Origin of the sequence: Bordetella genomosp. 13 (assembly GCF_007679965.1) — a bacterium.
Lineage (GTDB): Bacteria > Pseudomonadota > Gammaproteobacteria > Burkholderiales > Burkholderiaceae_B > Bordetella.
In genome coordinates, this window is record NZ_VEHL01000007.1 from 115,068 (window position 1) to 227,437 (window position 112,370).

Below are 112,370 nucleotides of genomic sequence, written 5' to 3' on the forward strand. Positions count from 1 at the left end.
CCGGTTGACCACCAGCGTGCCCGCTTCCACGGTGCGGCGGTCCTGCGGCCATCCCTGGGTGGGGTCGGCGGTCGGGTCGCCCGGGTTCGCCAGCGTCAGCACCAGCGTCCAGCGCTGCGGCGCGGCGGAAACCCGCTGGACGATCTCCTTGAACAGGAAATCGCGGTCGCGCGTCTTCAGTTCCTCCGGCGGCACGGCGACCGCCGCGGCCTGCGGCACGAACGACCAGCGCACCGCCTGCTCGCGCCCTTGCGCATTCACGAACACGAAGCTGTTGAGGCTGTTGAAGCGGTCCTCGGCGTACGACTCGGTGAAGGGCGCGCTCTTCGCCCAGCCGCCGAATGCGACCAGCGACGGATGCGCGGCCGCGAACTGCTTCATGGCGTCGGGATTCTTCCTGTCGGCGGTGGCCTGCTGCAGGGCGTAGAAATCCTGCGGCGTGGCCACGGGGAAGACCGGCGGATTGATCATCGCCGTGCGCCACTCCTGGCCGTCCGGCGCCTGTATCCGCAGGCTGAGGCCGCGCACGCGGCCGGTGGCGTCGGCCATCGTGGGCAAGGGTCCGGCCAGGTTGAAGCGGCCGACGACGGGATAGCTGCCCGGCGCGAACATGGGCGCGCGCGACAGCTCGACGGCCGCGCCGTTGGCCTCGAAGCTGCCGGCGAAGCAGATGCCCTTTGCGTGGTTGCGGCGATGGCCCTCGGCCGGGCCTCCCGGGGGCGCCAGCGTATCCACGATCTTCGCCGGCGTCAGGCGCGCGGGCGTCAGCCAGCCGGCCACGTACGCGAACGCACAGGCCACGCCGACGACGATGAGCGCGATCGCCGCGTACGGAGCGGCGCCGGGCTTGCCGGGCGCGGGTACGCCCTGCCCGCCCGCCAGCACCGCGGGCTTGCGGCGGCGCGCCGCGGCCACCGTCAGCGAAATCGCCGACACCAGGAAATAGAATGCGCCGAACGCGACGTACGGCGCGATGTCCGCGATGCCCGGCGTCCTGTCGCCGGTGGCCGTGTGGATGAAGAACAAGCCCGCCAACGCCGACTGCGCGCCGCTCAGCATCATGGCCCACTGCGCGCCGTGCGCCTTCCAGCGGCGCTTGCCCACCACCAGCTGGAAGATGCCGGTCAGCACCGCCCACACGCCGAACACGCCCAGCACCGCATGCATGCCCAGACCCAGCGCGATGGCCACCGCGACGGTCGTCGCGCCGCTGACGCCGACGTTCAGCGCATGCGTGGGATTGCGCTTCAGCCCGCCGTTGTGCCGCGCGTCCAGGAAATTGGCCAGCGCATCCCACGCGGGATAGAGGACCAGCAGCAGCGCGGCCAGCGCTGGCAGGTTCCTTGCCAGGGCGAGCGCCGCCACGACCCACAGGATCGAGAACGCCGCGCGCAGGAAGTAGTACCGCCGCAGGCCATCGTCGCCCTGTCCGGGCGTCGGGCCGCGTCCGGCCGGGCCGCCTCCGGCCGAGCCGCCTCCGGCCGAGCCCAATCTCTTGTCAGTCATGTGCATTCCTCGTTCTCGATGAAGGGACGCGGACGTGTGCCGGCGCGCAGGATCTGCGCGTACGCGCCGACCCACGCGAATGGCGCGATTGCCCCTGGCACTCCCGGTTCCAGCAACCAACTAATTGATCGAATTCCTGGACAAATAGGCCACAGCGGCGCATCCTCGTGCGTTCGCGTCTACTGGTTCGGAATTCTACCAACTAGTTGGTAGATGTCAATCCCGCCCGCCGTCGCGCATTGGAAACTGTCTGCCGCATACATACATGCGGCACGGCGGCAGCACCGGGCCGATGCGGCCCTCCTCAGATGCCGAATTCCGCCGACAGCATCTCCATCCGCGCGCTGGCCAGGGGCGTACGGCCATGCAGGAACCCCAGGGCGCCGTCCGGCGCGAATTCCCACTGTGCCGCGCCGAAGCGCAGCCGCCCCCGCAGCCTGCAGCGGGTGCGCAGCAGCCCAGTGGCCCCCTGCTGCACGGTCCATATCGTCGAATGCAAGGGAACGGCGAAGCGCTGCCGGGGCTCGAATTCCAGGCTGGCCACCAGGCGGCCGTCCTGGTGCAACCGCGTCGCCGTGGGCACCATGCCGCTTAGCGCGGGGCTCGCGGCAGGCGGCGCGCCGAAACTGCCCAATCGCTTTGGGATGCCCCACAGGGCTCGCCCGCCTTGCGCCGCGGCCTCGTCATCCACCCAGATCGGCCCCACGGTCCCGGCCGGCCCGGCCAGGCCCGTCTTGCGCACCGAGGTGACGAACAGCAGTTCGTTGTAGCTGAGCGCGCCGCCCGGCTCGTAGGCCGCCCATGCCGTCACGGCCAAGGCCTGGCCGGCGACCGACACAATGCCGACGCCCGGCGGCGTCACGTCCGGCAGGCTGGCCAGCGGCACGCGCCACAGGCTCAGGTGCAGCGTGCCGCGCAGGCGCCAAGGCGCCGGCGGGAAGGCGGTCGGATCGAGGACAAGGGGATAGTCGTCATGGGTGGGCGTGGACATGCGTGCTCTCACGGGTCGGACGGCTGGCCGGAACACGGCGGGCCTGGCGGGCTGACACGCTTGCAGCAACGGGCGTACCTGCGGCGTGCTTGCGGCGCCGCGCCCGGCGCACACGGCGTCGCGCGCGAGCCCTCAGGGGCGGTCCGACGCGGCGCCGCCCTCGTGCCATGCGCGCAGCCACGCTTCCAGCCCGGTCACCGGCAGCCCCTGCGCCGCGTTGAACGTCCGCGCCATGGGCCAGGCCACGCCGTCCGCGCGGGCGAACGATACGCGGTAGGCGCGAAACGTGTCGCCGGGATGCGTCGCCGCGTCCGCCTCCAGTCGATCCAGGCTCCACAGCTCGCGCCGCACGGGCCGCCGCAGCACGCGCTCGACCGTGTCCGCCAGCTCCCGGTACGTGAAGGTGTCCCCGGCCACGTAGACCACGTCATCGTCGTACGCCGGCCGCGCGGTCGCGATCAGGGCGGTCAGGCGGCCGATGTCCCGGGGCGTCGTGACCGTCAGCCGGAAATCCCAATCTCCCAGGGCGCGCACCACGCCCCCTTCCAGATCCACCAACCCGAATTCCGGCAGCAACACGAAGCTGGTGAACATGCCGGTGGACACGATGGTCCAGCGCACGCGATCCTGGCCGCGCAGCATGTCGCGCACGTCCAGTTGCTCGTCCCACACGGCTTGCCCGCTGCCTCGGCCGACCACGTCGTAGTCCACGCCGAATTGCCAGGGGATGTAGTGCGCGACGCCCGCCCGCAGCACCGCGTCCGTGATCTTGCGCTGCGTGCCCGCGCCGCCCACGAAACCCGAACAGCAGATGACCTGGCGATAGGCCGAGAAGATCGCGGCCAGTTCGTCCACCGTCGCGGCGGCGAGATCGGCATGGACCACGTCGATACCCAGGTCCGCGACCAGGTCCGCCGTGGCGCTGTCCGCGGCGGGTTCGCGCCGGGGCCGCAGCAGCACCGAGACCGGCCCGGCGCGGCCCTGGTCCCGCAGCCGCGCCAGTTCGCGCAGCACGCAGGCCCCCAGTTCGCCCGCGCCCAGCACGAGTATGGGATGCTTGGATGGCGTAGAGATAGACATTTCCAACTCCTGAAAGCCGAAAATGATAGATATCCGATTCCTTGCCGGGAAGAAGGCACACCGATGATACTGCCCGCCGCCGCACCCGATGCGACGCTCTCCTTCGACGACCTGATGCGCCAGTCGCAGCACGCCTGCGATGCACTGAGCCACGACGAGGACGGCCTCAAGCGCGACATACTGGCGCACGCCGGCAACCGCTGGTCGCTGGGTGTCGTGCATGCCCTGGGCGTTGCAGGCACGCTGCGCCATGCCGAGATCAGCCGCAGGCTGGAAGGCGTGACCCAGCGCATGCTGACCCGCACGCTGCGCCAACTGGAACGCGACGGCCTGATCGCGCGCCACGACTACCGCGAAGTGCCGCCGCGCGTGGAATACCGTCTGACCGACCTGGGACGCGGCCTGCTGGTCGGCATGCTGCCGTTGTGGGGCTGGGTGATCGACCACGCCGAGGAGTTCCGGGCGGCGCGGCGGCGCTACGGCGAGTCCGGCTGATCCTCTCCAGCGGTGCTCGGCCGCCGGGCCGCGCTCAATCGAGCTTCGTCAGGTAAGCGTGGAAGACGCCGACGTGCACCCATGCGGGTTCGCTGCCTTGCGGCCACAGGTCGGTCGACAGGAAGCGCACGTCGTAGGTGCATTGGGCATGATCGCCCAGCCCATGCGCGTGGGAATCGGGAAAGGGATACTCCGGGGAGCGCCCCACCACGACGCCTTCTTTGCCGCGCACGTATGCCGGCATGCGCACGTGGCCCGCCACGTACTCGTCCTTCACGCGCACCCGGTCTCCCACCGCCAGTTCCGTCAGGCCGCCTGCCGGCACCCGGCCCGGACCGCCGGGCAGGGACACGGGCACCTCGCCGCCCGCCGCCGCGTCGAGCTCGTCCCGCGTGATCAGGCCCTTCTCGACGCACAGGGTCGCCGCGGCCGCGAACACCCGTTCGAAATACGAGGCGCCGATGTAATGCCGCGGCTCCATTCTCTCGATCGCATGCCGGTACTCATCCATGTTGTAGACGCCGGCCGCCACCAACGCCGAGCTGATGGCGTTGATCTTCTTTTCCCAGGCCGCCTTGAACGCGGCCTGGTTGCCGCGCTTGACCACGGGCCCGAACCCCTGCCTGCCCCCGATGTCGTGCATCCCGTCCATGTCGCCTCCGGCGGTCAGTCCTGCGTGGTGGAAAAGGGCGGCTCCAGCCGGGCGACGCCAATCAGGGCATCCTGCGTCACGATGCCGGCCAGCGCCTGTTCGTCCCAGCCGCGCGTGGCCGGCGGCTGCAGCGGCAGCACCATGTAGCGTGTATCGGCCGTGGTGTCCCATACCTTGACCTGGATGCTTTCAGGCAGGTCCAGCCCCATCTCGCGCAGCACCGTGCGCGCCTGGCGCACGATGCGCGCACGGTATTCCAGGTCCTTGTACCAGCCCGGCGCCATGCCGACGATGGTGAAGGCCGTGCACGAGCACAAGGTGCAGCAGATGACGTTGTGCTCGGCCGGCGTGTTCTCCAGCGCCACCAGGTGGCGATGATGCTCCGGCAGCGAAAACCCCAGCTCGCGCGCCGCCGCGACCCCGTCACGCAGCAGCAGGGCCTTGTAGGCGGGGTCCACCCAGGCCCGGGCCACCATCCGTGCGCCGTTGTGCGGCAACCATTCCTCGTCGACGCGCCGCACGAAAGCGGGTTCCGTCGCCGCGTCGATCAACCCCTTCCGCTCCAGCAGCCTGCCCAACGCATCGACGTGTCGCGCCACCTTCTCGCTCATCTGCATCTCCTTTCGAAAATACGACCTGGTTCAAGACGATCGCCCCGGCAGGCGCGCCGCTAGCGCGGCGACCGCAGGTGCCAGGACGTCGCCTCCTGGTAAGCCTGGCCGACGCGCAGCACCATGGCTTCCTGGTGCCGCCGGCCGATGATCTGCAGCGACAGCGGCAGGCCTTCGGCATTGAATCCCGCCGGGACGGCGAGCGCGCACAGGTTCAACTGGTTGACCACGCGCGTCAGGATGGCCGGCGTCGTGCGCTCGTCCACGCTGTCGACGGGAATGGCGGCAGTGCGCACCGTGGGCGTGAGCAGGACGTCGGCATCGCCCAGCGCGCGCACGAAGGCGGCGGCATTGTCCTCGCGCGCCCACCGCGCCTGCAGATAGCGGGACGCCGGCATGTCGCCGGCCAGGATGCGCGCGCGCACCGCGGGATCCATCGCCACCGCGGCATCGGCCGCCAGCGCGCCGTACATGGCATGCGCTTCGGCCAGCATCACCGCGCTGTGCGTCGTGTAGTCGGCCAGCGGCATGGGCAGTTCCACATCGACGATCTCGGCGCCCAGGTCGGCCAGCTGCGCCACGGCCCGGTCATAGGCGTCCAGCACGGCGGCCTCGCACCCCAGCCGGTCGTGCTGCGGCATGCGGGCCAGCCGCAAGCCGCGCACGCCGCGCGACAGGCCGTCGCGCACCTCCACCGGCGCCACGCCGGCCGTGCTGGGATCGCGCGGATCGGGCCCTTGCAGCATCTCCAGCAGCGAGGCCGCGTCGCCGACCGAACGGGTGATGAACCCCGGCGTGTCCAGCGAGGGACACAGCGGCACGATGCCGTGCAGGCTGACGCGCCCGTGGCTGACCTTCAAGCCGGTGAGGCCGTTGAACGCGGCCGGCGTGCGCACCGACCCGCCCGTGTCGGTGCCGATGGCCCAGGGCGCCAGGCGCGCCGCCACGGCCACGGCCGAGCCGCTGCTGGACCCTCCGGGCGTGCGGTGGACGGAGGCGTCCCAGGGATTGCGCGGCGTGCCCATCAGCGCATTGGTGCCCCAGCCGCCGTAGGCGAACTCCACCGTGTGCGTCTTGCCCAGCACGATGGCCCCATGCCCGCGCAGCCGCCGCACCAGCGTGGCGGTCGTTTGCGACACCATGCCGCGGCGCGAGGCCGCGCCGGCCAGGCAGGGCTTGCCGCCGATCTCGACCAGGTCCTTCACCGCGATGGGCACGCCGTGCCACGGGCCGACCTGCGCGCCTGCGCGATAGGCCTCGGTGGCGGACCGGGCCGCCATGATGGCCTCGTCGCGATAGACGTCGACATAGGCGCCCAGGCGCCCGTCCTCGGCCTCGATGCGCGCCAGCAGCGCCTCGACGGCCTGCAGCGGCGTCACCGCCCCGAGGGCATAGGCCTGCGACAGCTCCCCGGCGTCCAGATCGGCGGGATCCGCGGAGGTCCCCGGCGTCGTACTCATGATGTCCTCCATGCGGGCGCTCAGTCCGCGGGGATGTAGTCGTATTCGCCCAGGCCCTGCAGCACCAGGAAGGTGGCGGAGCCGTCGCCGGCATTGGTCACCAGGTGCGGCCGCCCCGCCACCGCGCAGAACGTCTGGCCGGGCAGTAGCTCCACGGCTTGCTCCGGGTCGCGCAGGAAGAGGCGCAACTTGCCTTGCAGCACGTAGAACGTATCGTCGACCAGGGTGTGATAGTGCCACGGGATGCTCTGCGTCGGCGAGATCTGCAGCTCGCTGATCCTGAAGCCGGGCCGTTCGGCGTGCCGTGTCCGTTTCTCGACACTGTAGAGGCGGGTGCCATCTTTCATCGCGGGTTCCTGTAAACAGTTGGTGGCGGGCGCCCGGGGCGCCCGGGATTCATTGGTAGGAGATGCCGGCCTCGCGGATCAGACGGCTCCATCGCTCGGTCTCGCGGACCAGATGCGCCGCCAGCTCCTCGGGCGTGCCGCCCACGATCCGCGCGCCCTGCGTGGCATAGCGCGAGCGCACGTCCGGATTGGCCAGCGCGCCGTTGACGGCCTTGTTCAGCACCGCCACGACGTCGGGCGGCGTGCCCGCCGGCGCCACCAGCGCGTACCAGGCCCCGACCTCGTAGCCCGGCAGCGTCCGCGCCACCGGCGGCACGTCGGGCAGGCCCTCGGCCGGCTCCGCGCTGGTCACGGCGATCGCGTGCAGCTGGCCCGACGTGATGAAGGGCATGGCCGACGAGACGGCGTCGAACATCAGCGGCACGTGGCCCGCCATCACGTCGGTACGCGCCGGCGCGCTGCCGCGGTAATGCACCAGGTTCAGCTCGATGCCCGCGTCGCGCGCCAGCAGGCGCGCGGACATGTCCTGCGTCGACCCTTGCCCGGACGTGGCGATGTCGAGCTTGCCCTGCTTGGCCAACGCCACCAGGTCGGCCATCGTCCTGGCCGGAAACTGCTTGTTGGCCACCAGGATGTTGGGCGTGGTGCTGACGAACGCGATCGGCGCGAAGTCCTTGACCGCGTCATAGCCGATGTCCTTGTACAGGAACGGATTGATGCCGTGCGTGGCGCCGGTGGCCATGGTCAGCGTGTAGCCGTCGGGCTCGGCGCGGGCCACGCGCAACGTTCCGATGTTGCCGCTGGCGCCCGCGCGGTTCTCGACCACCACGGGCTGGCCCAGCTGCGCAGCCAGCGCGTCGACCAGCGAACGCGTGGCCACGTCCGCCGGCCCGCCGGGCGGAAACGCGACAACGATGGTGACCGGCTTGGACGGATAGCCGCTGGCGGCCTGGGCCGGCGCGCCGGCCGCCAGGAAGGCGCCCAAACAGACCGTGGCTCCCAGGGCCAGGCAGCGGCCCAGCCCCGCGATGTGCTTCGGATTCATGGTGATTCCCCTTGTTGTATGTCGTATGCCGCCGATATGTGGAAGCGGTCACGGCTATTGTTTACGCGCGCCGCCCTGGGCACAATCCGGGCCATGTCATATTCAAAAGATGAAAATGCCATCTTCCGGAGCCGATCAGCCGCCCTCCTCGCGCCTGGCCGCCGGATGAAACCCGGAGCCGGGACATGGATTCGCGCTATCTGCAGACTTTCCTCGACACGGTCCGGCTGGGTTCGATCGCCGCCGCCTCGCGCCACCTGGGCCTGACGCCCGCCTCGGTGGCCCAGCGCCTGAAGGCCCTGGAGCAGGACGTGGGCAGTGCGCTGCTGGTGCGCGCGGGCCGCACGGTCAGGCCCTCGGTGGCGGGCCAGCGCATCGTCGAACACGCGACGGCGGTGCTGCGCGAGGTGCGCGACCTGCGTTCGGCCGCCTCCGCCACGGAACTGCCCGCCGGCCCGCTGCGCCTGGGCGCCACGCCCACCACGCTGGACGGGCTGCTGCCCGACGCGCTGCAGGCGTGGGCCGCGCGCCATCCCGACATCGAGGTCTACATCGACCCCGCCTCCAGTCCGACGCTGTACGAGCGCGTGCTGGGCGGCCAGCTGGACGCCGCCATCATGGTGCATCCGCTGTTCGACATTCCCAAGACCTGCACCTGGACGCGGCTGCGCGTCGAACCGATGATCCTGCTGGCGCCGGCCGGCATCGAGGTGTCCGATCCCCTGCAGGCGCTGCGCACCCAGCCCTACATCCGCTACGACCGCAAGGTCACCATCGGCCGGCTGGCCGAGCAGTATCTCCAGGCCATGGGCATCGCGCCCACGGTGCGCTTCGAGCTGGACGGCATCGACTCCATCGCATTGCTGGTGGCGCGCGGCCTGGGCGTGTCCCTGGTGCCGGACTGGATATCGCCCTTCCCCATCGACGGCCTGGTCCGGCGCCACGCGTTGCCGGGCCCGAGCATATCCCGCGAGGTCGGTGCGATATGGCTGCGCGCCGACCACCGCTCGCCGCTGGCGGCGGCATTCATGGACGTGGTGGTGCGCAGCCTGGCAGGCGGCCCGCCGCGGGAATAGCTTGCCTGGCCGCCTGCGCCGCCATGCGAGCGCACAGCCGGACGCACGCCTGGATGACGCAGCAGATCCTCAACGTGGCTACCGTCTTGCCGCGCGAGGGTTCAGCGGGGCGCTAGGCGATGTTCTTCATCCCGTCGAGAGCGGATCGTCGGCCTCTCACCCCATTCGCTGGACGCAACACGGTCCATAGAATGAAACGCTGTTGTGCACAGGGAAACAGCTGTCTAGAGTGCGATGCAGGACCACCGCGCGGGACGCGGCAGGCCAATAACATTCCACAGGAGACAGCATGTCCACTTCCCAAGCGAGCAAGCGGCAGTTCCTCATCCGCGCCACCTCGGCGCTGGCATTCGCCGCGGCGCTGGCCGGCCCCACGGCGGCAAGGGCGGAATTTCCCGAGCGCTCCATCACCATGGTCGTCCCGTATGCCCCCGGCGGCGCCGCCGATGCGCTGGCCCGCGTGCTGGCACAGCACATGGGCGCCAAGCTGAACGCCAGCATCGTCGTCGAGAACCGCGCGGGCGCCAGCGGCACCATCGGCGCCGGCTACGTGGCCAAGGCTTCCGCGGACGGCTACACCATGCTGTACGACGCGACGCCCTATTCCATCAATCCGCACCTGTACAAGCAGATGCCTTATGCGGCCAACGCGCTGCAGCCCCTGGCGCTGGTGTCCCTGGCGCCCAACATCCTGATCGTGAAGGCCGACTCGCCCTACAAGACCGTGCAGGACCTGATCGCGCAGGCCCGCGCCAAGCCCGGCAAGCTGAACTTCGCGTCGGGCGGAAGCGGCACGGTGCAGCGCCTGGCCAGCGAGCTGTTCCGCCAGGAGCTGAAGCTCGACATGGTCCACGTGCCCTACAAGAGCGGCGGCCCGGCGATCACGGACGTGATGGGCGGCCAGGTCGACTTCATGTTCAGCACGGTGGCGGCGTCCTCGCCGCTGGTGGATGCCGGCAAGCTGCGGGCGCTGGCCATCTCGGCGCCGCAGCGCGTGACGCGCATGCCCGACGTGCCGACCGTCGCCGAGACGGTCATCCCGGGCTACGAGGTGTACGAATGGAACGGCGTGTTCGTCCCGGCCGGCGTGCCCGAGCCCGTCGCGACCAGGCTGCACAAGGCGCTGGTCGCCGCGCTGCGGGATGCCGAGGTGCAGAAGCGCTTCAACGACGTCGGCGCGAAGCCCATCGGCTCGACGCCCGCCGAGTTCGCGGACTACCTGAAGAAGGAAGACGCCAAGTGGGCCGAGGTCATCGGCAAGGGCAACATCAAGCCCGACTGAGCCGCCACGCGCGCGGCGGGACGCAGGCCGTCGCCGCATCCCGCCGTGATCCTCCGCGGCTAGGCCTCGGAAGCGCCGAATCCATACAGCGCCGCGGCGTTCTCCACCAGCACGCGCTGCTGCAGGGCCGCGTCCGGCAGCCAGCCGCGCACCGCATGCAGAATCGCCGGGTCGTCGGGCGCCCGCTGGCCGGCGTGCACGGTGGGATGCGGCCAGTTCGTGCCCCACACCAACCTTAGAGGAAACGCCTGCGCCAGCCGCTGGAGGGCCGGCCGCATGTCCTCGTGGGGTTCGGGCGCGGCGCTGTCGAGATACAGGCCGGACGCCTTCACCCAGACATTGCCGTCGCCCATCAGGTCCAGCAGGCCGGGCAGCCCGGTATGCGTGCCGTCCGCCTCGGGCAGCACATGGCCGAGATGATCGAACACCAGGGCAGAGGCGAATCCCCTGAACGCGGCGGCCCGCGTCTGCAGGAATTTCCCGTTGGTATTGACCTGCAGGTGCATGCCCCGCTCGGCCAGGCGCGGATCCAGCGCACGCATTTCGCTCAGCGCGTGTTCGTCGCCCGCTGCCCGTGCCTGCGCCAGCGCGCTGCCCACGAAGAAGCGCACGCCGCGCACGCCCGCCTCGTGCAAGGCATCGAGGTCGCGGTCGGCGATGCCTGCCGGCGCGATCGCCACGCCGCGGGCACGGCCACGCCCCAGGTCGCGCAGCCTGCGCAGCATCAGCGAATTGTCCTGGCCGTACAGCAGCGGCTGCACGATGACGGCGCGCTCGCTGTCCAGCGCGCGCTGCACCTGCCGGTACGCCGGCAGGTCCGCCTGCGCGACCGCCGGACCGGTGGCGCGCCACCGCTCGTCGTCCGCGTACAGGTGCAGATGGCAATCGCAGATATCACGCATGCGGGCCGTCATTCGAGCGTGATGCCCGCATCGTCGATCAGCTTCTTCCACTTCGCCCGGTCGGCGTCGATGGCCTTGCCGAACGCGGCGGGATCCAGCAGCGCCGGCTGCACACCGAGCTGCTGGAAGCGCGCGGCGACCTTGCCATCGCCCACGGCGTCCCTGACGCTGTCGTACAGCTTGGCGACGCGGTCCCGCGGCATGCCGGCCGGACCGCACACGCCGATCCATTGCGCGGCCGATAGCGGCATGCCGCTTTCGGAGAAGGTGGGCACGTCGGGCAACGTGGGCGAGCGCTTGTCGTTGGCGATGGCCACGGCGTGCAGGCGCTGCGCGCGGATGTTCTCCCCGGCGCTGGCCTCCTGATCGAACGCGATGTCCACGCGGCCCTCGATCACGTCGGCGATTGCCTGCGCCAGGCCCTTGTACGGCACGTGGACCATCTTGACGCCGGCCGACGCGGAAAACAGTTCGCCCGCCATCTGCGAGGCCGAGCCCACGCCGCCCGACGCATAGGTCAGGCCGCCCTTCTTCGTCCTGGCCAGGTCGACGACGTCCTGCACCGACTTGACCTTGAGCTGCGGGCTGGCCACCAGGATGTAGGGCGCCAATCCGACCTGCGCCACCGGCTGGAAATCCTTGATCGGATCGTAGCGGACCGACTTCATCAGGTAGGGAAGAATGGTGAAGGCCGACGTCGAGCAGGCGCCCAGCGTATAGCCGTCCGGCGTGGACTTCGCCAGCACGTCCGTGGCGACGGTGCCGCTGGCGCCCAGCCGGTTCTCCACCACGATGGACTGGCCCAGGGCCTCGCTCATGTGCTGGGTCAGGACCCGCGTGACCAGGTCGGTGGAGCCGCCTGCGGCGAAGCCGACGAGCATCTTGACCGGCTTGTCGGGATAGGTTTCGGCGTGGGACGCGGCGTGCGCGCCCAGGGACAGGGCAACCGCGATCGCCAGGGTGTCGAGTTTCATGGTGTCTCCTTCGGAATTTCGAATAATGGTCGGTGTAAAGCGATGCGGGGCAACGGGATGCGCAGGGTCAGGCGGCCTCCTCTTGCAGGATGCGCGGGCCCGCGCCGGACAAGGGCGCACAGGGATGGAGTGCCCGCAGCTGCGAGGGGTCCAGTTCCGACACCCCCATCAATCCCAGCAGCCCCAGGTCGCGCTGCACCTCGTCGGCAAGCAGCCGGATGGCGCGCTCCACCCCCGGCTGGCCGGCAACGGTGGCGGCATAGGCGAAGGGCCGTCCCACGAACACGAAGCTCGCGCCCAGCGCCAGGGCCTTCAACACGTCCGTGCCGCGCCGCAGGCCGCTGTCCATCATCACGGGAAAGCCGGGCCCCACGGCGCGCACGATGTCCGGCAGGACGCGCAGGGGCGACACGGTGCCGTCCAGCTGCCGGCCGCCGTGGTTGGAGACGATGATGCCGTCCACGCCGCGCGCGCGCGCCGTGCGCGCATCCTCGTGGTTCATGATGCCCTTGACCACCAGCGTGCGCTTCCACTGGCGGCGGATCAGGTCGACGTGCTCCCAGTTCAGGTGGTCTTTGGCGCCGAAGTCTCGCGCGGCCTTGGCGGACAGGATCGGCGCCCCGCGCGTGGCATACGAGTTCTCGAAATGCGGCATGCCGTGCCTGGCCAACGTGCGCAGCGCGGTGCCCAGCAGCCAGCGGGGATGCGTCACGCCTTCCCACGCCAGGCGCGCGGACGGCCGCAGCGGCGTGGAGAAGCCGGCCCGGATGTTGTTCTCCCGGTTGGCCAGCACGGCGGTGTCCACGGTCAGCACGAGCGTCCGCACGCCGGCGCGGTCCACGCGCTCGACCAGCTCCGAGATCTTGCCCGCGTCGCCCGGCAGATAGGCCTGGAACCACGTGTCCGGCGCGGCCTGCACGACGTCCTCGAGCCGGATGAGCGACGAGCCGCTCATGATCATGGGCACGCCGCTGCGGGCCGCGGCCTGGGCCAGCACCACGTCGCCGCGATAGGCCATGAGCGCGCTGATGCCCATCGGCGCGATGCCGAACGGCGATTCGTACCGCTGGCCGAACAGGGTCGTGGCCTGCGAGCGCGACGACACATTGCGCAGCACGCGCGTCACGAATCCGATCTCGCCGAATGCCCGCCGGTTGTCCCCGCGCGACGCATTGTCCTCGGCGCCGCCGGACAGGTATTCGAACAGCGGCCTGGGCAGGTGCCGGCGGGCGGCGATCTCGAAGTCGGCCAGCGACAGGAATCGCTGGAGCCTGGCGGCAGCCGCTGCGCTGCGCTTGTCTTGCACGGTGTCTCTCCTGGTGATGGCTTTGTCCGGCCGCGGCACTCGGGAACCGGGAGTCCGGATGTGCCCCGGGAGCCCGCAAGACCGCACTGTAGGTGCCCGTCCAGGCGCCTACAATGGCGTTCCATTGTTTGAAACGATCACCATGCCGAAAGTCTCGAAAGCCGTGATCTCCGCGCCCGACGGCACCCAGCGGACCGAGGGCCAGGAGGGCGTGCTGGCGGTGGAACGGGCCCTGCGGCTGCTGGACGCGTTCCGCGGCCCTGGCGTGTTCCTCGCCCTGGCGGAGCTGAGCACGCGGGCGCAGCTGTCGAAAAGCACGGCCCTGCGGATGGCGCGCACGCTGGCGCGATCCGGCTACCTGGTGCAGGGCGAGGACGGCGCGTGGCGCCTGGGGCCTACCGCCGGATGGCTGGGCGCGCGGTATCAGGAGGCCTTCGACGTCAACGACTCGATTACCCCGCTGCTGCGCAGCCTGGCGCGCCAGTGCGGCGAGAGCGCGTCGCTGTTCGTGCGCGAAGGCCAGTCGCGCACCTGCCTGCTGCGTGTGGAAAGCGCGACGGAAGATCGTCCGGCGGTGCACCCGGGCACGCTGTTCCCCCTGGACAAGGGCGCGCCGGGCCGCGTGATCCTCGCGTTCTCGGGACATCCGGGAGAGCCGTACGAGGACATCCGGCGGCGCGGCTATCACGTGGCCAGCGACGAGCGCGGCACCCACGCCGCAAGCGTGGCCGCGCCCGTGTTCGGCAGCAACTGGCAGCTGCTGGGCGCCGTCAGCGTGTCCGGCCCCGCCTCGCGGCTGTCGGCGGACATGCTGCATGCCCATGCCGACGCCGTCATCGCCACCGCCCGGCGCGCCTCGTCGCTGCTGGGCGGCACCTTCGTGCGTACGCTGGTGCGCTGACCCCGCCGAGTCCTAGCGGCTCAGCGGCTCTGCTTGACGCCCATCATGGCGCGGGACAGCCGGCTGGCCGCGTCCAGGATCGTGTCCCGGTGGCCGAGCAGTACCGGCCCGGTCAGCCGCGAGATCGGGCCGGAGATGCACATCGCGCCCATCAGCGTCCAGTTGTTGCCATACACCGGCGCCGAGATGCTCGAGACCTCGGAATCGCGCTCGCCCAGCGACATCATGTAGCCCGCGCGCCGCACCGATTCGTAGGGCTCGCCGGCCTCTCCGGAAAACGCCAGCAGCACCCGCCCCGGACTGCCCAGGTGCAGCGGCAGCGCCGCGCCGACGCGCACGTGATGGCGGATGGACCGGGGGCCCTCCACCCGCGCCAGGCAGATGCGCTGGTTGCCTTCGCGCACGTAGAACGTGGCGCTTTCTCCCGTGCTGATCGACAGCTCGCGCAGCACCGGCTCGACGATGTCGTGCACGTTGAAGGTGGCCTGATAACAGGCGCCCAGCCACCCTGCCGCTTTCGCCAGCCGCCAGGTGCCATCCATGCGCTGCGCCAGGTAGTCGTCCATGGCCAGCGTGCGCGCCAGGCGCAGCACCGTGGAGCGGTGGAATCCCGTGCGCCGGCTGAGTTCCGCCAGCGACAGCGCCGCGTCCTGGATGCCGAACGCCTCGAGGATCCGCATCGCGCGGCGGACCGCCACGACGCCGTCTTCGGCAGCGCCGTCCTTCTCGTCGATTTCGTCCATTGGATGAGACACGTTGCGTTATACGAAACGTCATTGTATCGGACGGAACACCGGATCACAATGCGCCGATACGTCACAACAACACCCGGAGACAATCATGCAAATCCTGCGCCTCGCCGCCGCGGCGGCCGCCGCCGTCGCCCTGATGCTGTCCGGCACGTCCGCCTGGGCCTATCCCGACAAGCCCATCCGCCTGATCGTGCCCTTCCCGCCCGGAGGCGGCACGGACGCGCTGGCCCGCCAGATCGCCATCAAGATGGGCGCCGACACCGGCTGGAACATCGTCACGGAAAACCGTCCGGGCGCCGGCGGCAATCTGGGCGTGGACCTGGCCGCCAAGGCCGCCCCCGACGGCCACACCATCGCGCTGGGCCAGACCAGCAACCTGGCGATCAACCCGACGCTGTACCCCAAGCTGCCGTACGACCCCGAGCGCGACCTGACGCCGATCGGCCTGGTGGCCGACGCGCCGCTGGTGCTGGTGGTCAACGCGGGCTCGCCCTTCAAGACGCTGGCCGACGTGGTGGCCGCCGCGAAGGCCAAGCCCACGGAACTGGACTACGCCAGCTCGGGCAGCGGCACCGTGGCCCACCTGGCCACCGAGCAGTTCCAGAAGGCGGCCGGCATCAAGCTGACGCACATCCCCTACAAGGGCGCGGCGCAGGGCGCCAACGACCTGATCGGCGGGCAGATCGACATGTACATGTCGTCGGTGCCCACGCTGATCGGCCACATCCGCTCGGGCACCATGCGCGCGCTGGCCGTGACCTCGACGCAGCGCACCGCCGACCTGCCCGACGTCCCGACCTTCGCCGAATCCGGCTTCAAGGGCTTCGAGGCCGTGACCTGGTTCGGCCTGGTCGGTCCCGCGAAGATGCCGGCCGACGTCGTCGCGCAGTTGAACAAGGCGCTGAACGACGCCCTGAAGTCGCCCGAGACGCAACGCCACTTCCAGGAACAGGGCGCCGCCGTGCGCAGCAGCACGCCCCAGGCCTACGGCCAACTGATCCACGACGAACGCGCCCGCTGGGGCGCCATCGTGCGCGAGGCCGGCGTGCGCGTCGACTGATCCCGGCCGCATGCCGCGGCGGGCCGGGCGACCGGCCCGGCCGCCGCCCCGCCCCCCATCCAGACACCGAACCGCGCAACCCCCGACAGGAAACGAACATGAGCAACCCCGACATCATCAAGAACTTCTCCCGCGTGCCGGCCGAGATCGTCGCCCGCGCCGCGGCGCTGCAGCCCGCCATCCTGGCCGACGTGGCCGGCCGCCGCGGCGCGCTGAACGGCCGCATCCGCCCGCTGCATCCCTCGATGAAGTTCGCCGGCACGGCCTTCACCGTCGAAGTGCGCCCCGGCGACAACCTGATGATCCACGCCGCCATCGCGCTGGCGCAGCCCGGCGACGTGCTGGTCATCGACGGCAAGGGCGACCTGAACTCCGCGCTGATGGGCACCATCATGATGACCGCCTGCCAGAAGCTCGGCCTGGCCGGCGTCGTGATGGACGGCGCGGCGCGCGACAGCATCGAGATCATCGAGATGGACTACCCCGTGTTCGCCGCCGGCACCAATCCCAACGGCCCGACCAAGAACGTGCCCGGCCGCATCGGCCACCCCGTCAGCGTGGGCGGCGTCACGGTGCATCCCGGCGACTTCGTCATCGGCGACAACGACGGCGTCGTCGTGGTCGAGCGCGAGAAGATCGAAGGCCTGCTGCCCGCCGCCGAAAAGAAGGTGCGCGACGAGGCCGCCCGCATCGAAGCCATCAAGGGCGGCGACACCGCCGCCAAGTGGCTGGACGCCGCCCTGCGCACGGCCGGCGTGCTGAAGGAAGGAGAGACGCTGTGAGCACGGCCGCCTCCGCCGGCGCCAGGCCGGTCATCCTGGTCACCGGCGCGGACCTGGCGCAGCCGGCGCTGGCGCTGCTGGGGGACTTCGACATCGTCTACGCGGGCAAGACGCCCAGGGAAGACGACATCGTGGCCCTGTGCCGGCAGCACGACCCCGTGGCGATCATCGTGCGCTACAGCAAGGTCGGCGAAGCCGCCATGCAGGCCGCGCCGTCCTTGCGCGTGATCTCGAAGCACGGCAGCGGCACCGACACCATCGACAAGGCGGCCGCCGCGGCGCGCGGCATCGAAGTGCGCGCCGCCGTGGGCGTGAACGCGGGCGCCGTGGCCGAGCAGGCCCTGGCGCTGCTGCTGGCCTGCGCCAAGTCGGTGGTGGCGCTGGACGCGCGCATGCGCGCCGGCCACTGGGACAAGTCCACGCACAAGAGTGTGGAGCTGGCCGGCAAGACGCTGGGCCTCATCGGCCTGGGCGCCATCGGCCGCCGCATGGCGCGCATGGCGCGGGGCCTGGACATGCGCGTGATCGGCTTCGACCCCTATGCGGTGGACGTCGGCGACGGCATCGAGTTGGTGGACCTGGACACCCTCTGGCGCGACTCGGACGCGATCTCGCTGCACTGCCCGCTGACGGCGGACAACCGCGGCATGGTCAACGCGCGCACGCTGGCGCAGTGCAAGCCCGGCGTGATCGTCGTCAACACGGCGCGCGGCGGCCTGATCGAAGAGGCCGACCTGCTGCAGGCCGTGCGCTCGGGACAGGTCGGTTCCGCCGGGCTGGACAGTTTCGCCGTCGAGCCCATGGCTCCCGGCCATCCATTCCAGCAGGAGCCGCGCATCCTGCTCAGCCCGCACATCGGTGGCGTGACGCCCGAGGCCTACGTCGGCATGGGGGTGGGCGCCGCGCAAAATGTGCTGGACGTGCTGTCCCGCGCGCGGCACCCCTGAGGAGCCTCCGCATGGCACGACGATGGAAGCACGCGCCCGCTGGCGGCAACTGGGGAGAGTTCGGTCCCGACGACCAGCTGGGCCGCATGAATCTCGTGGACCGCGGCAAGACGCTGCAAGGCATCGCCGAAGTCAGCGAGGGCCTGACGTTCTGCCTGTCGCTGCCGCTGGACGTGCCGGGCGGCATGGCGCTGAATCCGCGCCGCCTGCCGCCGCGCCGCTACGCCACCCTGCGTGACGGCAAGAGCGCGGGCGCGCAGGGGTTCTGCTGGTCGTACGCCGACGAGGACCCCATGCTGACGGACGTGGTCTGCGACGACGTGCTGCTGATGAACACGCAGTACTCCACGCAATGGGACAGCCTGGCGCACATGGGCAGCCGCTTCGACGCCGATGGCGACGGACAGGCCGAGGCCGTGTTCTACAACGGCTACCGTGCCGGCGAGCACGTGCACGCCGCGCAGGAAGACCCTGCCGCTCCGACGGACTGGGCACGCTTTCCCGAACCGCGCGCCGACGCGCTCGGCATCGAGCATTTGGCCGAGCACGGCGCGCAGGGACGCGCCGTGATGATCGACCTGGAACACCACGTCGGCCGCAGGCGCCACGCCGTCGGCTACGACGCATTGATGCGGATCCTGGATGCCGACGGCGTCGTCGTCGAACCCGGCGACATGGTGTGCCTGCACACCGGCTTCGGCGACACGCTGATGGCCATGAAGCGGCAGCCCGACGTCGCCCACCTGCACGCGACGGGCAGCGGCCTGGACGGCAATGACGCGCGCCTGCTGTCGTGGATCGTCGAGTCCCGCTTGGCCTGCCTGATCGCGGACAATCCCGCCGTGGAACTGGTGCAGTCCGTGCGCTTCGGCGGCCCGGGCCAGCCCCTGCGCGGGCCGCGCCTGCCGCTGCACGAGCACTGCCTGTTCAAGAACGGCATCCACCTGGGCGAGCTCTGGTGGCTGACCCCGCTGGCGCGCTGGCTGCGCGCGCACCACCGCAGCCGCTTCCTGCTGACCGCGCCGCCGCTGCGCCTGCCGGGCGCCGCGGGCTCGCCCGCCACGCCCATCGCCACCGTCTGACGCAGGGCCGCGGGACACGTATTTTCATTTTCCTCAGCCCGGCCCGGCACGACGCCGCGGCCGGCATACCTAGAAAAAAGGAGACAACACCATGCACGCGATAAACAAGATCCTGATCGCCCTGGCCCTGGCCGGCGCCGCGGGCGCCACCGCGGCGCAGTACCCCGAACGCCCCGTACGCGTGATCGTCGGGTTCTCCGCGGGCGGCCCCACCGACGTCGTCGCCCGCGCCTTCGCCGCCTACGCGTCCAAGGAGCTGGGCCAGGCGGTGGTGGTCGAGAACAAGCCGGGCGCCAACACCATCCTGGCCGCCGAGGCGGTGGCCAAGGCGCCCGCCGACGGCTACACCCTGCTGGTGGGCGCGACCAACCACACCATGATTCCCGCCCTGTACGGCGACCGCGTGAAGTTCGACGCGCGCGATTCGTTCGCGCCGGTATGCACCGTGGCCGTCAGTCCCACCGTGCTGGTCGTGGGCCCCACGGTGCAGACGGATACGCTGGTGGCATTCCTGGCCACGCTGAAGGCCGAACCCGGCAAGCGCACCTATGCCACGCCCGGCACCGGCAGTTCGGGGCACTTCGCCAGCGAACAGTTCCTGCGCCTGACAGGCACGTCGATGAACCACATCCCCTACAAGGGCGCGGCGCAGGCCATCACCGACGTCATGGGCGGGCAGGTCGACAGCTCGCTGGCTACCCTGGGCTCGGTGCTGCCGCAGGTGCAGTCCGGCAAGCTGAAGGCGCTGGGCGTGGCCGCGCCGAAGCGCGTGGCCGAACTGCCGCAGGTGCCCACCTTCGAAGAGGCCGGCGTGCGCAACTACCACGCCGACGCCTGGTATGGGGTCATGGCGCCCGCGGGCACCCCCGCCCCCGTGCTGGCCCGGCTGTCGAAGATCGCCGCGGGCTTCGCGCAGGACCCGGGCACGGCCAAGAGCCTGGACGCGCTGGGCATGCAGCCGCGCTCGGTATGCGGCGACGACTTCGGCCGCCAGATGACGCAGGAGATCGCCGACTACCGTGCGCTGGCGAAAGACCTGAATCTGCAGGCGCAATGAGCCTGGCCACGCCGAATCGGACGTAGCGCGATACTGATCGACCGTCCCGCCACGACAAGGACCCGCATGTTCCTGCTCAATCCCCCCGTAGTCACGGAATTCTCCGTGTTCTCCTCCATGCCCGCGGGACTGCGCCGCGCCCGGCCCAGCGCATGGGCCGACGCCAACCGCGGCGGCGCCATCGCCGATTCCTTCCTGGAAGGACCGGTGTTCGACCGGGCCGGCAACCTGTACGTCACCGACATCCCGTGGGGCCGCATCTTCCGCGTCGCCCCCGGCGGCGAATGGACGCTGGTCGCCGAGTACGACGGCGAGCCCAACGGCATGAAGTTCCTGGACGACCAGCGCCTGCTGATCACCGACTACAAGAACGGCCTGATGGCGCTGGACGTCGCCACGGGCGAGGTCTCGCCCTATCTGCAGCGCCGCAACAGCGAACGCTTCAAGGGCGTGAACGACCTGATCTTCGACGCCGAAGGCAACCTCTACTTCACCGACCAGGGCCAGACGGGCCTGCACGACCCCACCGGCCGCGTGTACCGACTGCGGCCGAACGGCCAGCTCGATCAACTGCTGTCGAACGTGCCCAGCCCAAACGGGGTGGCGCTGTCGCCCGACGGCAAGGTGCTGTACGTGGCCGTGACGCGCGGCAATTGCGTGTGGCGCGTGCCGCTGCTGCCCGACGGCAGCGTCAGCAAGGTCAGCCAGTTCTTCACGTCGCATGGGCCGAGCGGCCCGGACGGACTGGCGGTGGACGTGGAAGGCAACGTGATCGTCGCCAATCCCGGGCTGGGCTACGTGTGGCTGCTGAATCCGCGCGCCGAGCCTATCCAGGTCTGGCGCAGCCCGGCGGGCGCGTCTACCACCAACATCGCGTTCGGCGGCGAGGACGGGCGCTCGCTGTACTGCACCGAATCGACCACGGGCAAGGTGCTGACGGCGCGGGCGCCGCATGCGGGGCTCGCCCTGCACCGGGGCGCCTGAGCAGGGCGGGCGGCGTCCTTCACATGGCGACGGGCTGCCGCGCCCGCGACGCGGCCTCCGCCGCCGCATCGTCCTTCAACGAGAACGTCACCCGGTAGCGGGTCGACAGCAACTGCCCCGACGTCACCGGCGGATATTTGGCACCCGCGCCGGCGCAACTTGGAATGCACTCGATCACCGCGTCGTAGTTGGGAATGCAGAAATAGGGAATGGACAGCCTGTCGGCCTTGCCCGCCAGCTCGGCGGGCGGGTTGACGACACGGTGCATGGTCGAGACGAAGCGGTCGTTGGTCCAGCGCATCATGATGTCGCCGATGTTGACGATGAACGCCCCCGGCACCTTGGGCACGCCGACCCATTGCCCGCCCGGCAGCTGCACCTGCAGCCCGCCGGGCGCATCGTCGACCTTCAGGATGGTGATGGCGGTGGCGTCGGTGTGCGCGCCCGCCCGCTGCTCGCCCTCCTTCGGCGCCGCGATCTGCGCGGGATAGAAGTTCGCCCGCAGGATGCTGGCATGCTTGTCCACGCGGTCATGGAAGTACGACTTCGGCACGTCCAGCGCATAGGCGAAGATGTCCAGGATGGTCAGCGCCAGGCGCTCCATGTCGCGGTAGTACGCAATGAAGGCCGGCTGCAGGCCGTCGGGCCGGGCGGGCCATAGATTCGGCGAATAGTTCGGGCCGGCCTCGGGATGGGCGTAGTACGCGTCATCCGACACGTCCAGCGGCCCGATCGCGAAGCTCTCCAGCAGCGACGGTTTCAGCATGGCGTCGCGATCCTTGCCCACCGTCTTCTTGCCCTGCGGGGTGAACCCCTTGGGGTTGGTGCCGGCCGGCTTCTCGACCCGCAGCTTTTCCTCCTCGGGCAAGGCGAAGAAGGCTTTCGATTCGTCGTACAGCGTGTCGATCGTGGCCTGCGCGACGCCGTGCCCGGTGATCACCAGGAATCCGACCTGCTCGCAGGCGGCGCTGACCTGCGCCGCAACCTGCCGCTGCCCTTCGGGCGATCCCTCGATGAACGCCGCGATGTCTATCACGGGCACGTGGTCCAGCACGATATGCGGTGTTTCCATGACTGCGATCTCCTGATCCGGGTTATTTAATGTACTAGTCACTCCATTAATTCTCGACCAGGAATCCGCTTTCTCGCAAGCGCTTTTTCTGCGTGCGGATCGGACCCGAGGGAAATCCCGGAGCATCCCGGACGGTCGGGAATACACGGATCAGAAAGCGATTGCATGAGGAGACGAACACCGGGACAATAAATAAATGTAGTCAACGCTACATTTAATTGAAGGCTCAGCGTGCCACCCACGCAGGCCTGCCCCGCAGCCAGACCAGGAGTTCCAACATGCTCTACCGGCAGCTTCTCGCCACAATGCTCGGCCTCGCCGCCGCCACCTGCGCGCAGGCGGCGGACTGGGTCCCGGACCGTCCGATCAAGCTCACCGTGCCGTACGCGGCCGGTGGCTCCGCGGACGCGATCGCGCGCGTGGTCGCGAACAAGATCCGCGGCCGGTTGAACCAGCCGGTCATCGTCGAGAACAAGCCCGGCGCCGGCACGATCATCGGCGCCGTCTCCGTCGCAAAGGCGCCCGCCGACGGCCATACGCTGCTGTTCGCCACGTCGACCACGATGAGCATCGCGCCGTTGACGCAGAAACAGCTTCCCTACTCGCCCTCGCAGTTCGTTCCCATCGCCGGGGTGATGACCATCCCCTTCATGCTGCTGGTCAACAAGGACGTGCCGGCGGATTCCATCCCGCAGCTGATCGCGTTGTCCCGCGGCAAGCCGGGCGTGCTCAACTACGGCACCCTGGGCACGGGCACCTCGAACCACGTACTGGGCGCGCTGCTGTCCAAGGCCGCCGGGGACTCGATGGTGGCGGTCCACTACACCAGCGCGGGACCCGCGCTGATCGGCCTGGAACGCGGCGACATCCACGTCTACTTCGACGGCATCCCGACCTCGATACACCGGGTGGCCAGCGGCCAGTACAAGAGCCTGGCGGTCACGAGCGCGCAACGGATACCCGGCGTGCCCGACGTGCCCACCGTGGCCGAGCAGGGACTTCCCCAGGCCGGACTGTCCGTCTGGTACGGGCTGGTTGCGCCGGCCGGCACGCCGGAGCCCGTCATCAGGACACTGAACGCCGCGGTCCAGGCCGCGATTGCCGATCCCGACGTCTCCGCACAGATCACGCGCGATGGCGCCCAGCCCCTGCGACTGCCTCCCGAGGGCTTCCAGGAACTCATCGGCCAGGACGCCGCGGCCTGGCGCAAGGCGTTCTCGTCGCTCGACCTCAAGCTGGACTGACCCACACCCGAAGAGAGACAGCAGATGAACGGAGCGGAAACCCTCTTGCATACCCTGGTGCGCGCCGGCGTGTCCACGTGTTTCGGCAACCCCGGCACCAGCGAGGTGCATTTCGTGAAGGGCCTGGACAGCGTGACCGATATGCGCTGCGTGCTGGCGCTGGCCGAGAACGTCGCCACCGGCGCGGCCGACGGCTATGCGCGCATCTCGGAAGGTACGGCAGCCACCCTGCTGCATTGCGGTCCCGGCCTGGCGAACGGCATGGCCAACCTGCACAACGCGCGGAAGGCAGGCAGCTCCATCGTCAACCTCGTGGGCGACCAGGCCCAATTCCACGGTTACCGGAACCCGCCGCTGGCCTCCGACACCGAGAACGTCGCGCGCAGCGTGTCGGCCTGGACCCGTCGGGTCAACAGCTCGCTGACCATCGGAATGGACGCGGCAAGCGCGGTCCTGCAATCGCGCCTGGGCGGTGGCGCGATCGCCAGCCTCGTGCTGCCTTCGGACGTGTGCTGGGGTCCCGGCGGGCCCATGGGCGCTTCCCTCGCGCCACCCCCGCGGCCGCGGGTCGACGATGCGGCGATCGAAGCAGCCGCCGGCGCGCTCATGTCAGGGACGTCCACCGCGCTGGTCCTGGGAGACGCCGCGCTGACTGACGCATGCACACGCCTGGCCGCGGCCATCGCCCGCCGAACCGGCGCGCGCGTGTTCGCCCACAGCTTCATCCGCAGGATGGCTCGCGGCGGCGGCAGGCCCGCCATCGAACGCATTCCCTATGCCGTACCTGCCGCGCGCCAGGCTTTCTCGGGCGTCACCCAGGTGGTGCTGGCGGGCGCCGAGCCCCCCGTGTTCGCCTTCGCGGGGCCGGACGGGATCAGCGGGCCCGCGCACCCGGAAGCAGTCTTCACGACACTGGGCGACAAGGGCCATGACCTGGAAGCCGCCCTGCGCGCCCTGAGCGAACGCGTGAACGCCTTCTCGCATGCCGGCGCCGGCCAGCCCGGGCCCGTATCGACGCTCGCGCCGGCGCGGGGTTCCGTGTCGCCGGCCGCGTTCGGCCAGTCCCTGTCCGCGCTGCTGCCGAACGATGCCATCGTGGTCGACGAGGGCATCACGTTCGGCCGCTCGGTGTACGACGCCACGCACCACGCGGCGCGGCACGACTGGCTGCAGCTGACGGGCGGCGCCATCGGATCGGGCCTGCCGCTGGCCACGGGCGCGGCCATCGCCGCCCCGCACCGGCGCGTCGTGACGCTGCAGGCGGACGGTTCGGGCCTCTATACCGTGCAGGCGCTCTGGACCCAGGCGCGCGAACGCCTGGACGTCACCACCGTGGTGTTCTCCAACAGGCGGTACGACATCCTGTTCAACGAAATGAAGCGCATGGGCGTCTCGCCCGGCGCCAGCGCAGAGCGGTTGTTCTCGCTGGACGACCCCGCCCTGGATTGGGTGCGCATCGCCAACGGCTTCGGCGTAGAAGCGGCCACGGCGCGCAGCATGGAGGAATTCAACGATCTGTTCGCGCACTCGCTGCGTCGCAGCGGACCGTTCCTCATCGAACTGAGGTGTGATCCGGCCGGGTAACCGCCGCCAGGGCCGTCGGCGCGCAATGGCCGAGCGCGCCGTCGGCCCTAGGCCCGCGCTTTCTCCAGGATGCGCAGCACCGAATCGGACACGAACCCGGTCCATTCCTCGTGCGCCTTCGCGTCCAGGGGCTCGCCCAGGAAGCGCGACAGCGTGTAGCGGTTCGAGATGAAGAAATAGCCGGAGGCCAGGATCATCAAGTAGACGTGCCGGGCCTTCACCCCCCGCCGGAACAGGCCCGTGCGCTGGCCTTCGGCCACGATGGTCTGGATACGGGACAGGATGGGGGACACGGCGCCGCCGGGCTGCGCCGGCCGGTTCCTGGCCAGGTGCCGGCCCTTGTGCATGTTCTCGTCGTTCAGCAGCACGATCAATTCGGGATGCGACGCGTAGTAGTCGAACACGAAGCGGATGGTCTTGACCACGGCCTTCCGGGGATCGTCCAGGTCGACGTCCACCGCGGCCTCGGCCTGCCCCATGCGGCTGTACATCTCTTCCAGCGCGGCGTTGTACAGGCCCTGCTTGTTGCCGAAGTAGTAGTAGATCATCCGGTCGACGGTCTTGGCCTCCTTCGACACTTTTTCGATGCTGCCGGCATCGTAGCCATGCCGCGAGAACACCTTGACCGCCGCCTTGAGGATCGCGGCCTTGGTCTTCTGGTTCGACGGATCCAGCCTGGGCCGCCCCCGGGCAGGCCGCTCGGCTGCGGGATCCTCTGGGAACGTCTTCTCGCTCACGGTGCGCTGGCTCCTTTCGGCTAGGCTGCGTATTGTGTCATACCGCCCCAGGCGCCAAAGCGCGAGCCGCTACGCCGCGTAGCGCGCCAGGAACATGTCCACCGCGCCCTCGAGCACCTGCTTCTGCCGGGCCTTGCCCAGCGGCGGCTGGCCCATGGCGATCTGCGGCCAAAAGGCAAAGCCCTTGACCAGGCACTCGAGCTGCATGGCCGCGAAGGCGGGATCCTTGACCTGCAGCCGGCCATCCTTCGCCGCGTCCCGCACCCACACGGCAATGCCCGCTTCACGTTCACCCAGTTGGTCCACGATCTTGCGCGCCAGGTCCGGCGCATGCACCCCGGTGGCCACCGCCACGCGCGCCAGGTCGGCGAAATACGGGTCGTGCATCAGGCGCATCTTGCGCTCGACCAGCTCGATCAGTTGCTGGCGCAGCGGCAGGTCGGCGCAATAGCGCACGTCCAGGGCGCCGCTGCCCTGTTCGAGCAGCGCCTGCAGGATGCTGGTGAACAGCACCTCTTTGCTGGCGAAATGGTTGTAGACCGTGCGCTTGGAGACCTCGGCCCGCGCGGCGATGCGGTCCATGCTGGTCGCTTCGTAGCCGGACGCGCGGAATTCGGCCACCGCGGCGTGCAGGATGGCGGCGCGCTTGCGATCGGTCAGGCGGGTCGGAGCAGCAGTTGTTTCCATCCGCGAATTTTACACCGCAGAGTTTACTTTTCGCATTCGTAAAAGTAGACTGCACGGTGTAGTTTCCACATCAGCCCTATTCGCCGGAGCCCACGCCATGGGTGCATGCCTGCCGTCCTTTCTCCGCACCGAACGCCCGCCCGCCGGCTACCCGGATTCCCCGCAGTCGGCCGAGGGGCGCTTTCGCAATCCGAAGCCGCGTCCCGCCATGGGTCTTGCCGGCTTCATGGGCCTGCTGTGGGACGTGCTGTTCAACAAGCCCTCCACCACCGTGCCGTCGGCCGCCCTGCCCGTGCAGGCGCTGACCCGCGCGGACCTGCTTGCCGCGCCGGACCGCAGCCTGTTCCGCCTGGGTCACTCCACCGTCCTGCTGAAGCTGCGCGGCGGATTCTGGATCACCGATCCGGTATTCGCCCAGCGCGCATCGCCCTTCCAATGGATGGGTCCCAAGCGTTTCCATGCCCCGCCCATCGCGCTGGACGATCTGCCGCCGCTGGCGGGCGTGATCCTGTCGCACGACCATTACGACCACCTCGACCACGATGCCGTGCGCCGGCTTGCCGACAAGGCCGACGTCTTCCTCACCCCGCTGGGCGTGGGCGACCGGCTGGTCGCCTGGGGCGTGCCCGCCGGCAAGGTGCGCCAGCTGGACTGGTGGCAGGAAACCGAGGCGGGCGGCCTGCGCCTGGCCTTGACGCCCTCGCAGCACTTCTCGGGACGCGGGCTGTTCGACGGCGACCGGACCTTGTGGGCCTCATGGGTCCTGATCGATCCCGCGTCGCAGAGCCGGCCGGAGTTCCGCCTGTACTTCAGCGGCGATACCGGCTACTTCGGCGGATTCAAGGAGATCGGCCAGCGCTACGGCCCGTTCGACGTCACCCTGGTCGAGAACGGCGCCTACAACGACCGCTGGCGATTCGTGCACATGGTGCCGGAAGAAACCGTGCAGGCGCACCTGGACCTGCGCGGCCGCTGGCTGCTGCCCATCCACAACGGCACGTTCGACCTGGCCATGCATGCCTGGCACGAACCGCTGGACCGTGTGGCGCGGATCGCGGCGCAACGCGCGGTCCCGCTGCTGACCCCGGCCATCGGCGCCCGCGTCGACCTGACCGCGCCTGCGGCCACCACGGCATGGTGGCAGGCGGCGGCGGATCATCCACACCCTATTTTGTAAATTGTAGACAATTTATAGTCTGGTCTATACAATAATTCGCACAACGGAGACCCTTGCCGGGGCGACCGCGCCACGCGCCCGCACCCCGGCTACCAGACGAAAAGGTGTGCATTGACTCAGCCGGATTCCCTATCGACGCCCGCCGCGGCGCCTGTCCGCGGCCCGCTGGACGGCGTTCGAGTACTGGATCTCAGTGCCTACATCGCCGGCCCGTATGGATGCGCCTTGCTGGCGGATCAGGGAGCGGAGGTCATCAAGGTCGAGCCGCCTCAGGGAGACAACTTCCGCAACTACCCCTCGACACTGGCCGCTGAAGGGCGGGCCTTTCTCGGCGTGAACCGCGGCAAGCGCGGCATCGTGCTCGACCTGAAAACGCCGCAGGGCAAGGACGCCTTGCTGCGCCTGGTCGACCAGGCCGACGTACTGGTGCACAACTTCCGGCCGTCCGTTCCGGCACGCCTGGGCATCGACTACGAGGCCCTGCGGCAGCGCAATCCCCGGTTGGTGTACTGCGCGCTGACGGGCTATGGCGACAGCGGCCCGATGAAGGACAGCGCGGGCTACGACCAGGTGCTGCAGACCATGACGGGCATCTGCACCTTCCAGGGCGCGCCGGGCGACGCGGAGATCGTCTACGGCTCGGTCGTCGATTATTACGCCGCCGCCTTGCTGTCGGGCAGCGTGGCCTCGGCGCTCTACCAGCGCGAGCGCACGGGCCACGGCCAGTACGTGGGCGTATCCCTGCTGGGCAGCGCGTTGGCCATGCAATCGGCGCGCTTCGTATGGGCCGAGAGCGAGTCCCGCGACGTCTGGCGCGACATGCGCTCGGGGGGCATCACCGGCCTGCATCCCACGCGCGAGGGCAGCATCTACCTGTCGGCCAATACCCCGCATTTCTGGGAAGCGCTGTGCGAACTGGTCGGCCTGCCGGACATGGGCCGGGATCCGCGCTACGACTCCGTGCGCAAGCGCGCCGAACACGCCGGCGTGATCGTGCCCCGGCTGCGCCAGGCGCTGCAGGCGCACGGCGCCACCGAATGGGCGGATATCTTCGGCGTGCGCGTGCCGTGCGCGCCGGCGCGCCCGATCGAGGACATGTTCGATCACCCGCAGGTGCTGTCGCAGGATCTGGTTCACGCCTACGAGCATCCCAAGGTGGGCACGTACCGCGGCCTGGCCAGGCCGGTGCGGTTCGGCGATGCGGCCGTCGCCGCGCCATGCGCCGCGCCCACGCTGGGCCAGCACACCGAGCAGGTGCTGCGCGAAAGCGGCCTGTCCGATGACGAGCTGGATGCGCTGCGCGCCGCGGTCGCATCGCCCTGACCGCGCGCCGCCGATCGATCCGAACACGAACACGAACACGAACATCAAGGGGAATGGCATGGCGGCACTCTGGGAGTCTTACCTGTCGGAGCAGGATCTGGCGGTGCTCAAGCGTGGCGGCTTCGGCAGGCGCATGGGCTTCGGGGCCCGCGCGGCCGTGGTCGTCATCGACGCGCAGAAGTACATGGTGGGCGAGCCGGGGCGCGATGCCGACTGGCCCTCGAGCTGCGGCGACGTAGGCCGTGAATCCGCGGCGGCCATCGCCCGCGTGGTGCGGGCGGCGCAGCAGGCCGGCGTGCCCTGCTTCTTCACCCGCTTCGAACTGGAGCGAGACGGCAGCGACATCGGTGGCTATCGCCGCAAGCGCGGCCTGCTGGAAAGCGAGCACTGGTGCCTGGCCGGCACCGTGGGCGCCGAACTGCTGGACTCGCTGGCGCCCGCCGCCGGCGACGTGGTGTTCGTCAAGAAAAAACCCAGCGGCTTCCATGGCACGCCGCTGCTGGGCTATCTGGTGGATCGGAGCGTGGACACCGTCATCGTGATGGGCGGCGCCACGAGCAACTGCATCCGCGCCACGGTGTTCGACAGCGCCTCCTACAACTTCCGCACCATCGTTCCGCAGGAATGCGTGTTCGACCGGATCCCCATCTCGCACGCGATCAGCCTGTTCGACATGAACCGCCAGTTCGCCGACGTGGTCCCGATGCAGCAAGTGCTGGACTACCTGGAGCTGCCCGAATCGCAGCGCCAGGACTGGGGCGCCGAGGCCGCATCGCCGTAATCCAGGAGCGCGTGCGCGGCACGATTCCTCCCCGAGGCCAAGGGGAAGCAACTTGCCTGATACCAATGAGATGTCCGCCGCCCGGCCGTTTACGCGCCATGCCGACCTGCCCCGGCCCGACCACATCGGGCTGGCGCTGACCTGGGGCGCACGGGGCGCGGGGGGCCAGCCGGGCACGTTGAACAACATCACGCGCGGCGGGGTGGGCGCGCCGGACAACGCCATGGCGATGCGCTGAGGCCGCGGCCGCGGCTGGAGCTTCAATTCACGGCTTCATGCCGCGGCATCACGCTGTGCCCGCCCTTCCTGATAACGAGCCGCGGCGTACGCGTCGATGATGCTGGGCATGTTCTCCAGCACGTGGGCGCGCTTGAGGTCCGCGGCTTCCTGGAAACGTCCCGCGGCCAAGGCGTCGACGATGCGCTTCATGTACTGTGGAGACCGGCTTTCATCCAGCCGGCGCGACAGCAGGTTGTAGCGCAGCGGCTCGGCGACCTCATTCAAGCGCGCAAGCACCTCGCACAGCGGCCGGTTGCCGGTGCCCAGGGCAATGGCATCGTAGAAATGCCGGATCTCCGACAGGTAGGCCCGCGGGTCTTTCGCCGTGCGTGCCGCGGCCAGCCGCTTTCGACAGGCCGTCAGCTCGGCGATCAGGGGCGCCAGATCGCCGGCATCGGCCAACTGGTTGATGGCATAAGCCTCCAGTTCGGCCCGCAGCAGGTACTGGTCGCGAATCTCCTTGTCGTCGTAGAGCGTGACGCGAAAACCACGACGCTGGGTGTGCGTGACCAGGCCTGCCAGTTCCAGCAAGCGCAAGGCCTCGCGTATGGGGCCGCGGCTGGTGCCGAAACGCCTTTCGAGGTCCTGCTCCCGCAACGGCTGGCCGGGCCGATAGGTACCGTCGACGATCAGCGCGCCGATCCGTTCCCGAAGGAAATACGGGATGGTCTTCGGGGTGCTTTCGTCCATGTGGCGGGTGCTCCTTTTTTGCTCGCGATCGCAGACCAGGGGGAAGATACCCGATAGTCCGCCTCGAGGAAAACAGGCCCTCCCGAGTGCGCCTCCGTATGCTCACTTCTGCCGGATGCCCGCGCGTTCGGCCGTCTCGGTCCAACGGGCCAGGTCGCGCGAGAGCGCCTGTTGCAGCTCATCCGCGGAAGACGGCGCAGCCTGGGCGCCGGAACTCTTCAGGAAGGCGGCGAAATCGGGCTGCGCGGCGACCTGCGCGACCGCGCCGTTGACGCGCGAGACGATGTCGGCGGGCAGTTTCGCGGGCCCGAACACGCCCCACCATACGTCCACCACGTAATCCAGTCCCGACTCCTTGGCGGTAGGCACGTCGGGATACTCGGCGTCCCGCCGGTTCGTGGTGAAGGCCACCTTGGGAAGCTTGTCGACCGCGGTGCCGCGGATGGCCGCCACGGTGGTGATGACCAGGTCCAGCCGGCCCGCCAGCACGTCCAGTTGGGCAAGCGAGATGCCGTTGTAGCCGACGGCCTGCATCTTGATGCCCGCCGTGCTGCTGAACAGTTCCGTGGCCAGCTGCGTACTGTCGCCCAGGCCCGCGCTGCCGTAGTTGATCTTGCCGGGGTTGGCCCGGGCATAGTCGATCAGTTGCGGCAGGGTCTTCGCGGGAAAGCCTTCGCGCGTCACGATCACGAATGGCGCCGAGGCGACGCGCGAGATGGCGGTGAACGCCTTCAGGGGATCGTACGGCGTCTTCTGCACCGAGGCGCTGGTGGCCAGCGACCCCGACACGAACAGCAAGGTATAGCCGTCGGCCACCGAGTTGGCCACGGCGTTCGATCCGATCACGCCCCCTGCCCCGCCGCGATTCTCGACCACCACCGTCTGGCCCAGGATGGGCGTCATCCGTTCCGCCAGCTTGCGCGCGATGACGTCGTTGCTGCCGCCCGGCGCGAAGGGCACGACCATGCGTATCGGGCGCGAGGGCCAGGAATCGGCGGCCTGCGCGGGCGCGCCGGCCATGGCGGCCAGCAGCGCCGGCAGGATCAGCATGGACTTCAGCGTACGGGAAAGCATGAGGACTTTGCTCCAGGGCATCGAGGGTTCCGCCGGAGTCCCCGGCGCCGCGGATCAGTCTATGCTTCGTCCTTGTTAATTGTCTACAATTTACAAAACGGGGATTTCCCTTACACCCACCCAAGGAGAGCGTTCATGCGCAGCAAACTGTTCGTCCCGGCTTCCCGGCCAGAGCTCTATGCGAAGGCATTGGCCAGCGCCGCCGACGCCATCTCGCTGGATCTGGAGGATGCCGTCGAGGAAAGCCGCAAGGGCGAAGCGCGCGCGCTCTTGTCCTCGTGGCTGCAATCCGACGCGGCCCTGCAGGCCGGCAAGGCCCTGATCGTGCGCTGCAACGCGGCAGACACGCCCCACTTCCGCGACGACGTGCAGGCCGCGGCCTGGCCTGCCCTGCGGCAGCTGAACCTGCCCATGGTGGAAGATCCGCAGTCGGTGGTGGAGGCGGCCGCGTTGCTCGAGCGCATCGAACGTGAGCGCGGCATCGCACAGCCCATCGGCATCCTCGCCAACATCGAATCGCCGGCCGGCCTGCGCCGGGCGGCGGACATCGCACGCGCGCATCCGCGCATCGCCGGGCTGCAGATCGGCTTCGGCGACCTGCTGTCGCCGCTGGGCATACGCCAGGGCCATCCGGCCATGGTCCAACACGTGCGCATGCAGGTCCGGCTGGCCGCCGGCGAGGCAGGGATCGACGCCTACGACGGCGCCTACGTGGACATCAAGAATCCCGACGGCTACCGCGCCGATGCGCAGGCCGCCCGCGACCTGGGCTTCTCCGGGAAAAGCTGCATCCACCCCACGCAGGTGGCGTTGGCCAACGAGGTGTTCCTGCCCGACGAGGCCGAGGTGGCGCACGCGTTGCGGGTGGTCGAAGCCGCCCGGGAGCAGTTGAGCAAGGGCACGGGCGCCTTCGTCGTGGACGGCCGGCTGGTGGACGGGCCGTTCATCATCAGCGCGCAGCGACTGGTGGAGACGGCCCGCCGGGCGGGGATGATCGCGTAGACCGGCCGGCCGGAAGCCGCCCATATCGGTCACGTCCCGGCCGGTGCGAGCTGTCCGGTTGCATCGCTCAGCACCCGGGTATTCTCCCCGGTGACGACCGGGCATGCGCTCCGCATGCCGGCTAGCCTTGCCTGGTCCCGTAGGCCGCCAGTGCCTCCACGCCCTCGCGCGACCGTCCCGGACTCGTGCCCGTCGCCTGGCGAAAAGCGGCGATGAAAGCCGAAGTCGTGCTGAAGCCCAGCTTGCTGGCGGTCACCTGGACGGGATCTCCCGATTTCAGATGCGAAAGCGCGGTCAGCAGCCGCAGCCGCTGCCGCCACTCACCGAACGACAGGCCGACCGCCAGTTTGAACCGGCGCGACAGCGTACGCTCGGTCATATGCATGGCGTCGGCCCACTGCGCGATCGAACGGCGGTCGCCGGGCTCGGCCTGCAAGGCCGCGAGCAGCTGGCCGACCACCGGATCCTCCGTAAAGGGCAGATAGCTGTCGGTACGAGGCGCCAGCCTGATCTGGTCGACCAGCACCGTGCTCAAGCGCATGTCTTCCGGCGCCGAAGGAACGGTGACGCCGCGGTTCGCGAAGTCCGCCACGATGGCCTTCACGAGGTTGCTGAGCGCGATCGTGCAGGTCTGGTCGGGAAGGCCTGCGCAAAGGTCGACCCGTATGAACACCTTGGCATATCGCGCCGCGTGCAGCATCGTCGACGAATGCGTGAGCCCCGCGGGAATCCATATGCCGTAAGCCGGCGGCGAAAGCAGCCGATTCCCTTCGATGACGAATTCCGCGACGCCGCTGACGGCGTACAGGAGCTTTCCCCAATCCGCCTTCTGCTCAGGAAATACAGCGCCCAGAGGGTAGGTCTCTATCCGGCAGGAGATGGGGTCTGGCGGCGGACCCGAAGGGACGATGTGCGAGCGCTTCGTGGTCATGAGGAAAGTCCGCCTGGGTGCATGGGTGGGTCGGCAGTGGAGTCGGCCGTATCGGCGGCAACGTCGAATCCATTGCCTGACCGGTCTTCGACACCAATTGTCCTTAAATGGCTATCTAACCTTCAACGGCCAATCTATCACAACAGCCCGGTTTTTCCTGATTCTTGTGCGCTGGACGGCCTGCCTCTCTCCGTGGAACCTGCCTCGAGAAGCCCCGGCCCATCCGCGCTGCCGCCTTGATTCACGTATCGGCTGACCGACTTCCACGACTGAATGTCTGAAAATCGTTATTTACTTGTATCAGGCCAAATCCCTATAGTGGCTGCCATGAGCTTCGATGCTCTTCCTGGCATGCCGGCAGCGCTCACCGCAGGCCGCCTTGCCAGCCGACCGCAGTTCATGCCGACCTTTAAAGAACACAGGATACTTATGGCTTACGCAACGAAAATGCTGATCGACGGATCGCTGGTGGACGGGGACCGGTCCCTGGACGTGAAGAACCCCGCGACCGGCGACGTATTCGCCACCGTCGCTTGCGGCTCCGAGGCCCAGGCCCAGAACGCCCTGCGCGCAGCGAAAGCCGCCCAGCCGGATTGGGAAGCGCTGGGCTGGGAGAAGAGGAAGGAAATGGTGCTCGCCATCGCCGACGCCATCGAGGCGCGGCAGGACGAGTTCGCCGAGGTGATGGTTCGCGAGCAGGGCAAGCCGCTGGGCGAAGCCCAGGGCGAGGTCGAATTCTCCGTCGCCTACATGCGATTCTTCGCGAACTACGAGCTCACCCCCGATGTGCTGCGCGACACGCCCGAGTTGAAGATCGCCGTCAGCCGGAAGGCGATCGGCGTGGTGCTGGGAATTACGCCCTGGAATTTCCCGCTGCTGATCCCCTGCTACAAGATTGCCCCCGCGCTGGTCACCGGCAACACGCTCGTGCTCAAGCCCGCCGCCACCACGCCCTTGTGCGCCCTCATGATCGCCGAGATCGCCGCCCCCATCCTTCCCGCGGGCGTTCTCAACATCGTCACCGACCAGAACGATCTCGGTTCGATGTTGACCAGCAGCCCGCTGGTGGACAAGGTGTCGTTCACGGGGTCGACCGCGACCGGCCTCAAGGTCGTCCAGAGCAGCCCGGCTCGGCTGAAGCGGATGACGCTGGAGCTCGGCGACAACGGCGCCGCGATCGTGCTGGGCGACGTGGACGTGAAAAAGGCGGCGGCCGGCGTCTACAACGGCGCCTTCTACAACGCCGGCCAGGCATGCCTGGCCATCAAGCGTGCCTACGTGGAGGAATCGATCTATGACGCGTTCTGCGAAGCCGTGGCCGAACTCGCCAGGGCCGCGGCCCTCGGCGACGGCATGAAGGCCGGGACGCAGATAGGCCCGGTCCAGAACGACATGCAATTCGCCAAGGCACGGCATTATCTCAATGTGGCGCATGCCGATGGCAAGGTCATCGCGGGTGGCTCCGTGGGCGACGGCCCCGGCCTGTTCGTCCAGCCGACCGTCGTCCGGGACATCGAGGACGGCAGCGAGCTGGTCGACCAGGAACAGTTCTCGCCGATCCTGCCGATCATCCGGGTCCGCGATGCCGAAGAAGCGCTGCAACGCACTAACCAGTCGGACTATGGACTCTCCGGGTCGGTGTGGTCGGCGAACGCCGAGCGCGCCCGGGCACTGGCCGCGCGGGTCCAGGCAGGCACCGTCTGGATCAACCAGCACCTGAACTTTGCGCCCGACGTCCCGACGTCCGGCGCGAAACAGTCCGGCATCGGCGTCGAATGGGGCCACTACGGCCTGCATGAGTACACGCAGATCAGCGTCGTGAACGAAGCCGTGGCCGCCTGACGCCAGGCATTCCCTCTTGTCCGATGGGCCCGCGGATCTTCGTGTCTGCCGGGCCCTGGACGCTTGCCGGAAGTCCGGTATGGAACGTCGATGAATTACGCATTCCCCCTGATCGCCACACTGCTGTGGAGCGTCAACACAGTGATCGTGAAACTGTCGGCGGGCGTGATCTCGCCTGCCGAGATCGCCTTTCTCCGCTGGGTGCTCGCGGCGTTGCTGTTGCTGCCGCTGTCGGCGCGCGCGCTGGGCGCTCACCGCCATTTCCTGGCGCGATACGGGTGGCGCTACGTGCTGCTGGGCATCGTGGGCGGCGCCGTCTATCAATCGTTGGCATATTCCGCCGCGCAGTACACGTCCGCGATCAACCTGGGCATGATCCAGGCCCTGGTGCCATTGATCACGATCGCGATCACCAGCGTCCTGCTGCGGGCAGCGCCGGGCCTAGGCACCATGGTGGGGGCCACCCTGTCGCTGGTCGGCGTACTGGTCGTGATTTCCCATGGTCAACTCGAACGGATGATCGGCGATGGGGTGAATCGCGGCGACGCGATGATGCTGGCCGGCGTCGTCTCGATGGCGGTCTACAACGTGCTGTTGAAGCGTTGGCAGAGCGAGCTTCCGGCGATCGCCTCGATGTTCGTGCAGGCAGTCGCGGCCGGCGCCGTGCTGCTGCCGTTCTACGCCGTCGCCGACAGGCAGCCGCTCACGGTCGCCGGTGCGGGGATGGTCCTGTACGCGGGCACGGCGGCGTCGATCTGCGCACCGCTGGCGTGGATGGCTGGCCTGGCCCGGCTGGGGCCCGCGCGCGTCTCGATCTTCTTCAACCTGATTCCCATCGGTACCGCCGCGCTCGCGACGATATTCCTGGGTGAACAGCCGACTGCCTCCCTCATGGTAGGCGGCGCAATGGCCGTGGCGGGCGTGATTGCCGTAGAACTGGCCCAGAAGGCGAAAGCGCGGTCCGCATCGCCCGCAGGCGCTGACGGCCGCGCTACGCCCGACTGACCCCTCCGCGCGGGAAATGCCAACGCCGGCCCGCCGACGGTAGGGCGCGGCGATGGCCTGGTTCCGGTCATGCCGGCGCGGATGCCCCCCCGGTTTCATCGCTCAGCGCCCGGAAATCCTCATCCGACAGCACGATGTCCGCGGCGGCGACGTTCTGCTCGAGGTGCTCGGCTTTCGAGGTTCCCGGAATGGGCAGCATGTTCGGGCTGCGCTTCAGCAGCCACGCGAGCGCGATCTGGCCAGGCGTGGCGCGGTAGCGCTGAACGAGCTTGTCTAGCAACGACCCCGGCCTGGCCAGATCGCCCGCGGCAAGAGGGAACCACGGGATGAACCCGATGCCGTGCGCCGTGCAATGGTCCAGGACCTCCTCGCTCGCCCGGTCGATGAGGTTGTAGCGATTCTGGACGGTCGCCACCTTGAAGAACCCGGAGGCGTGCTCGATCTCGGCGACGGAAACCTCGCTCAGCCCGACGTGACGGATGAGGCCTTGCTGAACCAGCGCCTGGATGGTGCCGAACTGATCCGCCGCGGGCACCTGCGGGTCGATGCGATGCAACTGCCACAGGTCGATCCGTTCCACGCCCAGGTTGCGCAGGCTCTTGTGCACCTGTTGGATTAGGTACTCCGGCCGGCCCACGGGGTGCCAGCTGTCAGGTCCATGGCGCGTCAGCCCGCCCTTGGTCGCGATGACCAGCCCCTTGGGGTAAGGATGCAGCGCTTCCTTGATCAGCCATTCCGATACGTCGGGGCCATACGAGTCCGCCGTGTCGATCAGGTTGATGTTCAACGCCGGTATGGCCTTCAGCGTACGGATGGCCTCGGCATGGTTGGCAGGCGGTCCCCAGATGCCCGGACCGACGATGCGCATGGCCCCGAAACCGAGACGGTTGACCTCGAGGCCGTCGCCGATATTGAACGTGCCCGCATTCGCGGCATTCGACGTGGATGTGTTCATGCTTTTCCTTTATGGGTGTATCGAGATGGGGCCTCTCGGCCAGTCGTCAAAGTGACTCGATCCACGACACCAGCGCTGCATTGACGTCGTCTCTTCTATCCTGCGCGATCCAGTGGCCGGTCCTGTCCCACACTTCGACCTTGGACTTGGGGTGTGAAAACCACGGCGCCATGCGGCGCGCCTGGGCCCGGTCCCGGCACAGGTGGTAGATAGGGACAGCGAGGCGTCGGCAGAAGTCGGCGCTCTGCTCGCCGAAGCCCACCTGGTCCACGCCGAAGAACAGCGGGGGGAAGGCTTCGCGCACGACGTGGGCCGGCGTTCCCTGCGCCCGTCGGGCATGCCAGCGCTTCAGCGCGGGGTCCGTCGAAGGATCATAGAGGGCCTGCAATACCGGCGGAACGACGACGGCCGGATCGCCCGCATTCATGTCGTCGACCAGCTTCCTGAAGAACGCGCCGGAGTCGCCTGCCCAGCCCAGCGCGCCGTCGATGGATACCACCGCGGACACCAGGTCGGGACGTTTGGCCGACAGGCGGGCGGCGATCTGTCCACCCATGGAATGGCCGATCGCCACGAACGTCTCGCCCTTGAAACGGCCGTCGAGCAGGTTCTCGATGTCCGCCAGGAAGTGGGCCGGGCTGTACTGCCCGGATGGCGCGACCTCGGATCGCCCATGTCCGCGCAGGTCCAGCGCGACGACCCGGTACTTCTCTTCCAACACCGGAAGCTGTCCGCTCCAATCGTGGGAGTCGCACGCCCAACCGTGGATCAACAGCAGATTCTTGCCTCGCCCCACGTCGGTATAGAAGAGCTGGGCGACGTCCGTCGGCTTCGGCGACCATTCCGCCGACGCCTGCTTGCCCGCGGTTGCCGCAACCGCCGCCGCTGCGGCCGCCTTCAGGACGTTGCGGCGTGATAATCGAAATCTCGTGGTAGCCATGTCTTGCGATTCTCGTTGGAGTCTGCCATGCACGAAGCCCCCACGCGCAGTGACGCGCGCGGAGGCTTCCGGGTAAGCGGCAGGCTTATGCGGCGAATCCGCCGTCGATGTTGAGGCTGGCGCCGGTTACGAAACCCGCTTCCGGGCTCGCGAGATAGGCGACCATGCCCGCGATCTCCGCGGGCTGTGCATGGCGTTGCAAGGCCATCACGCCGTGCAGGGCCTTGGCGAAGTCGCTGCCCTGCGGATTCATGTCGGTATGGGTCGGGCCCGGCTGCACGTTGTTCACCGTGATTCCCTTCGGGCCGAGATCCCGGGCCATGCCCTGGACCAGCCCCTTGAGGGCGGACTTGCTCATTGCGTAGGCGGCGGCGCCCGGGAACGGGACGCGGTCGGCGTTCGTGCTGCCGATGTTGATGATGCGGCCGCCCTCGCCCATGTGGCGCAACGCGGCCTTGGCGGCGACGAAGACCGATCGGACGTTCACGGCCACCGTCAGGTCGAAGTCCTCCAGCGACATCTCCTGGACGGAGCCTGGCCGGAATATGCCCGCATTATTGACCAGGATGTCGATCCTTCCGAACTCGCCCGCCGCGCCGTCGATGGCGGCGGTCAGCGCAGCCGTGTCCGCGGCGTCGGCCTTGTAGGCCTGGGCCCGGCCGCCCTCGGCGCGGATCGATTGAGCCAGCGCTTCGGCGGCCTCGGCCGACTGCTGGTACGTGAAGGCGACCGCCGCGCCTTCGCTGGCGAGGCGGCGCACGATTCCGGCGCCGATGCCGCGGGCGCCGCCTGTGACGAAAGCCACCTTGCCGTTCAGGTTCTTGCTCATGATGGTGCTCTGCTTCTGATACTGAGTGGTCGGAGTATCGATTCGTACCACTTCTACCGGTAGTAGCGGAAAAGGAGAAACTTCTTCAACCAGGGGTATAAGGTGTAAGCTGCTCGACGCCATGGAAGCGCTCAATCTCCTCGAATCCTTCGTGCAGGCGGCCGATACCGGCAGCTTCTCGGCTGCCGCGCGCCGGCTGGGCCTCACGCCGGCGGCCGTCAGCAAGAACGTCGCGCGGCTCGAATCCCACCTCGGGTTGCGGCTGTTCCAGCGCAGCACCCGGCGGCTCATGCTTACACAGGGCGGCGAGCAATTCTTACGGCAGGTGTCCGATCCGTATGCCACGCTGCGGGATGCGTTCGCGGGGGCCGCGCAGGAGGCGGACAACCCGACAGGCATGCTCAAGGTCAGCATGGGCGTCGCGTTCGGCCGCGAACATCTGCTGCCGCTGCTCAACGACTTCCTCGCCCGGTATCCCGCGATCGTGCCGGACTGGCACTTCGACAACCGGGCCGTCGACCTGATCCGCGACGGCTTCGACGCCGCGGTCGGTGGCGGTATCGAGCTGACCGAAGGCGTGGTCGCGCGCGAGCTCGCGCGCGTGCACGTGGTGGTGACCGCGTCGCCTGCCTACATGCGCGGCCGGCCCACGCCGCGCCACCCGTCCGACCTCGCGGAACTCGATGGCATCACGCGGCGATCGGCATCGACGGGGCGCGTGCGCGCCTGGACGCTGCGCAGTGCGGACGGAGATGAAGCGCAGGCCGTACATCGCACGCGCGCGATCTTCGACGATCCCGAGGCGATGGCCCATGCGGCCATCCAGGGGCTCGGCATCGCGCTGCTGCCCATGTCGCATGCGGCGCCGGGGCTGGCATCCGGGGCACTGCTGCGCCTGCTGCCGGGATGGTACGCGGATATCGGGCCGCTCTCGCTCTACTACCCCAACAAGACGTTGCTGCCCGCGCGCACACGGGTGTTCATCGAATTCGTGATCGATGCGTTCCGCACGCGCGGCCTGGCGCAGCGCTTCGATGGCCGCTGAAGGTACGGCAGAGCAGCCGGCGCCGTCCCCTCGTCAACGCGGAACCGCCCAGGGCGGCGTAGCCAGTTTTTCAGCCATCCAATTGGAAAAGGCGCGGGTCTTCGAAGGCGTGCCGGCTGCCGCCGGCGTGACCACGTAGACCGCGCCCCGATCGGCCAGCGCCCAACCGGGCAGCACTTCCACGAGCCGGCCGGCCGATAGCTCCCGGCTGGTGTACCAGTCGGACGTGTACAGGACTCCCAACCCGTTGACGGCCGCGTCCACCAGCAGTTCTCCATCGTCGGCGGCAAGCGGCCCGGCCACCGTCACCCCCAGCGATCCACCGCCGCGCTTGACGAAGTTCCACTTGTAAGGATCCTGCAGACCGGTGAAGCACAGGCACGGCATGTCCTTCAGATCCAGGGGCGTCTTCAGGTCCGGATGACGGGCCAGGAGATCCGGCGATGCGCAGACCAGCCGGCGGCGCTCGGCGACCTTGCGGGCCACCAGCCGCGAATCCGGAAGCTCTCCCAGACGAATGGCGAGATCGAAGCGTTCACCGATCAGGTCGACGAAGCGATTGCTCGTGTCCACCTCGATCGTGACGCGAGGATGCGCGCGCAGGAATTCCACGATCAGCGGGGTCAGCCACATGCGGCCGAAGGTGCCGGGCAAGGTGATCCGCAGGTGCCCGCGCGCCTCGCCATCGGCGAACGCAGTCGTTTCGCGCCCGGCCGCCTGCAGCTCCTGCAGCAGCGGCCGTATCCGTTCCAGGTACGTCCGCCCCGCCTCGGTAAGCGCCACCTTGCGGGTGCTTCGTTCGGCCAGCCTGACTCCCATCCGCTTCTCCATCGCACTGAGGCGGCGGGAGATGGCGGTGGGATCGCGTCCGAGCTGCCGCCCCGCCGCGGAGAACGAACCCGTGTCGGCCAACGCGACGAAAGCGACCAGTTCGTTCAGGTCGGAGAACAGGGATTGCTGCATTTTTTGCAGGATTCATATGCGATGAATCCATATTCTAGATAAAAACGCCGCGCTGTACATTGGCCTCCCCTTTCAGGAGAACCACTATGCAAGCCATTGAAATCACCGCGCCTTCGTTCGATGCCCTTCAACGTGTCGAGCGCCCCGAACCTGCGGCACCCGGCAAGGGGCGCATCCTGGTGCGCATGAAAGCCGGCAGCGTCAACTTCGCCGATCTGGCGGTAGCGTCCGGCCATTACCCTGGCGCCCCTTATCCGAACGTCCCCTTGTCGGATGGCGTGGGTGAGGTGGTCGCCATCGGCGACGAGGTGTGGCAGGTCGCCGTGGGTGATCGCGTCGCAGTGCACGTGAAGGCACACTGGATCGCAGGCCGCCCCAGCGCCGAACTCGCGAACCCGATGCGGGGCGCCACGCTGCCTGGTTCGCTGGTCGAGATCGCGGAGCTCGATGCAGCCAGCGTCGTCAAGCTCCCCGACTACCTGAGCTGGGAAGCCGCCGGCACGCTGCCCATCGCCGCGATGACGGCCTGGAGGGCGCTGGAAAGCGCGCAGGTGGGCCCGGCGTCCACGGTGGTGGTGCTGGGCACCGGCGGGGTGTCGATCTTCGCCCTGCAACTGGCCAAGGCACGCGGCGCGCGCGTCATCATCACCTCCTCGTCCGACGAGAAGCTCGAGCGCGCGCGCGCGTTGGGCGCCGATGACGTGTTCAACTACCGCAAGGACACCGCGTGGGATGCGTTCGTCGTAGACGCCACCGGCGGGGTCGGCGCCGACCTGGTGATCGACCCGGTGGGCGGCGAAGGCCTCGCACGTTCGGTTGCCGCCGTGCGGCACGGCGGCACCGTGGCAGCCATCGGCTTCCTCGGCGGTGGCGCCACGCCGCTGGACCTGCTGCCGATCATCTTCAAGGAAGTGCGCGTCCAGGGCAGCAACGGGGGCTCGGTCGCCGACCTGGCCGGCGCGGTGGCCGCCATCGCCGCGCACCGCATCGAGCCGGTCATCGACCGCATTTTCGGCCTCTCCGACCTGCGGAAGGCGTATGAGCTCATGGCCCAGGGCGGCCATTTCGGCAAGATCGCGATCCGCTTCGACTGGTAAGCCGGAACTCGCCTCGGTAAGCGCACGCATCCGTGCGCATCAGGTCACGCCAGGTCCAGGGCGCACCTCCCATGGAAAGGCGTGCAGCGTGGTAGCCGCTGTCCGACGTCCCGAAGCGTTTCTACAGGGACGTGACGGGCGCCGTCGCCACCGCCGCACGAAAATCCGTGTACTCGCCGGCCGCCCATGCCGCCAGGTAGCCGCCGTACGAATCTTCGCCCGGCGCGCTCCAGCCATACGGCACACTCAAGGAATCAGCCGATCGTCCACCGCAATCGCGATCTTTCCTCGTATTCCGTTGTCGGGACTCTCCAGCCGGGCATGGGCGAGCGGAATATCGGCAAGCGAGTAGACGGCGCCGACGTGGGGCCGCAGATGGCCGCGCTCGATCAGGGTACTCAGCTCATCGAGCTTGCCGCGATGCTGCCTGGTGAAAACGAAGTGATAGCTCGCGTTCTTGCCCCACGCCTGGATGAGGTTCTGCGGCTGTGCGATGTCCACGATCGAGACCACGCGGCCCAGTTGCGCGAGCGCGTCGGGGCTGCGCGTCAGGGTGTTGCCGCCGATGGTGTCGAACACGACGTCGACGCCTCGGCCGCCCGTTTCCCGCATGACGGCGGCGACGTAGTCCTCCTTCTCGTAATCGATGACCACGTCGGCCCCCAGGCTTCGCGCGAACGGGAAGTTCGTCTCGCGCACGGTCGTGAACACCCTCGCGCCCATGGCCTTTGCGAGCTGGATCGCCACGTGGCCGACGCCGCCCGCGCCGCCGTGCACCAGGATGCACTCCCCCACCCGGAGCGCCGCGCGCACGAACAGGGCCTCCCACGCCGTGCCGCCGGCCAGCGTCAGGCTTGCCGCCTCGAGATGGCTCAGCGAGGCAGGCTTCCTGCCGACGATGCCTTCGGCGGCGACGTGGTACTCGGCATAGCTCCCTGGCCCGTCGAATATCTGCGGCGTATACCAGACTTCGTCTCCTGGAGAGAACGCCGTGACGCCCGGCCCGACGGCTTCGACGACGCCGGATACGTCGTGCCCCGTTATGGCCGGCAGCGGCACCAGATCGGGATAGTCGCCACGCCGGATCTGGTAGTCCAGGGGATTGATGGACGTTGCATGGACCCGCACCAGGACTTGCCCCGCTTGCGGCACGGGCTTGGGCACATCGCGAAGCGCGAACGCTTCCGGGCCACCGAAGGATTCAAGGACGATCGCTTTCATTGCATTCCTTATTTCTGGAAAAAGGGATATCGGGAAATTTCGATTTATTGAGGTAAAAAAAAACTGCTGCAGGAAACTTACAGTTCTTTGCCGATGCGCTTGGCCAGGGCGCTGATGGTGGCTTCGTTCCGCTTGTAGTAGGTCCACTGGCCGATGCGCCTGACTTCGACCAGGCCCGCCCGCTGCAGCGTGGCAAGGTAATCGGAGACCGTCGACTGCGACAGTCCGACGCCTTCCTGGATGCTGCTGACGCAAACGCCCACCGTAAGCACATCCCCTTCATCCTGCGGGGGGAAGTGCTTCGCCGGATCCTTCAAGCCCTTCAGGATTTCCAGGCGGGTACGGTTCGACAGGGCTTTGAATATTTCGAGCAGGTCCATGACGGCATGGTATCGAAATTTCCCGATATGTCAATATCAGCGACGGCCGCCACGCAACCCAGGAAAGTTCGTGAACGGGAGGTGCCAGGAGAGATGCGCGACGTAGAGGGCTCGAACCTCTGACCTATTGCTTAGAAGGCAATTGCTCTATCCAGCTGAGCTAACGTCGCCCTGACCTTGACGCGGACCGATGGCGGCGTGCAACCATCGACCCCGAATGAGAACATGTGGCCGCACGCCTGGCGGGCGGGCGCGCCAGCCCTGGGCCGAGAGGCCGCGGGCGAAATGCGGTGCACATTATAGAGGTCCAAATGGCCGATACGCACCGACACGCGCCTTGCAGGCGCGTTTACACGGCGTAGCACCGCGCTTACAGCCGGGTGATACAGTTCAGCGACCTTTTTCCGGCCTCGATACTGAACCGCCATGCACGCTTCGGCCCCTCCCCTCTCCCCTTCCCGCCAGGCCTGGCGCACCACCGCCCTGGCAGCCACGCTGGCCGCATTGGCGGCCGCCTGCGCCCCCGCCATGGCGGGTGTCACCTACAAGCTGGACCGCCCTGCCGCCGCCCCCGGCGACAGCGTCCGCCTGGAAGCGGTCTACTTCAACGACGGCGACAGCGCCGTGCGCTGGAACGCCCCGCGCCAGGTGGTGCTGCAATGGCGCAGCGCCGCCGGCGTGGTGCGCACCGTGGCCACCCTGCCCGGCGAACCGGCCATCCTGACCATCCCCGTCAACAACTTCGCGCGCGTGGCCTGGAACGTGGTGGTGCCCACGCAGGCGCGCGGCATGCAGGCCGTGTCGGTCGAGGGCGAGCCGGCCCTGCTGGCGCTGGAAGCCACGGGCCGCGACGACGGCCGCAGTATCGCCGCGGCCCCGGCCAACGTGCCCGTGGTGGACGCGCGCACCGGCCAGCCGCTGCCCGACGCGCAGGTGACGCAGGCCGGCGCCTCGCCGGCCTCGGGCCCCGCGCCGGAAGCAGCCGTGGCGGGCCGCGCGCCGGTCGACCACAACTCGGGTTTCGACACGTTCCGCAGCGCGCTGTCGGCTTACCAGCCTTCGTATTTCGTGGTGGGCACGCGCGAGCGCACCAGCGCACGCTTCCAGCTCAGCGCCAAGTACCGCCTGTTCACGCCGCCCAGCGACCGGCCGGCCACGTTCGTCGAGAACCTGTACCTGGGCTATACGCAGACCTCGCTGTGGGACCTGCAGGGCGACTCGAAACCCTTCATCGACACGACCTTCAACCCCAGCTTCTTCTGGCTGAAGGACAACGTGTGGGAATCGGCCAACCAGACCTGGCGCGTGGGCATGAACGTGGGCGTGGAACACGCATCCAACGGCAAGGACGGCCCGGACTCGCGCTCGATCAACGACGGCTACATCCAGCCCTCGCTGCACTACCGCTTCGACGGCGGCAGCACGCTGAGCTTCGGCCCGAAGATCAAGGGCTATTTCAGCAAGGCGGACGAGAACGCGGACTATACCGACTATGCCGGCCACGTGGACTGGAACGTGCGCTGGGCCCAGGACAACGGGCCCGTGCTGTCGGCCATGTACCGCCAGGGCGACCAGCGCCGCCGCACCACGCAGGTCGACTTCGCGTGGCCGCTGCGTTCGTGGTTCGACATGAACGGCTATGTGCACCTGCAGTACTTCAACGGCTACGGCGAGACGCTGCTGGGCTACAACGAGCGCAACAAGTCGCAGTTCCGCATCGGCCTGTCCATCGTGCCCTGACGGCACTGGGCCAAATGGAAGCGGGCGCCCTCAGGCGCCCGCGCATCGCGCGGCGCCTTGGGCGCCGCATTTTCCTGACGTCACGTCCGGATCAGGACAGCCCGCGCTGGCGCGAGATGAGCTCGCGCTGCAGCGAATTCACGTACGACTGGATGCGGATGCCGGTGGAGCCGTCCAGGCGCTCGAACTGGCAGCCCACGCGGCGGGCCAGGCCGCCCTTGGCCAGCTCGTCGTCGTGGTGGTGCACCACGCGCAGCGACAGCTCGAAGTTGCCCACGCCGGGCAGGTCGAGGTTGCAGCGGTAGATCGAGCCGGGCGCCACGTTGATCGCCATGGCGGTGTCCGCCAGCGCCAGGCCGGTGGAGCTGATGTCGCGCACGGCCAGGCGCAGCGGCGCCGAGTCGTAGTCGTGCTCGGGCCACAGTTCGCAGGTGGCGGGCTGTTGCGTGGGCACGTCCATGCGGAAGTTGTCGCGGCGCTGGGCGTACGACGCCGCGTCGGGCAGCTTCGAATGCAGCGCCGGATGGCCTTCGTACTGCACCATCGTCACGCCCGAGGTCTCGAAGGCCAGCGTGATGCTGTCGATGGTGGTTTCGAACAGCACGCGACCGCCGCTGATCATGCGGTGGTTCAGGTCCACGTCCTGCGCGGCGTCGAGGTAGAGCGAATCGGCATGGCCGTCGGCGGCCAGCACGGTGGTCAGGCTGGTGACGGGACGGCCGGGAATGCGCATCAACACCAGCGAACTGCGGCTTTGGGCCAGATGCAACAGCCGGGCGATCTCGAGCTTCGAGGTCACCGAGTAAAACTGATTGGTATCGTTCATGGCATTGCCTGCGGGAAGCGATGGAACACGCGAAGGTAGAGGCCTGCGCAGGAGGCAGGCCGGGCACGGCGGCGAGCGCGCGTTCGCCGCCGTATTAAACCGTAACAACTGTTGATAAATCTTACCAGACAGATCACGCCAGTTTTACGACATTCGCGCTTCTTTTCTGTAACGGGCCCGTTCGCCGGCCCGTGCCCTCATTGCGGCGGCAGCGTCGCCTGCATCGACGGCCGGGCGTTGAAGGCGGCGAACCACTTGGCCGTGGCGGGATACTTGGCGCGCCAGTCCATGCTGGCGAAACGGAAGTCCAGGTAGCCCAGGGCGCAGCCCAGGGTGATGGTGCCGATGTCGAGCGTATCGCCGAATCCGGGCGCCAGCTTTTCCAGGCGTTCGAGGCAGCTGGTGATCTTTTCGTGCTGGCCGCGGATCCAGTCCTCCCAGCGCAGCGCTTCGGGGCGGGGACCGACTTCGTAGCGCACCAGCAACGCCGCGTCCAGCAGGCCGTCGCCCAGCGCCTGGTTGGCCAGCGCCGCCCAGCGCGACTGCCCGGCCGGGAACATCCTGCCGCCGCCCTGTGCGTCCAGGTATTCGCAGATCACGCGGCTGTCGAACAGCGCCAGGCCATCGTCGGTCACCAAAGTCGGCACCTTGCCCAGCGGGTTCACGGGCACGATGGTCTGGTCGCGGGTGATCGGGTTGGCGGCGGCGGGCAGGCGTTCGATGCGGCCGTCCAGGCCCAGTTCGAGCGCCACGACCAGGCATTTGCGCACGTACGGCGAGGAAGGCGAGTGGAAGAGCTTCATGTCGGTTTGTCTCCGGGGGTTGAATCGTCGTTCAGATACGCTGCAGCCACAGCCCCTTCAGGTACTCGCCTTCGGGAAAACTGGCCAGCGTGGGGTGGTCGGCGCCCGCGCCCAGCCGGTCCAGGATCCGCAGGTCCACGCCCGCGTCGGCGGCCGCGTCGGCCACGATCTTCTGGAACAGCGGCGCGCCGATGGCGCCCGAGCACGAAAACGTGGCCAGCAGGCCGCCGGGACGCAACAGCTTCAGGCCCGTCAGGTTGATGTCCTTGTAGGCCCGCGCCGCGCGGTCGACGTGCTGCTGGGACGGCGCCAGCTTGGGCGGGTCCAGCACGACCAGGTCGAAGCGCCTGCCGTCCTGGTGCAGCGCGCGCAGCGTGCGGAACGCGTCGGCGTCCAGCCATTGCGCGCGTTCGGCGTCGAAGCCGTTGGCCTGCACGTTGGCGCGGGCGTGCGCCAGGGCCTCGCCCGAGGAATCGACGGACAGCACGCTGGCCGCCCCGCCCTTCAAGGCCGCCAGCGAGAAACCGCCCGTGTAGCAGAAGCAGTTCAGCACGTCGCGGCCGGCCGCGTGCCGCGCGATCCGCGCGCGGCTGTCGCGCTGGTCGATGTAGAAACCCGTCTTGTGGCCGTTGCGCACGTCGATCTGATAGCGCACCCCGCCCTCGTCGACCAGCAGCAGCTCGGGCGGCTCGTCGCCGGCCAGCACGCCGGTGGTCTGCGCCAGCCCTTCCTTCTCGCGCACGGATGCGTCGGAACGCTCGTACACGTGCTCGCAGCCGGTTTCGCGCACCAGGGCGTCGACGATGGCGGTCTTCCAGACCTCGACGCCCACCGCCATGAACTGGCAGACCAGCTGCTGGCGGTGGCCGTCCAGCGAACGGTAATGGTCGACCACCAGGCCGGGCATGCCGTCGGCCTCGCCGAACACCAGGCGCACCGCGCCGGTGCCGCCGACCTGTTCGGCACGCAGCGCCAGGGCGCGCTGGATGCGGCGCTTGATGAAGGCATGGTCGACCGGCTCGGATTCGTCGAAGGTCCAGACGCGCGCGCGGATGGCGGATTCGGGGCTGTAGGCGGCCCGCGCCAGGAAACGGCCGTCGTGGGCGTGCAGCGCGACCGTGGCGCCGGGAGACACCCGGCCCTCGACACGATCGACCGCGCCCGCGAACAACCAGGGATGCCGGTGCAACAGCGAACGTTCCTTGCCCGGCTTGAGTATCAACCTGCCCATGCGGCCTTGCAGTGTGCGGGGGCCTGCCGGCGCCGGCGGGCCCGTGGAATGGAAGGAAACGGGGCGCGGCTGGTCATGCCGGCCGCGCCCCGCGACGATCGTATCACGCGCACCTAATCGGTCAGCACGATGAACAGCGCCACCAGCACGGCGAACAGCATCAGCACCACCAGCGCCGAATAGGCCGGCGGAATCGCGTCGCGGTCGGCGTCGACGGCCTCGCCATCGATCTTCCGGACGTCCCGCGGCGCCTTCTTCACCCAGTGCCAATAGACCAGCCTGCCCACCAGCACGGCGATGAGCGCCAGCAGCAGGCAAAGCACGCCGATCGCGATCTGTTGGTGCATGTGTGCTGGCGTCCGTGTGAAGGGATCTGTCGTTGTACGGGGAGGATACCGCTACGCGAGCATGATGTCGCGTACGTCGCGCAGCGCCGCGGCGAAGTCCACGCCCGCGCCGGCCAGCACGTCGCGCCCGGCCAGGTCGGGGAAGGTCAGCCCCGCCAGTTCCTCGATGGCCGCCAGCGGGCGCTGCTGGTGCTCGACGTCGCCGAACACGAACGCCGGCCGCAGGTCGGCGATCGCCCTGGCCTGCGAGGCCAGGTAGCCCGACGCCGCCAGCAGGCCGGTCTCGTCGTGCACGAAGGCCACGACCTTCCAGAAGCGCACCGGGATCTGCACGCCGTGCACCAAGGGATCGTCCTTGGCGAAGACCGGGCCGGTGAAGACGTTGACGCGCATGTTGTCGGTATCGGCGTTCTGCAGGATGTAGTCCTCGATGCGGCCCCACAGCCCGCCGTTGAAGAACTGCACCTGCGGCGCGGCATTGGTGGCATGGAACGTGTCGGCATCGGCCCGCACGGCCACCTTCTTGCCGCCCCAGTTCGGATCCTGGCGGCGCGTCATGTGGCCGCGGCTGAAATAGCCCTTCTGCTCGGAGCCGTAGGCTTCGCGCAGGATCTGGTACTGCTGCGGGATGCGCGGGTCGTACTTCCAGACGTTGCTGCGCGGCACCGAGCGCAGGTTGGCGCCGTCGATGTTGCAGGCGCTGAAGATGGGCATGCGGCGCGACTTGGACACGGCCGTGGAGAAATGCGTATAGGGCAGCACGTGGGTCCTGGCGCCGCGCCAGGTGTGGGTGGCCGCGTCGCGCTGCAGGGCCTTGCCCAGCACGGGCAGGCCCACCGGCCGCTGCGGATCGATGAAGGCCGGATCGTAGCCTTCGCGGTCCGCGTAGTTTTCGATCGGTTCGGGAACCGTCTTGACGCTTTCGATTTCGAACTCGGCGTCCGGCGCGAACCGGAACCGGGGAGCGGTCTTGCCTGACTTCGCCATTGCTGTGCTGCCTCAGGATAAAACGCGGTTGAAGAATCGGGAGCGCTGGGCGGCATTCCGCTGGGCGGCATTCCGCTGGGCGGCAATCCGCTGGGCGGCACGCCGCTCGGGCGCAGGACGCCGCCCGGGCATGGATGCGTGACGCCGGGCAAAACAAAAGCCCGGGCGGCCGGGCTTGTATGTCGGCACCTGCCGCTCAGGCAGGCTGCTTGATCCGCTTGTGCGGCGGCCGGATGCGGACGCTGCGTTCGGGCGTGAAAGTCCAGTGTTCGAGCCGGTCCAGCGCGGCGGCGATGTCGGCCTCGATGCCGTCCACCAGCAGGGACCCCGGGATCTGTTCGATGACGGTGGCGTCGTGCTTGTTCAGGGACGACACGACCTGGCGTTCCTCCTTGCGGGGAGGATCGCAATCGCCCTGATAGCAGATGACGTAGCGGCTCATGATGAATTCATCCTACACCAAAATTCCGGCCCCCTCAAAGCTGGCGCCGAGCCCCAATGGACGGGCCGCGTCGAGCGCCATTTTTACGACAGCGTCGGAGCGGTTTTGGTTCCGACCCATCCCCAATATCCTGGGCGAGCGCGCCAGCAGGCGGGCGGCCGCGCCAACGATGGCCGGACATGCCATCGACGTGCCGTCCATCACCGCGTACCCGCCGGGATACGTGGACACGATGCCCACGCCGGGGCCTATCAGCCCGATCTCGCTGCCGACGTTGCTGAAGTCCGCCACGTAGTCCTTGGGATCGGTGCCGAAGGGCTTCTCCGCGCTGAGCACCTGCGCGGCATGCGCGGGATAGGCGCCCTTGCGGCCGCCGGCGCTGACGGCGATCACCTGGCTGTAGCGGCCCGGATAGTCCACCGCCGAGCGGTAGTCGTTGCCGGCCGCGGCGATGCAGGCCACGCCCATGGCGCGGGCGCGCTGGATCTCGCGCAGCACGTCCGGCACTTCGCTGTCGCCGCCCAGCGACAGGTTGATCAGGTCGCAGCCGTCGTCCACCGCCATGCGGATGGCCTTGGCGATGTGGAAGGAGGATGCCGTCTCCTCTTCCTTGCCGAACACCTTGTACGCGTGCAGGTCGACGCCGGGCGCCACGCCGCGCACGCCCCGGCCGGGCTTGCCGCGTCCAGCGATGATGCCCGCCACGTGCGTGCCGTGGCCGACGTGGTCGGTGACGTCGGCGGGCGGTTCGCCCTTGACCACGTTGCGGCCGCGCCGCACGTGCAGGTCGGCGTGCCTGGACACGCCCGTGTCGATCACGCCCACCTTCACGCCGCGGCCGTCGGCATCCTCGCCCACCAGCCCGAAATGGCCGCGGATGTCGGGCGCGGCGAGGTCGATGGGCGGGCATTGCAGGCGCGCACGCCCATCGGACAAGGGCACGCGGCGCACGTATGCCGGCCAGTAGCCCGACTCGGGGATGGCCTCGACCGATTCCAGCGACTTCACGCCGGCCGGGAAGGCCAGCCGGGCGATGCCCTTCGCGTTGGTGCGGCCGGTGTTGCCGACGCGTTCGGCGCGGTCCGTGAAGCCCACCACGTCCACGCCGGCCAGCGGCTTGCCGGAGGCCGCGTCCACGACCTCGACCTCGAGCGTCTGCTTGCGGCCGGAGGCCGCGCCCATCACCGGCGAGACGTCGATGCGGCGCAGCCACAGGGGAGCCAGGCGCGTGACGGGAACGATCCGCAGGCCGGGATACTCGCGCTGCAGGGCCAGGCGCTGCGCCTGGTCCAGCGACAGCAGCACCGTGTCGTTGGGCGCCACGCGGTCGAGCGCCGCGCTGGCATGGATCGCCGCGGGACGCGCCGGCCCCTTGCCCGCCGACTGTGCCGCGACGGCGCCGCGCACCGCCATGCGGCTGGCGGAACGCATGAAGGACTGGCTGCTGCCGGGATCGTCGGTATTCCACACATTGACGTTGGGAAGCACGACGAACAGCAGGGATCGCGGGGAATCGGCCTGGGCCACGGGTTGCTGCTCCTGTCGGTGGCGGCATCGCGAAAGGCGATGCGCATGGCGCAGGCCATTATGCAAAGGACCGTGGGCGGCGTCCGTATCCGTCGGTAAGGTGACACGCAGGTGACAGCCGCGGAACTGTGCGGCCGGCGCCAGGCCGGCCGCGCACGACGGGCGACTCAGCCGTGGCCGCCCAGATACGCTTCGGCCAGGCCCTCGTCGGCCGCGATCTCGGCCGCGCTGCCTTCCGCCACCACCCTGCCGTTCTCCAGCACGTAGGCGCGGTCGGCCAGGGCCAGCGCCAGGCCGGCCATCTGGTCGACCAGCAGGATGGTCATCTGCTCGTCGCGCAACGTATCCAGCGATGCGAACAGTTCGGCGATGATCTTGGGCGCCAGGCCCAGCGAAGGCTCGTCCAGCAACAGCACGCGGGGCAGCGCCATCAGGCCGCGCGCCACGGCCAGCATCTGCTGCTCGCCGCCGGACAACAGGCCCGCGCGCTGGTGCTGCCGCTCGCGCAGGCGCGGGAAGCGGCGCAACATGTCCTGCAGGCGTACCTCGCGGCCCTCGGGGTGCAGGAAACCACCCAGGCGGATGTTGTCCAGCACCGACAGCTCGGGGAAGACCTGCCGGCCCTCCGGCACCAGCACGAGGCCCAGACCCACCACCTCTTCGGCCGGCCGGCGCTCCAGCGCGTGGCCGTCCATGTGCATGGCGCCCGACTGGCTGGCGTGCAGGCCGGCCAGGCAGCGCATCAGCGTCGACTTGCCCGCCCCGTTGGCGCCCAGCAACGCCACCATCTCGCCGCTGCGCACGCGCAGGCTGACGCCGTGCAGCACCGGCTCGGCGCCGTAGCCCGCGACCAGGTCCGCCACCGCAAGCAGCTCGGGCGCGGGCAGGGCCTGCGGCGCGCGCGGGGCCCGCGGCGCCACGGCCATCGAATCGCCCAGGTAGGCCTGGCGCACGGCGGGATCCTGCTGCACGTCCTGCGGACTGCCCCAGGCCAGCCTGCGGCCCGCATCCAGCACCAGGATGTGGTGCGAGATGCCCATGACCAGCGCCATGTCGTGCTCGACCAGGGCCACGCCGACGCCGGCCGCGCCGATGCGCGACAGCAGCGCCGCCAGCGCGGCCTTGTCCTCACGCGACAGGCCGGCCGCAGGCTCGTCCAGCAGCAGCACGTCGGGATCGGTGGCCAGCGCACGCGCGATCTCGACCAGACGGCGGTCCACGTGGGCCAGGCCGGCGGCCGGCTCGTGTGGATTGCCGCGATAGCCGCAGAAGGCCAGCAGCGCCCGCGCGCGGGTCCGCGCCTGCGGATCGGCGAAGCGGGCCGCGCCGAACAGGCCTCCCAGCTTGCCGCGCCCCATGGCCAGCACCACGTTGTCTTCCACCGTCAGGCTGCCGAACAGCTGCGAGGTCTGGTACGTGCGGGCCACGCCGGCGCGCGCGATGCGGTAGGCGGGCAAGCCGGCCAGCGGCACGCTCGCGCCGCCGTCCGTGGACAACTCGAAGCCGCCCGCGGACGGCCGGTAGAAGCCGCTGAGCATGTTCAGCGCCGTAGTCTTGCCGGCGCCGTTGGGACCGATCAGGCTGGTGACGGCGCCGCTGGCGATCTGCACGTCCAGCTCGGCCACGGCGCGCACGCCGCCGAACGTCATGCCCAGGCCGCGCGCCTGCAGGCGGCCGCGCGGGCGCTGCGACAGGACCGAAGAGGCCTCGGCCGGCGCCGCGCCTACCGCGCCGGCCGCGGCAGCGCGCGTCCTGCGCCGGCCTGGCATCAGGCGCGCCAGGCCGGCGATGCCTTCCGGCGCCACCCACAGCACCAGCAGCAGCAAGGCGCCGAACAGCAGCAGGCGGTAGGCCTCCAGCGAGGCCAGCAGTTCGGGCAATGCCCCGACCACCACGGCACCGATGACCGGGCCGCCGATCGAGCCGGCGCCGCCCAGCACCACCACCAGCACGAACAGGATGGACTGCATGAAGCCGAAGGTCTCGGGCGTGACGAAGCCCGACAGCGGTGCGAACAGGCCGCCGGCCAGGCCGGCCGCGGCGGCCGACAGCGTGAAGGCCACCGTCTTCATCACCAGCGGGTTCAGGCCCACGGACGCCGCCGCGGTCTCGCTATCCTTGACGGCCCGCATCGCCGCGCCCCAGGCGCCGTTCGACAGGCGTGCGTAGGCCAACGCCAGCACCGCCGCCAGCACGATGGCCAGCACGGCGATGGTCTGCTCCGGCCCCCAGCCCGGCCACAGCTCGGGCGGCATCAGGCCCATGATGCCGCTTTGCCCGCCCGTCAAGCCGTGCATCTCCACGATGGCATGCTGCACGATGAAGCTGAAGGCGATGGTGATCATCGCCAGGTACGGCCCTTTCACGCGCAATGCGGGCAAGGCCAGCAAGGCGCCCAGCGCCGCGGCCAGCACGGCGCCCGCCGCCCAGGCGGGCCAGAAGCTCCAGCCCGCCTTGGTGGTGAGGATGGCCACCGTGTATGCGCCGATGGCGTAGAACCCCACGTGGCCGAACGAGACCTGGCCGGTCAGGCCCAGCAGCACGTTCAGTCCGATGCCGACGATGGCCAGCAACGCGATGCTGGCCAGCACGAAGACGTAGTAGCTGTTCAGCGTCAGCGCCAATGCAATGCCCAGCGCGGCGGCCGCCACGGTAATGCCCAGCAGTCCGCGGTTCATACCTTCTTCACCTCCGCCCGTCCGAACAGGCCATTGGGCCTGCACGCCAGCGCCACGATCACCAGCGAGAACGTGATGATCTGCGTGTAGCTCGACCCCAGCGTGACCGTGATCATTCCTTCGACCACGCCAAACAGCAGGCCGGCCAGCATCACGCCCCACGCGCTGCCGATGCCGCCCAGGATGGCGACGGCAAAGGCCTTCAGGCCGAACAGCGTGCCCATGTCGGCGTTCACGTTGAACAGCGGCGCGATCAGCATGCCTGCCACGCCGGCCAGCAGCGTGGACAGCGCGAACGCCGCGGCGACGGCCCGCTTGATGGGGATACCCATCAGACGCGCGGCGTCTCGGTTCTGCACCACGGCCAGCAGCGCGATGCCCCAGCGGGTGCGGCGCGCCACCACGTGCAGCACGGCGGCCAGCGCCAGGCCCGTCACGGGGATCAGCAATTGCAGCGGGTAAATGCCGAGCCCCAGGCCAGCCACCTCGACCGGCGAACTGGCCAGAGGGGACGGCAGGCTGCGCGGCTCCTTGCCGAAGGTGTGCATGACCACGTTGTCCAGCACGATGCCCAGCGCCACGGTGGACATCAGCCAGGCGTTGGAATCGCGGCTGGCGAACGGGCGCACGGCGGCGAACTCCACCACCAGGCCGTACGCCGCGCAGAGCAGCAGCGCCAGCAGGATCGCCAGCGGCATGGGCCAGCCCAGCGTCTGCGCGAAGGTGAAGCACAGCACCGCCCCCAGCATCATGGAGCTGCCCTGCGCGAAGTTGACCGTGCCCGATACCGAGTACGTGATGTGAAAGCCCAGCGCCATGAGGCCGTACATACTGCCCAGCCCCAGGCCGCTGATCAATGCGGCCAGCAATTGCATCGGCGGATCCCTTTGCCTTATTGCGCCATGCCCACGGGCAGGATGCGGTTGTCGATGAACTGCGCCCACACGTAGTCGCTGGACGACAGCGCGTCATGCATCTCGGGGGTGAACGGCTGCTTGTAGGTCTTGATCAGGCCCTCGTAGCCGTCGATCTTGTAGAAGCCCTCGCGGATGGCGTCGCCATCGGTCGACCCGGCCTTGGCGATGGCCAGCGCGGTCAGCTGCATGGCGTCGTACGCATTGGCCACGCCCACGGCCGGCGTGATGTTCTCCGGGCCCTTGACGTCGGGATACCTGGCCTTCAGCGCGGCCACGACCTTCTCGCCCACGGGCGACTGCTTGCCGAAGAAGCTGTAGGTCTGGACGAAGTGGACGTCCTTGGCGCCGGGGCCGGCCAGTTCGGTGAAGCGGCCGCCCGCCGGCCCCCAGTGCGACACCACCGGCACTTTCCAACCCATGCGCTCGAGCGACTTCACCACCTGCGCCGACGGGCCGACGTTGCCGACCATGAACAGCGTATCGGCGCCCGCGGCCTTCAGGCGGCTGAGCTGCGGCACCACGTCCACGTCGCTGCCTTCGAACTTCTCGCTGCCCACGGCCTTCATGCCCTTGGCGGCCAGCGCGGCCACCAGCCCCTTTTCGTTGGATTCGCCCCACGGATTGTTGACCATGATCAGGCCGAATTTGCCGGTCTTGAAGGTCTTCTGCGCATAGTCGACCATGCCCTGGTCGACGATTTCGTCCACCGCCGACACGCGGAAGACATAGTTGGTCCTGGCGCCGTTCTTGGTGATCGGCGTGCCCGCGGCCCACGGGCCCATGAAGGGCATCTTCGCCTGATTGACCAGCGGCACGATGGCCATGGACACCGGCGTGTCCAGCCCGCCGAAGATCACGGCCACCTTCTCCTTGTAGATGAGCTCGCGCGCCGCCACCACGCCCTTGGCGGGATTGGCCTCGTCGTCGCGGCGCACCAGTTCCAGCTTGCGCCCGCCCAGCAGGCCGCCCTTCGCATTGATCTCGTCGATGGCGACCTGCATGCCGCGCGTCAACGATTCGCCGGCCAGTGCCGATTGGCCGGACAGCGCGGTGATCAGGCCGATCTTGATGGGCTCGGCGGCCAGCGCGCCGGATGCCCAGCCGGTGGCCGTCACGGCGAACGCGGCGGCCAGCGCGGTCGAGACGAAAGTGCGGCGGGTGTAGCAGGACATGGAACTCTCCCCAGGGATGTGGATGGACGAAAGGCGGACGCGTGCCGCCGGGCAACCCTGGATCTCAAGCAAACGGCATGCCATCTTTTGCCGTGGCGGCCGCGAAACACCGCTTCTTGTTTTTTTGCCGTCAATCAATCAGTATTTATTGCCGACAAAAAAAGCCATTTTTGTCGGCGAAAATTTTCTGGCCCGAATCTGCGGCGCGGGCCGCACTGCCGCCGCGACGCAGCCGGACCATGCACCAAAGCAGAGCAATTCATGGGGAAAAACATGCACGACGCACCAACTTCGGGCACCGGCACGGCGCACGACGCCACGGCTTCGGCGCGCGAGATCGTGGACACCTATCTCACCGTCCTGATGAAACCGGATCCCGAGGGCGCCCGCCGCTACGTGGCCGCCGACCTGCGCATCCGCTTCACCGGCGGCCGCGCGATGTCGGATCCCGCGCAATGCACCGCCTTCAACCAATCGCGCTATCGCTGGGTGAAGAAGCGCTTCGAGTCCACCGACGTGGTGGCCGGCGCCACGCCGGCGCTGGCCGTGGTCTACAACCGCGGCACGCTGTACGGCGAATGGCTGGACGGCACGCCGTTCGAAGGCAATCGCTACATCGACCGCTACGTGGTGCGCGGCGGGTTGATCTCCGAGATGGACGTCTGGAACGACAGCGCCGAATGGCTGCTGGCGCGCGCCGGGCTGGCGCAGGAATGAGCGCGCCGGTCTTTCCCCAGGGCGCGAGCCGGGATGCGCGGCACGCAGAGGCGACGGCAGGCGCGCCGGACACCGCGGCGCCGCAGGCCCCGCGCCACGGCCGGCTGGCCACGCACGACCGCTTCGACTACAGCCCCATCACGCAACGCCCGCACTACAGCTGGCCGCAGGACTGCAAGCTGGCGGTGTACCTGGGGTTCAACATCGAGCACTTCGCGTGGGGCGACGGCATGGGCGCCAAGCTGGGCGCCAGCTTCGGCGAGCCGGACGTGCTGAACTACAGCTGGCGCGAATACGGCAACCGCGTCGGCGCTTGGCGCTGCCTGGAACTGTTCGACGCGCTGGACCTGCCGGCGGGCATCATCGCCAACACGGCCATCCTGGATCACTGCCCCGAACTGATCGAAGCCTGCGTGGCGCGCGGCGACGAGCTGATCGGCCACGGCCACACCAACGCCGAGCATCAGGGCCGCTTCGACGAAGACGAGGAGCGCGCGCTGTTGCGCCATTGCCAGGACCGCCTGGCCGCCGCCGGCGGCGCGCCGGTGCAGGGTTGGCTGTCGCCCTGGATCGCCGAGTCGCCGCGCACGCCCGACCTGCTGGCCGAGACCGGCTATGGGTACACGCTGAACTGGTGCCACGACGACCAGCCGGTACGCATGCGCACGCGGCAGGGCACGCTGTGGTCCCTGCCCTACCCGCAGGAGGTCAACGACATCCCCATGATCGTGGCGCGCCAGATGGACGGCAAGGACTTCGCCCAACTCATCATCGACAACTTCGACGAAATGCTCATGCAGGCCCAGCGCCAGCCGCTGGTGATGGGCATCGCGCTGCATCCCTACCTGGTCGGACAGCCCTATCGCCTGCGCCACCTGCGCCGCGCGCTGGCGCACATCGCGGCGCATCGCGCGCCGGGCCAGGTGTGGGTGACCACGCCCGGCGACATCCATCGCCACGTCGACACCCTGTTTCCGCTGTAAAGGACCCGCCCATGCAAGCTCTACCTTCCCTGCCGTTCGAGGACAGCATCGGCGCCTGGACGCCGCACGGCCGCTTCCTGCTGGCGCCTACCGCATCCGGCCCGCTGGACGGCCTGCGCTTCGCCGCCAAGGACCTGTTCGACGTGGCCGGGCATCCGACCGGCGCGGGCAACCCCGACTGGCTGGCCACGCACGACCCCGCCCGCGCGCACAGCGCCGTGGTGGACACGCTGCTGCGCGCCGGCGCGGCGCTGGCTGGCAAGACGATCACCGACGAACTGGCCTACAGCATCCACGGCGACAACCTGCATTACGGCGCGCCGCGCAACACGCGCGCGCCGGACCGCGTCACGGGCGGTTCGTCCAGCGGATCCGCGGCGGCGGCGGCGGCCGGCCTGTGCGACTTCGCGCTGGGCACGGACACCGGTGGATCGACGCGCGTGCCTGCCAGCTATTGCGGGCTGTGGGGCTTGCGCACCACGCACGGGCGCCTCAGCGCGGCGGGCCTGGTGCCGCTGTCGCCCGCCTTCGACACGGCGACCTGGCTGGCGGCCGACGCCGGCGTATTCGCCCGCGTGGGCGAGGTCCTGATGGGCGGCGAGTCCGAGCGCGCGTGGCGGGGCGCCGTCGTGCTCCAGGATGCGTGCGAGCAGGCCGATGCCGCATTCCAGCCGCTGATCGGCCGCGTGGCCGCGTGCGCGGCACGGATGCTGTCCGCCCCCGTGGCGGGCGCGCGGGCCTCGTCGTCGGATCTGGAGTCCTGGCGCGCCGCGTACATCACGCTGTCCGCCCAGGATGCATGGCGCACGCACGGCGCCTGGATCGAGGCCACCCGGCCCCGCTTCGCGCCCGCGGTGGACGCGCGCTGGCGTGCAGCCGCCTCGGTCGATGCCGAGGCTGTCGGCCGGGCGGTCGCCATGCAGCACACGTTGCGCGCCGAACTGCACGCGCTGCTGGGCGACGGCCGCTACGCCATCCTGCCCTCGGCCTCGAGCGCGGCGCTGCGGCGCGACGCGGACGCCGCCACGGTGGACCGCGTGCGCGCGCAGACCTTCCGCATCACCTCGCTGGCCGGCCTGGCCGGGTTGCCGCAGGTCAGCATCCCGTTCCTGGGCGACGATGGCCTGCCGTACGGCGTGTCAGTCATGGGTCCCGCGGGCAGCGACCTGGCACTGATCCGGCTGGCCTGCGAACTGGGCAGGCAGGCCGGTGCGCTGGGCACGGCAGCGACCCGCGCGGTGGCACAATAGCGCACGCCAGGCCTTGCCGAATGCCCATGACGAAAGCCGCTTCCTCCAAGCCGATACCGAAAACCGCACGGTCCGCCGCGGCGGCGAAGGCGCCGGCCGGCAAGACGCGCCCGCGCCGCGCCGCGCCCGCGGCGCCGGCTGCCCACGCCGCGCGCGGCCGCCCGCGCGTGCGGCCCGGCGCGCTGGCCGTCGACGCCATCGACACCGGCGAGGACATCGAGACCCGCATTTACGATGCGGTCGTCGGCAGCGTCATGAGCCAGCGCCTGAAGCCCGGCACCAAGCTGCCCGAGGCGGCGTTGTGCGAACTGTTCGGCGTGGGCCGGTCCGTCGTGCAGAAGGTATTGCAGCGGCTGGCGCACGACCATGTCGTCGACCTGCGCCCCAACCGCGGCGCGATGGTCGCCATGCCCAGCCGCGAGGAAGTGGGACAGCTGTTCGAGGCGCGCCGCGCGCTGGAGGCGGCCATCCTGCCGCTGGTCGCGCAGTACGCCACGCGCGCCGACTACGCCTCGCTGCGCCGCCAGCTGCGTGCCGAGCACCGTGCCATGCACGACTACGCGCAGACCGAGTGGGCAAGGCTGGCCAGCGCGTTCCACCAGCGGCTGGGCGAGCTGTCGCGCAATCCCATGCTGAACCGCTACCTGAACGAGATCATCTCGCGCTGTTCGCTGGTGGTGGCGATCTTCCAGCCGCCCGGCAACGCCACCTGCGAGCACGACGAGCATGCGCGGGTGGTGAACTATCTGGAACAGGGGAAGGTGGCCGCGGCGGTGGCCGAGATGGATGCGCACCTGCGGGCGCTGGAACAGCATATCCAGCTGGTGCGCCCCCCGGCCGAGCAAAGCCTGGCGGGCATGCTCGGCCTGGAGTGAGGCGGGTGATCAGCCGGCGATCTTGAAGCGCTCGGCGTCGTCCATGAAGGCCTTGTCGCCGAACGGGGCTTCGTTCGAGCCGAACGGCATCTGCGCGCGCAGCTTCCACGAGGCCGGCACGCCCCACTGGGCGGCCACGGCGTTGTCGATCAGCGGGTTGTAGTGCTGCAGGCTGGCGCCGACGCCTTCATTGGCCAGCGCGGCCCACACGGACAGCTGGGCCATGCCGCCGGCCTGTTCCGACCACACGGGGAAGTTGTCGGCGTACAGCGCGAACTTCTCCTGCAGGCCGCGCACGACGTCCTGGTCTTCGAAGAACAGCACGGTGCCCACGCCGGCGGCAAAGCTGTTCAGCTTGGCCTCGGTCTTCTCGAAGCCTTCGGCCGGAGCGACCTTGCGCACTTCGTCGACGGCGATCTGCCACAGCTTCTGGCTTTCGGCGCCGAACAGGATCACGGCGCGCGAGCTTTGCGAGTTGAACGACGACGGGGAGTGCTTGATGGCTTCCTGGATCAGCGCGGCCAGGGCTTCCTGGGACAGCGTGACGTTGCGGCCCAGGGCGTATTGGGTGCGGCGCTGCTTCAGCGCGTCGATGAAAGCATTGCTCATGGCGGGGAACCTTCCGACAGGTAGATAGGGCGGGAATGACGTGGCAAATTCTACTGTCGCCGACTGCGCACGAATCGCTCCCATGCCGGTACAGACTGTTCCATTGATGGAACCTATGGCAAACAGCTGACGCGATATGCGTCGTGGACGGCTCAGGCCTCGTCGCGCCGCAGCGCGCCTTGCCGCCGCGCGTGAACCGGCCAGACCGCCAACGCCGCCAGGCCCAGCGCCACGCCCCCCACCACGTCCAGCAGGTCGTGCTGCCACGTCAGCACCGTCGAGACCAGGATCAGCAGGCACCAGCCGTGCCACACCAGGCGCGCCGCGGGGCCGGGCAGCGCCGGCAGGCAGGCCCGCCACGTCACCACCAGCACCGCGGCGTGCAGCGACGGGAACATGTTGAAGGGCTGCTCGAAGGCGCGCAACTGCGCGTACAGCACGCCTGTCATGCCGTCGGGCTGCGGCAGCGGGCGGACGTTGACGGTGGGCAGCAGCACGAATACGCCGAAGGACGCCAGTTGCACCGCGGCGATGCGCGCTGCGTGGCGCCGCAACGCATGCACGCCATGGAACGCGAAGAACGTGCAGGGAAAGATCAGGTTCAGGCTGAGGTACGGCCAGAGCGTCCAGGGCACGAAGGGGATCCAGCCGTCCCATGCGCCGTGCAGCGACCATGCCGCCGTCCCGCGCGCCGCCGCCCATTGGTTGGTGGCGCGGTAGCCCACGATGAACAGCATGCCCAGCAGCAGCATCCAGGCCAGGGCTTCGCGCCAGGGGTACGCGGCGTGGCGCCCCCCACGGGGTGGCAGCCGCGCAACCCCGCTAAAATCCGATCCCGGCACCCTCGACAATGAGACCCTCGTATCCGATGACAGACCGCACGAGCTCCACGCCCTGCGCCGGCGGCCCCACGGGCCGGTGGACCCGCAGTCCTGCATGGACGCTGCTGCTGCAGCCGCATGAAGGGCGCACCCTGCTGGTGCTGACGGGCGGGGCCGACGAAACGTATATCGTAGACGAAGCCGACGCGGACGATGTCGCCGGCCGGGTGTACGAGGCATGGCAGGCCGACAACCTGGAGCCGCTGCTGGACGATCCGGCGTGCGGCGCCGCGGCGCGGCAGATCCGGCGGGTCGGCGCGCTGGTGCCGGCGGCCGCGGCACGCCGCCCCGCCACGTATGCGCTGGCCTGGCTGGGCACGCCGTGGCCCGCGCTGGCCGACGCGCTCGACGGCCTGGCCGGGGAACACGGCCTGCCTCCGCGCAGCGATCGGGCCAAGGACGCCGGCCTGCTGCTGCTGGTGCGCACCGACGCCGGCTGGCGCCAGGCGCTGGACGCCTACGCCGCGCTGCGGCCCGGCGCGCCGCACCTGTTCGTGGATGCCGCGTATCACCACACCCTGGGCGTGGGGCCTTATGTGGTGCCCGGGCAGACGGCGTGCGTCGCTTGCCTGGGCAACCGCGTGGCGCGCCGCTGGGGCGACCCGCCCATGCCGCCGCGCCCGGCGGTCAGTGCAAGGCCTCGCGGCGCCGCTGCCCTGCTGGCGCCGATCCTGGCGGCGCCGGTTGCGCTGGCGGGGTTCATCGAACACAGCGCCAGCCTCGACCTGCAGACGCTGGCCGGCACGCGCGACAAGGTCTTCCAGCTGCCGTGGTGCCCGGTCTGCGGGCAGGGTCATGAGCGGGCCGGCGGGGCGCTGGCGCTTCCATGGCTGGCATCGCGGCAGGAGGATGCCGCCGTGCAGGGCGGGCCAGGGCAAGCCGTGCCCGCGCAGGAGGCGGCGGCATTGCGGAATGCGCCCGTGCAAGCGCCATCCATACAGGCCGCGCCTGCGCCGGCCGCCGCGCGCGGCGTTTCCGAGTGAAATCGATTTCGGCATTCCCCATACCGAGGAGTTCGCAATGTACCGTCTGCCCACGCAATTCGATCCCGCCGGCCGGCAGGACGACCTGTCCGCCGCAGGCGGTGGCTCGACGTCGACGACGTGCAGCAGTTGCGTGTTGACGCTGGGCGCCTTCAGCACGGTCACCGCGATGATGTTCGTCGGCCTGGCTCCGCCACCGAATGCGGCGGCCAGGCGTCCGGAAGGCGAGCCGGACGGACTGGATGTTCCGCCGGATCCGCCTGCCGGGACCGCGCACGCGCGGGAGGGCGCCGGCGCGATGCCTCCCTCGCGGATACCCGACTCGAACCTCCCGGCCGCGCCCATGTCCGCCGGCAAGCGCGGGACGCTGGGCGCCGTCTCGCTGCTGATCGCCCTCGCGGCGGGCGTGGCCTGCGCTTTCGTGCATCCCATGTTCGGGGTCCTGGCCTTCCTGGGCAGCTACGTCGCCATCTACTGCACGGTGTACGAACGTTCGAACCTGTCGGCCGCGCGCGGCGCGGGGATCGGCATCCTGATGCTGGTCGCGATCGTGATCTGCGGGCTGTTCGAGATGTACGTCTGGATGCAGAACCTGTGACGTCGGACTGGCCGGAAGCACGCTTGCCGGCAACGTCCACCTCCGGCGCGCACAGGCCGGGCGCGCTGTCGCGGCACCTGCTCACGCGCGCCGCGGGCGGTCGATGCGGATTGGTGCCCCCCTTGCGCTTCGTCCACGGCCAGCCCTGCGACCTGCCGGGTCCGTGGCTGGACGGCCACCCGCTGGCCAACGCCGCCGTTCCGAAGGACCCGGCCAACGCCTGGCAGACGGTATCCGGCGCCGTGGCGCAGGCGCCCGGCGACGCCGCGGCCGGCGCGCTGGCCGAGGCGCTCGAACGACTGGCCGCGGCGCAGGCCGCCATGCCGCTGCGCCCGCGCGATGCCATCGATACGTCGATGCGGCTGGACGAGGACGGCTTCGCGCTGTTCAGCGACCGGCAGCGGGCGCAACCGGATTTCCCCTGGCCTATGGCGCGATCCGCGCAAGACCTGTACGCCCCCGTGTACAGTCTGGCCGACAACCGCGAACGCTGGGTGCCGCAGGAACTGGTGGGACTGGGCCCGCGCGCCGGGCAGGCGCGCATGCCGTCGACCTCCAGCGGCCTGGCCGCGTGGCGCGACGAGGCCGGCGGCCCGTGGCTGGCGCTGCTGCGCGCCGCGCAGGAACTGCTGGAGCGCGACGCGCTTGCCACGACCTGGCTCAACGGCCTGGGCGGCCGCACGCTGCCGCTGCCCGAAGAATGGACCCACGACGCGGCGCGGCGCGGCGGCGCCATCGCGGCCTACGATCTGACCCAGGCCTGGAATCCGCATCCCGTGGTCGCCGTGGCGGGCGGCCTGCCGTGGGCCGGGCGGCCGCGCTTCGTCCTGGGCATCGCCTGCCGCGCCAGCCGGGGCGCAGCGCTGCACAAGGCCTTGCTGGAATGGACGCAGTCGCTGACTTTCGCCGCCCATCTGGCGGGCCGCGCAACGGACGACCTGCCGACCGATCCGGCTCGGCTGCGCCGCTTCGACCAGCACGCGGTCTTCTATACGCTGCGTCCCGAGCTCTGGCGCGAGACCGCGCTGATCGCCCATGCCCGGCCGCACGGCCCGGCCGTGGGAGCCGACGCAGCGCGGCCCGAGGCGACCGGCGCGCGGCAGGCCGCCACGCAGCTGCACGACCTGCAATCGGCATTGGGCCGCGCGGGCATCGACCTGTATTACCGCGAGCTCACCACCGTGGACGTGGCGGCCTGCGGCCTGCGCGTCATGCGCGTGCTGTCGCCCCAGCTCAGCGGCCTGCATGCCGACGAGCGCGCGCCCTTCCTGGGCGGCCGCAGCGCCGACGTGGACTGGCGCTATCCCGGACTGGCCCGGCACACGTCCTATCCCAACCCCCTGCCCCATCCGCTGGGCTGAGGCCGCATCTCATCATGCCGTTCGACATGCCCCCCGATGCCGCCGACGACACGCCGTCGCGGGACGCGCCGCTGTTCCACCTGTTCTGGCGCAACAGCGAACTCAATCCCGCCCGGGCCGCGGTGCTGGGCCAGCGCATCGCGCGCGACGCGGCCGGCCCGGCCGGTACGCCGCCCCCGCGGCACGGCCAGGCCGCCTGGCCGCTGCCGGACGCGCCGCCCGGACAGGCCGACACCTGGGCGCGACGCGCCAGCGCACGCGCGTTCGGCACGCGCCGCGCGACCCTGCCGGAACTGGGCCAGCTGCTGCACCCGCTGCGCGCGCGGCCCGGCGGCCAGACCCGGCTGCTGCCCTCGGGCGGGGCCAAGTACCCGCTGCAGGCCTACGTCGCCCTGTGCCGGCTGGACGGTCCGTCCGAGCTGTCGGGCCAGATTGCCTGGTACGACAACGAACGCCACGGCCTGGCGCCCGTGCGAGCCTGCCCGCCGTGGCCCGAACTGGCGCGCGCGCTGGGCGTGGACTGGCCCGACGAGCCCGCCGCCGTGGTAATGCTGGTGGCGCAGGCCGAACCCATGCTGGCCAAGTACGGCGAGCGCGGCGGACGCTTCATGCTGATCGAGGCCGGCGTGCAACTGGGCGCGCTGGGCTACCAGGTCGCGCAGGCCGGCTGGGCGGGCTGCGCCATCGGCGCGTTCCACGACGACGCGCTGCTGGCCTTGCTGGGACTGCGGGCGCCGCGTCACCTTGCCGTGCTGGCCTACGCGTGCGGCCCGCAGGCGCGATAGACAGGCGGCCCGACCTCGCGCGCCGCACCGCGCCGGCGACACCCACGCCCGGCGCCGCATGGCATTGCATGCCCCGGCGCGGACCTCGCGCGGCGTGCCCTACGTGCAACATGCACATACACTAGTGCCTCCTTCCACGCCGACAGAGCGCCCAATGAGACAACCCCTGACCATCCTGAGCCTTGCCCTGGCGCTGGCCCTGCCCGCCGTGACCGCCTCGGCCCAGCAGCCCGCCACGCCGGCATCCGCCGCCGCGCCCGCCCCGAGCCCCGCCAAGGCTCCGCCGCGCGATCCGTTCTTCTGGCTGGGCGAGATGAACAAGGCCACCACCGTCATCAACACCGAGGCGGGCCTGCTGGACAAGGCCATGGCGCCGCGCCTGGCGGCCGGCGTGGCCAAGGTCATCAACGACGGCAACCAGCCCGGCGGCAAGCGGCCAGCCACCGTCATCACCTTCGAACCGCTGCTGATCCAGGCGGCCGGCCAGGACATCACCCTGCTGCACGCAGGCCGCTCCAGCCAGGACATGCACGCCACCTATCGCGCCGCCATCCTGCGCGACAAGCTGCTGGAACTGGCCGACCAATTGAACGCGACGGCCAGGACCCTGGTCGGCCTGGCCGGCAAGCACGTCGACACCATCGTTCCGAACTACACCAACGGCGTGGCCGCGCAACCCAACAGCTACGGCCATTACCTGCTGGGCTTCGCCGCCGCGCTGGACCGCGATGCGCAGCGCATCCGCGAGACCTATGTGCGCGTCGACCGCTCGCCCATGGGCACCACCGTGCTCAACGGCACCAGCTGGCCGCTGGACCGCAAGCGCATGGCGCAGTACCTGGGCTTCAACGCGCTGGTGGACAACGCCTACGACGCTTCGCAGCTGTCGTCCATGGACGAGCCCGTCGAGGTCGCGTCCATCGTCACCGCCATCGCGCTGCATACCGGCAACTTCGTCGAAGACGTGATGACGCAATACGCCCAGTCGCGTCCGTGGATCCTGCTGCAGGAAGGCGGCGGCAACACGTACGTATCCAGCGCCATGCCGCAGAAGCGCAATCCGGGCCTGCTGAACGACACGCGCAGCGACGCCTCGACCGCGCTGACGCTGGCCATGGGCCCGGCCATCCAGACGCACAACATCACCCCGGGCATGAGCGATCCGAAGGACGTGAAGCAGAACTCGGCCATGGTGGACAGCGCCATCAGCGCGCTCAAGCGCTGGGACCGCGTGCTCAAGGCCATGGTGATCAGCCCCGACCGGGCGCTGGAAGAGTTGAACAGCGACTGGACGGCCTCGCAGGAACTGGCCGACGTACTGATGCGCAAGTACAAGCTGCCCTTCCGCGTGGGCCATCATTTCGCGTCCGAAGTGGTGGAGTACGCCAAGGCCAAGGACATCAAACCGTTGGACTTTCCCTACGACCAGGCCCGCCGCATCTACGAAGAGGCCGTCAAGGGCAGCAAGTATCCGCAGGAGTTGCCGATGGACGAGAAGGAATTCCGCTCGACGCTGGACCCGATCGCCATCGTGAAGAACCGTGCCACCAGCGGCGGCCCGCAGCCCGCCGAGATGCAGCGCATGCTGAAGGAAGCCAACGAGAAGCTGGCGGCGCAGGATACGTGGATCAGGGAGCGGCGCGCGCACATCGACCGCTCGCTGGCCGACCTGGACCGCGCGTTCAGTTCGCTGGCTGGCAGCGCAGAGAGCCGGAAAGACTGACGCGGACCCTGGCGCCGCCGGACGCCGCGGCGTTCGATGCGCCTTCGTGCCGGCTCAGGTCGCGTCGCGCTCCGCGCGCTCCGGCGCCGGCACGCCGCCCGGTTTGTCGTCTTCGGCTCGTTGCCCAGGCAGTTCCTCGGGCAGCCCGGCCTGGCGGCGCTGCGCCGGGGTACGGCCATATGCATCCTTGCCCTGCTCCGCCACCTGGCCGCCGGCCGGATAGCCCGAGCCGTTGTAGGGATTGGGATTGCGCCTGTCCGATTGCGGCTTCTGCACGTCGGGTTGCGCGTTGTGGCGTTCCTGTTCGGTGTCGGCGTGGAATACCGGTTTCGTCATGATCGACCTCCATGGGTTGCGGAAAGAAAAAGGCGCGCACGGGCGGCGCCGTCAGGCGCCGCCGACACCCTTGACCACCTTGCCCGTCCCCGCGCAGGTCTGGCAGGTCCGGCCTTGCACCTGTCCTGATCCCTGGCAGTCGGGACAGGGCACCTCGCCGGTGCCGGGCGTGCCCGCGGGCGCGTCATCGCCCGGGTTCACCTCGTGGGATGGGCCCGCGGTCATTGGCTGCGCACCGGGCGGGTCTTCAACACCTGCGTATTGCTGCATGGCGGCCTCCTGGTTGCCTACAGATCCGCGTGTGCTCCGCAAGAGGCGTTCCCGTGGCGGGGCCGTGGGACAGGAAGGCGTGGCCGTCTCACCCGTGTCCGACACGCAACGCTTTGCCGCCAGGCAGGTTCGCGTCACGGTCCGGGCCCTGCGGAATTCCCCCCTTTCGACCGCACTGGAAGTTTTAGATGCACCGGTTTCCGACCCGCTCCCACCGCGCTCCGGGGCACCTGGCGCACGTTTTGCTGGGCCCGGGGCGGCTGGCAGGACCTGAGCCCCTTAAGCCTTTAGGATGAGGAACGGCGCCCGCGCGGCCCCGGGGGCTGCCCGCGGTGCGGGCGGCGCGAGCCTGGCGGCCGCGCGGACGCGCTCACCGTATCGGTGCCGTTCGCCACGTGCCCCGCTGTCTCGTGCCGACGGCTGAGCCCCGGCCCGCGCCTCATCCCTGTTTTGCGACATTCCCAGACTTATGGCTGATCCGTCGCACGGCCGGCTCCATCGTCCGTCCTAGGATGAACGCCTTCTGGAGCTCACGCACTACAGCGCGCACTATCAGCCCCTGGTAGGGGTCGACCGACTCCAACGCTCTATCGGGTGGATACGACATGGACAGCAAAAGGATTGCGCTGCTGGTAAACGCCAAGAGTCAGCCAGGCTGGGTTCACGACCTGGCGCAATGGCTGTCTGACCAAGCCGGCTTCGTCGTCGTCGCTCTGATCGTCGCGCGCGCCGGCCCTGCCAAGGTGACGCGGCGCCGGTCCACGCTCGAGGCCGTGGCCCGGCTGGAGAGCCGCATGCTGGACTCCCGCCTTCGCGGACAGCTCGAGACCCGAGACCTCCTCCAGACCCTGCCGGCCGGCACGCCGCTGGTGGAACTGCCCGTGTCCACGGTGCAGCCAGGCGCGCGCCTGGTCGCCTCGGACGAGGCGGTGCAGGCATTGGCCGAGCTGCGGCTGGACGTCGTGCTGGCGCTGGGGTTGCCGGCCATACGGGGCCCCCTGGCGACCCTGCCCACGCACGGCGTGTGGATGCCCGTGCATTCCGAACTGAAGAACCAGATGGACACGGCGCATATAGGCTTCTGGGAAGTGTACGAACGCGCGGACCACACGACCGTCAAGCTGTGGCGCCTGGGCGCGACCGAAGAATCGGACGAGCTGCTCGACTCGCGCAGCTTCAACACGGAAATGTTCTGGCTGAAGAACCGCGCCCGGTCGCTCAGCCTGGGCAAGCTGATGCTGTGCGACATGCTGCGCGCCGCGCTGCGCCCCGAAAACCGGCCGCAGCGCGACGCGACACTGCAGATCTACACTGCACTGGCCCGGCCGCGGCCGGTGCAGTGGGACGGCGCCGCCTACCTGGCGCGCCAGGCCTGGCTGGCCTGCGGGCTGGTGGCGCGACGTGCGATGAAGCGCAACATCCGCTGGCGCATCGGCATGTGTCCCACGGGCCAGCAGGGCGTCATCACGTCGAACGCGGCGGTCATGGTGCCGCCCAAGGGACGCTTCTTTGCCGATCCCTTCGTCCACACCCGCGACCAGCAGCCGTTCATCTTCTTCGAAGACTATTACTTCCGCGAGCGCAAGGGAAAGATCTCGGTGGCCACGTACGTGGACGGGGCGTTCCAGTTCCTCGGCGTGGCGCTGGACCTGCCCTACCACCTGAGTTTTCCGTACATCTTCGAACACGGCACGACGGCCTACATGGTTCCTGAAACAAGCGGCAACCGTACGATCGAATTGTGGCGATGCGTGGAATTTCCCTTGAAGTGGGAATTGCACGCCACATTGATGAAGGGATTGTCGGCCGTCGACACCATCGTGTTTCCACACAGTGGACGCTGGTGGCTGTTCACGAACGTGGACCGTACCGATGGGCAAAGCCATTGCGACGAACTCTTCGCCTTCTATGCCGACAGGCCGGATTCCACCGACTGGCTGCCGCACGCACAGAATCCGATCGTGAACAACCCCATCAAGGCGCGCAATGCGGGCATGGTGGTGCGGCCGGACGGCGCGGTGATCCGCTGTGCGCAGACCCAGGGCTTCTTCCATTACGGCAAGGGCGTGTCGCTGAACCGCATCGAAGAACTGACGCCGGAGACCTACCGGGAAACCGGGGGGCCTGTCCATTATCCCGACTTCCTGCACAAGCCGTTTGCTTCGATGCACCACTGGCATCACCACGGCGGCCACACCGTGTTCGATTTTGCGTTCATGGAGTGAACGCTTGAATTGCCGGAAGGTTTTTGTTACTTATATGTCGCCATGATTGCATTTCGCAATGCGTACACCATTTAAACCTCCAATTGTATGAGCCCATGCAAAACTGCGTCAGGATTTCTCCCACATTGGGAGTCATCCGTTGGATGATGTTGTTTTATAAGACATTTTTTTATAAAGATCAGCTTGATTTTTCACTGACCCCGCCCCTACCATGATTACGTCATTCGCAACTGTTGGTGGATAATTTTCGGACAGTTCAGCGTTACAAATTTCATCCTCTGACACCGCAAAGGTAGCTGGCCGTAATTTCGTGTGGGTGGCAGGCCCTTAAATCGCTGCATTTTTGGTCGCACTATCGATGTGTTCTGGGGAATTTCATGTCAAAGATGGTCTTGATCGAAGCCCACCCTTTGTTACGGCTGGGTTTGCAACACATACTGAGCAAAGTCGAAGGTGCCTGGGAAATCATCGGCCTCGACCTGGCGGACCTGGGTCAAGCGGCGGAGCAGACCGCCGGCGCCGAGCTTCTCATCTTCGGCCTGCCCATTGATACGGACGCGGGGTGGCAGGCGCTGTCGGACGTTAGGCAGGTGCTCTCGCCCACCCGGATCCTGCTGCTGGTGGATGCCATCCCGACGCAGGCACTGGCCAGGCTGCCAGAAGGCAGCGTACGCGGGTGTCTCATGAAGCGCGCCTCGATCGAGGTCCTCGAGGCCGCCATCCGGTTGGTCATGGCGGGCGGACAATGCTTTCCCAGCGGACAGACCGCGCCGTCCCACGCTGGCGAGATCCGCTTCAATCCCGCGGCGGACATGCGCGAGGAAATCGTCTATCCGGCCGTCGGGTTTCATCCGATCTCCGAGCCTCCGCTATCGGCGATGGCATCCGGCGCGCAACTGCTCAACATCACGCCGCGGCAATACGAGGTGCTGGTGCTGCTGTCGCGCGGCTATCCCATCAAGACGGTCAGCCGCATGCTCAACATCTCGGTGGCGACGGCCAAGACCCACGCCTGCACGCTCTACCAGCGCCTGCAGGTGAAGAACAAGGGCGAGGCCGTGTACACGGCATTGCAGCGCGGCGCCACGCTCAATTGGGATCCGCTGCACGCCAACGGGTCCGAGTATGAGACCACGCGCGCCTGAGCACGCCGCCAACCCGCGCGAAGCGGACGTGCCAGGCGCACGTCGAACCGTCGCATTCGCCATGCCGTGGGCCCGTTTTTCGAGCCCGCGGCCATTGCGCCGCACCCCAATGCCCTCTCGTCCGTAAGTCCTAGGCATGCCCTTGCGGCATCGCTCTTTCGCTGTGTACGCAGTCGTCCGCACGACGGAGTTCAATGCTGAACGGACGCTGATACGATGAATTCAGCCCTTCCGTGACGCCGCGAATATCCCTTCGTGCCGCCATTTCTGGAATGCGGCGCATCGTAAAAGAGGATTGCGGCGAATGACCACCGTCCTGATCGAGGAATACGCCATTCTGCGCGTCGCCATCCAGCACGCCCTTGAAATGGCACGCAGTCCCGAAAGCATCATGGCCATGGCGCCCAACAGGCTGGAGGACCCCTCGATCTCAATGGCTCGCCCCGTCGAGCTGCTGGTGCTGGGAACCACCGGGGACATCGGCACCGATCTGCGCGTGCTGTCGGCCTCGATGTCGCTGCTGACGCCGCAGCACACGCTGGTGCTGCACGACGCGCTGGACGAGCGCCTGATGCGTGAATCGGCGCGCGTCGGCGTGGGCGGGCTGCTGCCCAAGTCGTCCCTGCCGGCCGCCATCGCGGCGGCCGTGCACCTGGTGCTGGCGGGCGGCCAGTGCTTTCCGCGCGTGATCCTGGAGACGGCTTCGCACGCGCCGCCGCTGCCGGATCACCACCGGCAGCATGGCGCGCGCGCGTTGACGCCGCGCCAGAAGGAAATCCTGACCCTGCTGGCCACGGGCCACACCATGCGCGAGATCAGCCGCCAGATCGGCATATCGGTGGCCACAGTGAAGAGCCACGCGCGTACGCTTTATTGGAAGCTCAACGCGCGCAACCAGGCCGAGGCGGCCTACATCGCCGTGCAGCAAGGCCTGCTGCAGGACGATCCGGACGGGAAGGAGGACGGGCATTGAACGGCCGTGGCAGGCTGCGGGATGCCTGCCGCGCCGCTGCCTTCAGGGCGTGCCGCGGAACGCGGTCGCCGGCGTGCAGAGCGCGGCAAGCTCGCGCTCGAACTGCCCCAACACCATCTCGACGTGCAGCTGCGACTGCGCGTGGTGGCGGGCTTCCGCGCCCAGCGCGGCGCGCTGCTGCGGCGCGCGGGCCAGGCGCAGCAGCGCGCGCGCCATGGCGAACGCGCTTTCCGGCTTCACGACCTTGCCGCAATGCCGCACCACCGCCGCCAGTTCGGTGCCGGGGGCAGCCGCGCAGATGACCGGGCGTCCGCTGGCCAGCATGCCGGTCAGCTTGGACGGCATCACCAGGTCGGCCGCGCCGGCCCGCTGCGGCAGCAGATGCACGTCCGCGGTGGCCAGCAGCGCGGGCAGGCGCCGGGCCGCCTGCAGCGGCAGGAAATGCACGTGCGCGAGCCCCGCGCACCGCGCGTGCAGGGCGCTGCGCTCCGGCCCCTCTCCGCAGAACACGAAATGCACCTCGGGCACGCGGCGCAGCAACAGCGCGACGTCGGCCAGCGTCTGCAGGCCCTGCTTGCCGCCCATGTTGCCCGCGTACATCGCCACCACCGCATCGCGCGGGATGCCCAGGTCGGCGCGGAAGTCGACGCGCGTCGCGCCCTCGATCGCTGCCGTGACGTCGATCCAGTTCGGGAACAGCACCAGGCGCTCGGCATCGACGCCCTTGTCCCGCGCGCGCCCCAGCATGCGCCGGGAGATCGTCGACACGCGGTCGAAGCGCCGCATCAGCCAGCGCTCGGCCGTGTCGGCCAGGCCGCGCAGTGCGCGACCTTTCAGCAGGCCCAGCTCGAATGCCGCGTCGACCTCGTAGTCCTGGATGTGCAGCCACGCGCGGGCGCCGCAGAGCCGTGCGCCCAGCACCGCCGCGGGCGCGCAGAACAGCGGCGGCTCCACCACGATGATGACGTCGGGCCGCCGCGCGGCGCAGTACAGCAGCAGCGGCAGGCTGGACAGCGCGTAGGTGGCCAGGTGCACCAGGCGCTTGGCGCCGCCCGGCCGCGCCGGCACCCACAGCGGCGAGCGCCATACCTTCACGCCCTGCCAGAGATGCGCGGCGTAGCGCCACGCCCGGTGGCCCGGGTGCACGCGGTACTGCGGATAGTATGGAGGCGCCGCGATGGCGGTGACCTCGTGCCCGCGAGCGGCCAGCCAGGCCGCCATCTCGCCGGTGTACTTCCCGATGCCGGTCAGCTCCGGCGCGAAGTTCAAGCCGTAGATCAGGATTTTCATGGCGGCTCCGTCAGGTGCGCCGCCTGACGGGCCGACATGGCGTCCCGTGGCACACCATGTCGGCGGGCACGTCGCCGAACACCGAGCTGCGCGCGCCCACCACGGCATTGCGATGCACCGTCACGCCGGGCGCCACGAACACGTCGGTGGCCAGCCAGGCGCAATCCTCGATGACGATGGGACGGCCGCGTATCGGGAAGTCCGGCACGTCCATGGCATGGTCGGCGGCGCACAGGTAGCTGCGCTGCGACACGACCGCATGGTTGCCGATCTGTATGGTGTCCATGCTGTAGAGCACCACGTCGTCGCCGATCCAGCAGTGGTCGCCGATGCGCAGCTTCCACGGGAAGGTGATCTCGACGCTGGGGCGCAGCAGCACGCCCTGCCCGACCCGCGCGCCGAATCCGCGCAGCAGCATCCGGCGAAAGCCATAGGCGAACTGCGGCGACCAGCGGAACGCGGTGCTCTGCACCAGGCGCCACAGCTGCACCACCAGCACGCTCCTGCCGCGAAAGCTGACGGGCATCCGGAACAGGTCCAGGCGTTGGGAGTTTTCCATGGGCGCTCCCGGGTCAGCGCGCGGCGTCGCGCACCGTGTCGGCCGGCGCGGCCGACGGCCGGGGCTGCGCGGCCAGCGTGGCACGCAGCTCGCGGCACTTCAGGCCGATCTGCCAGTAGTAGCCGGCGCGCGCCAGCGCATAGTCCAGCCCCACCTTGCCGTCCAGGAAGCCCAGGCGCAGCACGTAGCCATGCAGGAAAATGATCGGGGCCTTGAAGGGCAGCGCGTTGAACAGGCGCTTGAGCAGGCGCCGGGCGCCCACGTTGGCTTCGCGCGGATCGTTCAGCATGCCGCGCACGCGCAGCTTCGCCTCCCAGTCCGAATAGCGGTTGTGCTTGTCGAAGTAGTGGTACAGCGAGTCGTGGTCGTGGTGTACCATGCGATGGCGCAGCATGAAGGCGCGGCCGTCCACCTGCGGCTGGTAATGGCCTTCGACCTCCCACATGTTGGCCACGTCCAGGTCGTCGTAGTCCAGGAAGCGCGACCGCGCGCGGTGCAGCAGGGCCAGCTTGTACACGCGGTGGCCATGGCGCAGCTGGCGGCCGCAGAACACGTAGTCGAAGCCGATGAACGCGCCGCCCGCGCCACGGTCGAACTGGGGCAAGGCGTCGCGGATCTCGCGGGCCAGCGCCTGCGTCATCACCTCGTCCGCGTCCACGTACAACACCACGGGGTGCGAGAACGGCAAGTTCTGCAGGCACCACTGCTTCTTCTTCGGATACTGGCGGTTCCACTGGAAGGGCACGACCAGGGCGCCCAGCGCCGTGGCCATGTCCACCGTCCGGTCGGTGCTGTCCGAGTCGACGACGAACACCTCGTCGAAGTCGGCCAGCGACCTCAGGCACTTGTCGATGTTCCGTTCTTCGTTCTTGGTCATCACGACCACCGAGACTGGTATGCGATTCATGTACGGACTCCCGCCGCGTCGGCATCGCGGCGCGGCAACAAGGGTTTGAACAGGTCCGCCACCTGGCTGCAGTGGCGCTCCAGCGAGAACTCCGCCGCCCGGCGCGGGCCCAGGCAGGCCAGCAGGCGCCGCCGGGCCGGATCGCGCGCCAGGGCGCCTATCACCCGCGCCACCGCCGCCGCGTCGCCCACGGGCACCAGCTCGCCGAACCTGCCGTCCTGCAGGATCTCGGCGGGTCCCGACGGACAGTCCGTGGCGACCACGGGCACGCCCAGGCACAGCGCCTCGACCAGGGCCAGCCCGAAACTTTCCCGCTCCGACACCGACACGAAGATGTCGGCGGCGGCCAGCATCGGAAAGGGGTTGTCCGCGTGGCCCGCCAGATGCACCGGACTGCCCGGGCGCACCCGCGCGATCTCGGCCTCCAGGTCGGCCCGCAGCGGGCCGTCGCCGACCACGATGATGCAGATGCCCGGATCGTCCAGCAATTGCGCGGCGGCGATCAGGGTGGCGAAGCCCTTGCCCTCGACCAGGCGCCCCACCGCCACCACGTACACCGTTCCGTCGTCGTCCAGCGGCGCGGGACAGGCCCGCGCCTGGGCGCGCACCTGCGCCAGCGCGACGCCGTTGTAGACGTGGCGGCACTTGGGCCGCAGCGACGGCGCCATGGCGACCAGGTCGTCGACGACGCCGCGCGACACGCCGACCACCCGGTCGTGCCTGCCGTAGCCCAGCCGCAGCAACAGGCGCTTCAGGCGCGCCTGCCCTGTCTGGCGATAGTGCGCGCCGGGACTGTTGTGCTCGAAGGCCACGCAGCGGAAGGCGCCGGGCCGCAGCAGGCGCGCGGCGGCGACCAGCAGGTTGCAGAACAGGCCATGCGAACACACGACCGCCGGGCGTTCGCGGCGGATGGCGGCCAGCAGGCGCAGCAGTATCCAGGGCGCCAGCAGATGCATGGTGGTTCCGCCGATGCGGCGCGCCACGCCGCGCGTCACGCGCGCCTGACCAGGCGCCAGCTCGTTGTCGCCGCGTCGCGCGCAGAACAGGGCCGTGGACAGCCCATGCGCGGGCAACTGCTCGACCTGCGCCTGTACGCACCGGCCCACGCCGCCGCGCTGCAGGTCGGGCACCACGAAGAGCACGTCAACCATGATGCGGCAACCTCGGGAAAGAAGACCGGGTGGGTGCGCGCACGGGCGCGTCCAGGCGCCGTGCCGCCGCGGCGGGCCATGCCGGCGGCGTCCGCGGCCGGATGGGTTCCATGGGCCGCCCCGTCGGCCGGGCGGCGGCCGGCATGGCGGGCGGGGTGCGGCTGCGCACCACCGACAGGCAATAGGCCAGCAGGAAGCCCGTGAACGCCGTCTTGGGGGCATAGGCCAGTCCCGCCGACATGGAGTCGACCAGCAGGTAGACGGGCAGGCAGGCGATCAGGTAGCGGCGATGCAGGTCCAGGTTCGGATCGCCGCAGCGCCGGCCCATGGCCAGCAGCATCAGCAGCAGGCAGGGCGCCATGATGAACACCGTGCCCACGACGCCGAACTTCATCAGGTAGAAGGTCCACGAGTTGTGCGAGAAGGTGCTGAGCTCGAAGGTGTCCTCCCCCATCACCCAGCTGCGCAGGCCGGCCCCATGTCCGAACATGGGCTTCTCGCGGAACAGCGCCATCTGCCCCTCGTACTCCTGCACGCGCGCGCCATAGCTGGAGTCCTCGTCCAGCGCCTCCACCGTCAGCACCCGCTGCGACAGCACGTCCAGGTAGCCGATGGCCTGGAACACCAGCAGTCCGGCCACGATCGCCGGCACGAAGATCGTCACCGAGCGCCGCCATGCGCCCACCTTGCCGCCCAGCATCACGGCGATGCCCAGCGTCAGCGCCAGCTGCAGATACTGGCTGCGGTTCAAGCTGAACACCAGCGCCAGGAACATGAACATGACCATCAGGTACGCCGCGCGCGAGGTCAGTCCCAGCTGCTGGCGGAAGTACAGGATCGAGACGATCGACATGGGCAGCACCCAGATGCCCAGGTTGGCGTCGCGCACGGGCTCGATGGTGCTGAAGCCCAGCGCCTGCTTGGCCAGCATCAGCACGGACACGGCCAGGCCGCTGGCGACGATGGCCCACTGCAGGCTGCGGTGCGCGGCCGGGCTGGCGAGGTCCTTGTAGCAAAGGTAGGGCGTGGCCAGGAAATAGAACACGATGCGCAGGTCGCGGGCCACGTCGCCGTAGCTGGAGCCCGGCGGCGGCGATGCCCTGAGCAGGACGTAGCCGATGGCCAGCAGGTTCAGGCCCATCAGCAGCGTGATGCGCGCCGGCGGCAAGGTGTAGGCGGCGGGGTCGGCCAGGCGGATGCCCTTGACCAGCACGATGGCCACGAACATCACATCGAACGCCGACAGCTTGAACTCGCCCACCGAGAGGACGAGCCATTCGTTGCTCAGCGCCAGCGCGCTGAAGACGAACAGGCACAGGTAAGGCAGGGTCGAGGCATGGCGGTAGCGGGGTTGCATGGCGGGCTCGCTAGCGGGCATGCCAGTCGTCGCGACCGGCGAACTTGTGCAGCAGCTTCTCCATCAGGTAGTCGATGTCGCCCTGCCGCGCGTGCGCGGCCACCTTGGCCGCGCGGCACGACCAGCCGAACAGCCGGCCATTGCCCTCGCCCGCCGCGCGGATCTCGCCCACGATCTGGTCGCGCTCGCTCTGCAGCACGTCCTGCATCAGCGTCGTCTTGGTCTGGTCGTGCGCGGTGTACACGCCCATAGCATCCGGCACGATCACGTTGGGACCGTCGCGCAGCAGCCGGCTCCACAGTTCCAGGTCCATGCAATAGCGCATCCGCTCGCTGAGCATGCCGTGCCGCAACAGGCTGCTGCGGCGGAATATCGCCGCCTGGTTCGGGATCGAGGCGCGCACCACCGTCAGCTTGGCGCGGTCCAGCGGGGTGTAGAAGACCCGCCGGAACACGCGGTTCTCGGCGTCGGCGACCAGCAGGTTGCCGCTGACGATGGACGGCTTGCGGCGCGCCGCGGCGCGGCCCAGCTTGAGCAGGGCGCCGGGGCAATAAAGGTCGTCGGAGTTCTGCCAGCCCACGTACTCGCCCGTGGCCATCGCGAAGCCCTTGTTGATCGCGTGCGACTGTCCGCGGTCCGGCTTGCTCTCCCAGTACGCGAGGTGCTTCTCGTACTTGCGGATGATGTCCACGCTGCCGTCCGTCGAGCCGCCGTCCATGATGATGTACTGCAGGCCGGGATAGCCCTGGTTGAGCACCGACAGAATGGTGCGCTCCAGGAAGGCCGCCTGGTTGTACGAGGGCGTGACGATCGTCAGGCTGGGCAGGTCCGTGTCGCGGACCTGGGACGGCACCTGCAGGCGGCTGACGAAGTCGACCAGCATGCGGGTGGATCGCGAGTGGCGGTTGCGCATCAATGACCTCAGCATGTTCTTTGAGTTAGCGTCCCGCGGGTTGCGGGTGGATGAAAGAGCCGGGCCGCGACTGCCGCAGCACCAGGTAAATGCCCGCCAGCGTGGCGACGGCGTATGCGATGCGTGCCCAGCCCGCGGCGCTCTCGCCCAGCGGCCCCACCAGCGCCAGCAGCACGCAGACCATGGCCAGGCCGGCGAATCCGTTCAGCAGGGCCACCGCCCGGCCGTTGCCCAGGCCCAACAGCGCGAAGTGGGCGACGGCGTTCAGCGACAGCAGGCCCGCGGCGACGATGAGCAGCCGGAACGTGGCCAGGTGGCCGTCGGTATGCGCCTGTCCCAGCATCGCCGTCAGCACCTCGCTGCTGACGGCCAGCGCGGCCGCCGTACCCAGCGCCGACAAAGCCAGGTTCAGCGCCATCGACCGGCGGATCTCGTGGGCGATGACGGCGCCGTTGTGCGGCTGCGCCGCCAGCCGGCTGATGCGCGGCATCACCTTCTGGAACACCGCCACCGACGCCGTGTGGATGATCTGCCCGACCTGCGCGCCCACTGTGTAGATCGCCAGGCTCGCGGGGCCGAGCAGCGAGCCGACGAGGATGCGGTCGACCGAACCGAACGCCACCGCGCTCAGGCTGTTCAGCCAGGACCAGCGCGAGAAGCGGAAACCCTCGAGCAGCGCCGCGCGGTCGGCCAGCGGACGCACCACCAGGCTGCCTTCGCTGCGGGCGAACAGGTGCATCTTCGCCAGTCCCGTGGCCAGCAGGCCGCCGGCCTGGGCCAGCCCCGCCATGACGGCGGAATGGGTCAGCAATGCCACCATGCAGGTCGCGCCCCAGGCCGACAGCCGGCCCGCGACCTCGCACAGCGCCGAGGTGGCGAACGCCTCGCGTCCCTTCAGGCACCCCGTGAACAGCTGGTCGATCTGCTGGCTGAGGTACACCACCAGCGCGGGCAGGATCAGCGCGGACAGCGGGATGCCGCCGAATTCGGCCTCGGGCCATACGCCGCCTGCAAGCGCCCAGCCTGCCAGCGCCAGCGCCGCGACCACGCCCAGCGACGCGCCGACCAGGCTCAGGCTGATGCCTGCCCCGTGCATGGCCCCGCCCGGCCGGCCCAGCCGCTCGGACACCAGCTTGGCGCCGGTCACCGCGGCCCCCAGATTGGCGACGTTGCCGAACCCAGCCAGCGCCATGATCATCGCGAACTGCCCGAAGCCCACCGTGCCCAACTGGCGCAGCAGCACCGGCGTGGCCGCCAGCGCCACCAGCGGCGCCAGCCCGTACTCCATCAACCCCCAGAACGACGCATTGCGGGCGACGTATCTGCGCATCAGCTCACGCATGGTCAGGACTCCCCGGCTCGATGCCCGTGGCGGACCGGTGTCAGGCCTGGGCCCGCAACGGGGTCTGGACCGGGGCGTGCAGCGGCGCGGCCTGCGGGCGGATCTCGAAGCGCTCCAGGTAGTCCCTGCAGGTGGACTCGATGCCCTGCCGCAACCCGATGCTGGCGCGCCAGCCGATCTCCTGCATCCGGCTGATGTCCAGCAGCTTGCGGGGCGTGCCGTCCGGCTTGCTGTCGTCGTAGACCAGCTCGCCCTCGTAGCCCACGACGTCGGCGACCAGCGCGGCCAGCTCGGCGATGGTCAGGTCCTGGCCCACGCCCACGTTGTAGATGCCGCTGGCGTCCTCGCTCTCGACCAGCGAGACGCAGGCGCCCGCCAGGTCGTCGACGTGCAGGAACTCGCGGCGCGGCCGGCCCGTGCCCCATATCGTCACCTGCGGCAGCCCCATGCGCCGCGCTTCCACGAACTTGCGGATCAGCGCGGGCAGGACGTGGCTGCCCTGCAGGTCGTAGTTGTCGTTGGGCCCGTACAGGTTGGTCGGCATGGCGCACAGGTAGCGCGTGCCGTACTGCCGGTTGTACGCCTCGCACAGCTTGATGCCGGCGATCTTGGCCACCGCGTAGGGTTCGTTGGTCGGCTCGAGCGGTCCTCCCAGCAGCGCGTCCTCGCGGATGGGCTGCGCCGCCAGCCGTGGATAGATGCACGATGATCCCAGGAACAGCAGGCGCCGCACGCCGGCGGCGAACGCGGCCTGGATCACGTTGCACTCGATCATCAGGTTGCGGTAGATGAAGTCCACCGGATGGGTATGGTTGGCCAGGATGCCGCCCACCTTCGCGCCCGCCAGGTACACCACGTCGACGCGCTGCGTGCGGAAGAAGCTGTTCACCTGCCCCTGGTTCTCCAGGTCGAGCTCGCCGTGCGTGCGCGTGACGAGATTGCGGTGGCCGCGCCGTTGCAGCTCCCGGACGATGGCCGAACCCACCATGCCGCGATGGCCGGCGACGTAGATGTGCTGGTCGAGAGAGTCCATGGCGCTATTCCCGGAATGCGTAGACGTCGTAGCCGTTCTTCTCGACCAGCGCATCGCGCTGCGCCTCCTTCAGGTCGCTGGCCACCATCTCGCGGACCAGCTCGTTGAAGCTGGTGCGCGGCGTCCATCCCAACTTCTGCCGGGCCTTGGTCGGATCGCCCAGCAGCGTCTCCACCTCGGCGGGCCGGAAGTAGCGCGGGTCCACGCGCACGATCACCTGGCCGGACTTCACCGCATCGAAGGCGGGGCTCAGCAACACGGTGGCGGTCTCGTTCACGCCCTCGCCTTCCCAGGCCAGCAGGATGCCCAACTCGCGCGCGGCGACGTTGATGAAGTCGCGCACGCTGTACTGCATGCCGGTGGCGATGACGAAATCCTCGGGCTGGTCCTGCTGCAGCATCAGCCATTGCATCTCGACGTAGTCGCGCGCATGGCCCCAGTCGCGGCGCGCCGACAGGTTGCCCACGTGCAGGCAGCCTTCCAGGCCCAGCGCGATGCGGGCCAGGGCGCGGGTGATCTTGCGCGTGACGAAGGTCTCGCCGCGGCGCGGCGACTCGTGGTTGAACAGGATGCCGTTGCAGGCGTACATGCCATAGGACTCGCGGTAGTTCACGCAGATCCAGTAGGCGTACAGCTTGGCGGCCGCGTAGGGACTGCGCGGATAGAACGGCGTGCTCTCGCGCTGCGGCACCTCCTGCACCATGCCGTACAGCTCCGACGTCGAGGCCTGGTAGAAGCGCGTGCGGTCGTCCAGCTTCAGGATGCGCATGGCTTCCAGCAGGCGCAGCGTGCCCAGGCCGTCGGCATTGGCCGTGTACTCCGGCTCTTCGAACGACACGCCGACGTGGCTCTGCGCGGCCAGGTTGTAGATCTCGTCGGGTTGCACCGCCTGCACGATGCGGATCAGGCTGCAGGCGTCCGTCATGTCGCCATGGTGCAGGATGAAGCTGCGCAGCGTCTCGTGCGGATCCTGGTACAGGTGGTCGATGCGCGCGGTGTTGAACATCGACGCGCGGCGCTTGATGCCGTGCACCTCATACCCCTTGGCCAGCAGGAACTCGGCCAGATAGGCGCCGTCCTGACCGGTGATACCCGTGATCAAAGCCCGTTTCGGCATGGTGGTGTCCTTAAGTCGGTGTGTGCAGGAAGATTACCGAGGCCTTGGTAGCCAGCCTATCGACCGGATGGCGTAGTGCATGCCGCCTACGGCGCGGCCCCGGCGCGTGCGGACCCGGTGCGGCCCGCTAGGCGCGCCCGTACATGTCCTCGAGCCGCACGATGTCGTCCTCGCCCAGATAGGCGCCGGACTGCACCTCGATGAGCTCGAGGGGAATCTTTCCCGGGTTCTCGAGGCTGTGGACCTCGCCCAAAGGGATGTAGGTCGACTGGTTCTCGGTCAGCAGGTAGGTGCGCTCGCCGTTGCGGATGCGCGCCGTGCCCGAGACCACCACCCAATGCTCGGCGCGGTGGTGATGCATCTGCAGCGACAGGCGCGCGCCGGGCTTCACCGTGATGCGCTTGATCTGGTAGCGCGTGCCCTGCCCGACCGCGTCGTAGGATCCCCAGGGCCGGCGCACCTCGCGATGCTGCGCCAGCTCGGCGCGGCGCTGGCCGCGGAAGGTCTCGACCGCGCGCTTGACGTCCTGCACCCGGCTCTTGTGCACCACCAGCACGGCGTCTGCGGTCTCGACCACCATGACGTCGTCCAGCCCTATCGTGGCCACCAGCCGATGGCTGGCGTGCACCAGGCAGTTGCGCGAGTCCTGCACCAGCACGTCGCCCAGCACCGAATTGCCTTCAGGGCCCTTGCGCGTGATGTCCCATACGGCGTCCCATGCCCCCACGTCGCTCCAGGCCGCCGTCAGCGGCACGGCCACGGCGCTGTCGGTGCGCTCCATCACCGCGTAGTCGATCGAGTCGCTGGGGCAGGCCTCGAAGGCGGCGGGGTCCAGGCGGAACACGGCATCGTCGCCGGCGCCGCCTTCGACGGCCTGCCGCGCGGCCGCAAGGATGGCCGGCGCCAGCCGTTCCATCTCCGCCAGCAGCACGGAGGCGCGGAAGGCGAACATGCCGCTGTTCCAGCAATAGCCACCTTCGCTGAGGAACTGCGCGGCGCGCTGCGCATCGGGCTTCTCGATGTAGGCCTCGATCCTGCGCCACGGCCCCGCGCCGGGCTGCAGGCGCAGGTAGCCGTAACCGGTGGACGGCTCGCGCGGATGGATGCCGAACGCCACCAGCGCGCCCTCCTCGGCCGCCCGCACGGCGACCGCGAAGGCCTCGCGCAGCGCCTCGCCCTGTTCGATCACGTGGTCCGAGGGCACGACCAGCAGCACGGGGTCCTGCCCTTGCTGCATGGCGCGCAGCGCCGCGGCGGCGATGGCGGGCGCCGTGTTGCGCGAGCACGGCTCCAGCAGCAGGTCCGCCTGGATGCCGGACAGGTCCTGCATCTGCTCGGCGGCGATGAAGCGGTGCGCCTCATTGCACACCAGCATCGGCCTCTGCGCGCCGGCGTGGGACGCCATGCGGATGACGGTGTCCTGCAGCAGGCTGTGCGCGCCCGTCAGGCGGATGAACTGCTTGGGCAGGAATTCGCGCGACAGCGGCCACAGCCGCGATCCGGATCCTCCGCAAAGCACGACGGCGCGAAACTCGGGTAGGGGGCAGGTCATCGAAGATGCTCCATGAAGTAGGCCCGGGTGTAGGGATGGACGTCCGGGTCGGCCGCGGCGGCGGCGGGGGCGTCCCAGCGATAGCCGAGGTGCTGCCCGGCGGGCAGGGCCATGACGTGCGGATCGACGGACAGCCGCATCTCGTAGGCCAGCACGACGTAGTGCGTGCGGCGGCCGGGCTCGCCGGAGAAATTGATGTCGTAGAAGTGCTCGTAGACGCCCAGCAGCGTCCAGTGGCGTGGCGACAGCGTCATGCCGAGTTCCTCGCGGACCAGGCGGGTCAAGGCGTGGTCCAGCGTCTCGTCCTTGCGGATCCGCCCGCCCGGCACGAACCAGCGGCCCCGGGCCGGCGGATTGCTGCGCAGGCCCAGCAGGTAGCGGCCGTGCGTGTCGCGCACCAGCAGGTCCATGGAGACCAGCGGCAGCATGTCGACGGCTTCGCGAAAGCGCGCGGGGCTGAGCGTCCCCACGGGCTGGCTGTCGGCGTCAGTAGACATTTTTCCCGGTCCAGCCCGCCACGGCGGTCTTGGCGATGATGCGCAGGTCCATCAGGAAGGTCCAGTTCTGGATGTAGTACAGGTCGAACTCGACCCGGTCGCGCATCTTGTGCAGCGTGTCGGTCTGGCCGCGAAAGCCGTTCACCTGGGCCCAGCCGGTGATGCCCGGCTTGACGCGGTGGCGCATCATGTAGCGGGCGACCAGGTCCTTGAATTGCTCGTTGTGCTCCAGCGCGTGCGGGCGCGGCCCGACCACGGACATGTCGCCGCGCAGCACATTGATGAACTGCGGCAGTTCGTCAAGGCTGGTGCGGCGCAGGAACGCGCCCAGCGGCGTGACCCGCGCGTCCTCGCGCGTGGCCTGCGTGACCACGCCATGCGCCTCCTGGTGCTGGGTCATGCTGCGGAACTTGTAGACCTTGAAGACCTTGCCGTCGACGCCCAGCCGCGCCTGCGTGAACAGCACGGGACCGCGCGATCCCAGCTTGATCAGCAGCGCGATGCCCAGCAGCAGCGGCGCCAGCGCCGTCAGCACGCACAGGGCGAAGGCGCGATCGAACGCCTCCTTCGCCATGCCGCGTATGCCCGCGGCCGGCAGGCTGTTCAGCTCGATCGCGGGCACGCCCAGGAACTCGTGGGCCCGATGCCCCAGCAGATGCACCGACATCACGTCCGGAATCCAGCGCACGTCGATGGGATCGTGGCGCAGATGGTAGGCGGCCTCGCGCACCAGCTGGCTGGACTCCACGGGCAGCGCGATCCAGACCTCGCGCACCTCGCGTTCGCGCACGAAGGCCGACAGTTCGTCCAGGGCCTTCAGGCGATGCGCCTGTGCCGGCGTCTGCTCCTTCGTATCGACGTAGATGCCCACGATCTCGTAGCCGGCGCTGCGGGCCGAGTGCACGCGCCGCCACAGGTCATGGCCCATCGCGCCGAATCCCACCATCACCACGCGCTTGCGGTCCAGCCCGCGGTCGCGCACCCGCCGCATGGCGCCGTGCGCGACCAGCCGCACGCCGACCAGGACCACCGCCGTGCCGGCGAACCACACGCCGGCCCACAGCCGCGAAATCGCGTCGGTCTGGTGGCTGAGGAAACTGACGAGGATGGCCAGCGCGAACACGGTCGCCCAGGCGCCGAGGCTGCGCGCGGCCAGGTCGACCAGGCTGCGGCCGCGCCACGAAGCGTATAGGCCGAACGCAGGAAAGACCGCGAGGGCCACGGCGCTGCACAGATAGACCAGCAAGGCATGTATCGGCGCGGGATCGGTCTGCTGCCGCAGGTCGAACTCGTGCAGGGCGATCAGGCCGGCCACCGCGATGATGGCGGCGTCCGTCAGCCGGAACAACAGGCTGGCGTCGGCCAGCCTGCCGGATACGTACATCGATGGCGATTCCATGAGGCCTCCCGAACGGTGCACGCGATGCAGCCGCGGCGCGGCGTTCGACATTGCGCAGCCATGGTAGGAAAACGGCCCCGAGCGTCGCAACGGCCAAAGGAAGTAGACGGCGCATTAAGCCATCAGCCCAATGTGCGGCACCAGAAAGATCGCGTTGAATGACGTCACCCGCAATGGGACCTCGTCCCTCCCCTCGCCGCAGTCGTCCGGACCGCGGCCCTTTCGTGGAACGCCGATGAACACGACATCCCGCTTGCTGTGCAAGGCCGGCCTGCTGGCATTGCTGCTCAGCGTACTGAGCGCCTGCGCCTACTCTCCAGGCATGCGCTACAAGGCCGATTTCCTGGTCGACCCCGCCGATCCCAACTCTCGCGCCGAGGTTCGGCAAATCACGCCGGCCGTGGCGCTGGAGGCCACGCGCGCCATGGCCCGCACCGTCGACGCCGACGTGCAGAAGCTGGTGGCCAAGCCGCGGCCCTATTTGATCGGGCCCGGCGACATCCTGTCCATCGTCATCTGGGACCACCCCGAACTGGTCCTTCCGACGCAGACCTACAGCATCGGGACAGGTCCGACCGAACTGTCGATGGGCGATACGGGTGCGGGCATACCCGGCTATCCGGTGTCGGCCGACGGCTACGTCCAGTTCCCGTACGTCGGCCTGCTGAAGGTCGCAGGACTGACCGAGGGACAAGTGCGTAATGCCTTGGCACAAGGCCTGGTCAACCATATTCCCGATCCCCAGATCACCGCGCGGGTGCTAGGTTATCGGAGCAAGCGTGTGTACGTGGAGGGCGAAGTGAAGACCCCTGGAATGATGCCGATCACGGACGTGCCGATGACGCTGCCCGAGGCGATCAACCGCGCGGGCGGCCTGCTGCCCACCGCCGACCGCAGCCGCATCCACGTGACGCGCGGCGGGATGACGGTGCGCGTGGACCTGGCCGCGCTGAACGCGCAGAACGTCGATCCGACCTCGATCCTGCTGCAGACCGGCGACATCGTGCGCGTGCAGACCCGCGACGACAACAAGGTCTACGTGCTGGGAGAGGTGACCCGGCCTTCGGCGCTGGTCATGCGCGACGGCGAGCTGTCGTTGGGCGAGGCGCTGGGCGAAGCGGGCGGCCCCAGCCAGCTGACCAGCAATCCCAGCGACGTCTACGTCGTGCGTTCGCTGCCCGACGCCAGGCCGGCGGTGTACCGCCTGGACAGCGCGTCGCCGCAGGCCCTGGCCGTTGCGCAGAGGTTCCCGCTGCAGTCCCGGGACGTGGTGTTCGTGGACGCCGGCGACCTGGTGCGGTGGAACCGCTTCATCTCGCTGTTGTTCCCCAGCGCGCAGACCGTACAGACGCTGGATGCCACGACGAAATAGCACCCCGAAACAGCTGCCCCCGCGTTGGCGGGATCCCGATGTCGAGCCGTCCAGGCGCCCAGGCGCCGCCTTTTCCTAGCGAGTCGAACATGAAGCAGCCTCCCCTTCAACTCGAGTACGCCGGCGCGCGCGCGCCCGACACGCCGATGATGTCCTACATGGACGTCCTGCTGGCTAACCGGTGGATCATCCTGCTGATCCTGGCGGCCGCGATCCTGGCGGGCATGGTGTATTACCTGCTGACACCGCCGGTGTACCAGTCCGACATCGCCGTGCAGGTCGAAGAGGAGACGCCTACCTCGGCCAAGAGCATGCTGGGCGACGTCTCGGCCATCTTCGACGTCAAGCAGGCCGCCTCGGGCGAAATGGAGATCCTGCGGTCCCGCCTGGTGGTGGGCCAGGCGGTGGACGACTTCCGCCTGTACATCCAGGCCTCGCCCGACTACTTTCCCGTGATAGGCCGGTGGCTGGCGCGGCACCGGGACAGCATCGCGGTGCCGCCCGGGCTGCGGGACGCCCTGCCGGGCGGCTACGCGTGGGGCGACGAGCGCATCCAGATCGATCGCATCGAGGTGCCGGCCGAGCTGATCGGCAAGAAGCTGCGCATCGTGTCGCTGCAGGGCGGCCAATACGAGCTGTTCGATCCGCTGCACGACAGGCGCTTCGAGGGGCAGGTCGGCAGGCTCGAGCGCTTCGCGGTGCCGGGCGGCACGATCGAGCTGCACGTCAGCGCGCTGGACGCGCGCCCCGAGACGCACTTCACGGTCGTACGCAATTCCCGCCTGGACGCCATCACCGCGCTGCAGCAGAAGATGGGCATCTTCGAACGCGGCCGGCAGTCCAACGTCATCGGCGTCACCCTGCAGGGCACCGACCCCGACCTGACCGCCGCCATCCTGAACCAGATCGGCCTGGAGTACGTGCGCCAGAACACCGACCGCAAGGCCGCGCAGGCCGAGAAATCGCTGGCCTTCCTGGACCAGCAGCTGCCGCAGCTGAAGGCCCAGCTGGAGCAGTCCGAGGCCCGCTACAGCGCCCTGCGCAACTCGCGCGGCACCGTCGACCTGGGCGAGGAAGCGAAACTGGTGCTGGGCCAGTCGGTCGAGGCGCAGAACCGCATCTTCGAACTCACGGCCAGGCGCCAGGAACTGGCCACGCGTTTCGCGCGCTCGCATCCCAGCATCGAGGGCATCGACCGCCAGATCGCCTCGATCCAGCGCGACATGAAGTCGCTGAACGAACGGATACGCGGCCTGCCCGACCTGGAGCAGGACGTGGTGCGGCTGACGCGCGACGTCAAGGTGAACACCGACCTCTACACCGGCCTGCTGAACAACGCCCAGCAGCTGCGCATGATCCGCGCGGGCAAGGTGGGCAACGTGCGCGTGGTCGACACCGCCCTGCCCGCCGAGAGCCCGCTCAGCCCCAAGCTGCCGCTGGTGCTGGGCGTGGCGGCCCTGGCCGGCCTGGTGCTGGGCCTGATCGCCGCGTTCCTGCGCAATGCGCTGTTCGGCGGGCTGACGGACCCCGACGAGATCGAGCGCTATACCGGCCTGCCCGTGCTGGCCGCCGTGCCGTACAGCGCGGCGCAGGACAAGCTGTGGCGGCGCGCACGCCGGCGCAACTCGCGCGTGCCGGCCCTGCTGGCGCAGAGCAACGGCAGCACGCCCTCCATCGAAAGCCTGCGCGGCTTCCGCACGGTGCTGCAGGCCGCGATGCGCGAGTCTTCCAACAACATCATCGTGTTCTCGGGGCCCATCGCGGGCGTCGGCAAATCGTTCCTGTCGGCCAACTTCGCCTACATCCAGGCCGCGGTCGGCAAGCGCGTGCTGCTGATCGACGCGGACTTCCGGCGCGGCTCGCTGAACCGCTATTTCGCCACGCCGGCGGAGCATGGCCTGTTCGAGGTGCTCACCGGCACGGTGCCGCTGGAGTCCGCCATCCGGCGCGACGTGATGAACGGCATGGACTTCATCTCGACCGGGAAGATCACGTTCGACCCGTCCGAGCTGCTGGCGTCGGACGTTTTCGGCGCGTGCCTGCGCGTGCTGGCGCGCGACTACGACCTGGTCATCGTGGACACCGCCCCGGTGCTGTCCTCGTCCGGCGCGGCCGTGGTGGGGGCCCACGCGGCGGCCGTCATGCTGGTGGTGCGCTCGGGCATGAATTCCGTCGGCGAGATACGCGAGACCGCCAAGCGCCTGGAGCAGGCGGGCGCGTCGGTGGCCGGCGTGCTGTTCAACGGCCTGAAGCTCAAGAGCGAGGGGCTGGGCTACCGGCCGAAGTACGGCCGCTACCGGTATACCCGCGCCTCGTATTACGGCGAAGGGCAGCCCTGACGGCCGGCGCGCGGCGTGCCGCTGGTGCAAACCCTGCACTGACAGCGGCCGCCGCGGCGCGTACACTGCGACGCAGCGCCGCGCGCCAGACGCGGCCACACCAGAACGATCCAGGGGATGCACGGCATGCGCGCGGGCGCTGCCGGGCCCGCCCGCGGATCACGCATGGGGCTCGCACGCATGTTCGCCGACCTGAACCACCTGTCGCACCACGCTGCCTGGCGGCGCCAGCTGGAAACGCTGCTGGAATCGGCCGGATCCGGCATCTACGGCATCGACCTGCGCGGCCGCTGCATCTTCATCAACCGCGCGGGCGCGGCGCTGCTGGGCTACACCCCCGACGAAGTGGTGGGGCGCAACATGCACTACCTCATTCATCACTCGCACGCGGATGCGCAGCTGATGCCGGTACACGACTGCCGCATCTTCAAGGCCTTTCGCGTCGGGCGCGGAGAACAGGCCGACGACGAGGTGCTGTGGCGCCGCGACGGCAGCAGCTTTCCCGCCGAATATGCCTCCTATCCCATCCACGACAACGACCAGGTCGTGGGCGCCGTGGTCACGTTCTCGGACATCTCGCAACGCAAGCGGATCGAGCAGGAGCTGCAGGCCAGCCACACGCTGATGGAACGGCGCGTGGAGGAACGCACGGCCGAACTGAGCCGCGCCCAGGAGTCGCTGCGCCGCCTGGCGGCGCACCTGAGCACGATGCGCGAGGAAGAGCGCGCCCGCATCGCGCGGGACATCCACGACGAGCTGGGCGCCTCGTTCACCGCGCTGCAGTTCGACCTCAACTGGCTGGCGCGCCGCCTGCCCGACGACTCCGGCCTGCGGCAGCACCTTGAGCGCATGATCGCGGTCACCACCGACGCGGTCGGCGCGACGCGCCGCATCCTGAACGACCTCCGCCCCGTCGCACTGGACCACCTGGGGCTGTGGGCCGCCCTGGAATCGCTCATGCAGGACCTGCAGGCCCGCAGCCCGCTGACGTGCCGCTATGCCTGCTCCGCCGCGGCGGAGCAGGTCCGCCTCGGGCGCGCGGCGCAGATCGAGGTCTACCGGATCGCGCAGGAGCTGCTGACGAACGTGCAGCGCCATGCCGGGGCCCGCCAGGTCGGCATGCATGTCGCCCTGCGCGACGACGCGCTGGAACTGTGCGTCGAAGACGACGGCGTGGGATTCGCGACACCGGCCCCGCCTTCTGCCGCGGGGCAATCCTTCGGCATCCTTGGCATGCGCGAACGCGCGCGCGCCATCGGCGCCACGCTGACCCTGGAAGGCCGTCCGGGCGCGGGCACGCGCGCCACGCTGCGCGTGCAAGGGCTGAACCTGGCCGGTCTCGATGTCGCGCGCACGCCCGCCCCCGCCGCGCGGGAGCCGATGCCATGAGCCCGCCGAGCCGTCTCAAGGGCGAATACCGAAGTGCGGAGCACGGAGGTACACCTATGAGCCCGCCGAGCCGCCTCAAGGGCGAATACCGTAGTGCGGAGCATGGAGGTACATCAGGGAGCCTGATCGTCCTCATCGTCGACGACCACCTGATCATCCGCCGCGGACTGGCCCGCCTGTTGTCCGAAGACCCGCGCATCGCGAGCGTCGACGAGGCCGCGGACGGCCCCTCCGCCCTGCGGGCCATGCGCGCCGTGCGATACGACGCGATCGTGCTGGACATCGCCCTGGGCGAACGCGACGGGCTGGACCTGCTGAAGACCGTGCGTGCGGAGCATCCGAGCGTGGGCGTGGTGATGCTGTCCGTCTATCCCGAGTCCCAGTTCGCGCTGCGGGCGATGCGCGCGGGCGCGCACGCCTACCTGAACAAGGGTTGCGACCCCGAAGCGCTGATGGGCGCCCTGGCCAACGCGGCGCGGGGCCGGCCTTACGTCACCCCCGCCGTGGCCGAGTTGCTGGCCCACAACGTGCGCCAGGACAGTCCGCAGGCCCGGCACGACACATTGTCCGACCGCGAGTTCCAGGTCCTGCAGCTGCTGGTTGCGGGCAGGTCGGTCACGGCCATCGGCGACCAGTTGGCCCTGTCGGCCAACACCATCTCCACGTACCGCGCCCGCATCTTCGAAAAACTGGACGTGCGCTCGGTGGCTGAACTGGTCACGTACGCCCATCAGCACCGATTGGGTGCCGCGCCCTAGGCGCCTGCCGCGCGGCGCACCCTCGCGGCGCATGCCGCGCACCATGTAGTGCGGGCACTACATGCGGATCACGGAATCCGGGATAGGCGCGCGCCCGCGCTGCCCGCATCATCTGGTCCACCGATATCTTCCCATCGACGGACAGGATGCGACTCTCAGGTTTCCGGCTGGGCATCTACGTATATCGCGATGCTGAAATCCTCGACTACGCCGCCCCCTACGGCGTGCTATCCGTCGCGCGCCGCTACGACCCCGAGATCGACATCTGCGCGATCGGGGACACGCTGCAGGCGGTCAGCACCGCCAGCGGACTGACCGTGCTGCCTGCCTATGGCCTGGGCGACTCGCCCGCCATCGATGCCCTGCTCGTGCCGGGCGGTCCGGGCGCGCTGCAGCAGATGCGCAATCGCCGGCTGCACCGATACATCGAGGCGCTGGCGCCGCAATGCCTGCTGGCCTGCACCGGCTCGGGCGCCTGGGTGTATGCCTGCATGGGCCTGCTGGACGGCCAGGCCGCCACCAGCCGCAAGGAACCGGACCGGACAGAGGCGTCACACCTGGGCTGCACCCCGCTGGACCGCCTGAGCATGCTGGCGCCCACGTGCCGCACGCATCGGTCGCGCCTGGTGGACAGCGGCCGCATCATCAGCGCGGCCGGCCCATTGGCCGGCGCCGACCTGGGCCTGCACCTGCTGCGCCGCGCCGGCTACTCGGACGCCGTGCTCGACGAGATCGCGCGCGTGCTGGACTACCGCCGCGCCTATGACCTGTATCGCGCGGACGTGGAATACGCCACGGCCGCGGCGTCCCTCCCATCACACCCCCACTGACCCCGCCGGAGTCCGCCATGTCTCTGTTTCGCAATCCCTTCGATGCCCGCGCCCGCCTGGGCTGCGCCTGCGGCCGACACGCCAGCGACGCCGAACACGACCTGGCGCTGTCGGGCCAGGCTGCGCAGGACCGCGCGGTGGAAGGCGCGGTGATGCGCGCGCTGTTTCCTGAGGATGCGCTGCGCCGGGGCTTCCTGCGCGCCGTGGGCTCAGGCACCGCGCTGGCGGCCGTCGCCTCGCTGTTCCCCCTGGCCGCCGCCAAGGAAGCGTTCGCGCAGGGCAACGGCCCGCTGGAGAAGCAGAAGCTGAAGGTCGGCTTCATCCCCATTACGTGCGCCACGCCCATCATCATGGCGCATCCCATGGGCTATTACGCCAAGCAGGGCCTCGACGTCGAGGTCGTGAAGACCGCGGGTTGGGCGTTGATCCGCGACAAGGCCATGTCGGGCGAGTACGACGCGGCCCACATGCTTTCTCCCATGCCCCTGGCGATCACGCTGGGCGCGGGCACCAGCAGCGCGGTGCCCTGGACCATGCCCGCCGTCGAGAACATCAACGGCCAGGCGATCACGCTGTCGATGAAGCACAAGGACCGGCGCGACCCCAAGGACTGGAAGGGCTTCAAGCTGGCGGTGCCGTTCGACTACTCGATGCACAACTACCTGCTGCGCTACTACCTGGCCGAGCATGGCATCGACCCCGACACCGACGTGCAGATCCGCGCCGTGCCGCCGCCCGAGATGGTGGCCAACCTGCGCGCGGACAACATCGATGGCTTCCTGGCGCCGGACCCCGTCAACCAGCGCGCGGTGTACGACGGCGTGGGCTTCATCCATACCCTGTCGCGGACCATCTGGGACGGCCATCCGTGCTGCGCCTTCGCCGCCAGCAAACAGTTCGTGGCCAGCATGCCGAATACGTACCAGGCCTTGCTGAAGGCGATCATCGAGGCGACCGCCTACGCGCGCCAACCCGCGCACCGCAAGGAAATCGCCGCCGCCATCGCCACCCCCAACTACCTCAACCAGCCCGTCACCGTGGTGGAGCAAGTGCTGACCGGCACCTTCGCGGACGGCCTGGGCAAGGTGCTGAACGTGCCCGAGCGCATCGATTTCGATCCGATGCCCTGGCAGTCGTTCGCCGTCTGGATCCTGACCCAGATGAAGCGCTGGGGCCAGGTGAAGGGCGACATCGATTACGCCAAGGTCGCCAACGAGGTGTTCCTGGCCACCGACGCCGTGCGCCTGATGCGCGAGGCTGGCCTGACGCCGCCGTCGGGCGCCAGCAAGGCGTTCTCCGTCATGGGCAAACCCTTCGACGCGAGCCAGCCCGAGGCCTACCTCGCCAGCTTCGCGATCCGGAGGCGTTGATGAGCGCTGCTCCGACGCGCCTGCGCGCCCGCGCCGCCCTGCTGTCCGCGGCACTGTTCGTGGTCTTCCTGGCGATCTGGCACATCGCCACGCGGACGGACACCAGCGCCGCCACGGTCGATCCGGCCTACGCAGCGCTGGTCGGCAATGCCGCCGCCGGCGGCGGCAAGACGCCGTTTCCCGGCCCCGCCGAAGTCGGTACCCAGTTGTGGCGCCACCTCGGCGACCCCTTCTATGACCGCGGTCCCAACGACAAGGGCGTGGGCATCCAGTTGGGCCATTCGATCGCGCGCGTGCTGACAGGGTTCACGCTGGCCGCGCTGGTTGCCATCCCGCTGGGCTTCCTGATCGGCATGTCGCCCGTGGTCCATCGCGCCTTCGACCCGTACATCCAGGTGCTCAAACCGATCTCCCCGTTGGCATGGATGCCCCTGGCCCTGTACACGATCAAGGACGCGGACACGTCGGCGATCTTCGTGATCTTCATCTGCTCGCTGTGGCCCATGCTGGTGAACACCGCCTTTGGCGTGGGCGCCGTGCGGCAGGACTGGCTGAACGTGGCACGCACGCTGGAAGTGTCGCGCCTGCGCACCGCGCTGCAGGTGGTGCTGCCCGCGGCGGCCCCGACCATCATGACGGGCATGCGCATCTCGGTCGGCATCGCCTGGCTGGTCATCGTGGCCGCAGAAATGCTGATCGGCGGCACCGGCATCGGCTACTTCGTCTGGAACGAATGGAACAACCTGTCCATCGCCAACATCCTGTGCGCCATCCTGTTCATCGGCGTGATCGGCATGCTGCTGGACGTCCTGCTGGCACGCGCCGCACGGCTGGTCAGCTACAAGGAGTGATTGCATGAGCGCATCTTTCCTGCAGGTCCAGGGACTGGCCAAACGCTATCCGGGACGCGGCGGCAAGCCTGTGGCGCCGGTGTTCGAGAACATCGACTTCGCCATCGAGCGCGGCCAGTTCGTCTGTGTGATCGGCCATTCCGGCTGCGGCAAGACCACCATCCTGAACATCCTGGCCGGCATCGATCAGGCCAGCGCCGGCGTGGTCATCATGGATGGCCGGGAAGTGTCCGGCCCCTCGCTGGACCGCGGCGTGGTGTTCCAGGCCCACGCGCTGCTGCCCTGGCTGACCGCCCTGCAGAACGTCGAGTTCGGCGTGCGTTCGCGATGGCCGGAAAAATCCCGCGATGCCGTCCGCGAGCACAGCGTGCGGCACCTGGAGCGGGTCGGCCTGAAGCATGCCCTGGACAAGCGCCCCAGCGAACTGTCGGGCGGCATGAAGCAACGCGTGGGCATCGCCCGCGCCTTCGCCATCCAGCCGAAGATGCTGCTGCTCGACGAGCCCTTCGGCGCACTGGACGCGCTGACGCGCGGCACCATCCAGGACGAACTGCGCGCCATCGTGCGCGACACGCAACAGACCGTCTTCATGATCACGCACGACGTGGACGAAGCCATCCTGCTGTCCGACCGCATCCTGTTGATGAACGCCGGCCCCAACGCCCGCATCGCCGAGTCCGTCGCGGTGGATCTGCCGCGCGACCGCACGCGCGCCAGCCTGCACCACGAGCCCCGCTACTACGAGATCCGCAATCACCTGGTCGACTTCCTGGTCGACAAGGCATCCACCCACTGAAGGAGCCAGCACCATGATGAGCCGCAACGACGTGACCGAAATGGTCGTGACCCGAAAACTCGAGAAGAAGCTGACCTGGACGGTCATTGCCGAGGCGGTGGGCCAAAGCAAGGAATGGACGACCGCCGCGCTGCTGGGCCAGATGACGATGACGCCGCAGCAGGCCGAGGCCGCCGGACGGATCCTGGATCTGCCTGCGGACGCCGTGCTGCAGTTACAGGTCGTGCCCTACAAGGGTTCGCTGCCCACGGCCGTGCCCACCGATCCGCTGATCTACCGCTTCTACGAACTGGTGAGCGTCTACGGCACGACGTTCAAGGCGTTGATCCATGAAGAGTTCGGCGACGGCATCATGAGCGCCATCGACTTCAAGATGGACCTGACGCGCGAAGCGAACCCCAACGGCGACCGGGTGCAGATCGTGATGAGCGGCAAGTTCCTGCCGTACAAGACGTATTGAGCCTCAGCGGTAGCGCCTGATCAGCGCCTGCAGCGCGGGATCCTGCGGGAAGTCGAGGCACTGCATCACGTGCAGCGACTTCCCGCTCTTGGACTGGTAGGGCGACGCCAGGTACTTCGGCGCCAGCGCGCTGATCGCGTCGTACGTATCGAAGTCGGCCGACCCCAGCTGGACGTAGCCGCCCAGGGCGCGGCCCGCGTCCTCGGCCATCGGCGTGCCCGGGAACGCGGTGATCAGGCATTGCGCGACGGCGAAATGTTCCAGCCGCTGCGCCTCGGTCGGCTCCTTGGACGCCTTCTTGCCCGCGGCAAAGGCCAGTGCCGGCAGCGCCAGCAGCAGGCCGGCGGCGATTCCCCTCGATGTCATGGCAACTCCCGTTCTGTCGATACCGTCGCAACCCCCGGGACAACCCGGACTTTCGTTGCGCGCCCACGACAACGCTTGTAACCGTGCGGGCCATGGCGCGCAAACGGAGCCGCCGTTACCCCTGTCCAAAAAACGCATCGCTATACTCAGCCCGCAGCATCACTTCACATCGTGTCGCAGTCTGTAAAGGCACGCCAGCTTGCGCGCTCATTTCCAGGGTCTCACCCCCCTCTTGCGAATCGCCATGTCAGCCGCCGCGGTCTTCTGCCGCATCCTTGCCCGCTTCATCCTGCCCTGTCTCGCAGGCCTGTACACCGCCCACGCCGCAGCCGCGGCCGCCTTCGCACCGACGCTGGAAGAATGCCATGGCATCAAGGACATGGCATTCGTGGCGCACCTGGACGACGACCTGTTGTTCATGAACCCCGACATCGCCTCGAACATCGAGGCGGGCGGCTGCGTGCGCATCGTCTACCTGACCGCCAGCGACGCCGGCGAGGGCGACGGCTACATGCTCGGACGCGAGAAAGGGGTGCGGGCCGCCTATGCCTACATGGCGCGCCAGCCCGACCTGTGGAGCACCGATACCCTGCAGGCCGACGGGCACGCCATCACGCGCGTGACCCTGCAGGGCAACCCGCGCGTGCAGCTGGTGCACATGCGCCTGAAAGACCCGTGGCTGGGCAAGGGTTGGGGCAGCCTGACGCCGCTCAGCCGCACCGAGTCCGTGCCGGACAACACCTCGGACACGCTGGGCCCGAACCAGGAAACCTACACCCGCGACGCGTTGGTGAGGACGCTGGCCTCGCTGATCCGCAACTACGGCCCCACCACCGTGCGCCACCTGGACGACACGGTGTCCGTGCCCTACACGCAGCTGTGCTGGCGCTGCGCCGGCCACAGCCATCCCGACCACATCGCCAGCGCCCGCCTGGTGCGCGACGCCATGGCGCGGGTGCCCGGCAACTATGCCGAGGCGGGCTACGTCGACTATCCCACGCAGGAGCGCGCCGCCAACCTGAGCGACGCCGAGACCGCCGCCAAGTCCGAGATCTTCCGCCGCTATGCGTGGGAGGACTACCACTACTGCAAGGGCCCCGCGGGCTGCCAGGAGCCCGCCGGTCCCGCGGCCGCGTGGGTGCAGCGTTCCTACTACGTGTCGCGCCAGGACGTGGCGCCCGAGCTGTACGGCGACGCGCGCCACGGCCTGCTGGTGTTCGCGGCCGGCGAGGCCAACGACGCCGTCAACCTGTGGGACGCGCGAAAAGGCCGCTGGACCTCGCTGGGCGGCCGCACCGCGGGCCCGCTGGTGTCGTTCACGTATCCCGACTCCACAGCCGGCGTCTTCGCGCGCGACACGCTGGGAGGCCTGTGGGTGAACAAGCAGAGCGTGGACGGCAGCTGGAAAGGCTGGCAGGCCATGTCCGGCGTGCGTTTCTCCGCCAGCCCCGTGGTGGCGCCGCGCGACGGCGCCGCCGTGGCCATGGGTTACGACGGCCGCTACTACTGGACCACGCCGTCGGGCATCAGCGGCGACTGGACCGCCTGGCAGCCGCTGCCCGCGCTGGCCGATGCCTTCGGCAGCCCCGCCATCGCCAGGAACGCAGCGGGCCGCTACGTCGTCTTCGCCATCGACCGCGAAGGCCACGCCTATTCCACGACGCAGCGCGCCGTCGGCCACGACGGCGGCTGGGCCGCGTGGCAGCCCGTGCCCGTGCCCCCGAGCGCCGGCGGCCTGGCCGCCATGCGCAACGCGCAGGGCCTGGTCGAGCTCTACCTGCGCAACCGCGACAACAGGCACCTGATGCGCGTGGCCGAGGAGAAGCCCGCCACCGCGCGCGCCGCCGCGATCCACTGGGGCGCCGCCCGCGACCTGGGCGTCGAGTACGTCGGCAAGCCGGCCATCGGGCCCGACACGCAGGGCAACGTGCTGGTGTCCGTGCTGGAACGCGCCGGCGGCCCGCTGTGGCTGGTCGAGCAGGGCCGCGCCACGCTGCTGGAAGCCACCGCCAGCTCTCTGCCCTCCCTGCGCATGGTGGACGGCACGCTGTACGTGGTGGCCCGCAGCTCGGGCAATCCGCAGACCTATCAGGTGCTGGCGCGCCGCGGCGGCGTCTGGGCCGCGGCCACGGCGCTGGCCGCCCTGCCGTCCGGCGGCGGCGGTGCCTTCGGCAAGACGATCCCCACCGTCATCGCCACGACCACGCCCGCCATCGCCGGGACCGCGCAAGCCAAGTGATACGGGCGGGTACGAGGCGCGACAACCGCGCCTTGTGCCCGCGAATGAAGGCGGTACGATACCGGGGCGCCAGGGTCCCTCCAATCACCGGAACCGCTTTCATGACGGATATCGACGACGACGAGGTCGCGCATGGCTGGGACGCCATCGACGCGGCCTGCAAGACGATCTACCCCACGCAAGAGCCCAAGCACTACGGCACCCTCATCAGCCACAGGCTGGGCGGCCCGGACCCGTTGCAGGGCATCAGCGCCTACAAGCGGATGGAGCCCCTGCCCCACTGGCACTTCGTCACCTACGGCTTCACCGAGCTCTACCAGAAGGAATCGGACGACGCCCAGATCAGCGGCTATGGCTTCGAGCTCACCCTGCGGCTGCGCTGCGCGCCGGATGCCGACGAGCCGCCCGCATGGGCGCTGAACTTCCTGCAGAACCTGGCGCGCTACGTCTTCCAGACGGGCAACGTGTTCCGCGACGGCGACTGGATGGCGGCCAACGGCCCCATCGCGGTCGAGGAAGACACGCGGCTCACTTACGTGGCCTTCGCCGCCGATCCCGAGATGCCGGCCCGGGACACGCCCAACGGCCGCTTCGAATTCCTGCAGGTCATCGGCCTGACCGAGGACGAGGCCTACGCGGCCCGCCAATGGCGCACGCTGAACCTGCTGGACGTGCTGCAGCCGCACATGCCGCTGTGGATCACCGACCTGGCGCGTCCGTCGCTGCTGGACCAGCCCGGCGTGCGGGACCGCATCGCGCGGGGCAAGGCGGCCGACGGCTCGTCCACCGGCTGCGTCTACACCGATGAGCTGGACTGGCGGCAGCAGAAGCGCCTGCTGGGCAAGCCCGTGACTGTCGTCACCATCGGCGCGCTGCAGGTGCAGGAGGCCACCACGCTGCTGCCGCTGCGGTTGCCCTTCGACCGCAACCTGCGGCTGCTGGGTGGGCGCATGAGCGTGCTGTTCCAGCCGGGCGACGCCAATGCGCTGCGCACGGAGGACAACGTGCTGTACATCACGCTGGACGGTGCGGCGCTGGCCGAGATCGCGCAGTTGCTGCAGCCCCGGCGTGGCGAATATCCCCTGAAGTCGTTCAAGGGACTGCGCCTCGACGTCCGCCCCACCGAGATCAAGGACCCCAAGGGCAACGTCGTGCAGACCATAGGCTAGACGGTGCGCAAGCAAAAGCGGCGCGGCATGCTGCCCGCACCGCTTTGCCTACCGCCGGCTGCGCCGGCCCACGGCAGGAGGCAGGCTTCAGTTGCCCGCCGTCACCCGCCAGACCACATTGCCCACGTCGTCCGCGATCAGCAGCCCGCCCTGCGCATCCTCGGTGATGCCCACGGGCGCGCCGTACAACTGCTTCTGATCGTCGGACACGAAGCCCGTCACCACCGGCTCGACCTGGCCCGTCGGCTTGCCGTCCTTGAAGGCGACGAAGCCGACCTTGTAGCCGTTGAGCGGCGTGCGGTTCCAGCTGCCGTGCTCGCCGATGAACACGCCGCCGCGATACTTCTCGGGCAGGTTCTGCCCCTTGTAGAACCACATGCCCAGCGGCGCCACGTGCGAACTGATCGCGTAGTCCGGCTTGATGGCCTTCTTCACCAGTTCGGGCTTCTGCGGCGACACGCGCACGTCCACGTTCTGCCCGAAATAGCTGTAGGGCCAGCCGTAGAAGCCGCCGTCCTGTACCGAGGTCAGGTAATCGGGCACCAGGTCGGCGCCGATCTCGTCGCGCTCGTTGACGATGGCCCACAGCTTGCCCGTCTGCGGCTCCCAGCCCAGGCCCGTGGGATTGCGCAGGCCCGAGGCATAGATGCGGCTGCCTCGCGTGGCCACGTCGACCTCCAGCACGGCCGCGCGCCGGTACTCCACGTCCAGCCCGTTCTCGCCCACGTTGCTGTTGGAGCCCACCCCCACATAAAGCTTGGTGCCGTCCCCGTTGGCCAGCAGCGCCTTGGTCCAGTGGTGGTTGATCGTGTCCGGCAGGTCGGCGAACTCGCGGCCCGGGTCGGTGATCTTCGTGGCGCCCTCGGTGTACGGGTACGCCATGATCCTGTCGGTGTTGGCCACGTAAAGCGTGTTGTCGATCAGCTGCACGCCGAAGGGCGAATTCAGCTTCTCCAGGAAGACGTGCTGCTGCCACTTGCCGCCTTCGTTGCGCAGCAGCGTGATGCGGTTGCCGCCCTTGCCGCTCTTGCCCGAGCGGGTCTTCACCAGCCCCGACAGCGCCGCCTTGGGCGTGGTGATGGGCGCGGTGCCCGGGCCGTTGGCCTCGACCACCAGCACGTCGCCGTTGGGCAGCGTGTACAGCTGGCGCGGATGCTGCAGGCCGTCGGCCACCTTCTCGATCTTCAGGCCCGCCGCCACCTTGGGCATGGCGTTGCCCTGCCAACCCACGCCCTCGGGCACCTGCATGGGCGGCATCAGGAAGCTCTGGGCGGCCGGCAGCTTCGGGTCGGGTCCGACCTGGTCCTTCGGATCCACGGCGGCGCCATCGTTGCAGGCGGACAGCACGGCCAAGACGAGCGCGGCGCCCGTCGTTCTTGCCATCATCGTCTTATTCATGGCGCAGCTCCACGACGTGTGCCTTGTGCGACACCAGCACGATACGGCCCAGGCACAGCAGCGCCACGGTGATGGCCGACAGCCACATGCCCATGGGCATCACGCCGTAGGCATCGCGGGTGTGGACGAAGGCATTGACGATGCCCACGATGATGGCCAGCAGGTTCAGCCAGAAATCCAGGCGCTCGGCGCCGGACACCGTGCGGCGCGACACGATCCATACGTGCGCCAGATTGATCAGCCGCGGAATGATGGCGAACACCAGCGCCAGGCTGACCAGCCACGCGGCCCCCTTCACCCACATCACGATGGGCGAGGACGCATAGATCACGTCGAAAATCAGTCCGGCGACGAACAGTCCGAAGACGATCGGGTCGAGCAGATCGAAGATGGCCGTCGCCAGGCGGGAACGGCACTGCAGGGCAAGGGATCTCATGGCACCTCTCAGGAGAATCGACGAGACGACCGGCATGTAAATCGGCGGGCGTGGCCTGGCCGGGCGCGCCGCCTGACCGCAAGCGGCGTGCCGCCGGGGGAAAAACGTGCGGACGAACCCTGAAGACTCTGCCCTGCAATGCATGGCTTCGCTCGGGGAAATCAATTCAAAACCTTGCGCATTCGGCCCGCCAGGGTGCCGCGTTATCGCGAGCGCGAGACTTTGCGGCACCGTAACAACTAGTATTGATTAAAAGAGCGAAGTTGCTTGTTGCGCCGATTATCCGCAGTGAAAATGTCGCCACATTACAAATTCGCGACAAATTCGAATAACACGACGCGGACGTCGGCAAGCGCCGCAACATCGAGAACCTGATAGAGGGTGGCAGTGGGATTACTGGTCCTGACGGAGAAAATCGGCGCGGGGCATCTGCGTGAATGCTGGCGGCACCCGGAACACCCGGCGCGCTGCATCAAGGTCGCCAAGGACAAACCTCGTTCGCATCTGCAAAACCTGTTGGAAAGCCACTACGCGCTGCACCTGTACGAGTGCGGCGTGATCGACGCGCGCGTGCCGCGCGTGCATGGCTGGGTGACCACGGACCGCGGCGTGGGCCTGGTCACGGACCTGGTGGTGGACGCCCAGGGCGCCCCCGCGCCCACCTTGCGGCAGGCGCGCGCGCAGGGCGCGCTGTCGGACGAGGCGGCCGCCGCGCTGCTGAACGACGCGCTCGACTGGCTGGTCCGGCATGGCGTGGTATGGGTCGACGCCAGCCAGGACAACGTCGTGCTGCAGGCGGGGCCCGACGGCCAGCCGCGGCTGGCCTTCATCGACGGCCTGGGCGGCCGCCACTTCGACATGGAATACCGCCTGCGATGTACGTTTCGCTGGATCGAGCGGTTGACGGCCAGGCTGAAGTCCAACAAGCATCGGTCCAACATCCACAGCAAGATCCTGGCGTCGGCGCCGCGCCGCCTGGATGCGATGGATCTGGCTGACGGCCTGCCGGACAGCGTGACGCATCCGTAATCCGGGCTGCTCGCCTGCGCGGCCGTCGCCAGGCACGGCAGTTGCTACGGTGCCGATACGATGTTTCGTATACGAGGATCACCGATGACAGACGATCTGAAGAATCGAGGGCCCAGCGACCGCTCCCGCATCAACGTGGAAGAGGAATGGGAATGCCGTTACTGGAGCGAAAAGTTCGGCGTCACCCAGGATCAGCTGCGTGAAGCGGTGCACCAGGTCGGGCCGTCCGTGGAAGCCGTGACCGGCTACCTTGAAACTCCCGCGACGGGTCGTACGAGTTGAGGGCTGCGCGCCGATCCGCGTCGAGTCATCGCGCGGCCTGGCGTGCATGCCTGCGGCAACCTTGAAAATCAAAAAGGAAGAACCATGAAAATACTGCTGTGGATCATCGCGATCATTTTCATCGTGGGTCTGTTGACCGTGACCGGGATCCTGAAGCTCATCTTCTAATGGTCTGAAGCTTGCAGGAAAATGGCCCGGGGCGCCTGCCCCGGGCCTTTGTTCATTCGACGCGCGCCGATGGTCGACCGTGTACGCGTCCCGTCAGTCGCCGGGTCTCGGCGGCTCGGCCCGTGCTCGCAGAAGGTCCGCCGCCAGCGCCAAGACCAGGATCAACGCGGCCGTCAGGAACAGCATGCGATGCTGTTCGCCGGTGGCGTTGAACAGCGCCGAATATCCATATGCCGACAGCGCCATCGTGCCGGCCGACAGGACGGTGGTGGCATTGCTTCTGGCCGGCAAATAGCGGGACGGGACGCTGCGGGCAGGCATGGTGCTTGCTGAACACTACACATCGCGGCAAGTTCGCCGCGGTTCAGTGAAACTGTTCATCGGAGGAACCATGAATTCGATTACGCAACCCACGACCGGTGCGTCGAGCACCATCACGTCCAGCCGTGTGGAAGGCACCAAGGTGTACAACCAGGCCGGCGAAAAATTGGGCTCCATCGATCATCTGATCATCGACAAGCGCTCCGGCCAGGTGCGCTACGCCGTGCTGGAATTCGGCGGCTTCCTGGGCATGGGCACCGACCGCTATCCGCTGCCCTGGAACGTCCTGAAGTACGACACCGGCGTGGACGGCTACGTCGTGCCGCTGGACAAGTCGCAGCTGGAAAACGCCCCGCGCTACGAGACGTCCAAGGCGCCGGAATATACCGACGAGTATGGCCGCCGGGTGCACGAGCACTATGGGGTGCCCTGGCAGTAAGGCGCGAGCGTCCGAGCAGTAGGAAGTAAAACGGGGCGGACGCGGCCAGCGTCCGCCCCGTGCTTGTCCAGGCGGTACCGCACATCCGCCGGGGCCCTGCGGGGGGAACTTTTTGCAAGCCAAGCGCCGAGCGGCGCGCCAGGGCCGTGATACGTCCCGCCGTCCACGTCCGCCCCTATCGCAGCAGGTCGAACTCCAGCTTCACGAACTTCGTCGGAAACTCCAGGCGCGCGAAGTAGATCAGCCTGTCCGCGTCGCACGCATAGCGCCGCACCTCCGCCACGCTGTCGCCCACGTTCAGGTTCAGGGCCTGGGCCGACTGTATGCCCGCCCCCGCAATGGTGATCTTCTGCCGGGCGGCATGCAGCACCAGCCCGGGAATGCGCTCGATGACCGAGGCGGCCGCGGCCTTCAGGAAGGCACTCTTGTGCTGCTTGAACAGGTCGTGGGCCACGTAGACCTCGCTGAAGCAGTACGGCACGCCGTCCTTGACATGCAGGCGGCACAGGTGCCGATAGGCTTCGGCATACGCCCCCGAATACTGCATGCCCAGGTCGGGCAAGGTGGCGATGGCGTCCTTGCGGTCGAAGATGCTTTCCGTACCCAGCACGTCGCTCAGCGCGACGGTCTCCTGCCAGTTCGACGGAATCTGCAGTTCGGCCACCGTGGGAATCTTGGCCTGCACGAAGGTGCCGATCCCCCGGCCGCGCCGGATATAGCCCTCGTCCTCCAGGATGCCGATGGCGTTGCGCAAGGTCATGCGCGCCACCTGGTACTGCGCCATCAGCGCTTCCAGCGGGGGAATCTGCGCGCCCGGCGGCCACACGCCCTGCGCGATGTTGCGCCGGAATTCCGCGGCCAACTGCAGGTACAGCGGCTGCTTGCTGCGGGACAGCACCTCGGAGGCATTGGCGTCGGGCATTCAGAGGGCTCTTCAACCCGCAGTGGGCATTGTGGTGGGCATCAGCGGGGCGGCGCGCCGTCCAGCAGCGCCTGCGCCATGTTCCGCAGGGCATGTTTCTGCACCTTGTTGGAATTGGCGCTTTGCACGGTGGGAAACTCCTGCACGAACGCGACGCGCTGCGGAACCTTGAATTTTGCCATTGCCGCGGCGCACGCGCCAAGAATCGCGGCCTCCGCGGCGTCGGCGTCAGCGGCCGCGTCGGCCGTGGCGATGACGAACGCTACCGGCACCGTCCTGCCGTCCTTCTGCGCGCCGACCACCTGCACGGCCCGTACTCCGTCCAGTTGCGCGATATAGCCCTCGATCTCCATGGGATTGACCAGGAAGCCCGCCAGGCGCAGGTACTCGCCGTCGCGCCCCTGGAACACGAACATGCGCTCGTGCACCGTGTAGCCCAGGTCGCCCGTGCGGAAATAGCCGTCTTCGCTGACGGCGCGCCGCGTGGCTTCGGGATTGTCCAGATACTCGGCCATCAGGCTGGGGGCCTTGATCTCTATCTGGCCGATCGCGCCATGCGGCAATGCCCGCCCCGTGTCGGGGTCCACGGCGCGCACCCTGCCCTCGGGCGACGCGATCGTCCCGCCTGCCTCGCGCCGATGTTCCCAGGCCGTGTCCAGGGTATGGCCCGCCACCAGCGCCTGCAGCTCGCTCGAGCCGTACAGCCCGGCAATGGGGATGCCGGCCTGGAGTGCGCGTTCGGGCAGGTCGTTCATGGACGGAGAAAAGCTGGCATACCCCACGTAGCGCAGCGATGGGAAAGGCTGCTGCTGCCCCGCCACCTGGCGCAGCAGCAGGTCGATCAGTTCGTTGTTGGCGTAGGTGTGCGTGACGCCATATTGATGGATCTGCTGCACCGTGGCGGCCGCATCGAACACGGGCAGCGACACCAGCGTGGCGCCGGGAATCAATCCTGCAAGCAGCGTGGAGAATCCGAACGCGCCGCACATGGGCGCGGCCAGCAGCACCACGCTGTCCCGCGACACCGCATAGGCTTCGGACGCGATGCTTCCATGGCGGATCAGGCCGGCCTGGCGGTGCAGCACCAGCTTGGGCGCCGAGGTCGTGCCCGACGTGGTGTAGACCAGCGCCCCATCGTCGGCCTGGCCCGGATCGGCGATGGCCGCCGCGCCATCCGTCGGCGCGGCATCGTAGGCCAGCACGGACAGGCCGGGCACGACCTCGTCGCGCAGCGCGCGCAACGCCGCGCCGTCGCCCACGGCCAGCACGTGCCGCACGCCCGCCAGGACGGCCGGATCGATGCGGCGCAGCACGTCGACGAACGGCAGCGCCTTGAACGACGGCCACAGCGCCAGCCACGCGCACCTGCCGCGCTGCAGCAGCTGCCCGACCTCGTGCTCGCGAAAGCGCGTGTTGACCGCCACCACGGTGATGCCCAGCCGCGCGCAGGCCAAGAAGGTGACGAGCCATTCGATGCAGTTCGGCATCCACAGCGCCAGGCGCTGCCCGCGCCGCGCGCCGCGCTCCTGCATCAGCCGCGCCAGGCGCTCGACCTCGTCGGCGAGGCCGGCGTAGGCGATGGCGCGATCCTCGTCCTGGAAGGCGATGCGGCCGGGCGTGGTTCGCGCGTGCCGCGTGAGCAAGGTATGGAAGTCCATGGCGCCGTCCCGGTCAGATCGTGGCGATGGGCGTGACGGGCGACCCCACCGCGCCGGGCAGGCGCAGCGGCGGCGCGGTCAGCAGGAAGCGGTTGCGGCCCTGCGCATGCAGCGCCTCTGCCAGCTCCTTCAAGTACCACAGCTCGGCCAGCGGCAAGCCCAGCTTGAACAGGCAATGGTGGTGCAGCGGCAGCAGCGACTTGCGGCCCTCGCGGTCGCGCGCGGGATAGGCCTCGACCGCGTAGTTGTCGGCGCAGATGGCGGCGATGCCGCTGTCGGTGATCCAGTCCAGCAACCGCTGGTCGGCCCCGTCCAGCACGCTGCAGGTCTTGTGGAGCACGTCGGCGTCGGGCTTGCCGGCCATCTCGGTGACTACCTCGGCAAAGCCGGTCCGCAGCACCAGCATGTCGCCGCGCTCGACTTGCACCCCGTCCCTCTCCATCACGTACGCCAGCTCACCGTAGCCGATCAGCTTGCGCTCGCGGCCATAGTGACGCGTGAAATCGACCAGCACGCCGCGGCCCTGCATGCCATTGACGGCGAAGTTCTCGACGCCGAGCTTCAGCGCGCCCATGGCATGGCCGCCACTGCCGCAGCAGCTGTCATCGTGATCGCCATGAGGCCGCGGCGCATCGAGGACGTCCTCCCCCGCCGCGTAGCCGTTGTAGTAGACCTTGCGCGGCGTGCCGTTGCCGTCGGCGTCGAACCAGGCGCCGACGTGCGCCAGCGCGTCCCATTGCGTGGAGTACTGCAGCGACATCAAGACCTGATCGTCGCTGAGCACGTCGATGGAAGACGGATCCAGGTTCTCCATCGGGAAGTTCATGTACGGCACGCCGTCGCGCTCGGTGCCGCTCAGGCGCGGCGGCTTGCGGCGGGGATTCAGCGCCATGCCGCCCGGCAGGTCCAGCGGCAGCGACAGGCAGAACGCCTGCCCGCGCCGCACTTCGTGCACGCCCTTGAGCACCTGGTCGGGGCCCAGCAGGTTGATGCGGCCCAACTGGTCGTGCTCGCCGAAATCGCCCCAGGTGGAACCTTCGGGCCTGTTCTTCCAACGCTTCATGCTGTCTCTCTGTGGATGGTGTTCGGTATCCGGCGGCCACGCTCACCGGTGCACCTTCGTGCTCATGCCGCGCCGATCGTCAGCCCGCCGCACACGTAATGGGTCTGTCCCGTGACGAAGCCGCAGCGCGGGTCGATGAAGTACGCCACCGCGTGGGCCACCTCTTCCGGCCGGCCCACGCGGCCCACCGGTATGCCTTTCATCAAGGCCTGCGTGGCGGTGTCCGAGGGATCGTTGGCCCCCGTGAACATCTCGGTGGCGATGGGGCCGGGCGCGATGGCATTGACCGTGATGCCTGCCGCGCCCAGTTCCAGCGCCCAGGTGCGCGTCATGCCGATCAGCCCCGCCTTGGTCATGCCGTACACCGAGCGCCCCGCCTTGCCCAGCGCCGCGCGCGAGGCGATGTTGACCACGCGGCCCGCGCCGCCGGCCCGCATGCCCGGCAGCAGCGCCTGCGTGAAGCGGATGGCGACCTCGACGTTCAGCCGCACGGCCTCGTACAGGTCTTCCTCGCGGATGTCCTCCAGGCGGGCCAGGGGCACCATGCCAACATTGTTCACCAGTCCGTAGAACGGCGTGGCGGAGACCTCCGTCAGGAAGCCTCCCAGCGCGGCCTTGTCGGACAGGTCCACGCTGTGGAACGTCATGCCGTCGGGCAGCGTCTGGGGCCGCGTGCGCGCCGCCCCGACCACCTCGTAGCCCTCGGCGAGCAGGCGCTCGCAGACGGCCTTGCCTATGCCCTTGCTGGCGCCCGTCACCAGTACGCGCTTGCCGTTCATGGTTCTCGTCTCCTCGTTGGGTGTTCCGGCCGGCCTCATGCTGCGGCGCGGCAACGCGCCCGGACCGGACTCATGAGGCAAGAGCGTAGTCCCAGCGGACCGTCCGTCGGTATTAGTACAAACATCTATATATATGATCTTTTAATCGGGCAGAATGTGCCGGCCTGCCCAAACAGCCGCGCGGCACCCTTTCCAAAACACACAACGCCCCGCGCCCGGCAGGCCCACAAAAGGAGACGAGCACAATGAAATCGGCATTCTTCCGGCAGTTGGCGGCCCTGGGCTGCCTGTCGGCGCTGGCCCTTCCGGCCGCCGCGCAATATCCCGGCAATCCCATTTCGCTGGTCGTGGGCTACGGCGCCGGCGGCGGCACCGACGTCTGCAACCGCGCGCTGGCCATGGATGTGGGCAAGAACCTGGGGCAGACGGTGGTCGTGGAGAACCGGCCCGGCGCGGGCTCCTCGCTGTCCGTCAACTACATCGTCCGCCAGAAGCCCGATGGCTACAGCATCGCGTCGCTGTCCACGGGCGGCCTGCTCAACCAGGTGCTGACGCCCAGCGTGAAGTACGACGTCACCACCGACCTGACACCCATCGCATTGGTGGCGCAATACCAGGTGGGCGTGCTGGTGAAGGCCGACTCGCCCTACAGGACCTTGAAGGACCTGGTCGCGGCCGCCAAGGGGCCGCGCAAGCTGAGCTACAGCACCGCCGGCGTCGGCACGCCGCAGCACCTGACCTCGGAACGCTTGGCCGAGCAGATCGGCGCCACGTGGACCCACGTGCCGTACAAGAGCGGCCCCGAGGCCATCACCGCGCTGATGCGCGGCGACGTGGACTTCATGGCACAAACCGCCGAGTGGGTGCCGTACGTGCGCGATGGACGCCTGCGCCTGCTGGCGGTGTACACCGACGAACGCATGAAGGGTTTCGATGCGCCCACGCTGAAAGAGCTGGGCTATGACCTGGTCGCGCCCAGCCTGCTGGGCATCTCGGGGCCGGCCGGGATGGACCCCGCAGTGGTTCGGCGCCTGCAGGACGCCTTCGAGCACGCCGCGCGCACGCCGGAGTTCGCCAACTGCGCCGACCAGTTCGGGCTGAAGGTGGATTTCCGCGGATCGCAGGCGTTCGGCGCCTTCCTGAAGGACACGCTGACCAGCTGGACGCCCCTGCTGAAGCAGTACGCGCAGAAGGATTGAACGGCATGAGCATCGCCCCGGGATACTTCGACGGCTGGCTGGAATGGCCGTTTCTGGATGACGGACACCGCGCGCTGGCGCGGGACCTCGAGGCCTGGTGCGGCGAGCATCTGGCGCTCGGCGATGCGTCGGATGTGGACCGGGCCTGCCGGCGGCTGGTGGCCGCGCTGGGGCAGGCGGGATGGCTGCGATACAGCGTGCCGGCGGGACCGGGCGATGCGTGGGGCGGCGCGCTGCCCGAGCTGGATTCGCGCAGCCTGTGCGTGATCCGGCAGACGCTGGCGCAGCATCACGCGCTGGCCGACTTCGCGTTCGCCATGCAGGGGCTGGGCAGCGGCGCGATCTCGCTGGGCGGCAGCGAGGAACAGAAGCGCGCCTGGCTGCCCGGCGTGGCGCGTGGCGAGACCATTCCGGCCTTCGCGTTGTCCGAGCCCGATGCCGGGTCCGACGTGGCGGCGCTGGCCTGCGAGGCCCGGCAGGACGGCGATCATTACGTGCTGAACGGCCGCAAGACCTGGATATCGAACGGCGGCATCGCGGACTTCTACTGCATGTTCGTACGCACCGACGCGCACGCCGGCGCGCGCGGCATCTCGGCGTTCATCGTGGATGCTGATACAGCGGGCCTGCACGTGGAAGAAACCATCGCCGTGATGTCGCCGCATCCGCTGGCCACGCTGCGGCTGGAGGACTGCCGGGTGCACCGTAGCCGCATGCTGGGCGAGCCGAACCAGGGCTTCAAGCTGGCCATGCGCACCCTGGACGTGTTCCGCGCCTCCGTCGCCGCGGCGGCGCTGGGCTTCGCGCGCCGGGCGTTGCAGGAGGGTCTGGCGCACGCGCGTCAGCGCAGGATGTTCGGGCAGGCGCTGGCGGACTTCCAGATCACGCAGGCGGCATTCGGGGATGCGGCGACCGAGCTGGACCAAAGCGCGCTGCTGACCTATCGCGCGGCCTGGGTGCGCGACGTACGGCAGCGCGCGCCGACCATCGAGACCGCGATGGCCAAGATGGCCGCCACCGAGGCCGCGCAGCGCGTGATCGACCGGGTGCTGCAGATGTTCGGCGGCCTGGGCGTGGTGCGCGGCAACGTGCTGGAACGCCTGTATCGCGACATCCGCGCGCTACGGATCTACGAGGGCGCGACCGAGGTGCAGAAGTTGATCGTGTGCCGGGAGCTGATGAAGGCGGCGGATTGAACGTGCGAGGCCGGCCAGGACGTTGCCGAGCGATCGTGGTTCGGCCGCGGGACGTCCCGACGGATGCATTCGTCGTACGGGCACTGGCGCCCTGTTTCCGCCGACGCGCCTTCATTCTCCGCGCAGCGCTCGCAGCAAGCCATCGACGTCCAGAAAGCCCGCCGCGACGTCGGCCGCCGGAGAGGCCAGCCTGGGCACGACCCCCAGCAGCGGCGCGCCATAGGTGCCTTCCAGCCGCTTGCGTATGGCGTCCACGTTCTCGTCCCGGAGCGCCATGTCGGGATCCACGCAGTTGGCCACCCAGCCAACCAGGCGCAGCCCGCGCGCCGCGACCGCCTCGGCGGTCAGCAATGCATGGCTGATGCAGCCCAACCGCATGCCCACCACCAGCACCACCGGCAGCGCCAGGGCACGCGCCAGGTCGGCCGTGTCGTGCGTGTCGGACAGCGGCACGCAGAATCCCCCCACGCCTTCGACCACCACCACGTCGGCGTCGCGCACGGCCCGCGCATGGCAATCCAGGATGGTGCCCAGGTCCATCGTCACGCCTTCCTGCTCGGCGACGATGTGCGGCGCGGCCGGCGCGCGCAGCAGATAGGGCGTACGCACGGCGGGCGGCAGCGGCGCGTTGGCGGCGGCGTCCAGCAGGTCCGCGTCTTCGTTGTGCCAGATGCCGTCGCGCAGGAACGCGCCCGCGGCCACCGGCTTCATGGCGGCGGCACGCAGGCCGCGCGCGGCGAAACCGCGCAGCAGCGCGCACGAGATCAAGGTCTTGCCGATCTCGGTGTCGGTGCCGGTGACGAACAGGGACAAGGGGGTGCTGGTCATGCGGGCTCCTCGGTGTCATGGGCGGCGACATTGGCCGCATCGGCCGCGCTGCGTCCCGAAGCACGCCCCGCATCCTCGGCATTTCCCATCGCGCCGGGCACATCCGCCGCAGCCCGCCCCAACGCTGCCTCCAATCGCTCCAGATCCTCCAACGCATGCCCCGCCGACAAGGAGATCCGCAACCGCGACGTCCCTGCTGGCACCGTGGGCGGCCGTATCGCCGGGACCCACAGGCCTTCGCGCTCCAGCGCGGCCGCGCAGGCCAGCGCGGCGTCGTTCGAGCCGATCACCAGCGGCTGCACCGCCGTACGCGAATCGACCGGTTGCCACGGCGTGGCGCGCAACATGGCGCGCGTCCGCTCGATCAGCACGGCGAGGTGCGCGCGGCGCGCATCCCCCTCTGGCCCGCCGATCAGGCGCAGGCTGGCCGACACCGCATGCGCGGCGGCCGGCGCCGATGCCGTCGTGAAGATGTAGGGCCGCGCGCGCTGCACCAGCCATTCCACCACCGTCTCGTGCGCGGCGACGAACGCCCCCGACACGCCGGCCGCCTTGCCCAGCGTACCCACCATGACCAGGTGCGGCGAACGCAGGCCCGCCTGCGCCAGCGCGCCGCGTCCCTGAGGCCCCAGCACGCCGAAGCCGTGCGCGTCGTCGGCCACCAGCCACGCGCCGTATTGCTCGGCCAGCGCCAGCAGGCGCGCCAGCGGCGCCACGTCGCCGTCCATGCTGAACACCGTGTCGGTCATGATCAGCCTTGTGCGCGCTGGCGATGCGGCCAGCAAGGCCTCCAGCGCCTGCGTGTCGGCGTGCGGATAGACGTGCACCGCCGCGCGCGACAGGCGCGCGCCGTCGATCAGCGAAGCATGGTTCAGCGCGTCGGAGAAGATGGCCGCGTCGCGCCCGGCCAGCGCCGTCACGATGGCCAGGTTGGCCATGTAGCCGGTGCTGAAGTAAAGCGCCCGCGGCGCCGCGCAGAAGCCGCCCGCGAACTCGGCCAGGTCGTCTTCCAGCTGCGCATGCGCCCGCGAATGGCCCCCCAGCAGATGCGAGCCGCCGCTG

110 protein-coding genes and 1 tRNA gene (2 of these 111 cut by a window edge) are annotated in these 112,370 nt (G+C 69.0%); 50 read left to right on the forward strand and 61 right to left on the reverse strand.

What is annotated here, in order from left to right; translation table 11 throughout:
* From FS845_RS17370 to FS845_RS17380, 3 genes are all read right to left on the reverse strand, one after another.
* Positions 1-882: the 5' portion of a catalase family peroxidase gene (locus tag FS845_RS17370; RefSeq protein WP_222130009.1), read on the reverse strand. It extends 186 nt beyond the left edge of the window; the window shows 882 of its 1,068 coding nt (coding positions 1-882); it begins with the start codon at positions 880-882; its stop codon lies beyond the left edge, outside the window.
* 928 nt (positions 883-1,810) lie between these two features.
* Entirely contained in the window at positions 1,811-2,497 is a 687-nt protein-coding gene (locus tag FS845_RS17375) for an acetoacetate decarboxylase family protein (RefSeq protein WP_144637580.1), read from the reverse strand.
* 132 nt (positions 2,498-2,629) lie between these two features.
* Complete coding sequence (locus FS845_RS17380) at positions 2,630-3,577, reverse strand: aromatic alcohol reductase (protein ID WP_144637584.1); 948 nt, start codon at positions 3,575-3,577, stop codon at positions 2,630-2,632.
* Positions 3,578-3,640: 63 nt separating this feature from the next.
* On the opposite strand from FS845_RS17380, the gene FS845_RS17385 reads away from it, so the two are divergent.
* A complete protein-coding gene (locus tag FS845_RS17385; RefSeq protein ID WP_144637587.1) occupies positions 3,641-4,072 on the forward strand; it encodes a winged helix-turn-helix transcriptional regulator in 432 nt (143 codons plus the stop codon).
* 34 nt (positions 4,073-4,106) lie between these two features.
* Here FS845_RS17385 and FS845_RS17390 read toward each other — a convergent pair whose 3' ends face one another.
* Genes FS845_RS17390 through FS845_RS17410 form a run of 5 tightly spaced genes read right to left on the reverse strand, consistent with a single transcriptional unit; the run spans position 4,107 to position 8,187 of the window.
* Complete coding sequence (locus FS845_RS17390; protein ID WP_144637590.1) at positions 4,107-4,724, reverse strand: SH3-like domain-containing protein; 618 nt, start codon at positions 4,722-4,724, stop codon at positions 4,107-4,109.
* 14 nt (positions 4,725-4,738) lie between these two features.
* On the reverse strand, positions 4,739-5,335 hold the full coding sequence (locus FS845_RS17395; RefSeq protein ID WP_260986324.1) for a nitrile hydratase subunit alpha: 597 nt from the start codon (positions 5,333-5,335) through the stop codon (positions 4,739-4,741).
* A 59-nt stretch (positions 5,336-5,394) separates the two neighbouring features.
* Entirely contained in the window at positions 5,395-6,795 is a 1,401-nt protein-coding gene (locus FS845_RS17400; RefSeq protein ID WP_260986325.1) for an amidase, read from the reverse strand.
* A gap of 20 nt (positions 6,796-6,815) precedes the next feature.
* Positions 6,816-7,142, reverse strand: a complete 327-nt coding sequence (locus FS845_RS17405) for a cupin domain-containing protein (protein WP_144637598.1) — start codon at positions 7,140-7,142, stop codon at positions 6,816-6,818.
* A gap of 49 nt (positions 7,143-7,191) precedes the next feature.
* Positions 7,192-8,187, reverse strand: a complete 996-nt coding sequence (locus tag FS845_RS17410) for a Bug family tripartite tricarboxylate transporter substrate binding protein (protein ID WP_144637601.1) — start codon at positions 8,185-8,187, stop codon at positions 7,192-7,194.
* A gap of 185 nt (positions 8,188-8,372) precedes the next feature.
* Here FS845_RS17410 and FS845_RS17415 point away from each other — a divergent pair, with 185 nt between their 5' ends.
* On the forward strand, positions 8,373-9,263 hold the full coding sequence (locus FS845_RS17415) for a LysR substrate-binding domain-containing protein (RefSeq protein ID WP_144637603.1): 891 nt from the start codon (positions 8,373-8,375) through the stop codon (positions 9,261-9,263).
* A gap of 289 nt (positions 9,264-9,552) precedes the next feature.
* Positions 9,553-10,545, forward strand: coding sequence for a Bug family tripartite tricarboxylate transporter substrate binding protein (locus tag FS845_RS17420; RefSeq protein ID WP_144637605.1), 993 nt, complete (start codon positions 9,553-9,555; stop codon positions 10,543-10,545).
* A 59-nt stretch (positions 10,546-10,604) separates the two neighbouring features.
* On the opposite strand, the gene FS845_RS17425 is transcribed toward FS845_RS17420, so the two are convergent.
* The 3 genes from FS845_RS17425 to FS845_RS17435 form a co-directional block, all read right to left on the reverse strand.
* Positions 10,605-11,447: an amidohydrolase family protein gene (locus FS845_RS17425; protein WP_186332320.1), complete on the reverse strand. Its 843-nt coding sequence runs from the start codon at positions 11,445-11,447 to the stop codon at positions 10,605-10,607.
* A gap of 8 nt (positions 11,448-11,455) precedes the next feature.
* Entirely contained in the window at positions 11,456-12,421 is a 966-nt protein-coding gene (locus FS845_RS17430) for a Bug family tripartite tricarboxylate transporter substrate binding protein (RefSeq protein ID WP_144637610.1), read from the reverse strand.
* Between the two features lie 67 nt (positions 12,422-12,488).
* Positions 12,489-13,787, reverse strand: a complete 1,299-nt coding sequence (locus tag FS845_RS17435) for an alpha-hydroxy-acid oxidizing protein (RefSeq protein ID WP_409929312.1) — start codon at positions 13,785-13,787, stop codon at positions 12,489-12,491.
* Between the two features lie 82 nt (positions 13,788-13,869).
* Here FS845_RS17435 and FS845_RS17440 point away from each other — a divergent pair, with 82 nt between their 5' ends.
* Positions 13,870-14,628, forward strand: a complete 759-nt coding sequence (locus FS845_RS17440) for an IclR family transcriptional regulator (RefSeq protein ID WP_144637612.1) — start codon at positions 13,870-13,872, stop codon at positions 14,626-14,628.
* 20 nt (positions 14,629-14,648) lie between these two features.
* Here FS845_RS17440 and FS845_RS17445 read toward each other — a convergent pair whose 3' ends face one another.
* The gene (locus FS845_RS17445; RefSeq protein WP_144637614.1) at positions 14,649-15,371 is read right to left on the reverse strand and encodes an IclR family transcriptional regulator; all 723 of its coding nucleotides are present in this window, start codon (positions 15,369-15,371) and stop codon (positions 14,649-14,651) included.
* A gap of 97 nt (positions 15,372-15,468) precedes the next feature.
* Between FS845_RS17445 and FS845_RS17450 the strand changes: the two genes are divergently transcribed.
* The 6 genes from FS845_RS17450 (at position 15,469) to FS845_RS17475 (ending at position 21,292) form a co-directional block, all read left to right on the forward strand.
* Positions 15,469-16,440, forward strand: coding sequence for a Bug family tripartite tricarboxylate transporter substrate binding protein (locus FS845_RS17450; protein ID WP_144637616.1), 972 nt, complete (start codon positions 15,469-15,471; stop codon positions 16,438-16,440).
* Between the two features lie 98 nt (positions 16,441-16,538).
* Complete coding sequence (locus FS845_RS17455) at positions 16,539-17,222, forward strand: RraA family protein (RefSeq protein WP_144637619.1); 684 nt, start codon at positions 16,539-16,541, stop codon at positions 17,220-17,222.
* The gene (locus tag FS845_RS17460) at positions 17,219-18,169 is read left to right on the forward strand and encodes a hydroxyacid dehydrogenase (protein ID WP_260986327.1); all 951 of its coding nucleotides are present in this window, start codon (positions 17,219-17,221) and stop codon (positions 18,167-18,169) included. The genes FS845_RS17455 and FS845_RS17460 overlap by 4 nt, the downstream gene beginning before the upstream one ends.
* An 11-nt stretch (positions 18,170-18,180) precedes the next feature.
* A complete protein-coding gene (locus tag FS845_RS17465; protein ID WP_144637623.1) occupies positions 18,181-19,251 on the forward strand; it encodes a cyclase family protein in 1,071 nt (356 codons plus the stop codon).
* 91 nt (positions 19,252-19,342) lie between these two features.
* Entirely contained in the window at positions 19,343-20,308 is a 966-nt protein-coding gene (locus tag FS845_RS17470; RefSeq protein WP_144637625.1) for a tripartite tricarboxylate transporter substrate binding protein, read from the forward strand.
* A 66-nt stretch (positions 20,309-20,374) separates the two neighbouring features.
* A complete protein-coding gene (locus FS845_RS17475) occupies positions 20,375-21,292 on the forward strand; it encodes an SMP-30/gluconolactonase/LRE family protein (protein ID WP_144637627.1) in 918 nt (305 codons plus the stop codon).
* A gap of 19 nt (positions 21,293-21,311) precedes the next feature.
* Here the strand turns inward: FS845_RS17475 and FS845_RS17480 are convergent, their stop codons facing one another.
* Positions 21,312-22,364, reverse strand: coding sequence for an isopenicillin N synthase family dioxygenase (locus tag FS845_RS17480; protein ID WP_222130005.1), 1,053 nt, complete (start codon positions 22,362-22,364; stop codon positions 21,312-21,314).
* Between the two features lie 278 nt (positions 22,365-22,642).
* Between FS845_RS17480 and FS845_RS17485 the strand changes: the two genes are divergently transcribed.
* On the forward strand, positions 22,643-23,608 hold the full coding sequence (locus FS845_RS17485) for a Bug family tripartite tricarboxylate transporter substrate binding protein (protein WP_144637629.1): 966 nt from the start codon (positions 22,643-22,645) through the stop codon (positions 23,606-23,608).
* A 24-nt stretch (positions 23,609-23,632) separates the two neighbouring features.
* The gene (locus FS845_RS17490) at positions 23,633-25,192 is read left to right on the forward strand and encodes an acetolactate synthase large subunit (protein WP_144637631.1); all 1,560 of its coding nucleotides are present in this window, start codon (positions 23,633-23,635) and stop codon (positions 25,190-25,192) included.
* A gap of 47 nt (positions 25,193-25,239) precedes the next feature.
* Here FS845_RS17490 and FS845_RS17495 read toward each other — a convergent pair whose 3' ends face one another.
* Together FS845_RS17495 and FS845_RS17500 are read right to left on the reverse strand one after the other, a co-directional pair.
* Complete coding sequence (locus FS845_RS17495) at positions 25,240-25,929, reverse strand: TetR/AcrR family transcriptional regulator (RefSeq protein WP_260986328.1); 690 nt, start codon at positions 25,927-25,929, stop codon at positions 25,240-25,242.
* A gap of 69 nt (positions 25,930-25,998) precedes the next feature.
* A complete protein-coding gene (locus tag FS845_RS17500; RefSeq protein ID WP_144637635.1) occupies positions 25,999-26,616 on the reverse strand; it encodes a TetR/AcrR family transcriptional regulator in 618 nt (205 codons plus the stop codon).
* A gap of 97 nt (positions 26,617-26,713) precedes the next feature.
* Between FS845_RS17500 and FS845_RS17505 the strand changes: the two genes are divergently transcribed.
* The 4 genes from FS845_RS17505 (at position 26,714) to FS845_RS17520 (ending at position 30,135) form a co-directional block, all read left to right on the forward strand.
* Complete coding sequence (locus tag FS845_RS17505; RefSeq protein WP_144637637.1) at positions 26,714-27,793, forward strand: MBL fold metallo-hydrolase; 1,080 nt, start codon at positions 26,714-26,716, stop codon at positions 27,791-27,793.
* Between the two features lie 111 nt (positions 27,794-27,904).
* Positions 27,905-29,116 carry a CaiB/BaiF CoA transferase family protein gene (locus FS845_RS17510; protein WP_144637639.1) on the forward strand — a complete coding sequence of 404 codons (1,212 nt, stop codon included), beginning with the start codon at positions 27,905-27,907 and terminating at the stop codon, positions 29,114-29,116.
* Positions 29,117-29,174: 58 nt separating this feature from the next.
* Positions 29,175-29,897 (forward strand): isochorismatase family protein, encoded by a 723-nt coding sequence (locus FS845_RS17515; RefSeq protein WP_144637642.1) that lies wholly within the window; start codon positions 29,175-29,177, stop codon positions 29,895-29,897.
* Between the two features lie 52 nt (positions 29,898-29,949).
* Positions 29,950-30,135: a hypothetical protein gene (locus tag FS845_RS17520; RefSeq protein WP_144637644.1), complete on the forward strand. Its 186-nt coding sequence runs from the start codon at positions 29,950-29,952 to the stop codon at positions 30,133-30,135.
* 35 nt (positions 30,136-30,170) lie between these two features.
* On the opposite strand, the gene FS845_RS17525 is transcribed toward FS845_RS17520, so the two are convergent.
* A complete protein-coding gene (locus tag FS845_RS17525; RefSeq protein WP_144637646.1) occupies positions 30,171-30,866 on the reverse strand; it encodes a GntR family transcriptional regulator in 696 nt (231 codons plus the stop codon).
* Between the two features lie 102 nt (positions 30,867-30,968).
* Positions 30,969-31,940, reverse strand: coding sequence for a Bug family tripartite tricarboxylate transporter substrate binding protein (locus FS845_RS17530; RefSeq protein WP_144637648.1), 972 nt, complete (start codon positions 31,938-31,940; stop codon positions 30,969-30,971).
* A 135-nt stretch (positions 31,941-32,075) separates the two neighbouring features.
* Here FS845_RS17530 and FS845_RS17535 point away from each other — a divergent pair, with 135 nt between their 5' ends.
* On the forward strand, positions 32,076-32,942 hold the full coding sequence (locus FS845_RS17535; protein ID WP_144637651.1) for an HpcH/HpaI aldolase/citrate lyase family protein: 867 nt from the start codon (positions 32,076-32,078) through the stop codon (positions 32,940-32,942).
* 121 nt (positions 32,943-33,063) lie between these two features.
* Here FS845_RS17535 and FS845_RS17540 read toward each other — a convergent pair whose 3' ends face one another.
* Positions 33,064-33,873: an AraC family transcriptional regulator gene (locus tag FS845_RS17540; RefSeq protein ID WP_144637654.1), complete on the reverse strand. Its 810-nt coding sequence runs from the start codon at positions 33,871-33,873 to the stop codon at positions 33,064-33,066.
* Positions 33,874-34,200: 327 nt separating this feature from the next.
* On the opposite strand from FS845_RS17540, the gene FS845_RS17545 reads away from it, so the two are divergent.
* Positions 34,201-35,715, forward strand: coding sequence for an aldehyde dehydrogenase family protein (locus FS845_RS17545; RefSeq protein WP_260986329.1), 1,515 nt, complete (start codon positions 34,201-34,203; stop codon positions 35,713-35,715).
* 90 nt (positions 35,716-35,805) lie between these two features.
* The gene (locus FS845_RS17550; RefSeq protein WP_144637656.1) at positions 35,806-36,720 is read left to right on the forward strand and encodes a DMT family transporter; all 915 of its coding nucleotides are present in this window, start codon (positions 35,806-35,808) and stop codon (positions 36,718-36,720) included.
* 67 nt (positions 36,721-36,787) lie between these two features.
* Here the strand turns inward: FS845_RS17550 and FS845_RS17555 are convergent, their stop codons facing one another.
* The 3 genes from FS845_RS17555 to FS845_RS17565 form a co-directional block, all read right to left on the reverse strand.
* On the reverse strand, positions 36,788-37,675 hold the full coding sequence (locus tag FS845_RS17555) for an aldo/keto reductase (RefSeq protein ID WP_144637659.1): 888 nt from the start codon (positions 37,673-37,675) through the stop codon (positions 36,788-36,790).
* A 46-nt stretch (positions 37,676-37,721) separates the two neighbouring features.
* A complete protein-coding gene (locus FS845_RS17560; protein WP_144637661.1) occupies positions 37,722-38,615 on the reverse strand; it encodes an alpha/beta fold hydrolase in 894 nt (297 codons plus the stop codon).
* Between the two features lie 85 nt (positions 38,616-38,700).
* Entirely contained in the window at positions 38,701-39,444 is a 744-nt protein-coding gene (locus FS845_RS17565) for an SDR family oxidoreductase (RefSeq protein ID WP_144638041.1), read from the reverse strand.
* Between the two features lie 121 nt (positions 39,445-39,565).
* On the opposite strand from FS845_RS17565, the gene FS845_RS17570 reads away from it, so the two are divergent.
* Positions 39,566-40,489 carry a LysR family transcriptional regulator gene (locus tag FS845_RS17570; RefSeq protein WP_144637663.1) on the forward strand — a complete coding sequence of 308 codons (924 nt, stop codon included), beginning with the start codon at positions 39,566-39,568 and terminating at the stop codon, positions 40,487-40,489.
* Between the two features lie 33 nt (positions 40,490-40,522).
* Here FS845_RS17570 and FS845_RS17575 read toward each other — a convergent pair whose 3' ends face one another.
* Entirely contained in the window at positions 40,523-41,452 is a 930-nt protein-coding gene (locus FS845_RS17575) for a LysR family transcriptional regulator (protein ID WP_144637665.1), read from the reverse strand.
* Between the two features lie 86 nt (positions 41,453-41,538).
* Here FS845_RS17575 and FS845_RS17580 point away from each other — a divergent pair, with 86 nt between their 5' ends.
* Positions 41,539-42,549 carry a zinc-dependent alcohol dehydrogenase family protein gene (locus FS845_RS17580; protein ID WP_144637667.1) on the forward strand — a complete coding sequence of 337 codons (1,011 nt, stop codon included), beginning with the start codon at positions 41,539-41,541 and terminating at the stop codon, positions 42,547-42,549.
* Between the two features lie 246 nt (positions 42,550-42,795).
* Here FS845_RS17580 and FS845_RS17585 read toward each other — a convergent pair whose 3' ends face one another.
* The 3 genes from FS845_RS17585 to FS845_RS17595 form a co-directional block, all read right to left on the reverse strand.
* The gene (locus FS845_RS17585) at positions 42,796-43,770 is read right to left on the reverse strand and encodes a zinc-dependent alcohol dehydrogenase family protein (protein WP_144637669.1); all 975 of its coding nucleotides are present in this window, start codon (positions 43,768-43,770) and stop codon (positions 42,796-42,798) included.
* Positions 43,771-43,847: 77 nt separating this feature from the next.
* Positions 43,848-44,150 carry an ArsR/SmtB family transcription factor gene (locus FS845_RS17590; protein WP_144637671.1) on the reverse strand — a complete coding sequence of 101 codons (303 nt, stop codon included), beginning with the start codon at positions 44,148-44,150 and terminating at the stop codon, positions 43,848-43,850.
* A gap of 96 nt (positions 44,151-44,246) precedes the next feature.
* A tRNA-Arg gene (locus tag FS845_RS17595) sits at positions 44,247-44,320 on the reverse strand.
* Positions 44,321-44,576: 256 nt separating this feature from the next.
* Here FS845_RS17595 and FS845_RS17600 point away from each other — a divergent pair.
* On the forward strand, positions 44,577-45,890 hold the full coding sequence (locus tag FS845_RS17600; protein WP_144637673.1) for a phospholipase A: 1,314 nt from the start codon (positions 44,577-44,579) through the stop codon (positions 45,888-45,890).
* Positions 45,891-45,981: 91 nt separating this feature from the next.
* On the opposite strand, the gene FS845_RS17605 is transcribed toward FS845_RS17600, so the two are convergent.
* The 10 genes from FS845_RS17605 to FS845_RS17650 form a co-directional block, all read right to left on the reverse strand.
* Positions 45,982-46,716, reverse strand: a complete 735-nt coding sequence (locus FS845_RS17605) for a flagellar brake protein (protein ID WP_144637675.1) — start codon at positions 46,714-46,716, stop codon at positions 45,982-45,984.
* A gap of 197 nt (positions 46,717-46,913) precedes the next feature.
* Positions 46,914-47,519, reverse strand: coding sequence for a glutathione S-transferase (locus FS845_RS17610; RefSeq protein WP_144637677.1), 606 nt, complete (start codon positions 47,517-47,519; stop codon positions 46,914-46,916).
* Between the two features lie 31 nt (positions 47,520-47,550).
* Positions 47,551-48,750: a class I SAM-dependent rRNA methyltransferase gene (locus FS845_RS17615; protein WP_144637679.1), complete on the reverse strand. Its 1,200-nt coding sequence runs from the start codon at positions 48,748-48,750 to the stop codon at positions 47,551-47,553.
* Between the two features lie 113 nt (positions 48,751-48,863).
* Positions 48,864-49,097 carry a hypothetical protein gene (locus FS845_RS17620; RefSeq protein WP_144637681.1) on the reverse strand — a complete coding sequence of 78 codons (234 nt, stop codon included), beginning with the start codon at positions 49,095-49,097 and terminating at the stop codon, positions 48,864-48,866.
* Between the two features lie 51 nt (positions 49,098-49,148).
* Complete coding sequence (locus FS845_RS17625) at positions 49,149-50,084, reverse strand: DNA/RNA non-specific endonuclease (protein WP_144637683.1); 936 nt, start codon at positions 50,082-50,084, stop codon at positions 49,149-49,151.
* 196 nt (positions 50,085-50,280) lie between these two features.
* The gene (locus FS845_RS17630) at positions 50,281-50,526 is read right to left on the reverse strand and encodes a hypothetical protein (protein ID WP_144637685.1); all 246 of its coding nucleotides are present in this window, start codon (positions 50,524-50,526) and stop codon (positions 50,281-50,283) included.
* Between the two features lie 12 nt (positions 50,527-50,538).
* Positions 50,539-52,053 carry a S8 family serine peptidase gene (locus tag FS845_RS17635; protein ID WP_144637687.1) on the reverse strand — a complete coding sequence of 505 codons (1,515 nt, stop codon included), beginning with the start codon at positions 52,051-52,053 and terminating at the stop codon, positions 50,539-50,541.
* A gap of 167 nt (positions 52,054-52,220) precedes the next feature.
* Positions 52,221-54,731: a branched-chain amino acid ABC transporter ATP-binding protein/permease gene (locus FS845_RS17640; RefSeq protein ID WP_144637689.1), complete on the reverse strand. Its 2,511-nt coding sequence runs from the start codon at positions 54,729-54,731 to the stop codon at positions 52,221-52,223.
* Positions 54,728-55,606 carry a branched-chain amino acid ABC transporter permease gene (locus FS845_RS17645; RefSeq protein WP_144637691.1) on the reverse strand — a complete coding sequence of 293 codons (879 nt, stop codon included), beginning with the start codon at positions 55,604-55,606 and terminating at the stop codon, positions 54,728-54,730. The genes FS845_RS17640 and FS845_RS17645 overlap by 4 nt, the downstream gene beginning before the upstream one ends.
* A 17-nt stretch (positions 55,607-55,623) precedes the next feature.
* Positions 55,624-56,820, reverse strand: a complete 1,197-nt coding sequence (locus FS845_RS17650) for an ABC transporter substrate-binding protein (RefSeq protein WP_144637693.1) — start codon at positions 56,818-56,820, stop codon at positions 55,624-55,626.
* 273 nt (positions 56,821-57,093) lie between these two features.
* On the opposite strand from FS845_RS17650, the gene FS845_RS17655 reads away from it, so the two are divergent.
* The 4 genes from FS845_RS17655 to FS845_RS17670 are packed head-to-tail and all read left to right on the forward strand — an operon-like array spanning position 57,094 to position 60,645.
* Positions 57,094-57,537 carry a nuclear transport factor 2 family protein gene (locus FS845_RS17655; protein ID WP_144637695.1) on the forward strand — a complete coding sequence of 148 codons (444 nt, stop codon included), beginning with the start codon at positions 57,094-57,096 and terminating at the stop codon, positions 57,535-57,537.
* Positions 57,534-58,520, forward strand: a complete 987-nt coding sequence (locus tag FS845_RS17660) for a polysaccharide deacetylase family protein (RefSeq protein ID WP_222130006.1) — start codon at positions 57,534-57,536, stop codon at positions 58,518-58,520. Before FS845_RS17655 ends, FS845_RS17660 begins: the two co-directional genes overlap by 4 nt.
* Before the next feature lie 11 nt (positions 58,521-58,531).
* Positions 58,532-59,770 carry an amidase gene (locus FS845_RS17665; RefSeq protein WP_144637697.1) on the forward strand — a complete coding sequence of 413 codons (1,239 nt, stop codon included), beginning with the start codon at positions 58,532-58,534 and terminating at the stop codon, positions 59,768-59,770.
* Positions 59,771-59,796: 26 nt separating this feature from the next.
* The gene (locus FS845_RS17670; protein WP_144637699.1) at positions 59,797-60,645 is read left to right on the forward strand and encodes a GntR family transcriptional regulator; all 849 of its coding nucleotides are present in this window, start codon (positions 59,797-59,799) and stop codon (positions 60,643-60,645) included.
* A 9-nt stretch (positions 60,646-60,654) separates the two neighbouring features.
* Here the strand turns inward: FS845_RS17670 and FS845_RS17675 are convergent, their stop codons facing one another.
* Together FS845_RS17675 and FS845_RS17680 are read right to left on the reverse strand one after the other, a co-directional pair.
* Positions 60,655-61,254 carry a nitroreductase family protein gene (locus FS845_RS17675; RefSeq protein ID WP_144637701.1) on the reverse strand — a complete coding sequence of 200 codons (600 nt, stop codon included), beginning with the start codon at positions 61,252-61,254 and terminating at the stop codon, positions 60,655-60,657.
* A 152-nt stretch (positions 61,255-61,406) separates the two neighbouring features.
* A complete protein-coding gene (locus tag FS845_RS17680) occupies positions 61,407-62,006 on the reverse strand; it encodes a phosphatase PAP2 family protein (RefSeq protein WP_186332321.1) in 600 nt (199 codons plus the stop codon).
* A 116-nt stretch (positions 62,007-62,122) separates the two neighbouring features.
* Here FS845_RS17680 and FS845_RS17685 point away from each other — a divergent pair, with 116 nt between their 5' ends.
* The 5 genes from FS845_RS17685 (at position 62,123) to FS845_RS17705 (ending at position 67,585) form a co-directional block, all read left to right on the forward strand.
* The gene (locus FS845_RS17685) at positions 62,123-63,118 is read left to right on the forward strand and encodes a hypothetical protein (protein WP_186332322.1); all 996 of its coding nucleotides are present in this window, start codon (positions 62,123-62,125) and stop codon (positions 63,116-63,118) included.
* A gap of 37 nt (positions 63,119-63,155) precedes the next feature.
* Positions 63,156-63,716 (forward strand): hypothetical protein, encoded by a 561-nt coding sequence (locus FS845_RS17690; protein ID WP_144637707.1) that lies wholly within the window; start codon positions 63,156-63,158, stop codon positions 63,714-63,716.
* Positions 63,717-63,739: 23 nt separating this feature from the next.
* Positions 63,740-65,077, forward strand: coding sequence for a YcaO-like family protein (locus tag FS845_RS17695; protein ID WP_144637709.1), 1,338 nt, complete (start codon positions 63,740-63,742; stop codon positions 65,075-65,077).
* Between the two features lie 14 nt (positions 65,078-65,091).
* The gene (locus tag FS845_RS17700) at positions 65,092-65,862 is read left to right on the forward strand and encodes a SagB/ThcOx family dehydrogenase (protein WP_260986330.1); all 771 of its coding nucleotides are present in this window, start codon (positions 65,092-65,094) and stop codon (positions 65,860-65,862) included.
* A 154-nt stretch (positions 65,863-66,016) separates the two neighbouring features.
* Positions 66,017-67,585, forward strand: a complete 1,569-nt coding sequence (locus FS845_RS17705; RefSeq protein WP_144637711.1) for an argininosuccinate lyase — start codon at positions 66,017-66,019, stop codon at positions 67,583-67,585.
* A gap of 54 nt (positions 67,586-67,639) precedes the next feature.
* Here the strand turns inward: FS845_RS17705 and FS845_RS17710 are convergent, their stop codons facing one another.
* Positions 67,640-67,921, reverse strand: a complete 282-nt coding sequence (locus FS845_RS17710) for a hypothetical protein (protein ID WP_144637713.1) — start codon at positions 67,919-67,921, stop codon at positions 67,640-67,642.
* Positions 67,922-67,972: 51 nt separating this feature from the next.
* On the reverse strand, positions 67,973-68,191 hold the full coding sequence (locus FS845_RS17715) for a hypothetical protein (RefSeq protein ID WP_144637715.1): 219 nt from the start codon (positions 68,189-68,191) through the stop codon (positions 67,973-67,975).
* Between the two features lie 605 nt (positions 68,192-68,796).
* Between FS845_RS17715 and FS845_RS17720 the strand changes: the two genes are divergently transcribed.
* The 3 genes from FS845_RS17720 (at position 68,797) to FS845_RS17730 (ending at position 72,534) form a co-directional block, all read left to right on the forward strand.
* Entirely contained in the window at positions 68,797-70,416 is a 1,620-nt protein-coding gene (locus FS845_RS17720; RefSeq protein ID WP_144637717.1) for a hypothetical protein, read from the forward strand.
* A gap of 377 nt (positions 70,417-70,793) precedes the next feature.
* Positions 70,794-71,561, forward strand: a complete 768-nt coding sequence (locus FS845_RS17725; RefSeq protein WP_144637719.1) for a response regulator transcription factor — start codon at positions 70,794-70,796, stop codon at positions 71,559-71,561.
* A gap of 304 nt (positions 71,562-71,865) precedes the next feature.
* Positions 71,866-72,534: a helix-turn-helix transcriptional regulator gene (locus FS845_RS17730; RefSeq protein WP_144637721.1), complete on the forward strand. Its 669-nt coding sequence runs from the start codon at positions 71,866-71,868 to the stop codon at positions 72,532-72,534.
* A 42-nt stretch (positions 72,535-72,576) separates the two neighbouring features.
* On the opposite strand, the gene FS845_RS17735 is transcribed toward FS845_RS17730, so the two are convergent.
* The 12 genes from FS845_RS17735 to FS845_RS17790 form a co-directional block, all read right to left on the reverse strand.
* Positions 72,577-73,824, reverse strand: coding sequence for a glycosyltransferase WbuB (locus FS845_RS17735; protein WP_144637723.1), 1,248 nt, complete (start codon positions 73,822-73,824; stop codon positions 72,577-72,579).
* Between the two features lie 10 nt (positions 73,825-73,834).
* Complete coding sequence (locus FS845_RS17740; protein WP_144637725.1) at positions 73,835-74,383, reverse strand: putative colanic acid biosynthesis acetyltransferase; 549 nt, start codon at positions 74,381-74,383, stop codon at positions 73,835-73,837.
* Positions 74,384-74,396: 13 nt separating this feature from the next.
* Positions 74,397-75,290, reverse strand: coding sequence for a glycosyltransferase family 2 protein (locus tag FS845_RS17745; protein WP_144637727.1), 894 nt, complete (start codon positions 75,288-75,290; stop codon positions 74,397-74,399).
* Positions 75,287-76,441 carry a glycosyltransferase gene (locus tag FS845_RS17750; protein WP_144637729.1) on the reverse strand — a complete coding sequence of 385 codons (1,155 nt, stop codon included), beginning with the start codon at positions 76,439-76,441 and terminating at the stop codon, positions 75,287-75,289. The genes FS845_RS17745 and FS845_RS17750 overlap by 4 nt, the downstream gene beginning before the upstream one ends.
* Positions 76,434-77,798, reverse strand: coding sequence for an O-antigen ligase family protein (locus tag FS845_RS17755; protein WP_144637731.1), 1,365 nt, complete (start codon positions 77,796-77,798; stop codon positions 76,434-76,436). Before FS845_RS17755 ends, FS845_RS17750 begins: the two co-directional genes overlap by 8 nt.
* 10 nt (positions 77,799-77,808) lie before the next feature.
* Positions 77,809-78,711 (reverse strand): glycosyltransferase family 2 protein, encoded by a 903-nt coding sequence (locus FS845_RS17760; protein ID WP_144637733.1) that lies wholly within the window; start codon positions 78,709-78,711, stop codon positions 77,809-77,811.
* A 25-nt stretch (positions 78,712-78,736) separates the two neighbouring features.
* The gene (locus FS845_RS17765) at positions 78,737-80,053 is read right to left on the reverse strand and encodes a lipopolysaccharide biosynthesis protein (protein ID WP_144637735.1); all 1,317 of its coding nucleotides are present in this window, start codon (positions 80,051-80,053) and stop codon (positions 78,737-78,739) included.
* 40 nt (positions 80,054-80,093) lie between these two features.
* Positions 80,094-81,086, reverse strand: a complete 993-nt coding sequence (locus FS845_RS17770) for a GDP-L-fucose synthase family protein (protein ID WP_144637737.1) — start codon at positions 81,084-81,086, stop codon at positions 80,094-80,096.
* A gap of 4 nt (positions 81,087-81,090) precedes the next feature.
* Positions 81,091-82,203 (reverse strand): GDP-mannose 4,6-dehydratase, encoded by a 1,113-nt coding sequence (gmd, locus tag FS845_RS17775; RefSeq protein WP_144637739.1) that lies wholly within the window; start codon positions 82,201-82,203, stop codon positions 81,091-81,093.
* 127 nt (positions 82,204-82,330) lie between these two features.
* Complete coding sequence (locus tag FS845_RS17780; RefSeq protein ID WP_144637741.1) at positions 82,331-83,755, reverse strand: mannose-1-phosphate guanylyltransferase/mannose-6-phosphate isomerase; 1,425 nt, start codon at positions 83,753-83,755, stop codon at positions 82,331-82,333.
* On the reverse strand, positions 83,752-84,252 hold the full coding sequence (locus tag FS845_RS17785; RefSeq protein WP_144637743.1) for a GDP-mannose mannosyl hydrolase: 501 nt from the start codon (positions 84,250-84,252) through the stop codon (positions 83,752-83,754). The genes FS845_RS17780 and FS845_RS17785 overlap by 4 nt, the downstream gene beginning before the upstream one ends.
* Positions 84,242-85,651 (reverse strand): undecaprenyl-phosphate glucose phosphotransferase, encoded by a 1,410-nt coding sequence (locus FS845_RS17790; RefSeq protein WP_144637745.1) that lies wholly within the window; start codon positions 85,649-85,651, stop codon positions 84,242-84,244. The genes FS845_RS17785 and FS845_RS17790 overlap by 11 nt, the downstream gene beginning before the upstream one ends.
* A gap of 235 nt (positions 85,652-85,886) precedes the next feature.
* Here FS845_RS17790 and FS845_RS17795 point away from each other — a divergent pair, with 235 nt between their 5' ends.
* The 9 genes from FS845_RS17795 (at position 85,887) to cynS (ending at position 95,816) form a co-directional block, all read left to right on the forward strand.
* On the forward strand, positions 85,887-87,023 hold the full coding sequence (locus FS845_RS17795; RefSeq protein ID WP_260986331.1) for a polysaccharide biosynthesis/export family protein: 1,137 nt from the start codon (positions 85,887-85,889) through the stop codon (positions 87,021-87,023).
* Between the two features lie 89 nt (positions 87,024-87,112).
* Positions 87,113-89,362: a polysaccharide biosynthesis tyrosine autokinase gene (locus tag FS845_RS17800; RefSeq protein WP_144637748.1), complete on the forward strand. Its 2,250-nt coding sequence runs from the start codon at positions 87,113-87,115 to the stop codon at positions 89,360-89,362.
* Positions 89,363-89,542: 180 nt separating this feature from the next.
* A complete protein-coding gene (locus FS845_RS17805) occupies positions 89,543-90,751 on the forward strand; it encodes a PAS domain-containing sensor histidine kinase (RefSeq protein WP_144638049.1) in 1,209 nt (402 codons plus the stop codon).
* A 56-nt stretch (positions 90,752-90,807) separates the two neighbouring features.
* Positions 90,808-91,509 (forward strand): response regulator transcription factor, encoded by a 702-nt coding sequence (locus tag FS845_RS17810; protein WP_144637750.1) that lies wholly within the window; start codon positions 90,808-90,810, stop codon positions 91,507-91,509.
* 146 nt (positions 91,510-91,655) lie between these two features.
* Positions 91,656-92,339 carry a DJ-1/PfpI family protein gene (locus tag FS845_RS17815; protein WP_144637752.1) on the forward strand — a complete coding sequence of 228 codons (684 nt, stop codon included), beginning with the start codon at positions 91,656-91,658 and terminating at the stop codon, positions 92,337-92,339.
* Between the two features lie 17 nt (positions 92,340-92,356).
* Entirely contained in the window at positions 92,357-93,709 is a 1,353-nt protein-coding gene (locus FS845_RS17820; protein WP_144637754.1) for a CmpA/NrtA family ABC transporter substrate-binding protein, read from the forward strand.
* Positions 93,709-94,560 carry a nitrate ABC transporter permease gene (ntrB, locus tag FS845_RS17825; RefSeq protein ID WP_144637756.1) on the forward strand — a complete coding sequence of 284 codons (852 nt, stop codon included), beginning with the start codon at positions 93,709-93,711 and terminating at the stop codon, positions 94,558-94,560. The genes FS845_RS17820 and ntrB overlap by 1 nt, the downstream gene beginning before the upstream one ends.
* A gap of 4 nt (positions 94,561-94,564) precedes the next feature.
* Positions 94,565-95,356: an ABC transporter ATP-binding protein gene (locus FS845_RS17830; protein WP_144637758.1), complete on the forward strand. Its 792-nt coding sequence runs from the start codon at positions 94,565-94,567 to the stop codon at positions 95,354-95,356.
* 16 nt (positions 95,357-95,372) lie between these two features.
* Positions 95,373-95,816 carry a cyanase gene (gene cynS / locus FS845_RS17835; RefSeq protein ID WP_144638051.1) on the forward strand — a complete coding sequence of 148 codons (444 nt, stop codon included), beginning with the start codon at positions 95,373-95,375 and terminating at the stop codon, positions 95,814-95,816.
* Between the two features lie 3 nt (positions 95,817-95,819).
* Here cynS and FS845_RS17840 read toward each other — a convergent pair whose 3' ends face one another.
* Positions 95,820-96,182 carry a T6SS amidase immunity protein Tai4 family protein gene (locus FS845_RS17840; protein WP_186332323.1) on the reverse strand — a complete coding sequence of 121 codons (363 nt, stop codon included), beginning with the start codon at positions 96,180-96,182 and terminating at the stop codon, positions 95,820-95,822.
* 244 nt (positions 96,183-96,426) lie between these two features.
* Between FS845_RS17840 and FS845_RS17845 the strand changes: the two genes are divergently transcribed.
* Positions 96,427-98,421 (forward strand): PIG-L family deacetylase, encoded by a 1,995-nt coding sequence (locus FS845_RS17845; RefSeq protein WP_144637762.1) that lies wholly within the window; start codon positions 96,427-96,429, stop codon positions 98,419-98,421.
* 101 nt (positions 98,422-98,522) lie between these two features.
* The gene (locus tag FS845_RS17850) at positions 98,523-99,590 is read left to right on the forward strand and encodes a suppressor of fused domain protein (protein WP_186332324.1); all 1,068 of its coding nucleotides are present in this window, start codon (positions 98,523-98,525) and stop codon (positions 99,588-99,590) included.
* Between the two features lie 87 nt (positions 99,591-99,677).
* Here FS845_RS17850 and FS845_RS17855 read toward each other — a convergent pair whose 3' ends face one another.
* Together FS845_RS17855 and FS845_RS17860 are read right to left on the reverse strand one after the other, a co-directional pair.
* The gene (locus FS845_RS17855; RefSeq protein WP_144637764.1) at positions 99,678-100,988 is read right to left on the reverse strand and encodes a PQQ-dependent sugar dehydrogenase; all 1,311 of its coding nucleotides are present in this window, start codon (positions 100,986-100,988) and stop codon (positions 99,678-99,680) included.
* Positions 100,981-101,424 (reverse strand): hypothetical protein, encoded by a 444-nt coding sequence (locus FS845_RS17860; protein ID WP_144637766.1) that lies wholly within the window; start codon positions 101,422-101,424, stop codon positions 100,981-100,983. The genes FS845_RS17855 and FS845_RS17860 overlap by 8 nt, the downstream gene beginning before the upstream one ends.
* A gap of 387 nt (positions 101,425-101,811) precedes the next feature.
* Here FS845_RS17860 and FS845_RS17865 point away from each other — a divergent pair, with 387 nt between their 5' ends.
* The gene (locus FS845_RS17865) at positions 101,812-102,453 is read left to right on the forward strand and encodes a YrbL family protein (protein WP_186332325.1); all 642 of its coding nucleotides are present in this window, start codon (positions 101,812-101,814) and stop codon (positions 102,451-102,453) included.
* An 84-nt stretch (positions 102,454-102,537) separates the two neighbouring features.
* On the forward strand, positions 102,538-102,735 hold the full coding sequence (locus FS845_RS17870; RefSeq protein WP_144637770.1) for a DUF3606 domain-containing protein: 198 nt from the start codon (positions 102,538-102,540) through the stop codon (positions 102,733-102,735).
* Between the two features lie 261 nt (positions 102,736-102,996).
* On the opposite strand, the gene FS845_RS17875 is transcribed toward FS845_RS17870, so the two are convergent.
* The gene (locus tag FS845_RS17875) at positions 102,997-103,224 is read right to left on the reverse strand and encodes a hypothetical protein (protein WP_144637772.1); all 228 of its coding nucleotides are present in this window, start codon (positions 103,222-103,224) and stop codon (positions 102,997-102,999) included.
* Positions 103,225-103,294: 70 nt separating this feature from the next.
* Between FS845_RS17875 and FS845_RS17880 the strand changes: the two genes are divergently transcribed.
* A complete protein-coding gene (locus tag FS845_RS17880; protein ID WP_144637774.1) occupies positions 103,295-103,663 on the forward strand; it encodes a PRC-barrel domain-containing protein in 369 nt (122 codons plus the stop codon).
* A 175-nt stretch (positions 103,664-103,838) separates the two neighbouring features.
* On the opposite strand, the gene FS845_RS17885 is transcribed toward FS845_RS17880, so the two are convergent.
* The 4 genes from FS845_RS17885 to FS845_RS17900 form a co-directional block, all read right to left on the reverse strand.
* The gene (locus FS845_RS17885; RefSeq protein ID WP_144637776.1) at positions 103,839-104,585 is read right to left on the reverse strand and encodes a GntR family transcriptional regulator; all 747 of its coding nucleotides are present in this window, start codon (positions 104,583-104,585) and stop codon (positions 103,839-103,841) included.
* Between the two features lie 41 nt (positions 104,586-104,626).
* Positions 104,627-106,243, reverse strand: a complete 1,617-nt coding sequence (locus FS845_RS17890; RefSeq protein WP_144637778.1) for an AMP-binding protein — start codon at positions 106,241-106,243, stop codon at positions 104,627-104,629.
* 13 nt (positions 106,244-106,256) lie between these two features.
* On the reverse strand, positions 106,257-107,306 hold the full coding sequence (locus tag FS845_RS17895) for a cyclase family protein (protein WP_144637780.1): 1,050 nt from the start codon (positions 107,304-107,306) through the stop codon (positions 106,257-106,259).
* Positions 107,307-107,368: 62 nt separating this feature from the next.
* Complete coding sequence (locus FS845_RS17900) at positions 107,369-108,085, reverse strand: SDR family NAD(P)-dependent oxidoreductase (protein WP_144637782.1); 717 nt, start codon at positions 108,083-108,085, stop codon at positions 107,369-107,371.
* A 245-nt stretch (positions 108,086-108,330) separates the two neighbouring features.
* On the opposite strand from FS845_RS17900, the gene FS845_RS17905 reads away from it, so the two are divergent.
* A complete protein-coding gene (locus FS845_RS17905; protein ID WP_144637784.1) occupies positions 108,331-109,284 on the forward strand; it encodes a tripartite tricarboxylate transporter substrate binding protein in 954 nt (317 codons plus the stop codon).
* Between the two features lie 5 nt (positions 109,285-109,289).
* Complete coding sequence (locus FS845_RS17910; RefSeq protein WP_144637786.1) at positions 109,290-110,480, forward strand: acyl-CoA dehydrogenase family protein; 1,191 nt, start codon at positions 109,290-109,292, stop codon at positions 110,478-110,480.
* 111 nt (positions 110,481-110,591) lie between these two features.
* On the opposite strand, the gene bioD is transcribed toward FS845_RS17910, so the two are convergent.
* Together bioD and bioF are read right to left on the reverse strand one after the other, a co-directional pair.
* Positions 110,592-111,308, reverse strand: a complete 717-nt coding sequence (bioD, locus tag FS845_RS17915) for a dethiobiotin synthase (RefSeq protein WP_144637788.1) — start codon at positions 111,306-111,308, stop codon at positions 110,592-110,594.
* Positions 111,305-112,370 carry the 3' portion of an 8-amino-7-oxononanoate synthase gene (gene bioF / locus FS845_RS17920; protein WP_144638055.1) on the reverse strand. 215 nt of this gene lie beyond the right edge of the window, so 1,066 of the gene's 1,281 nt are visible here — the last part of the coding sequence; the start codon falls outside the window, past its right edge; it ends in the stop codon at positions 111,305-111,307. Before bioF ends, bioD begins: the two co-directional genes overlap by 4 nt.

Coding starts and splice junctions, on each gene's coding strand:
- FS845_RS17375 (WP_144637580.1), bottom strand. CDS start 2,497: ATGTCCACGCCCACCCATGACGACTATCCCCTTGTCCTCGATCCGACC.
- FS845_RS17380 (WP_144637584.1), bottom strand. CDS start 3,577: ATGTCTATCTCTACGCCATCCAAGCATCCCATACTCGTGCTGGGCGCG.
- FS845_RS17385 (WP_144637587.1), top strand. CDS start 3,641: ATGATACTGCCCGCCGCCGCACCCGATGCGACGCTCTCCTTCGACGAC.
- FS845_RS17390 (WP_144637590.1), bottom strand. CDS start 4,724: ATGGACGGGATGCACGACATCGGGGGCAGGCAGGGGTTCGGGCCCGTG.
- FS845_RS17395 (WP_260986324.1), bottom strand. CDS start 5,335: ATGAGCGAGAAGGTGGCGCGACACGTCGATGCGTTGGGCAGGCTGCTG.
- FS845_RS17400 (WP_260986325.1), bottom strand. CDS start 6,795: ATGAGTACGACGCCGGGGACCTCCGCGGATCCCGCCGATCTGGACGCC.
- FS845_RS17405 (WP_144637598.1), bottom strand. CDS start 7,142: ATGAAAGATGGCACCCGCCTCTACAGTGTCGAGAAACGGACACGGCAC.
- FS845_RS17410 (WP_144637601.1), bottom strand. CDS start 8,187: ATGAATCCGAAGCACATCGCGGGGCTGGGCCGCTGCCTGGCCCTGGGA.
- FS845_RS17415 (WP_144637603.1), top strand. CDS start 8,373: ATGGATTCGCGCTATCTGCAGACTTTCCTCGACACGGTCCGGCTGGGT.
- FS845_RS17420 (WP_144637605.1), top strand. CDS start 9,553: ATGTCCACTTCCCAAGCGAGCAAGCGGCAGTTCCTCATCCGCGCCACC.
- FS845_RS17425 (WP_186332320.1), bottom strand. CDS start 11,447: ATGCGTGATATCTGCGATTGCCATCTGCACCTGTACGCGGACGACGAG.
- FS845_RS17430 (WP_144637610.1), bottom strand. CDS start 12,421: ATGAAACTCGACACCCTGGCGATCGCGGTTGCCCTGTCCCTGGGCGCG.
- FS845_RS17440 (WP_144637612.1), top strand. CDS start 13,870: ATGCCGAAAGTCTCGAAAGCCGTGATCTCCGCGCCCGACGGCACCCAG.
- FS845_RS17445 (WP_144637614.1), bottom strand. CDS start 15,371: ATGGACGAAATCGACGAGAAGGACGGCGCTGCCGAAGACGGCGTCGTG.
- FS845_RS17450 (WP_144637616.1), top strand. CDS start 15,469: ATGCAAATCCTGCGCCTCGCCGCCGCGGCGGCCGCCGCCGTCGCCCTG.
- FS845_RS17455 (WP_144637619.1), top strand. CDS start 16,539: ATGAGCAACCCCGACATCATCAAGAACTTCTCCCGCGTGCCGGCCGAG.
- FS845_RS17465 (WP_144637623.1), top strand. CDS start 18,181: ATGGCACGACGATGGAAGCACGCGCCCGCTGGCGGCAACTGGGGAGAG.
- FS845_RS17470 (WP_144637625.1), top strand. CDS start 19,343: ATGCACGCGATAAACAAGATCCTGATCGCCCTGGCCCTGGCCGGCGCC.
- FS845_RS17475 (WP_144637627.1), top strand. CDS start 20,375: ATGTTCCTGCTCAATCCCCCCGTAGTCACGGAATTCTCCGTGTTCTCC.
- FS845_RS17480 (WP_222130005.1), bottom strand. CDS start 22,364: ATGGAAACACCGCATATCGTGCTGGACCACGTGCCCGTGATAGACATC.
- FS845_RS17485 (WP_144637629.1), top strand. CDS start 22,643: ATGCTCTACCGGCAGCTTCTCGCCACAATGCTCGGCCTCGCCGCCGCC.
- FS845_RS17490 (WP_144637631.1), top strand. CDS start 23,633: ATGAACGGAGCGGAAACCCTCTTGCATACCCTGGTGCGCGCCGGCGTG.
- FS845_RS17500 (WP_144637635.1), bottom strand. CDS start 26,616: ATGGAAACAACTGCTGCTCCGACCCGCCTGACCGATCGCAAGCGCGCC.
- FS845_RS17505 (WP_144637637.1), top strand. CDS start 26,714: ATGGGTGCATGCCTGCCGTCCTTTCTCCGCACCGAACGCCCGCCCGCC.
- FS845_RS17515 (WP_144637642.1), top strand. CDS start 29,175: ATGGCGGCACTCTGGGAGTCTTACCTGTCGGAGCAGGATCTGGCGGTG.
- FS845_RS17525 (WP_144637646.1), bottom strand. CDS start 30,866: ATGGACGAAAGCACCCCGAAGACCATCCCGTATTTCCTTCGGGAACGG.
- FS845_RS17530 (WP_144637648.1), bottom strand. CDS start 31,940: ATGCTTTCCCGTACGCTGAAGTCCATGCTGATCCTGCCGGCGCTGCTG.
- FS845_RS17535 (WP_144637651.1), top strand. CDS start 32,076: ATGCGCAGCAAACTGTTCGTCCCGGCTTCCCGGCCAGAGCTCTATGCG.
- FS845_RS17540 (WP_144637654.1), bottom strand. CDS start 33,873: ATGACCACGAAGCGCTCGCACATCGTCCCTTCGGGTCCGCCGCCAGAC.
- FS845_RS17545 (WP_260986329.1), top strand. CDS start 34,201: ATGAGCTTCGATGCTCTTCCTGGCATGCCGGCAGCGCTCACCGCAGGC.
- FS845_RS17550 (WP_144637656.1), top strand. CDS start 35,806: ATGAATTACGCATTCCCCCTGATCGCCACACTGCTGTGGAGCGTCAAC.
- FS845_RS17555 (WP_144637659.1), bottom strand. CDS start 37,675: ATGAACACATCCACGTCGAATGCCGCGAATGCGGGCACGTTCAATATC.
- FS845_RS17560 (WP_144637661.1), bottom strand. CDS start 38,615: ATGGCTACCACGAGATTTCGATTATCACGCCGCAACGTCCTGAAGGCG.
- FS845_RS17565 (WP_144638041.1), bottom strand. CDS start 39,444: ATGAGCAAGAACCTGAACGGCAAGGTGGCTTTCGTCACAGGCGGCGCC.
- FS845_RS17570 (WP_144637663.1), top strand. CDS start 39,566: ATGGAAGCGCTCAATCTCCTCGAATCCTTCGTGCAGGCGGCCGATACC.
- FS845_RS17575 (WP_144637665.1), bottom strand. CDS start 41,452: ATGCAGCAATCCCTGTTCTCCGACCTGAACGAACTGGTCGCTTTCGTC.
- FS845_RS17580 (WP_144637667.1), top strand. CDS start 41,539: ATGCAAGCCATTGAAATCACCGCGCCTTCGTTCGATGCCCTTCAACGT.
- FS845_RS17585 (WP_144637669.1), bottom strand. CDS start 43,770: ATGAAAGCGATCGTCCTTGAATCCTTCGGTGGCCCGGAAGCGTTCGCG.
- FS845_RS17590 (WP_144637671.1), bottom strand. CDS start 44,150: ATGGACCTGCTCGAAATATTCAAAGCCCTGTCGAACCGTACCCGCCTG.
- FS845_RS17600 (WP_144637673.1), top strand. CDS start 44,577: ATGCACGCTTCGGCCCCTCCCCTCTCCCCTTCCCGCCAGGCCTGGCGC.
- FS845_RS17605 (WP_144637675.1), bottom strand. CDS start 46,716: ATGAACGATACCAATCAGTTTTACTCGGTGACCTCGAAGCTCGAGATC.
- FS845_RS17610 (WP_144637677.1), bottom strand. CDS start 47,519: ATGAAGCTCTTCCACTCGCCTTCCTCGCCGTACGTGCGCAAATGCCTG.
- FS845_RS17615 (WP_144637679.1), bottom strand. CDS start 48,750: ATGGGCAGGTTGATACTCAAGCCGGGCAAGGAACGTTCGCTGTTGCAC.
- FS845_RS17620 (WP_144637681.1), bottom strand. CDS start 49,097: ATGCACCAACAGATCGCGATCGGCGTGCTTTGCCTGCTGCTGGCGCTC.
- FS845_RS17625 (WP_144637683.1), bottom strand. CDS start 50,084: ATGGCGAAGTCAGGCAAGACCGCTCCCCGGTTCCGGTTCGCGCCGGAC.
- FS845_RS17630 (WP_144637685.1), bottom strand. CDS start 50,526: ATGAGCCGCTACGTCATCTGCTATCAGGGCGATTGCGATCCTCCCCGC.
- FS845_RS17640 (WP_144637689.1), bottom strand. CDS start 54,731: ATGAACCGCGGACTGCTGGGCATTACCGTGGCGGCCGCCGCGCTGGGC.
- FS845_RS17645 (WP_144637691.1), bottom strand. CDS start 55,606: ATGCAATTGCTGGCCGCATTGATCAGCGGCCTGGGGCTGGGCAGTATG.
- FS845_RS17650 (WP_144637693.1), bottom strand. CDS start 56,820: ATGTCCTGCTACACCCGCCGCACTTTCGTCTCGACCGCGCTGGCCGCC.
- FS845_RS17655 (WP_144637695.1), top strand. CDS start 57,094: ATGCACGACGCACCAACTTCGGGCACCGGCACGGCGCACGACGCCACG.
- FS845_RS17660 (WP_222130006.1), top strand. CDS start 57,534: ATGAGCGCGCCGGTCTTTCCCCAGGGCGCGAGCCGGGATGCGCGGCAC.
- FS845_RS17665 (WP_144637697.1), top strand. CDS start 58,532: ATGCAAGCTCTACCTTCCCTGCCGTTCGAGGACAGCATCGGCGCCTGG.
- FS845_RS17670 (WP_144637699.1), top strand. CDS start 59,797: ATGACGAAAGCCGCTTCCTCCAAGCCGATACCGAAAACCGCACGGTCC.
- FS845_RS17675 (WP_144637701.1), bottom strand. CDS start 61,254: ATGAGCAATGCTTTCATCGACGCGCTGAAGCAGCGCCGCACCCAATAC.
- FS845_RS17680 (WP_186332321.1), bottom strand. CDS start 62,006: ATGCTGCTGCTGGGCATGCTGTTCATCGTGGGCTACCGCGCCACCAAC.
- FS845_RS17685 (WP_186332322.1), top strand. CDS start 62,123: ATGACAGACCGCACGAGCTCCACGCCCTGCGCCGGCGGCCCCACGGGC.
- FS845_RS17690 (WP_144637707.1), top strand. CDS start 63,156: ATGTACCGTCTGCCCACGCAATTCGATCCCGCCGGCCGGCAGGACGAC.
- FS845_RS17700 (WP_260986330.1), top strand. CDS start 65,092: ATGCCGTTCGACATGCCCCCCGATGCCGCCGACGACACGCCGTCGCGG.
- FS845_RS17705 (WP_144637711.1), top strand. CDS start 66,017: ATGAGACAACCCCTGACCATCCTGAGCCTTGCCCTGGCGCTGGCCCTG.
- FS845_RS17710 (WP_144637713.1), bottom strand. CDS start 67,921: ATGACGAAACCGGTATTCCACGCCGACACCGAACAGGAACGCCACAAC.
- FS845_RS17715 (WP_144637715.1), bottom strand. CDS start 68,191: ATGCAGCAATACGCAGGTGTTGAAGACCCGCCCGGTGCGCAGCCAATG.
- FS845_RS17720 (WP_144637717.1), top strand. CDS start 68,797: ATGGACAGCAAAAGGATTGCGCTGCTGGTAAACGCCAAGAGTCAGCCA.
- FS845_RS17725 (WP_144637719.1), top strand. CDS start 70,794: ATGTCAAAGATGGTCTTGATCGAAGCCCACCCTTTGTTACGGCTGGGT.
- FS845_RS17730 (WP_144637721.1), top strand. CDS start 71,866: ATGACCACCGTCCTGATCGAGGAATACGCCATTCTGCGCGTCGCCATC.
- FS845_RS17735 (WP_144637723.1), bottom strand. CDS start 73,824: ATGAAAATCCTGATCTACGGCTTGAACTTCGCGCCGGAGCTGACCGGC.
- FS845_RS17740 (WP_144637725.1), bottom strand. CDS start 74,383: ATGGAAAACTCCCAACGCCTGGACCTGTTCCGGATGCCCGTCAGCTTT.
- FS845_RS17745 (WP_144637727.1), bottom strand. CDS start 75,290: ATGAATCGCATACCAGTCTCGGTGGTCGTGATGACCAAGAACGAAGAA.
- FS845_RS17750 (WP_144637729.1), bottom strand. CDS start 76,441: ATGGTTGACGTGCTCTTCGTGGTGCCCGACCTGCAGCGCGGCGGCGTG.
- FS845_RS17755 (WP_144637731.1), bottom strand. CDS start 77,798: ATGCAACCCCGCTACCGCCATGCCTCGACCCTGCCTTACCTGTGCCTG.
- FS845_RS17760 (WP_144637733.1), bottom strand. CDS start 78,711: ATGCGCAACCGCCACTCGCGATCCACCCGCATGCTGGTCGACTTCGTC.
- FS845_RS17765 (WP_144637735.1), bottom strand. CDS start 80,053: ATGCGTGAGCTGATGCGCAGATACGTCGCCCGCAATGCGTCGTTCTGG.
- FS845_RS17770 (WP_144637737.1), bottom strand. CDS start 81,086: ATGGACTCTCTCGACCAGCACATCTACGTCGCCGGCCATCGCGGCATG.
- gmd (WP_144637739.1), bottom strand. CDS start 82,203: ATGCCGAAACGGGCTTTGATCACGGGTATCACCGGTCAGGACGGCGCC.
- FS845_RS17780 (WP_144637741.1), bottom strand. CDS start 83,755: ATGACCTGCCCCCTACCCGAGTTTCGCGCCGTCGTGCTTTGCGGAGGA.
- FS845_RS17785 (WP_144637743.1), bottom strand. CDS start 84,252: ATGTCTACTGACGCCGACAGCCAGCCCGTGGGGACGCTCAGCCCCGCG.
- FS845_RS17790 (WP_144637745.1), bottom strand. CDS start 85,651: ATGGAATCGCCATCGATGTACGTATCCGGCAGGCTGGCCGACGCCAGC.
- FS845_RS17795 (WP_260986331.1), top strand. CDS start 85,887: ATGAACACGACATCCCGCTTGCTGTGCAAGGCCGGCCTGCTGGCATTG.
- FS845_RS17800 (WP_144637748.1), top strand. CDS start 87,113: ATGAAGCAGCCTCCCCTTCAACTCGAGTACGCCGGCGCGCGCGCGCCC.
- FS845_RS17805 (WP_144638049.1), top strand. CDS start 89,543: ATGTTCGCCGACCTGAACCACCTGTCGCACCACGCTGCCTGGCGGCGC.
- FS845_RS17810 (WP_144637750.1), top strand. CDS start 90,808: ATGAGCCCGCCGAGCCGCCTCAAGGGCGAATACCGTAGTGCGGAGCAT.
- FS845_RS17815 (WP_144637752.1), top strand. CDS start 91,656: ATGCGACTCTCAGGTTTCCGGCTGGGCATCTACGTATATCGCGATGCT.
- FS845_RS17820 (WP_144637754.1), top strand. CDS start 92,357: ATGTCTCTGTTTCGCAATCCCTTCGATGCCCGCGCCCGCCTGGGCTGC.
- ntrB (WP_144637756.1), top strand. CDS start 93,709: ATGAGCGCTGCTCCGACGCGCCTGCGCGCCCGCGCCGCCCTGCTGTCC.
- FS845_RS17830 (WP_144637758.1), top strand. CDS start 94,565: ATGAGCGCATCTTTCCTGCAGGTCCAGGGACTGGCCAAACGCTATCCG.
- cynS (WP_144638051.1), top strand. CDS start 95,373: ATGAGCCGCAACGACGTGACCGAAATGGTCGTGACCCGAAAACTCGAG.
- FS845_RS17840 (WP_186332323.1), bottom strand. CDS start 96,182: ATGACATCGAGGGGAATCGCCGCCGGCCTGCTGCTGGCGCTGCCGGCA.
- FS845_RS17845 (WP_144637762.1), top strand. CDS start 96,427: ATGTCAGCCGCCGCGGTCTTCTGCCGCATCCTTGCCCGCTTCATCCTG.
- FS845_RS17850 (WP_186332324.1), top strand. CDS start 98,523: ATGACGGATATCGACGACGACGAGGTCGCGCATGGCTGGGACGCCATC.
- FS845_RS17855 (WP_144637764.1), bottom strand. CDS start 100,988: ATGAATAAGACGATGATGGCAAGAACGACGGGCGCCGCGCTCGTCTTG.
- FS845_RS17860 (WP_144637766.1), bottom strand. CDS start 101,424: ATGAGATCCCTTGCCCTGCAGTGCCGTTCCCGCCTGGCGACGGCCATC.
- FS845_RS17870 (WP_144637770.1), top strand. CDS start 102,538: ATGACAGACGATCTGAAGAATCGAGGGCCCAGCGACCGCTCCCGCATC.
- FS845_RS17875 (WP_144637772.1), bottom strand. CDS start 103,224: ATGCCTGCCCGCAGCGTCCCGTCCCGCTATTTGCCGGCCAGAAGCAAT.
- FS845_RS17880 (WP_144637774.1), top strand. CDS start 103,295: ATGAATTCGATTACGCAACCCACGACCGGTGCGTCGAGCACCATCACG.
- FS845_RS17885 (WP_144637776.1), bottom strand. CDS start 104,585: ATGCCCGACGCCAATGCCTCCGAGGTGCTGTCCCGCAGCAAGCAGCCG.
- FS845_RS17890 (WP_144637778.1), bottom strand. CDS start 106,243: ATGGACTTCCATACCTTGCTCACGCGGCACGCGCGAACCACGCCCGGC.
- FS845_RS17895 (WP_144637780.1), bottom strand. CDS start 107,306: ATGAAGCGTTGGAAGAACAGGCCCGAAGGTTCCACCTGGGGCGATTTC.
- FS845_RS17900 (WP_144637782.1), bottom strand. CDS start 108,085: ATGAACGGCAAGCGCGTACTGGTGACGGGCGCCAGCAAGGGCATAGGC.
- FS845_RS17905 (WP_144637784.1), top strand. CDS start 108,331: ATGAAATCGGCATTCTTCCGGCAGTTGGCGGCCCTGGGCTGCCTGTCG.
- FS845_RS17910 (WP_144637786.1), top strand. CDS start 109,290: ATGAGCATCGCCCCGGGATACTTCGACGGCTGGCTGGAATGGCCGTTT.
- bioD (WP_144637788.1), bottom strand. CDS start 111,308: ATGACCAGCACCCCCTTGTCCCTGTTCGTCACCGGCACCGACACCGAG.